Source organism: Sorangium sp. So ce367 (assembly GCF_051520455.1).
GTDB lineage: Bacteria > Myxococcota_A > Polyangia > Polyangiales > Polyangiaceae > Sorangium > Sorangium cellulosum_B.
Window position 1 is genome coordinate 13,015,219 of sequence record NZ_CP150334.1, and the last position, 89,877, is coordinate 13,105,095.

Annotated in this window: 70 protein-coding genes; 41 read left to right on the plus strand and 29 right to left on the minus strand. The window is 72.0% G+C overall.

The window, feature by feature from the left end:
* The first annotated feature begins 128 nt into the window (after positions 1-128).
* Positions 129-632: a hypothetical protein gene (locus WME97_RS49460; protein WP_437548271.1), complete on the plus strand. Its 504-nt coding sequence runs from the start codon at positions 129-131 to the stop codon at positions 630-632.
* 248 nt (positions 633-880) lie between these two features.
* Positions 881-2,467 (plus strand): MSCRAMM family protein, encoded by a 1,587-nt coding sequence (locus WME97_RS49465; RefSeq protein WP_437548272.1) that lies wholly within the window; start codon positions 881-883, stop codon positions 2,465-2,467.
* 74 nt (positions 2,468-2,541) lie between these two features.
* On the opposite strand, the gene WME97_RS49470 is transcribed toward WME97_RS49465, so the two are convergent.
* Positions 2,542-3,984, minus strand: a complete 1,443-nt coding sequence (locus tag WME97_RS49470) for a hypothetical protein (RefSeq protein WP_437548274.1) — start codon at positions 3,982-3,984, stop codon at positions 2,542-2,544.
* A gap of 457 nt (positions 3,985-4,441) precedes the next feature.
* Between WME97_RS49470 and WME97_RS49475 the strand changes: the two genes are divergently transcribed.
* The 12 genes from WME97_RS49475 (at position 4,442) to WME97_RS49530 (ending at position 17,713) form a co-directional block, all read left to right on the plus strand.
* The gene (locus WME97_RS49475; protein WP_437548276.1) at positions 4,442-5,707 is read left to right on the plus strand and encodes a YkgJ family cysteine cluster protein; all 1,266 of its coding nucleotides are present in this window, start codon (positions 4,442-4,444) and stop codon (positions 5,705-5,707) included.
* Between the two features lie 138 nt (positions 5,708-5,845).
* Complete coding sequence (locus WME97_RS49480) at positions 5,846-7,177, plus strand: aspartate kinase (protein ID WP_437548278.1); 1,332 nt, start codon at positions 5,846-5,848, stop codon at positions 7,175-7,177.
* A 252-nt stretch (positions 7,178-7,429) separates the two neighbouring features.
* The gene (locus WME97_RS49485) at positions 7,430-8,233 is read left to right on the plus strand and encodes an HAD family hydrolase (protein ID WP_437548280.1); all 804 of its coding nucleotides are present in this window, start codon (positions 7,430-7,432) and stop codon (positions 8,231-8,233) included.
* 9 nt (positions 8,234-8,242) lie between these two features.
* Complete coding sequence (locus tag WME97_RS49490) at positions 8,243-9,352, plus strand: ABC transporter ATP-binding protein (protein ID WP_437548282.1); 1,110 nt, start codon at positions 8,243-8,245, stop codon at positions 9,350-9,352.
* A complete protein-coding gene (locus WME97_RS49495) occupies positions 9,349-10,671 on the plus strand; it encodes an ABC transporter substrate-binding protein (RefSeq protein ID WP_437548284.1) in 1,323 nt (440 codons plus the stop codon). The genes WME97_RS49490 and WME97_RS49495 overlap by 4 nt, the downstream gene beginning before the upstream one ends.
* Complete coding sequence (locus tag WME97_RS49500) at positions 10,668-11,549, plus strand: carbohydrate ABC transporter permease (protein ID WP_437548285.1); 882 nt, start codon at positions 10,668-10,670, stop codon at positions 11,547-11,549. The genes WME97_RS49495 and WME97_RS49500 overlap by 4 nt, the downstream gene beginning before the upstream one ends.
* On the plus strand, positions 11,546-12,400 hold the full coding sequence (locus WME97_RS49505) for a carbohydrate ABC transporter permease (protein WP_437548287.1): 855 nt from the start codon (positions 11,546-11,548) through the stop codon (positions 12,398-12,400). Before WME97_RS49500 ends, WME97_RS49505 begins: the two co-directional genes overlap by 4 nt.
* A gap of 338 nt (positions 12,401-12,738) precedes the next feature.
* Positions 12,739-13,014, plus strand: coding sequence for a hypothetical protein (locus WME97_RS49510; protein WP_437548289.1), 276 nt, complete (start codon positions 12,739-12,741; stop codon positions 13,012-13,014).
* Positions 13,015-13,430: 416 nt separating this feature from the next.
* On the plus strand, positions 13,431-15,098 hold the full coding sequence (locus WME97_RS49515) for a cytochrome-c peroxidase (RefSeq protein WP_437548291.1): 1,668 nt from the start codon (positions 13,431-13,433) through the stop codon (positions 15,096-15,098).
* A 430-nt stretch (positions 15,099-15,528) separates the two neighbouring features.
* Positions 15,529-16,101, plus strand: coding sequence for a hypothetical protein (locus tag WME97_RS49520; RefSeq protein WP_437548293.1), 573 nt, complete (start codon positions 15,529-15,531; stop codon positions 16,099-16,101).
* Between the two features lie 31 nt (positions 16,102-16,132).
* Positions 16,133-16,789: a hypothetical protein gene (locus WME97_RS49525; protein ID WP_437548295.1), complete on the plus strand. Its 657-nt coding sequence runs from the start codon at positions 16,133-16,135 to the stop codon at positions 16,787-16,789.
* 75 nt (positions 16,790-16,864) lie between these two features.
* Positions 16,865-17,713, plus strand: a complete 849-nt coding sequence (locus WME97_RS49530) for a mechanosensitive ion channel family protein (RefSeq protein WP_437548297.1) — start codon at positions 16,865-16,867, stop codon at positions 17,711-17,713.
* Positions 17,714-17,778: 65 nt separating this feature from the next.
* Here WME97_RS49530 and WME97_RS49535 read toward each other — a convergent pair whose 3' ends face one another.
* Together WME97_RS49535 and WME97_RS49540 are read right to left on the minus strand one after the other, a co-directional pair.
* Positions 17,779-18,435: a hypothetical protein gene (locus WME97_RS49535; RefSeq protein WP_437548299.1), complete on the minus strand. Its 657-nt coding sequence runs from the start codon at positions 18,433-18,435 to the stop codon at positions 17,779-17,781.
* A 229-nt stretch (positions 18,436-18,664) separates the two neighbouring features.
* Complete coding sequence (locus WME97_RS49540) at positions 18,665-19,594, minus strand: FHA domain-containing protein (RefSeq protein WP_437548301.1); 930 nt, start codon at positions 19,592-19,594, stop codon at positions 18,665-18,667.
* A gap of 58 nt (positions 19,595-19,652) precedes the next feature.
* Between WME97_RS49540 and WME97_RS49545 the strand changes: the two genes are divergently transcribed.
* The 5 genes from WME97_RS49545 to WME97_RS49565 all read left to right on the plus strand — a co-directional run bounded on the left by WME97_RS49545 (position 19,653) and on the right by WME97_RS49565 (position 27,644).
* Complete coding sequence (locus tag WME97_RS49545) at positions 19,653-22,316, plus strand: protein kinase domain-containing protein (RefSeq protein WP_437548302.1); 2,664 nt, start codon at positions 19,653-19,655, stop codon at positions 22,314-22,316.
* Positions 22,317-22,519: 203 nt separating this feature from the next.
* Positions 22,520-24,277, plus strand: coding sequence for a sensor histidine kinase (locus WME97_RS49550; RefSeq protein WP_437548304.1), 1,758 nt, complete (start codon positions 22,520-22,522; stop codon positions 24,275-24,277).
* Between the two features lie 175 nt (positions 24,278-24,452).
* Positions 24,453-25,418, plus strand: a complete 966-nt coding sequence (locus WME97_RS49555; RefSeq protein ID WP_437548306.1) for a diacylglycerol/lipid kinase family protein — start codon at positions 24,453-24,455, stop codon at positions 25,416-25,418.
* 6 nt (positions 25,419-25,424) lie between these two features.
* Positions 25,425-26,234, plus strand: coding sequence for a metallophosphoesterase family protein (locus WME97_RS49560; RefSeq protein ID WP_437548307.1), 810 nt, complete (start codon positions 25,425-25,427; stop codon positions 26,232-26,234).
* Between the two features lie 150 nt (positions 26,235-26,384).
* Positions 26,385-27,644, plus strand: a complete 1,260-nt coding sequence (locus WME97_RS49565) for an alpha/beta hydrolase (RefSeq protein WP_437548309.1) — start codon at positions 26,385-26,387, stop codon at positions 27,642-27,644.
* Positions 27,645-27,999: 355 nt separating this feature from the next.
* On the opposite strand, the gene xylB is transcribed toward WME97_RS49565, so the two are convergent.
* The 7 genes from xylB to WME97_RS49600 form a co-directional block, all read right to left on the minus strand.
* Positions 28,000-29,556 (minus strand): xylulokinase, encoded by a 1,557-nt coding sequence (xylB, locus tag WME97_RS49570; RefSeq protein ID WP_437548311.1) that lies wholly within the window; start codon positions 29,554-29,556, stop codon positions 28,000-28,002.
* Between the two features lie 102 nt (positions 29,557-29,658).
* The gene (locus WME97_RS49575) at positions 29,659-30,669 is read right to left on the minus strand and encodes a zinc-dependent alcohol dehydrogenase family protein (RefSeq protein WP_437548313.1); all 1,011 of its coding nucleotides are present in this window, start codon (positions 30,667-30,669) and stop codon (positions 29,659-29,661) included.
* Positions 30,670-30,822: 153 nt separating this feature from the next.
* Positions 30,823-31,821, minus strand: a complete 999-nt coding sequence (locus WME97_RS49580) for a hypothetical protein (RefSeq protein WP_437548315.1) — start codon at positions 31,819-31,821, stop codon at positions 30,823-30,825.
* 124 nt (positions 31,822-31,945) lie between these two features.
* On the minus strand, positions 31,946-32,611 hold the full coding sequence (locus WME97_RS49585; RefSeq protein ID WP_437548317.1) for an LON peptidase substrate-binding domain-containing protein: 666 nt from the start codon (positions 32,609-32,611) through the stop codon (positions 31,946-31,948).
* A 127-nt stretch (positions 32,612-32,738) separates the two neighbouring features.
* A complete protein-coding gene (locus WME97_RS49590) occupies positions 32,739-33,425 on the minus strand; it encodes an SDR family NAD(P)-dependent oxidoreductase (protein ID WP_437548318.1) in 687 nt (228 codons plus the stop codon).
* A complete protein-coding gene (gene folE, locus WME97_RS49595) occupies positions 33,422-33,997 on the minus strand; it encodes a GTP cyclohydrolase I (RefSeq protein ID WP_437548320.1) in 576 nt (191 codons plus the stop codon). The genes WME97_RS49590 and folE overlap by 4 nt, the downstream gene beginning before the upstream one ends.
* A gap of 10 nt (positions 33,998-34,007) precedes the next feature.
* The gene (locus tag WME97_RS49600) at positions 34,008-34,457 is read right to left on the minus strand and encodes a DUF2203 domain-containing protein (protein WP_437548322.1); all 450 of its coding nucleotides are present in this window, start codon (positions 34,455-34,457) and stop codon (positions 34,008-34,010) included.
* 353 nt (positions 34,458-34,810) lie between these two features.
* Here WME97_RS49600 and WME97_RS49605 point away from each other — a divergent pair, with 353 nt between their 5' ends.
* From WME97_RS49605 to WME97_RS49645, 9 genes are all read left to right on the plus strand, one after another.
* A complete protein-coding gene (locus WME97_RS49605) occupies positions 34,811-35,656 on the plus strand; it encodes an ABC transporter permease (RefSeq protein ID WP_437548323.1) in 846 nt (281 codons plus the stop codon).
* Between the two features lie 66 nt (positions 35,657-35,722).
* A complete protein-coding gene (locus WME97_RS49610) occupies positions 35,723-36,817 on the plus strand; it encodes a polyamine ABC transporter substrate-binding protein (RefSeq protein WP_437548325.1) in 1,095 nt (364 codons plus the stop codon).
* Between the two features lie 13 nt (positions 36,818-36,830).
* Positions 36,831-37,709 carry an ABC transporter permease gene (locus WME97_RS49615; protein ID WP_437548327.1) on the plus strand — a complete coding sequence of 293 codons (879 nt, stop codon included), beginning with the start codon at positions 36,831-36,833 and terminating at the stop codon, positions 37,707-37,709.
* Between the two features lie 100 nt (positions 37,710-37,809).
* Positions 37,810-38,895: an ABC transporter ATP-binding protein gene (locus tag WME97_RS49620; protein ID WP_437548329.1), complete on the plus strand. Its 1,086-nt coding sequence runs from the start codon at positions 37,810-37,812 to the stop codon at positions 38,893-38,895.
* 137 nt (positions 38,896-39,032) lie between these two features.
* On the plus strand, positions 39,033-40,895 hold the full coding sequence (locus WME97_RS49625) for a DUF2330 domain-containing protein (protein ID WP_437548331.1): 1,863 nt from the start codon (positions 39,033-39,035) through the stop codon (positions 40,893-40,895).
* 77 nt (positions 40,896-40,972) lie between these two features.
* A complete protein-coding gene (locus WME97_RS49630) occupies positions 40,973-41,557 on the plus strand; it encodes a Uma2 family endonuclease (RefSeq protein ID WP_437548332.1) in 585 nt (194 codons plus the stop codon).
* 25 nt (positions 41,558-41,582) lie between these two features.
* Positions 41,583-42,827 (plus strand): molybdopterin molybdotransferase MoeA, encoded by a 1,245-nt coding sequence (locus WME97_RS49635; RefSeq protein WP_437548334.1) that lies wholly within the window; start codon positions 41,583-41,585, stop codon positions 42,825-42,827.
* Between the two features lie 79 nt (positions 42,828-42,906).
* On the plus strand, positions 42,907-43,284 hold the full coding sequence (locus tag WME97_RS49640; protein WP_437548336.1) for a DUF1304 domain-containing protein: 378 nt from the start codon (positions 42,907-42,909) through the stop codon (positions 43,282-43,284).
* Between the two features lie 376 nt (positions 43,285-43,660).
* Positions 43,661-44,692, plus strand: coding sequence for a sialate O-acetylesterase (locus tag WME97_RS49645; protein ID WP_437548338.1), 1,032 nt, complete (start codon positions 43,661-43,663; stop codon positions 44,690-44,692).
* Between the two features lie 144 nt (positions 44,693-44,836).
* Here WME97_RS49645 and WME97_RS49650 read toward each other — a convergent pair whose 3' ends face one another.
* On the minus strand, positions 44,837-47,368 hold the full coding sequence (locus tag WME97_RS49650) for a TonB-dependent receptor plug domain-containing protein (RefSeq protein WP_437548340.1): 2,532 nt from the start codon (positions 47,366-47,368) through the stop codon (positions 44,837-44,839).
* Positions 47,369-47,706: 338 nt separating this feature from the next.
* Between WME97_RS49650 and WME97_RS49655 the strand changes: the two genes are divergently transcribed.
* From WME97_RS49655 to WME97_RS49675, 5 genes are all read left to right on the plus strand, one after another.
* Positions 47,707-49,281, plus strand: coding sequence for a BNR repeat-containing protein (locus WME97_RS49655; RefSeq protein ID WP_437548342.1), 1,575 nt, complete (start codon positions 47,707-47,709; stop codon positions 49,279-49,281).
* A gap of 404 nt (positions 49,282-49,685) precedes the next feature.
* Entirely contained in the window at positions 49,686-50,654 is a 969-nt protein-coding gene (gspC, locus tag WME97_RS49660) for a type II secretion system protein GspC (protein ID WP_437548344.1), read from the plus strand.
* Positions 50,655-50,818: 164 nt separating this feature from the next.
* Entirely contained in the window at positions 50,819-52,669 is a 1,851-nt protein-coding gene (locus WME97_RS49665; RefSeq protein ID WP_437548345.1) for a vWA domain-containing protein, read from the plus strand.
* 60 nt (positions 52,670-52,729) lie between these two features.
* Positions 52,730-53,572, plus strand: coding sequence for a hypothetical protein (locus tag WME97_RS49670; protein WP_437548347.1), 843 nt, complete (start codon positions 52,730-52,732; stop codon positions 53,570-53,572).
* A gap of 73 nt (positions 53,573-53,645) precedes the next feature.
* Positions 53,646-53,813 carry a hypothetical protein gene (locus WME97_RS49675; protein ID WP_437548349.1) on the plus strand — a complete coding sequence of 56 codons (168 nt, stop codon included), beginning with the start codon at positions 53,646-53,648 and terminating at the stop codon, positions 53,811-53,813.
* Between the two features lie 362 nt (positions 53,814-54,175).
* Here WME97_RS49675 and WME97_RS49680 read toward each other — a convergent pair whose 3' ends face one another.
* Positions 54,176-54,430: a hypothetical protein gene (locus tag WME97_RS49680; protein WP_437548351.1), complete on the minus strand. Its 255-nt coding sequence runs from the start codon at positions 54,428-54,430 to the stop codon at positions 54,176-54,178.
* Positions 54,431-54,455: 25 nt separating this feature from the next.
* Between WME97_RS49680 and WME97_RS49685 the strand changes: the two genes are divergently transcribed.
* Positions 54,456-55,580: a glycoside hydrolase family 11 protein gene (locus tag WME97_RS49685; protein ID WP_437548352.1), complete on the plus strand. Its 1,125-nt coding sequence runs from the start codon at positions 54,456-54,458 to the stop codon at positions 55,578-55,580.
* Positions 55,581-55,788: 208 nt separating this feature from the next.
* On the opposite strand, the gene WME97_RS49690 is transcribed toward WME97_RS49685, so the two are convergent.
* Positions 55,789-57,054: a CapA family protein gene (locus WME97_RS49690; protein ID WP_437548353.1), complete on the minus strand. Its 1,266-nt coding sequence runs from the start codon at positions 57,052-57,054 to the stop codon at positions 55,789-55,791.
* Positions 57,055-57,286: 232 nt separating this feature from the next.
* Here WME97_RS49690 and WME97_RS49695 point away from each other — a divergent pair, with 232 nt between their 5' ends.
* From WME97_RS49695 to mobA, 4 genes are all read left to right on the plus strand, one after another.
* Positions 57,287-59,173, plus strand: coding sequence for an FAD-binding oxidoreductase (locus tag WME97_RS49695; protein ID WP_437548355.1), 1,887 nt, complete (start codon positions 57,287-57,289; stop codon positions 59,171-59,173).
* Between the two features lie 409 nt (positions 59,174-59,582).
* Positions 59,583-60,071 (plus strand): MarR family winged helix-turn-helix transcriptional regulator, encoded by a 489-nt coding sequence (locus WME97_RS49700; RefSeq protein WP_437548357.1) that lies wholly within the window; start codon positions 59,583-59,585, stop codon positions 60,069-60,071.
* A gap of 31 nt (positions 60,072-60,102) precedes the next feature.
* Positions 60,103-60,822, plus strand: coding sequence for an acetolactate decarboxylase (locus WME97_RS49705; RefSeq protein ID WP_437548359.1), 720 nt, complete (start codon positions 60,103-60,105; stop codon positions 60,820-60,822).
* Positions 60,823-60,913: 91 nt separating this feature from the next.
* Entirely contained in the window at positions 60,914-61,573 is a 660-nt protein-coding gene (gene mobA / locus WME97_RS49710; protein ID WP_437555670.1) for a molybdenum cofactor guanylyltransferase, read from the plus strand.
* A gap of 5 nt (positions 61,574-61,578) precedes the next feature.
* On the opposite strand, the gene WME97_RS49715 is transcribed toward mobA, so the two are convergent.
* The 6 genes from WME97_RS49715 to WME97_RS49740 all read right to left on the minus strand — a co-directional run bounded on the left by WME97_RS49715 (position 61,579) and on the right by WME97_RS49740 (position 74,426).
* Positions 61,579-62,580 (minus strand): MBL fold metallo-hydrolase, encoded by a 1,002-nt coding sequence (locus WME97_RS49715; protein WP_437548361.1) that lies wholly within the window; start codon positions 62,578-62,580, stop codon positions 61,579-61,581.
* Between the two features lie 8 nt (positions 62,581-62,588).
* Entirely contained in the window at positions 62,589-63,203 is a 615-nt protein-coding gene (locus WME97_RS49720) for a hypothetical protein (protein ID WP_437548363.1), read from the minus strand.
* Positions 63,204-63,210: 7 nt separating this feature from the next.
* A complete protein-coding gene (locus tag WME97_RS49725; protein ID WP_437548365.1) occupies positions 63,211-64,314 on the minus strand; it encodes a serine/threonine-protein kinase in 1,104 nt (367 codons plus the stop codon).
* Between the two features lie 119 nt (positions 64,315-64,433).
* Positions 64,434-66,827 (minus strand): hypothetical protein, encoded by a 2,394-nt coding sequence (locus WME97_RS49730; RefSeq protein ID WP_437548366.1) that lies wholly within the window; start codon positions 66,825-66,827, stop codon positions 64,434-64,436.
* Positions 66,828-66,999: 172 nt separating this feature from the next.
* Positions 67,000-68,499: a protein kinase domain-containing protein gene (locus tag WME97_RS49735; RefSeq protein WP_437548368.1), complete on the minus strand. Its 1,500-nt coding sequence runs from the start codon at positions 68,497-68,499 to the stop codon at positions 67,000-67,002.
* Positions 68,500-69,104: 605 nt separating this feature from the next.
* Positions 69,105-74,426, minus strand: a complete 5,322-nt coding sequence (locus WME97_RS49740; protein ID WP_437548370.1) for a cellulose synthase — start codon at positions 74,424-74,426, stop codon at positions 69,105-69,107.
* Positions 74,427-74,457: 31 nt separating this feature from the next.
* On the opposite strand from WME97_RS49740, the gene WME97_RS49745 reads away from it, so the two are divergent.
* The gene (locus WME97_RS49745; protein ID WP_437548372.1) at positions 74,458-75,531 is read left to right on the plus strand and encodes a hypothetical protein; all 1,074 of its coding nucleotides are present in this window, start codon (positions 74,458-74,460) and stop codon (positions 75,529-75,531) included.
* A 223-nt stretch (positions 75,532-75,754) separates the two neighbouring features.
* Here WME97_RS49745 and WME97_RS49750 read toward each other — a convergent pair whose 3' ends face one another.
* Positions 75,755-77,314 (minus strand): hypothetical protein, encoded by a 1,560-nt coding sequence (locus tag WME97_RS49750; RefSeq protein ID WP_437548374.1) that lies wholly within the window; start codon positions 77,312-77,314, stop codon positions 75,755-75,757.
* Positions 77,315-77,833: 519 nt separating this feature from the next.
* Between WME97_RS49750 and WME97_RS49755 the strand changes: the two genes are divergently transcribed.
* Together WME97_RS49755 and WME97_RS49760 are read left to right on the plus strand one after the other, a co-directional pair.
* Positions 77,834-78,742: a penicillin-insensitive murein endopeptidase gene (locus WME97_RS49755; protein ID WP_437548376.1), complete on the plus strand. Its 909-nt coding sequence runs from the start codon at positions 77,834-77,836 to the stop codon at positions 78,740-78,742.
* Positions 78,739-79,677, plus strand: coding sequence for a DNA-methyltransferase (locus WME97_RS49760; protein WP_437548378.1), 939 nt, complete (start codon positions 78,739-78,741; stop codon positions 79,675-79,677). Before WME97_RS49755 ends, WME97_RS49760 begins: the two co-directional genes overlap by 4 nt.
* Positions 79,678-79,747: 70 nt before the next feature.
* Here WME97_RS49760 and WME97_RS49765 read toward each other — a convergent pair whose 3' ends face one another.
* The 9 genes from WME97_RS49765 to WME97_RS49805 all read right to left on the minus strand — a co-directional run bounded on the left by WME97_RS49765 (position 79,748) and on the right by WME97_RS49805 (position 89,059).
* Positions 79,748-80,353, minus strand: a complete 606-nt coding sequence (locus WME97_RS49765; RefSeq protein ID WP_437548379.1) for an L-threonylcarbamoyladenylate synthase — start codon at positions 80,351-80,353, stop codon at positions 79,748-79,750.
* Between the two features lie 191 nt (positions 80,354-80,544).
* Entirely contained in the window at positions 80,545-81,516 is a 972-nt protein-coding gene (gene atpG, locus WME97_RS49770) for an ATP synthase F1 subunit gamma (RefSeq protein WP_437548381.1), read from the minus strand.
* Positions 81,517-81,522: 6 nt separating this feature from the next.
* Positions 81,523-83,415 (minus strand): F0F1 ATP synthase subunit alpha, encoded by a 1,893-nt coding sequence (atpA, locus tag WME97_RS49775; RefSeq protein ID WP_437548383.1) that lies wholly within the window; start codon positions 83,413-83,415, stop codon positions 81,523-81,525.
* 116 nt (positions 83,416-83,531) lie between these two features.
* The gene (atpH, locus tag WME97_RS49780; protein ID WP_437548385.1) at positions 83,532-84,074 is read right to left on the minus strand and encodes an ATP synthase F1 subunit delta; all 543 of its coding nucleotides are present in this window, start codon (positions 84,072-84,074) and stop codon (positions 83,532-83,534) included.
* Positions 84,071-85,072 carry a F0F1 ATP synthase subunit B family protein gene (locus WME97_RS49785; RefSeq protein WP_437548387.1) on the minus strand — a complete coding sequence of 334 codons (1,002 nt, stop codon included), beginning with the start codon at positions 85,070-85,072 and terminating at the stop codon, positions 84,071-84,073. Before WME97_RS49785 ends, atpH begins: the two co-directional genes overlap by 4 nt.
* Complete coding sequence (locus tag WME97_RS49790) at positions 85,069-85,551, minus strand: ATP synthase F0 subunit B (protein WP_231864629.1); 483 nt, start codon at positions 85,549-85,551, stop codon at positions 85,069-85,071. Before WME97_RS49790 ends, WME97_RS49785 begins: the two co-directional genes overlap by 4 nt.
* Before the next feature lie 171 nt (positions 85,552-85,722).
* Positions 85,723-87,177, minus strand: a complete 1,455-nt coding sequence (locus WME97_RS49795) for a hypothetical protein (protein WP_437548388.1) — start codon at positions 87,175-87,177, stop codon at positions 85,723-85,725.
* Between the two features lie 5 nt (positions 87,178-87,182).
* Positions 87,183-87,779, minus strand: a complete 597-nt coding sequence (miaE, locus tag WME97_RS49800; RefSeq protein ID WP_437548390.1) for a tRNA isopentenyl-2-thiomethyl-A-37 hydroxylase MiaE — start codon at positions 87,777-87,779, stop codon at positions 87,183-87,185.
* A 218-nt stretch (positions 87,780-87,997) separates the two neighbouring features.
* The gene (locus WME97_RS49805) at positions 87,998-89,059 is read right to left on the minus strand and encodes a hypothetical protein (RefSeq protein WP_437548392.1); all 1,062 of its coding nucleotides are present in this window, start codon (positions 89,057-89,059) and stop codon (positions 87,998-88,000) included.
* Positions 89,060-89,877: the final 818 nt, after the last annotated feature.

An 89,877-nucleotide genomic window follows, 5' to 3' on the forward strand; every position in this document is an offset into this window, starting at 1 on the left:
CCGCTCTCCTGGCGCAGGCCCCGGGGGATTGCATCCCTTGGGTGACGATCTGGATAGGTATCTGCATCAAACTTCACCACAGATTCGATTCCTCGGAGGTATTTCTCATGAAGAATTTCGCTCGTTGGGTGCTCGCTTTCGCAACCGTCACGTCGATCTCGGGCAGCGCTTTGGCCATCCGGAACGACTGTATCTACAACGTCTCGATGAAGACCGGGCTGAGGAAGGTGCCCGTCGGTACGACCGTCTGCCAGCTGGCCGAGCAGGCGGGCACCCCGTTCAACGATGAGTGCGGCTACGTGTGCAAGTGGGGAGTCGTGGCGGCCCCGGGCGCCGCCGTTGCCGCCAACATGTTCCTTCGCCAGGCGACGACGATCGGGAGCAACGACTGCGACTGGAACTCCTTCTATTTCACGGACGGGAGCATCTCGCTCCTGCCCTCTGTGCCGATCCCGCCCAGCACGGTGGCGTTCCCGCCCAGCTCCGGCATCACCTCACGGCTCCAGAAGGCGCCCATCTGCAACTTCGTGGGGATGGAGGACGACTTCACCGGCGCGATCAAGGCCACGATTCAGTTCTACTCCGCGCTGTCGATGCCCGTGCCTGTCTCGTTCGCCCCGCACTGCTACTGACGGCGTGCGTTTGAGACCGGTCTTCACTGGGCTCTGAGACGGCGCCCGGCGTCCGACCGATCGGCGAGAGCCTCCCTGCAGAAAGCCCTTAGTAACGGCCCCGGGCAGGTCAGGGAGGCGCTCGTCGATCGCGTCGTGCGGATTGAGGAGGGGGCGCCGGCGGAACGCCGGCGGCCCCTTTCTCTTCTCCGCCTCTGCCGAGCTCCCGGCTCGAGGGCTCTAGCCAGGTCAACTTGTCTGGAGGAACAATGATGCAACCGAGTTCGTCGCAACGGAACCCCTCGCGCCGGCCCCTGTGGATCGCCGCCGGATTGCTCCTGGCCGCCCTCGCCGGCGTCGCCCTCTTCCTCGCCTTCCGCTCCGGGGACGAGCAGACCGCCGGGGCGAGTGGCCCGGCCGCCGGGGCCGAGAAGCACGTCCGCTACCGCAACAGGGCGCTCGTGCGCGGCGCGGCGCCGGCGGCGAAGGAGGAGGCGAAGCCCACGATCAGCGGCCTCGTCTATGGCACGGACGGGAACACCCTCGCCGGAGCGACCGTCGTCGCCATGACCTTCGAGGTCGCCGGCAACGTGCTCTCGACCGCGGGCTCCGTGAAGAGCGACGACGCAGGGCGGTTCGAGCTCACGCTCCCGGACGGCACCTATCAGCTGAGCGCGAGCGTCGATGGATACGGGACCACGTCGACCACGGCGCGCCCCGGCGAGGCGGTGAGCCTCGTGCTGCCGAAGAGCGGCGTCATCGAGGGGCGCGTGCTGGACGAGCGGGGCGAGCCCGTGCGCCGCTTCTCGATCGACATCCTCTCGGCCGTGACGGCGGAGACGCCGGCGACGCCGCCCCTGTTCTCTCGCACGTTCGAGAGCCCGGACGGCTCGTTCCGCGTCGATCAGCTGCCCTCGTGGGACGTCGTCGTCAGGGCGACGGCGGCGGAGTTCGCGCCCGCGTTCTCCACGAACGTCAACGTGCGCGCCGGAGACGTCGAGAAGATGGATCTGACCCTCTCGAAGGGATGTACCTTGAGCGGGCAGGCGGTGGACTCGTCCGGCGCGCCGCTGCCCGGGGTGTACGTGGACGCCGAGTCGCTCTTCGCCGTCGGCGAGCTGAGCAGCCTGTCCATGGAGGCCGCCGCGCAGGCGCAGACCGAGGACGACGGCTCCTTCAGCCTGCCGCACGTGCCGAAGGGCACGATCGTCGTCCGCGGCTATGACGGCAGCAACGCCGTGAGCTCGACCGAGATCGAGATCGCGGGCTGCGACGGCCTGAAGCCGGTGAAGCTCGTGATGTCGCCCGGCGGCAGCCTCTCCGGCGTGGCGCGAGACGCCGAGGGCAAGCCCGTCGCCGGCGCCCGGCTCACGCTCATGCACCGCCCGATCGGCTTCGTGAACACGGTGAGCGACGAGGACGGCAGCTTCCACTTCGACCAGGTCCCGCCCGGCGAGCTCCGCGTCATGATGCGGCGAGGCGAGGAGGTGATGCTCGCGGCGGTCGGCATCGAGGAGGGGAAGACCACGCAGCACGACATCGCCTTTGCGCCCCGGGGCACCGCGGAGATCCGCGGCCGCGTCACCGTGGCCGGCAAGCCGCTCCCGGGGGCTCGCCTCATGGTGGCCACCCAGATCGGGGACGACGGCGCGATCGGCATGTTCTACCCCGTCACCGTGGAGGACGGCTCGTTCCGCGTGTCCGGGCTCCCGACCGGCGGCTACATCGTCAACGTCGAGTCGACGAGCATCGGGACGGGCGTGCAGGTGAAGGCGGGCGAGGTCGTGACGGCGGATCTCCAGGTGATCGACCTGCCCAGCATGAAGGGCCAGGAGGCCGCGCTCCCGCTCCGGTAACGAGCGCAGCGCCAGCGCGATCTCCCGGCTGTCCGGAGGCGGAGCCTCCTGGACGGCCGGTCCGCATTTTCAGGTCACTCCGCCGGGGCGATGGTCAGCGTGAACGGCCCCGAGGAGGCGGCGTTGTAGCTGTCGACGAAGATGTCGATCGGCTGGCCCGCCGTCGCCGTCACCGTGATCGACTCGGGCCACCCGGAGTCGTCGGGATCATCCACGCAGGCGAGCTCGCTGCCCTGGTCTGCGCAGTCGCTGCGCGCGTAGAGGACGACATCGGCGTGGCCCTCCGGCGTCGCGGTGATCGTCAGGTTGCCGCTCTCCTCCGGGGTATACCGGTACACGAGCTCCCCGCCTTCGCCGCCGCACGACGCCGTGACGCCCTGCGTGCCCTCGGAGGTGTCGCCCACCGTCGTTGCCTCCGTGAGCGTCGCCGTGGCCGCGCACAGCGGCTCCAGGTTCACCTTGCACTCGTCGCTGCACACGTTGTCATCCACGGCGTCTCCGTCGTCGCACTCCTCCGCGCCGACGCGCGCTCCGTCGCCGCAGATCTCCTCCGCGAAGGACACGTCGAGCGTATACGACGCGTCCATCCCGTTCTTGCCCTCGATGAAGATGAAATAGGTCTGACCGGGCTCGGTGAGCAGCTCCAGCGGGGCCTCTTCCGGTGTGAACGCGGTGACGCAGCCGAGCAGCGTCGCCTCGTCGTCGCAGCTCTCCCGGATGTACCAGTCGAAGTCGGCCTCCGGCGCCGTCGCCGTCGCGGCGATCTGGACCGCGCCCTTCGCCGGCGCGACGAACCGGAACACCCGCTCTCGCATGCCCGTGCCCGTGACGGACGTGATGAGTCCAGGGCAGAGCGCCGCGAACAGGTTGGTGCCGGCCTCCGTCGTGCCGGTGAACCTCCCGCCCTCCGAGACGTCGGTGGCCTCCGCGCACGCCGCGGCGACGCCCTCGACGCACGCTGCCTTCGTCGAGCAGTCGTGCTCCTCGCAGTCCTGCAGGCCGTCCTTGTCCTCGTCCTCGCCGCTGTCGCAGATCTCACCCGACGAGACGCAGAACGCGGAGTCCTCGTCGCAGGCGCCCTTGCACTGCGCGTCGTCGTCGCAGCCGCCAAAGCACATCGTCCACCCGTCGTCGGTCACGTCGACGCACGTATTCTCCGCCCTCCCGCAGTCGGACGTCTCTTCACAGGACTTGAGGCAGAGCGAGAAGCTGCCCTGCGGCAGGCACTCGGAGCCCTCCCCGCACGGCAAGAGCGCCGTGTCGCAGAGCCTCGTGCAGTAGCCGCCCGCCCAGCCGAACTCCTCCTCGGTCAAGCAGAGCCCGCCGAGGCAGTCCTCGTTGACCGCGCAGGCCTCGCCGTCCGCCTTCCCGTCCGGCGCGATGCCCTCGCCGTCGTCACCGCCCTGGCCGCCAGTGCTGGACGCCGCTCCCAGCGGTGAGATCTGGTCGTCGTCGCCGCAGGCGGCGAGCGCGAGAGACATCGCTGTGACCGCCGACAGGGGAAGAGCAAGTCGCATGGTGTTCTCCTGAAAGAGAGGTACAGCGCTCGACCAGGGAACGCAGCAAAACTTGCGACAACAGCGAAAAGAGCCTGGATTGACTGGAATTGTTACGTCCGGGGCGAAATGCGGTGCTAAGAAAAGAACCCTTACAATCGTTCAATGCTGCGACCATGACGTTTCAAAAACGAAACGTGTAGGGGATGTCCCTGACGCATGGCCGCAATTCGGGGTGCTTCCTAGGGGTCGTCCGGATGGCACGGTCAGTGCTTCATGGGAGGCAGCGCCGCCGGCGTGGCCTTCGCCCCCCTGAGGCCCCGGCGGCGCTGTCTTTTTGTCGGTCGTCGTCTCGCCGATCGCCGTCGCCACGCCTGAGCCCACTGGCTCGCTGCCCCACGCCGGGCGCGATGGGCACGCGGGGATCGACGCCGGATCGAGCGCCGATCTCCGTGGCGTTGTATGGTCCCGCCGCCCCATGGCGACGAAGCTCATCGCTCCCTCGAGCCACCCCCCGAATCAGAAGTTCGAGTGCCGCGACTGCCCAGCTCGGTGCTGCCGGATGCCGTGGAACATCCGCTTCAGCGGCGACGAGGCCAGGCGGTACCTCGCCGAGCCCTGGGTGCGGGAGCGCGTCGGGGAAGAGGGGGCCCTCGTCATCGGGCGCGGCGTGCTGCCCGTGCGGGAGCGGGATCGCCAGCTCCAGTGCGTCTTCCTCGACGACGACATGCTCTGCAGCATGCAGAAGCGGTTCGGCCACGAGTACATCCCGAAGTCGTGCCAGGCGTTCCCGTTCGGGTTCGTCCGCGACGAGAAGGATGCCGTCGTCGCGCAGCTCTCCCAGCTGTGCCCGTCCATCCGCGACAACTACGGCAAGCCCGTCGACCGCCAGCTCAAGGCGAAGCTCCAGCAGCGAGGCGACACGGAGCGGATGTCGACGGCGCTGGCGACGCTGAGCGGCGTGATCCTCCCCCAGCCGCTTTATCTGCGCGCCGCGAGGCACTGGGAAGAGCAGATCGCGACCGGCGCGTCGCCGGCGTCGACGCTGGCCCGGCTCTACGACTGGACGGCGGCCTTCGAGCGCGCTCTCCCCCAGGGCCAGGGGCGCGCGACGGACGCCTCGGTCGACGCCGCCCTCGGGCAGGCCGGCAAGGAGGAGCTTGAGCCGCTCGCGCCCCGCAAGAAGCCCTCTTTCTATGCGCGGGTGCTGTTCGCCTATCTCCTCGGCAACCTCTGCTATCCGTCGCGGGTCCGCGAGCCCCACCGGGTCGAGAAGGCCTCGTGGACGGAGCTCCAGGCGCTGCGCAGCTTCGGGAACAAGGCCGCCTGGATGCTCGGGAGAGGCACCGTCGATATGATGTTCGTCCCCAGGCCGTTCAAGCTCCAGCGGGTGAGCACGGTCGATCGCTTCCTCGCCGGCGACGAGGGGGCCGCCGTGAAGGACTACCTGCGCCTCGTGCTCCAGCGCCGGCACATCTTCTCGGCGCCGAGGCACCTCCTGGCGGCCGTGCTCGACCTCTCGCTGGCCACCGTCGTGATCTCCCGCTTCGCCCGCTGCCGCGCCGCGGCGGATGGCAGGGTCAAGGTCTCCCTGGAGGACGTGCGGGAAGGGATCAGCGTCGCCGAGCTCGTCCTCCTGAGCCACGCGGCCCTCTCGGAGCAAGGCACGGTCATGAAGAACCTGCGCTGGCTCCTGCTCACGAAGCGCGAGAGCTTCCGGGCCCTCCTGGCGACCGAGGCATAGGCCCCTCGCCCGCCTGGTCGGGTCGGCTGCCGCGACAGGCTCTTAGCACCTCGCGTCAACGTCAGGCCGGGCTCGCCTAACCGCCGACCGCGACTATTCTCGCGCCCACCGGGCCAGCTGGCCCATGGAGGCACGCGCATGATCGTCATGAAGTTCGGCGGCAGCTCGGTCGAGAGCCGCGCGCAGATCGAGAAGGTTCTTCACATCGTCAGAGCCCGCCTGGCCCGCCGCCCCGTCGTGGTGAGCTCCGCGCACAAGGGCATGACCGACGCGCTGATCAACGCCGCCAAGGCCGCCGCCACGGGGCGGTTCGATCCCTCCGTCCCGGTGAACAAGCAGCGCGCGGTCGCCGAGTCGCTCGGCTGCGCGCCCGACCTCCTCGCGCCCTTCTACGAGGAGATCGCCGATCTCCTGCGCGGCATCAGCCTCGTCAAGGAGCTCAGCCCGAGGAGCCTCGACTACATCGCGAGCTTCGGGGAGCGCATGGCCGTGCGCTGCATCGCGGACTTCTTCGCGAGGAGCGGCGTGCCGGCCCGCGCCTACGACGTCTGGGACCTCGGCTTCATCACCGACGCGAACTTCGGCCGCGCGCGCCCGCTGCCCGGCTTCGACGCCCGGATCAAGGCCATGTTCGCCGAGCGCGTCCCCGAGGGGATCGTGCCGATCGTCACCGGCTTCGTCGGCCGCAACGAGGCCGGCGAGATCACGACCGTCGGCCGCAACGGGAGCGACCTCACGGCCACGCTGGTCGCGGCGGGGCTCGGCGCCGAGGAGGCGCAGATCTGGAGCGACACCGACGGCGTGATGACCGCCGACCCGAGCGTCGTGAAGACGGCCCGGAACATCCCCACGATGCGCTTCGAAGAGGCCGCGGAGCTCGCGTTCTTCGGCTCCCGTGTCCTGCACCCCTCCACGCTCCTGCCCGCCATGGAGAAGGGCATCCCGGTGCGGGTGCTCAACACGAACCGGCCGGATCACCCCGGCACGGTCATCGACTTCAACACCGACGCCGCGTCCCCGCCCGTCACGAGCATCGCCTACCGCGAGCGGCAGGTCGTGCTCAAGATCAGCTCGACCCGGATGTTCGGCGAGGTCGGCTTCCTCGCGCAGGTGCTCGCGGCGCTGGCCCGGCACGAGGTCGTGATCGACGTGATCACCACGTCCGAGGTCTCGGTCTCGATGACCACCGACGACCTCGGGAAGCTCAGCCGCGCGCTCCCCGAGCTCGAGCAGTTCGGCGCCTGCGAGGTCCTGCCCAACCGGACGACCCTCGTGATCGTCGGCCAGGGCATGCCCAGGCAGAAGGGCGTCGCCGCGCAGGTGCTCGACGCGATGGCCCAGGCGGGCGTCAACGTCGAGATGCTCAGCTACGCCACGGGCAGCGTGAACCTGTCGATGGTCATCGAGGACGCGCACGTCGCCTCCGCGGTCGGCGTCCTGCACCACTCGCTCTTCGAGAAGGCGCGGTGACGCCTCGTGGCGCGCCGGACCGACTGAACCTCGAGAAACAGGAGAGATTTCACAGGGAGGCGAGGAGACGGGGAGATTTTTATTTTCCTTTCTCTTCCTCCTCGCCTCCCCGTCTCCCTGTTGTTTTCTCCCGGATCCTCGGTGTGATCGGCGTTCCTGCCGGGTGACGCGACGTGGACAGGCGTGACGCGACGCGGGCGCCGCAGTAGGCGTAGGCCTCGGTCGGACCAGGCGTCCGGCCCCGGGGAGACCATGACGGCGGCACACCTCGACGGCAGCGCGACGATCCCGCGCGAGAGCACGACGGACATCCTGCGGCGGATCGAGGCCGCGCACGGCACGTACGCCACGCGCCCCGCGCTCGCGTTCGACGCGGACGGCACCCTCTGGGAAGGGGACGTGGGCGTCGATCTCTTCGAGGCGTTCCTCGCGGGGCGCTTCGCGCGGCCCGAGGCGGAGGCGGCGCTGCGCCGCGAGGCCGAGGCGTTCGGCGTCGCCGCGGAGGGCGGCGCGCACGAGATCGCGAGCGCGCTCTACGCGGCGTTCAACGCCGAGCGCTACCCGGAGGACAGGGCCTTCGCGATGATGGCCTGGGCCTTCGCGGGGTGGCGCGAGGACGAGCTCGCGGCGCTCGTCGACCGCGTGCTCGAGGAGAAGGGCCACGCCGGGCGGATCCGGCCCGCGCTGCTGCCGATCCTGGACTGGGCGCGCTCGCGCGGCGTCCCGGTGTACGTCGTCTCGGCGTCGCCGCGCGCCGTGATCGTGCGCGCCGTCGCGCGCCTCGGCGTCCCAGCCGAGCGCATCGCCGCGATGACCCCGGCCGTCCGCGAGGGCCGGCTCGCCCCCGAGCTCGGCGCGCCCGCGACCTACGGCGAGGGGAAGACCCGCGCCCTCGCGCGCATCTTCCCCGAGCTCGCGGTGCTCGCGGCCTTCGGCGACAGCGCCTACGACGCCGCCCTGCTCCGGACGGCCCGGGTGCCCGTCGCGGTCTCCCCGAGCCCCAAGCTGCTCGCGGTCGCCGACACGATCCCCGGGCTCGTCCTGCTCGCCACCTGAGCTTTTGCCATGGCCACCCTCTCGCTCCGAGGCCTGACCCGAAGGTTCCCGAGCGCCGAGCGCCCCGCGCTCGCCGGCCTGGATCTCGACGTCGACGACGGCGAGCTGCTCGTCCTCGTCGGCCCCTCGGGCTGCGGCAAATCGACGGCGCTCCGGCTGATCGCGGGCCTCGACAGCCCCGACGGCGGCACGGTCTCGATCGGCGGGCGCGACGTGAGCCGCGTCGCGCCGGAGGACCGCGACGTGGCCATGGTCTTCCAGGGCTACGCGCTCTACCCGCACATGACAGCGCGCGACATCATGGGCTTCCCGCTCAGGATGCGCGGGGTCGCGCGGGAGGAGCGGGCGCGCCGCGTCGAGGAGGCGGCGGCGCTGCTCGCCATCGGCCACTTGTTGGAGCGGCGCCCCGGCGAGCTCTCGGGAGGCGAGCGCCAGCGCGTCGCCATGGGGCGCGCGATCGTGCGCGCCCCCGCGGCGTTCCTCTTCGACGAGCCGCTCTCGAACCTCGACGCCGCGCTGCGCGCCGAGCTCCGGGTCGAGCTCGCGGCGCTCGTTCGCCGCCTCGGCACGACGTCGGTCTACGTGACCCACGATCAGGTCGAGGCCATGACCATGGGCGACCGCATCGCCGTGCTCCGCGCCGGCGAGCTCCAGCAGGTCGGCCCGCCGCGCGCCATCTACGAGGCGCCGGCGAACACCTTCGTGGCCGGGTTCCTTGGCACGCCGGCGATCAACCTCCTCCCGCTCGAGCGCTCCGGCGAGCGGTACGAGGGCGCGGCGCTCTCGCTGCCCGCCCCGCCGGGGGTGGCGCTCCCCGACCGGGTCATCGCCGGCGTGCGGCCCGAGCACCTGCGCGTCGCGCCGGGGCGCGGATCGGACGGCGACGCGGGGGCGCAGGGCGAGGTGGAGGTCGAGGCGTGCGTCGTCGTGGCCGAGCCGCTCGGCGCCGAGACGTTCCTGTACCTCGACGCGGGCGGGACGCGGCTGCGGGCGCGGGCGCACGGCTTCGCGACGCCCGCGCCGGGCGAGGCGGTGCGCGCGCGGCTCGACCCGCGCGACGTGCTCTGGTTCGACGCGGGCTCCGGCGCGCGGATCGCCCCGCCGCGGGCGGCGTCATGAGCGGGGACGGCCGCGCCGTGCGCTCGCGGCGCGACGCGCTCCGGGCGCTCGCCGCGTCGCTCGCCGCGGCCGCGACGGGATCGATCGGCTGCGCGCGGCGCGCGCCCGACGGGCGAATCGAGGGCTCGCTGTGGTTCGCCTACGGCGGCAAGAACCGCGAGGTGCTCCTGGCGCTCGTCGACCAGTTCCACCGCGAGCAGGGCCGCTACCGCATCGACGCCGTGTACCAGGGCGACTACTTCGAGGCGCTCGCCAAGCTGCGGACCGCGCTCGCGGCGGGCGCGGCGCCCGCCCTGACCCACGTGGTCGGCGAGGTGGTGCCCTACCTGGCCGAGGCGGGCGTGCTCGAGCCGCTCGATCGGTTCCTCGCCGGCGCCCCGGGCGGCGACCTCGACGTGGTCGAGGCGCTCGGCCAGTCGGGGACGTTCGTGGGCGGCGGCGAGCGCCCGCTCGTGTGCCTGCCGTTCAACCGATCGACGCCGATCGCCTACTACAACCGGAATGTGTTTCGCGAGCTCGGGCTGTCGCCGCCGACGACCTGGGACGAGCTCCGCGCGACGGCCGCGCGGCTCGTCGTGCGCGACGGCGAGAGCACGCGGCGGTGGGGCTTCGAGTGCCCTGTCGACTGGTGGTTCTGGGCGGCGCTCGTCGGGCAAGCGGGCGGCGACGTCGTGGCCCCGGACGGCACGCCCACGCTCGGCGGGGAGGCGGGCGTGCGCGCCCTCAGGTTCTGGCAGACCCTCGTGCACGAGGACCGCACGATGAAGCCGCCGCCTGGGCGCGATTACAACGCGTGGCAGGTGACGAACACCGACTTCCTGGCGGGCCGGGTCGCGATGATCTGGACCTCGACAGCGTTCCTCCGGTACCTGGAGGACAACGCGAGCCAGGCGGGCGCGGGGAAGTTCGAGGTCGGCGCCGCCCCGCTGCCGCGCGACGTGCGCGCCTCGGTGCCCACGGGCGGGACGATGTTCGTGATGCCGCGGGGCGCCGCGCCGGCGGCGCAGGAGGCGGCGTTCGCGTTCCTGCGCTGGATGATGCAGCCGGAGCAGGCGAACTCGTTCGCGACGCGGACGGGCTACATCCCCGTCTCGCGCCGCGGCCTCGAGGTGCTCCGGCAGGGCGGCTACTACGCCGCGCACCCGAACGACCGCGTCGCGGTGGACCAGCTCGCGCACGCCGCGCCCTGGCCCTGGTCTCCGGACCTGTTCCGCGTCCAGCGCGAGGCGGTGCAGCCCCGGCTCGAAGAGGCGGTGCTCGCCCCGCGCGACGCCGCCGAGACCCTCTCCGAGGCCGTCCGCGCGGCGCGCGAGCGATGAAGCCCAAACACCCCCTCTCGCCCTACCTGCTCCTCCTGCCCACCGCGGCCTTCCTGGCGGTGTTCTTCCTGATCCCGCTCCTGCTCGCGGCCAAGAACAGCTTCTTTGCGTGGGACCTGCTCACGCCCCCGCGGTACGTCGGACTCCGGAACTACGAGGTCCTCGTCGAGAGCGGCGAGCTCGCCGGCACGCTGCTCCGCACGCTCGGCTACAGCGCCGTCGTGGTGGCGCTCTCCGGCGCCCTGGGGCTCGCGCTCGCGGTGGCGCTCGATCGCCCTGGGCCGGTCTATGCGTTCGTGCGTGGCGCTGTGTTCAGCGCCTATGTCGTGTCGTGGGTCGCGGTGGCGCTCCTCTGGATGTGGATCCTCGACGCCGAGGGGCTCTTCACCGTCGTGCTCCGCTGGCTCGGCCTGCCGACGATGAGCTGGCTCGGCGATCCCCGCTCGGCGCTGCTCGCGCTGGCCGCGGTGAGCGTCTGGAAGATCACCGGCTATGCCATGGTCATCTTCCTGGCCGGCCTCCAGGACATCCCCCGCGCGCTCCACGAGGCGGCCGCGCTCGACGGCGCCGGCCCGTGGCGGCGGTTCCGCCACGTGACATGGCCGCTGCTCCGCCCGAGCGCCGCCTTCGTGGCGACGACGAGCCTCATCCTCTCCTTTCAGGCGTTCGACGTGATCCGCGTGATGACGCAGGGAGGGCCGGTCAAGGCGACGACCCTCTTCGTCTACGCGATCTACGAGCACGTCTTCGTGAACCTGCGGGTCGGTCGGGCCAGCGCTATGATCTTGATCTTCTTCGTCTTTTTGCTCCTGTTGACGGTCCTGCAGCTCTGGGCGCTCCGCGCGGGCGCGCCGCGCCAGGGGAGGCGGCCGTCGTGACGGCGGGGAAGAGCGGCGGCGCCGGTGCTGGGCTCTTCAGCTCGCGCTCGCGCCGCCTCGTCTCGGACGCCGTGCTCGTCGTCGTGGCCATCGTGTGGCTCGGGCCGTATGCGTGGATGACGATCACCTCGCTGAAGACGCTGCCCGAGATCACCCGCGCTCCGGCTTACCCCTTGCCGCAGGCCTTCCAGCTCGGCGCGTACCGCGAGGTGCTCCAGGCGGTGCCGGTGATGCGGTATTTCGTCAACACCGTGTTCATGGCGACGGCCATCGCGCTGTTGCAGATCGCCCTCGCGCTCCCGGCCGGTTATGCGCTCGCGAAGCTCAGGTTCGTGGGGCGGAGCGCCGCGTTCGTCATCGTGCTCTCGTGCCTTCTCATCCCGGCACAGGTGACGTTCGTGCCGGTCTTCACGATGCTCGGCTCGGTCGGCCTCGTGAACACGTTCGGGGCGCTGATCCTGCCCTTCGGGGTGAGCGCGCTCGGCACGTTCCTCGTGCGCCAGGCGCTGCTCTCGGTCCCCGACGAGATCATCGAGGCGGCGAGGATGGATGGGGCCGGCGAGCTCAGGATCGTCTACCTGATCCTCGGCTCGATGCTGCGGCCGACGCTCTCGGCGCTGTTCCTGTTCAGCTTCGTCTTTCACTACAACGATTACTTCTGGCCGCTCGTCATGACGACCGACGACCAGGTACGCACGCTGCCGCTCGCGATCGCCCTCCTCCGGGAGCAGGGGACAGGGGTCCGCTGGCACCTCGTGATGGCCGGCAACGTGATCCTGAGCCTGCCTGTGCTCCTCGTGTTCGCGGCGGCGCAGCGGCAGATCCTGCGCGCGGTGACGGCGCGGATCTGAGCGGCGCGGGCGCCCGGGCAGGCCCGGCGCCGGAGGCCGGCGATCGAGCGGTCTACCGGCCGGCGTGTGCATCGACGTGGCAGTGAGCGTCGGGCGCGATCGAGCCCTGCCATCGTCGCTGTCGCCGCCCCCTGCGCTTCGCTCCGGCGGCGGTCGACTGGAGGGCACAGCGCGCCGCAGCGTCGGCGGCAGAAGAGAGCGCTGCGCGGTTTGTTCTCGTCCGGACGCCCTCTTTTCTGGCCCGGTCATCGCACTGGCTCGCGCCGGCCACGGCAGCGCCGGCCACGGCAGCGCCGGCCACGGCAGCGCCGGCCAGGCGCTGCGGAAGGAGAGCCACGATGACCACCACCGAGCCAATGATGCAGAAGCAGATGGTCCAGAAGGAAGAGGGCAAGATCACGACGAAGATCGAGGAGAGGACCGGCAGGATTCCGTCCGGCACTTATCTCGGGCTGGCGATCGGCTCGATGGTTGTCTCGGCCGGCTGCATGCTGGCCGGCAAGAAGCAGATTGCGAACTTCATCGGCCAGTGGGCCCCATCTCTGCTCGTGATTGGCCTGTACAACAAGCTGGTCAAGATCGAGCACGAGCTGGGATACGGCAATTACCGCTGACTGCCTTCCTCCCGAGCTCGGGCCTCCCGAGCTCGGGCCTCCATCCAGCCGGCTGCTCGGCGCCCTCCGTGGCGCCGTCGCGACCTCAGGGTCGAGCGCCCCCCCCCCGGCGTGCGCGGCGCGTGACGCCCTTCGCGCCTCGCACGAGAACACCCGTTCCCGCTCCCATCTCCGGACGGCGCGCCGCCCGCGGGGATCGCCGCCGTCCAAATCTCGACATCTGCCTGGAATCCTTCTTGCTGAGCTCGCGCGCGCGGCGAACGGAGGAACCCATGCGTCTGCGCCTTTCTCGTTCTCTTGTCGTGGCAGTGCTCTTGTCCACGGGCGTTTTCACGTCAGCTCTCACGGCGTGCGGCCCGGGGGATCCATCCCCGGTGCCCGGGGCCCATGTCGAGGACCCTGATCAGGAGATCACGGTGACGGAGGTGCCACCGCCGGCCATCAGCGGCGGAACGCTGATCGTGGCCGGCGACGGTCGCACGGCGGTGGCGGCAGACGCCGACCGCGATCGCGTCTGGATCGTCGATCTCGAGGGCGGCGAGCCGGCGGCGGTCCTGCTGGAGCCGGGCGACGAGCCCGGGCGCCTCGTCGAGGATGCGAGCGGCCGGGTCCACGTGGCGCTCCGGCGCGCCGGCGCGGTGGTGACCCTCGATGTCGAGGCGCGGTCGGTCATCGCGCGCAGAGACGTCTGCCGCGCGCCGCGCGGGGTCGCCTACGACGCCTCGAGCGACGCGATCCACGTCGCCTGCGCCGGCGGCGAGCTCGTGACGCTCCCGGCCTCCGGCGGCCCCGCCGTCCGGAAGCTCCGCCTCGCCCCCGACCTGCGCGACGTCGTGGTCGAGGGCGACCGGCTCCTGGTCAGCCGCTTCAGGTCCGCTGAGACGCTGGTCGTGGGCCCCGACGGCGCGGTGCTCTCGCGCCGCACGCTCCCCGTCTTCTACTCGAACGGGTTCGCCAACTCGGAGTATGCGCCGTCCGTGGCCTGGCGCATGGCGCCGCTCGCCGGCGGTGGTGCGCTGATGGTGCACCAGCGCGCGATGTCGTCGAAGGTCACCCTCAGCCCGGGTGGCTATTACCAGTCTGCCGACTGCGACGGGAACATCGTGCACGCCGCGGTCAGCAGGATCGACCCGGCGGACGTTCCTGACACATCGATCCCCTCGCTGCCCGCGGCCGCGATCCCGAATGTCTCGCTGCCTGTCGACATCGCGGTCACGCCCGACGGCGCGCGGATGGCCATCGTGGCGGCCGGCAGACGCAGCGTCGTGAGCGCGACCGTCGACAATCTGGAGCGCGACGCCGAGATGAACGGCTGCAGCCCGGAGGTCACCGCGAACGCGCTGAGCGGGCAGCCGGTCGCCGTGGCCTTCGACGGCCAGGACAAGATCGTCGTGCAGCTGCGGGAGCCGGCGGCCCTGGAGGTGCTCGGCGGGCGCATCATCGCGCTTCCGGGCGAGAGCGTGAGAGACACCGGCCACGAGATGTTCCACCGCCCGCCGAACGGCGTGAGCGCCGTGGCGTGCGCGTCGTGCCACCCCGAAGGGCACGAGGACGGGCGGACGTGGGATTTCGATCCCGTGGGCCTGCGGCGGACGCAGGCGCTGGGCGGCGGCATCCTGAAGACAGCGCCCCTCCACTGGAGCGGTGATCTGGAGGATCTCGCGGGCCTGATGGGGGAGGTGTTCGTCTCCCGCATGGGCGGCCAGCAGCCCGGCGCCCGGCGGCTCGACCTGATGGCCCGTTACATCGACAGCCTGCCCGCCTTCCCGGCGTCGCCGCCCGAGGACGACGCCGCCGTGGCGCGGGGCGAGGTGCTCTTCCATGACAAGCAGGTGGGCTGCGCGGAGTGCCACGGTGGCCCGATGCTCACCAACAACCGGAACGAGGACGTGGGCAAGGGCGAGTGGTTGCAGGTGCCCTCGCTCCTCGGCATCTCCGGGCGCGCCCCGTTCATGCACGACGGCTGCGCGGCGACGCTCCACGATCGCTTCGATCCGCTGTGCGGAGGCGACGATCACGGCGACATCTCCGGCCTGAGCTCCGTGCAGCTGGACGATCTGGTCGCCTACCTCGAGTCCCTCTGAGCCTTCGGCGCGCCGCGCTCCTCGCGCGGTACGACCGAGGCGTTCCTCGACATCCGGGGCCGATTGCCACGCTGCGAGCCCCCATCACCCGGCAACCAGCGGAGCGGGGAAACCGCGTGTGACGGGGCGCCCGGCCCGGACGCGCCTCCAGCGGCGGGCGCCGCGCTCTCCGGCGGCACAGCCGTTGCTCGTCCATCGAGACAGGCGCAACCGACGCAACCGACGCAACCGATGCAACCGATGCAACGGACATCGCGGCTCGATGGACCCGGGCCACACGCACGGTCTGTCTTCCCGCATGTTTCCGCACGTTCCCGCACGTTCGTACGTTCGCACGATCTCGCGATTCTCACGCTCTCACGACGGGGCGAGCCGGCGTTTCCGACGAAGCTGCCGACCCGCGAGGTGGAGCAGGCGCAAGGAGGGCACCATGCCTAGAGGCGACAAATCGAGCTACACGACCAAGCAGAAGCGGCAGGCCGAGCACATCGAAGAGGGGTACGAGAAGCGCGGGGTCTCCGAGGACGAGGCCGAGCGGCGGGCCTGGGCGACGGTCAACAAGATGACCGGCGGGGGGAAGAAGTCGGGATCGGGGGTGGGCAAGCCAGTGAACAAGGAGCCGGCGAAAAAGGGGGGCCGCAAGGGAGGCGCCGCGTCCAAGGCGCGGCCGGCTGCCGCGAGGAGCGCGGCGGCGAAGAAGGCGGCGGCGACCCGCAAGCGGAACGCGGCGGCGAGCGCTGGACGGACCACGGCCGCGAAGAAGGCGCCGGCGAGGGCGAAGAAGAGCGCCGCGTCCAGCGCTCGCTCGCGCAGCTCCTCGGCCACGTCGACGAGCGGCCGCTCCCGCGCCGCGCAGGGCACGGCCCGTCGCGGCGGTGCGGGGGCCTCACGCAAGACGACCTCGGGGGCGAAGACCGGAGCGCGGCGCGCCGCGAGCGGGGCCTCACGCAAGACGACCTCGGGGGCAAAGACCGGAGCGCGGCGCGCCGCGAGCGGGTCCTGACGCCCCGGCGAGAAGAGGAGAGGGGGCGACCATGCAGGAACTTCAGAGCAACGGAGCGACGAATGTTGAAGGCGGCCTGTTGGGCGACGAGTCCGGGCCGCAGGTAGAGAGCCGGAGAGGGCGCGAGTTCCTCACGACCCTTGTCCGGGAGCTGTTTCAGACGGAGCGCTCGGCGATGATCCATCCGCGGATCGAGGCGGAGCGCCTCGGCGATGTGCCGCCGGCGCACGCCATGCGGGCGGTCTCGACACACGCGGAGGCCGCGCTGTCGGAGATCCGCCCGCTCCTCCGCGAGCGCGGGCTGCCCATCAGCGCGGGCGGCCGCATGGTGGGCGAGGCCTTCTCGGCCTTGCGCGATCACCTCGCCGATCACCTGCTCAGCACCGAGAGGTCCTACCGGGGCACGCTCCTCGGGATGCGGCACGGCGTCGACCTCGTCGAGCTGCTCCAGTACGTCGCGACCGTCGAGGGCGACACGCCCCTCGCCGCGTGGTGCGCGCGCTGGCTCTCGATGCGCAGGCCTCTTGTCGAGGCGGTCGCCGACGAGCTCGCGTGGTTCGCGGCGCGCCCGATGCGCGCCACGCGGGCGGCGAAGGACGACGTCGTCGCCCACCTCCTCCGGGGGCTCGTGAACGGCGTGGAGCTCGCGGCGCAGCGGCTCCGCCGCCTCGTCACGTTCGCGGGTTGACTCCCGCCGGCCGCGCGCGGAGACACCCCGGCGTCGAACGCCGCGCGCGGCGCGCGACACCGAGGAGGATGCGCAGTGGAGCAGGGGATTCCGACGTGGGGCACGCCGATCGAGCTCCTGAAGAGCCACGGGCCCGGCGTCTCGAGCGCGCTGTTCATCGCGATCGTGGGGTGGATGGCCGCGGCCTGGGCCGCGCGGAGCGTGCGGTCGTTTGGCAAGAAATGGGCTCAGGTCGACGCGACCCTCATCCCCCTGCTGGCCAGCGTGAGTCGACTCACCATCTTGACGGTCACCGCCATGGCCGTGCTCGAGCGCTTCGGCGTGGACACGAAGAGCCTGTTCGCCGTGCTCGGCGCCGCGGGTCTGACCATCGGCCTCGCCCTCAAGGACACGCTGTCGGACGTGGCCGCCGGGCTGGTCTTGCTCGTGCTCCGTCCGTTCGATGTCGGCGACGCGATCGAGGTCGACGGGACCTCCGGCGTCGTCGACGCCATCGACGTGTTCCAGACCAAGCTGACGAGCTTCGATGGCGTCCCGATCACGCTGCCGAACTCCAAGGTCCGGTCCGCCAAGATCCAGAACTTCACCCGGGCGCAGCGCCGGCGCATGGACCTCACGATCGGCGTCAACGCCACCGCCGACATCGCTCACGCCATCGCCACGCTGCGGGACGTCCTCTCGAACGAGCCGCGCGTGCTGCCGGAGCCGGCGCCGTCGGTCGACGTTGTCGAGCTCGCGGACGAGAAGGTCAACCTGCTCGTCCGCGCCTGGACCCTCCCCGCCGACTTCTTCCCGGCGCGGCTCGAGCTCACGCGCCACTTCAAGGAGCGGCTCGACGCGGAGGGGATCGTCGTCCCGCTTCCCCAGCGCGAGCTCCATATCCCCCTTCGCGAGCCGGAGCGGCGCTCTACCCCGCTCCTCTGAGGCGGCGCGCGTTCGAGAGGGCCCGGGGGCGACCCCGCCGCGCCGCCTCTCGCCCCTGGGCTAGGTCAGGGCGTGCCCATCAGGAGATAATACCAGGTGCCCACCTCGATGGCGTTCGGGTGCGTCCCGCTCACCCGGGTCAGCGTGCGCGTGAAGATCTTCTTGTTGAACGCAAGGCCGTTGCTCGGCGCCTGCGTCTTCACATACCAGGCGGCCGCCATCAGGGCCGATGTCTGGTTGTCCTTCTCGAACAGGACTCCCATCTTCACCTGGCTGTCGTCGGGGCTCGGCAACCGGTAAAGGTACCCGGTGCGGGTCCCCGGGACGGAGCGCGTCCCCTGCGTCCAGTCGCCCTGGGTCGGGTTCCGGGGGGCCGTGAACTGGTTGCTCGGGCTCACGACGTCCAGGAACGCGTCGAGCGCCGGCGCCGTGAAGCTCGGGATCACCTCGGACGTGAAGGTCAATGTGTTCGAGAAGGTGAGCGTGCTCGCCCACCGCCAGTACTCCGTCTGCGCCTGGAAGGTGAGCTGGCCATTGGAAACACCGTTGCTCCCGAGGGCCACCATCCGGACGAGATCCGCGTTCGAGAAGATCCTGAGCCTCACGTCCGGCGGGATCTGGTCGGTCACACCGGAGCCCGGTTTGGCCTTCGCAGGGCTGCGCGTCGAGATGGAAGCGCCGGCGGCGGGCGCACCGAACGTTGAGTCTGCATCGTTGCTCATGGTTGCGCTCTCTCCTGGGATGACGATCACGACAGCGTCGATCGCAGCGCGCAGGCCCTGCCCAGCCCGCGCTCCGGCGGCGGCGCAGCGCGCGCGTGTGTGTTCACGACGCGCGACCCGCGCGGCCTCACCCGGCGTCGACGAGAGGAAACCTGGATCCTCCCGGCCGCGGCGTCGATGACAGGCGGTCACGCGCGAGGGCTGGCGCGCTCCGGCCGCGGCCCGATGTTCAGTACCGGACCACCTCGACCGCCTCGGTGCCGAGCCGGATCTGCCGCGACGTCGTCCGGCGCTCGACGAGCGAGCCGGCGTCGAGCACGCCCGCGCGCGCGAGCTGCTGGCGGGCGCGGAAGACGTTGACGTTGAGGTGATGGAGGTCGAGCCGCAGCTTGCCGAGCAGGTCATCGACGTAGCGCCACCCGCGCTCGGCCGGGGGCAGCCCCGCCTCCCGGTCGCGCAGCCGGGAGCGCGCCAGCATGAGGAGCAGCTCGTGGTGGGCGCGCGCGGCGAGCTGGATGACCTTTTCCCCCTGCACCAGGGCGACGGCGATGTGCTCCTCGTCGTGGCTCACCTCGAAGCGCAGGACGGTGAGGCCGAGGAGCTTGGGGCTCGCCGCGCTCGACGCGGTCGTCGGCACGACGGCGTCGAGCGCCTGCGGCGGGACGCGCAGGACCCAGGCGCCGCCGGCCTCGATGCGCTCCTGATCCACGGCCGGGCGCGTGCTCCCGTCGATCTCGATCTGCCAGACGCCGTGTTGATCCTCGAAGAGCGTCACCCGGGGGTCGGCGGCGTCCGGCAGCGCGAGCAGGCCCTCCTCCGCCGGGCGCACCTCGCCGGTGAGCTCGGCCCGCGCGCTCGTGACGGGCGCGCCGGCCTCCTCCACGGTCCAGCGCTCGGCGTCGCCGCCGAACACGAGCTCGGTCCCCGCGTCGAGCGCGACCCGCTCGGCGGACGTGAGCCGCCGGCCGCTGACGTGCGTGCCGTTCGTGCTGCCGAGGTCGCGGATCCACCAGCGGGCCCCGTCCCAGAACAGGACGGCGTGCTCGCCGGAGGCGCAGCGGTCCCGGAGGCGCACGGCGCAGTCGCGCGCCCGGCCGACCCGCGCGCGCGCCGGGAGCGTCACGCGAACGCCGTGGGCTTCATGCTTCAAGACCGCCATGGATGCAGCGTAAGATGCTGCCGCCGACCACATCAACGGCGTCGAAGGCGAGGCCCCCATGAGCGATCCCGCGGCACTCCTCAGGAAGCTGGCGGGTGAGCTGCACCTGTCTCCCTCGGCATGCGCGGAGATCCAGCGGGCGCTCGCCGAGCACGCCGCGCGCAGCCTCACGGAAGAGCTGCCGGCGACCGTGGTCCGGGACGCGCCGGCGGCGCCGAGAGGCGCGCCGAGCGGGGAGGCGCCTGCGGCGGCCGGGGACGCGCCTGGGCTGACCGGGGACGCGTCGGCGGCGGCCGAGCGCCGTCCGAGCGCCGCGCCTCCGGCGGTCCACGCGCCGGTCGCGGCGTGGCCCTGGGACCGTTACGACGATCTCGGGCTCATCGGCCGCGGGGGCATGGGCGAGGTGCGGCGCGTGCGCGATCGCGTGATGGGCCGCGTGCTCGCCATGAAGCTGCTGCGCGTCGAGGGGCAAGACGACGCGGACGGCCGGGCGCGCTTCCTCGACGAGGCGCGCCTCACGGCGTGCCTTCAGCACCCAGGGATCGTCCCCGTCCACGACTGCGGGATGCTCCCGACCGGCCAGCTCTGGTTCACGATGAAGGAGGTCCGCGGCCGCACGCTGAGCGCGCTGATCCGCGCGCTCCACGCCTCGGGCGAGGCGGGCCCCTCGCCCGAGGCGCTGCGCCGCGGGCTCGACGTCTTCGTCCGCGTCTGCGAGGCGGTCGCGTACGCGCATGGCCAGGGCGTCCTCCACCGCGATCTCAAGCCGGACAACGTCATGATCGGCGAGTTCGGCGAGGTCCTCGTGATGGACTGGGGCATCGCCCGCGCGACCGCGCGCGGGGCGCTGGCGGACGCGCTCCCGGACAGCGGCCACCACACGCACGTGGGCCTGGTCCTGGGGACGCCGGTCTACATGCCCCCGGAGCAGGCGCGCGGCGAGGCCGAGCAGCTCGGGCCCCCCAGCGACGTGTACGCCCTCGGGGCCGTCCTGTACGAGCTCCTCTGCGGCGAGCCGCCGTTCCGGGGGCCGGCGCTGGCCGTCCTTGCGCAGGTGGCCCAGCGGCCGCCCGAGCGGCTCGCCGTCCGGTGCCCTGACCAGATCCCTCGGGATCTCATCGCGATCTGCGAGCGGGCGATGGCGCGCGACCCGCCTTCGCGTTACGCGAGCGCCGAGGTGCTCGCCGCGGAGATCCGCGGCTTCCTCGACGGCGCCCGCCGTCGCGAGCGGGCGCGCGCCCTGGTCGAGGAGTCGCGCGCGCTGGCGCCGCAGATCGAGGGCCTGCGCGCGCGCGCCCGGGCCCTCCGGGCCGAGGCGAAGGCGGTGCTCGGGCGCCTCGACTCGTTCGCGCCCGCCGCCGAGAAGGCGCAGGGCTGGGCGCTCCAGGACGAGGCGCGCGCGCTCGACCGCGCCGCCGCCCTGGACGAGGCGACCTGGCACCAGAAGCTCCGCGCCGCGCTCAACGAGGCCCCGGACTTCGACGAAGCGCACGCGGCGCTCGCCGACGCCCACCTGGCCGATCTGCGGGCCGCCGAGGAGGCCCGCGACGCCGAGGCCGCGGCGCGCGCCGAGGCGTTCCTCAGGGCGCACGCGCGCGAGCGGCACGCCGTCTTGCTCCGCGGCACCGGGGCCCTCTCGCTGCGGACCGACCCCGAGGGGGCGCAGGTCTGGCTGCTCCGCTATGTCGAGCAGGGGCGCCGGCTTCGCGCCGAGCCCCAGGGCTTCCTCGGTCACACGCCGCTCTGCGAGGTCCCGCTGGCGCGCGGCAGCTACCTGCTCTCGATCCGCGCGCCCGGGTACCGCGAGGCGTCGTACCCCGTGAAGATCGGCCGCGGCGAGCACTGGGACGGCGTGCGTCCGGGCGGCGCGGAGCCGTTCGTCGTGCCCCTCCTGCCCTCGGAGACGCTCGGCGAAGAGGACGTCTACGTGCCGGCGGGGTTCTTCTCGGCCGGCGGAGACCCGCAGGCCGGCGACGGCCTGCCGGCGTGCCGGATCTGGGTCGACGGCTTCGTGGTGCGGCGGCATCCGGTGACGCAGGCCGAGTACCTCGCCTTCCTGAACGATCTGCTCGCGCGCGGGCGCGAGGCGGAGGCCGCGGCGGCGTGCCCGCGCGCGGCCCGCGCGATCGCCGGCAACGTGGACATCCCGCTGTTCGCGCGCGACGGGGACGGGCGCTTCGTGCTCGGCCCAGAGGCGCGCGCGGAGCAGGCGCGGCACCCGGTCGCCTCGGTGGACTGGCGCAGCGCGGTCGCCTACGCGTCCTGGCTGGAGGCGCGCACCGGCGCGCCGTGGCGCCTCGTCGGCGAGCTGGAGCGCGAGAAGGCCGCGCGCGGCGTCGACGGGCGCTTCTTCCCCTGGGGAGACGAGCCCGAGCCGACGTGGGCCTGCATGGTGGGGGGCCGCCCCGGCCCCGCGAGCCCGGCGCCGGTGGACGACCATCCGACGGACGAGGGCCCCCACGGCGCCCGGGGCCTTGCGGGCAACATCCGCGACTGGTGCGCCGAGCTGTGGATGCCCGACGGCCCCACGGTGGTCGACCGCATCGCGCGCCTCCAGCCAGCGGACGCGGCGGCTCCGGGGCTCCGCTCGATCCGCGGGGGCGCGTGGAGCTCCGGGCCCCCCGCGGTGTGCCGCGCGGCAGGTCGCTTCGCTGCGCGCCCGGAGGATCGCTTCAGCGCCGTGGGCTTCCGTCTCGCCCGGCCAGCCGTCGCCGGCAGGTAGCTGGCGGTCGCCGGCGCGCAGGGGGATGCGGTCGGACCCGGCGACCGGCCGTGTTTGGCTGCTGAGCCCGCATCGCAGCGCTGGCGCCGGGGAACGGCCTGGTATCAGACGGCGAAAAACAGCGACAGACGGCGACAGACGGCGGATGTCGCGTTTGCACTCGAGCGCTAAGGTCGTGGGGACAGCCTGTGTCCACGAGGTCCATGGAGAACACGGATTCGCGTCAAGAAACGGCGGAGCTCTCCGAAGCGGCCTCGCCCGCTGCGGCGCCGCTGCAGTGCGGCGAGGCGGGGGCTGCGCGGCTCGATCAGGAGCGCCCTGAGCTGGACGAGTCCCCCGCGGACCGCGCGCTGGTCGACGCCTTCTTCCAGGCCACGACCGCGGGGCTGGCGGTGATCGACCGCGATCTCCGTGTGGTGCGGCTCAACCAGGCGCTGGCGGACATCAACGGGATCCCCCTCGAGGCGCACCTCGGCAGGACGGTCCCCGAGCTGCTCCCGGAGATGAGCGACGTGATCGTCGCCAATCTCCGGCGCGTCCTGGAGACGGGCGAGGCGTTCACCGCCGAGGTGACGGGGACGACGCGGGCGTCGGAGCGACCGCGCTCCTGGCTGGTCAATTACGCGCCTGTGCGGGCGAAGGACGGGCCCGTCATGGGTGTGGGGGCGATCGTCCTCGACATCACCGAGCGCAAGCAGACGGAGGACAGGCTCCAGGAAGAAGGGGAGACGCTCGAGCTGCTCAATCGCGCCGGCAAGCAGCTCGCCGCCGAGCTGGATCTGGAGAAGCTCGTGCAGGCGGTGACCGACGCGGCCACCCGCCTGAGCGGCGCCCAGTTCGGCGCGTTCTTTTACAATGTCACGAACGCCGAGGGGAAGAGCTACATGCTCTACACCATCTCCGGCGTGCCCCGAGAGCACTTCTCCGGGTTCCCGATGCCGCGCAACACGGCCGTCTTCGCGCCGACCTTCAACGGCGAGGGCGTGGTGCGGCTCGACGATGTCACGAAGGACCCGCGCTACGGGAACAACCCCCCTTACCACGGGATGCCGAAGGGCCACTTGCCTGTCGTCAGCTACCTTGCCGTGCCGGTGGTCTCCCGTTCGGGGCATGTCATCGGCGGGCTGTTCTTCGGGCACTCCGAGCGGGGTGTCTTCACCGAGCGGGCGGAGAAGCTGGTGGTCGGCCTCGCGGCTCAGGCCGCCATCGCGATGGATAACGCGCACCTGTTCCGGAAGGCGCAGCAGCTCATCCAGGCGCTCGAGCGGAGCAACAACGAGCTCGACCGCTTCGCCTACGTGGCGAGCCACGACCTGAAGGCGCCGCTCCGCGCCATCGCGAACCTCTCGCAGTGGATCGAGGACGATCTCGTGGACAAGGCGACGCCGGAGACGCGCCAGTACATGGAGCTCCTCCGCTCGCGCGTGGTCCGGCTGGAGGCGCTCATCGACGGGATCTTGCGCTACTCGCGCGCTGGACGCCTCCGCGACAAGCCCGAGATCGTGGACGTCCAGAAGCTCCTCGAGGACGTCGTCGCCCTGCTCACGGTCCCTGCGGGCGCGTCGATCGAGGTCGCGATGGGCATGCCGACGCTCCTCGCCGAGCGGATCCCGCTGGAGCAGGTGTTCCTGAACCTGATCGGCAATGCGCTGAAGTATGCCGAACGCCCCGACGCGCGCGTCGATGTGCGGGGGCGGGCGCTGGGCGATCTCTGGGAGTTCTCGGTGAAGGACAACGGACCGGGGATCGACCCGCGATACCACGGGAAGGTATGGGAGATCTTCCAGACCCTGAACGCGCGCGACAACATCGAGGGGACGGGCATCGGGCTCGCGATCGTCCAGAAGATCGTGCTCAGCAAGGGGGGGCGTGTGTGGGTCGAGTCCGAGCAGGGCGCCGGCGCCACGTTCTTCTTCACCTGGCCTCGGATGGAGACGGACGGCGGGCTCGGCATGCGCTGAGGCGCGCCGGCTCTGGCATGGCGCGCGGCGCGAGGCGAGCGTGGCAATCCGCCACGCCCCGCGCCGCCTGACGGAGCCGGAGCGTCGCGGCCGCTCGTCGCAGGGCGGTGGCGCGCGATCTGCTTTCTCGCTGTCGGGTGGGCATGGGTCCTTGCCCCATGCCGGGAGCGCGACGGTGAAGCATCGATTCATGGCGGTCCTCCTGAACTGCTCTTCCCGGTCGAACCGCGCGGCGGCGCAGCGCGCGCGGCTCGGGGAGCTCCTGAAAGAGAGCGGCCTCGCCGCGGAGGTGCTGTGCGCCGAGAAGGGGCAGCAGCTCGGGGAGCTCGCCCGCCGTGTGGCGCGGGGACCTTGCGACCTCGTCGTGGCCGGCGGCGGCGACGGGACGGTGAACACCGTCGCTGCCGCGCTCGCCGGCACGGACAAGACGATGGGTGTCCTTCCGCTCGGCACGGTGAACCATTTTGCCAAGCACCTCGGTGTTCCGCTCACCCTCGAGGGCGCCGTGCGCACGCTTGTCGAGGGGCGGCGCGTCCGGGTCGATGTCGGCGAGGTCAACGGCCGGGTCTTCGTGAACAACTCGACGCTGGGCATTTACCCGGGCATCGTGCGCGCCCGCGAGGCGCTCCGGAAGCGGCGTGGGCTCAACAAGTGGATAGCCCTGGCGCTGTCGACCGTCTCGGGGATCCGGCGGCACGAGCGCGTCCGTCTCCGGCTCGTCCTGGATGGGCAGGAGGTCGAGCTGGAGACGCCGTTCGTGTTCGTCGCGAACAACGACTTCAAGCTTGGCGACGTCGACATCGGCCGCCAGCGCCCCCCGTGCTCGGGTGAGCTCGGCGTCTGCGTGGCGCACGCGGAGAGCCGCCTCTCCACGCTCAAGCTCATCGCCAGCGCGGCCGTCGGGCGCATCCATCAATCGATCGATTTCAGCATCCTACGAACGACGGAGCTCCGGGTGGAGGCGCCCCATCGCAGCCTCCACGTGGCCGCGGACGGCGAGGTCCTCAGGATGACGCCGCCGCTCTGCTATCGCGTGCGGCCTGCAGCGCTGCGCGTCATCGTGCCGCTGTCGTCCGAGCTCCGCGCGGGCCCGCGGCGGCAGGAGGATCGATCGGGCCGTATCGCCGCGCTGGGGGGATGAAGAGCCGTGCGCACGCTCGTGCACCTGTCGGATCTGCACTTCGGCCGCGTCGACAAGGCCATCCTCCGCCCGCTGATCGACAGGATAGGGGAGCTCGAACCGCACGTGGTCGTGATCTCCGGCGATCTGACCCAGCGGGCGCGCGACGCCGAGTTCGCCGAGGCGCGCGCCTTCCTCGACGCGCTGCCCTCGCCGCAGATCGTCGTGCCTGGCAACCACGATGTCCCGCTCTACAACCTGTTCGACCGGTTCTTTCGCCCGCTCGACAGATACCGGAGCCACATCACGGACGACCTCTCGCCGTTCCACCTCGACGCGGAGATCGCCGTCCTCGGCATCAACACCGCGCGCTCGCTGACCATCAAGGATGGGCGCATCAACGCGCGGCAGATCCGGGAGATCAAGGCGAGGATGTGCGATCTAGGGCCCGAGGTCACGAAGATCGTGGTCACGCACCATCCGTTCGATCTGCCGGAGAACTCGCCGCATGCGATCGTAGGGCGCGCGAGGCAGGCGATGGCGGCGCTCGCGGGCTGCGGCGTCGACGTCATCTTGTCGGGGCACCTGCACCTCAGCCACACGGGGCACTCCGCCGAGCGCTTCGAGGTCGGCGGCCACTCCTCGCTGATCGTCCAGGCCGGGACCGCGACCTCCACGCGTGGGCGGGGCGAGCAGAACGCCTTCAATGTGATCCGCGTCGATGGAAGGAAGATCCATATCGAGCGGTATTTCTGGCAGCCGGAAGGCGGCCTCTTCGGGATCGCGAGCACCGAGCATTTCGAGGAGACGTCGCGCGGCTGGGTGCGGGCGGCGTAGACAAAAGAGAGTCTTCTCCTTGCGCCATTGCGACCTTGCGCGCGGCGGCCACGCCGCTCGCTTGAATCTCGCGCACTGCGCGCCGCGGTGTAGCATGGGGTCACGTTGGCCCCGCCCCGCATGAAGAGCTCGCCCCGTGAACGCTCTGGCATGCCGCCCGGAGCGCTGCCGCGCCCAGGGAATGCCAGGATCGCGCTGATCGCCCTCGTCGTCGCGGGAGCAGTCGGCCTGACGTCCTGGTGGATCGCGCGGCCTGCGGGCGGCCCCGAGGGCTCGCCGCCCGGCCCGACCGCGGAGGCGATGGCCAAGGTGCGCCCGGACATCGAGGCCATGCTTCGCTCCTTCGAGCCGCCGCCGCCCGAGCCTCCCCAGCGCGCGCTCCCCGAGCGCCCCCTCGCGCTCCCGGCTCCGCCCGAGCCGCCCGCGCAGCGCGATGGCCACGATCTCCGCAAGATCGAGCCCGTGCGGCTCTTCATGGAAGCGCGGAGGGCTGCCGCGCACGGCGATTACCAGGCCGCGGCGCAGATCCAGCACTGGGCCGTGGCTGGCGGGGTGGACGGGAAATACGACCTGGCGTGTTATTACGCCCGCGCCGGGCAGCTCGACGCCTCCTTCCACTGGCTGGAGCGCGCTGCGGTCGAGGAGGGCGTCGACCCGGACTGGGCAGCTCTGGACTCCGATCTGGAGGTGCTGCGCAGCGATGCGCGATGGGCGATGGTCTATCCCTACCTGGCGCGGGCCGGGCGCTACTGGGGACAGTCCGGGATCAAGAAGACGCTCCTGGTGCTCCCGAAGGGCTATCGCACCGGCAAGCCGATCCCGGTCGTGATGGGCATGCACGGCCTGGGGTCGCAGCCGGAGGATTTCGTGGACGAGAGCGTCCAGCGCGCCGCCGACGCGCTCTCGGTCGCTTTCGTCTCGGTGAGCGGCACCCTCCCGCGCGGACCACGCAAGTTCGTATGGTCCGAGTCGCCCGCGCGCGACCGCGCGCGGCTCGACGAGGCGCTCGCCGAGGTGCGCGACCGGGTGACCGTTGTCCCCGGCCAGGTGATCCTGATTGGCTTCTCGCAGGGCGGCCAGATGGCCGCCGAGATCGCGGCCCGGGATCCGCGCCACTACGCCGGTGCCGTCGTCATGTCTCCCGGGTCCGTCACCGAGCTCTCGCTCGACGGCGTGCCGCGCTCGCCCGAGCTCGCCCAGCGCCGCTGTGTCGTGGTGGTCGGCGCCGGCGAGTCACCGGGCAATGTCCGGCTCGCCGAGCGCGACGCCACGCGGCTGCGCGCGCTCGGCGCCGAGGTCTTCCACAAGCCCTACGCGGAGCAGCAACAACACTCCTTCCCGCCGGACTTTGACACTGCGCTCCCGATCTGGATTCGCTACATCCTCGGTACGGGCCCGATGCCCCGGTAGCCCGCCGGCTGTGCTGGGCGCGGATGCAGCGCGAGCGGTAGGCGCCCAGAGAGCGGATTCTCCGCGCCGCGTGGCCGATGGGCCGATGTCTGTCGGGTCTGTCTGTTAGATCAGTCGAGTGAGCGGTAGGCGCCCGGAGAGGGGGGTCTCCGCGCGGGGTGGGGGATGGGCCGATGTTTGAGCCTGGGTCATCCCTCCTCCGGCTCCGCCGGAGGAGGGATGACCCAGGCGAGTTCGGCGGGGCCCCCACCCCGCGCGGAGACCCCCCTCTCCGGGCGCCGGGCGACCCGGCAAGCCCTCACGCCCACCGTGACAACGACCGCGTCACCGTGGCCGCCCGGCTCCCATCACCCCATCACGCCAGCCTGCCAAGCTCCCGGAACCGCCCGCGCAGGTCGTTGTAGAGCCCCCGGTACACCGCGTGGATCTCCCGGTACCGCGCCGAGCGCGCCGCGTCCGGCGCGACCCGGGACACGACATGGACGAACGCGTCCGCCGCCTCCTCGACCGACGGGAACAGCCCCGCGCCCGCCGCGCCGAGCAGCGCCGCGCCGTAGGCCGGGCCCTCGGTCGACGTCGTGATCGCCACCGGCGCCTCGAAGACGTCGGCCATCAGCTGGCGCCAGAACGGGCTCCGCGCCCCGCCGCCCGTCAGGCGGATCTCGTCGATCGAGACCGCCGCCGCGCCGTTCGTCTGGCCCACGCCGCGCATCAGATCCAGCGAGTCCGCGAGCCCGAACGTGATGCCCTCCAGCACCGCGCGCGAGAGATCGGCCTTCGTCGTGCGGGCGCTCAGCCCCACGAACGCGCCGCGCGCCGCCGCGTCGTTGTGCGGCGTGCGCTCGCCCATCAGGTACGGCAGGAAGACGACGCCGCCCGCGCCCGGGCGCGCCGTCGACGCCGTGTCCGAGATGATCTCGTACGGATCGACCTTGCGGAGCTCGGCCGCCATGCGCTCCCCGTCGCCGAGGACGTCGCGGTACCAGCGGAGCGCGCCGCCGGCGGCGAGCATCACCCCCATCAGGTAGAAGCGGCCCGGGACCGCGTGGCAGAAGCTGTGGAGCCGCATCTCCGGCTCCACGATCCACGAGTCGGTGTGCGCCAGGATCACGCCGCTCGTGCCGACCGACGCCATCGCCCGGCCGGGGCGCACGATGCCGAGCCCCACAGCGCCCGCCGCGTTGTCCGCGGCGCCCCGCACGACGGGGATGCCCGCCGGCAGCCCCGTCGCGGCCGCGACCTCGGCCTTCAGCTGGCCGAGCGGCGCGTTTGAGGGCGCCGACCGCGGGAACACCGCGCGCGGGACGCCGACCGCCGAGAGGAGCTCGGCGCTGAACGAGCGATCCCCGGGCGAGAACGCCAGCGTGCCGCTCGCGTCGCTGTCGTCCGTCCCGAGCTCGCCCGTCAGCCGCAAGCCCACGAAATCCTTCGGCATGAGCACCGCGCGGACGCGGGCGAACGCCTCGGGCTCGTTCGCTCGCAGCCAGAGCAGCTTCGGCAGCGTGAACCCCTCGAGCGCGCGGTTGCCGACGAGGCGCGCGAGCCCCGCGTCGCCGACCTTCGGGTTCGCGCGGATGGCCTCACACTCGGCCGTGGTGCGCGTGTCACACCACAGGATCGCAGGCCGGATGACCGCCTGCGCCTCGTCCAGCAAGACCGCCGAGTGCATCTGCCCCGTCAGCCCGATCGCGCGCACGTCGTCGCGGCGCGGGCCGAGGGAGCGGGCGAGCTCGCCGAGGGCGCTCAGCGCCGCCGCGGCGAAGTCCTCGGGATCCTGCTCGGCCCACCCGGCGTGCGGCGTGGAGAGCGGGTATTCGCGGTGCGCCGACGCGACCGCCGCGCCGCGCTCCGTTTCGACTGCGATGGCCTTGAGGCCGCTGGTCCCGACGTCGATTCCGATCACGATGGCCATGGAAAGCGTCCTTTTTGCAGTTTCGTCTACTTCGGTGATCTTCGTAACGACTCTTAACTAATCGAGAAAATCGTAAGCTTTGTAAGCGCGCAAGCCGCGCGGCTAGAACACGACCTGGAGCTTCATGGGCGCGGTGCCCTTCTTCATCATCTCGAGGCCGCGCGGGAGCTCCTCGACCGGCATCGCCTCGGAGAGGAGCTTCCTTACGTCGACCGCGCCGCGCTCCATCAGCTTGAATGCCCGGTCGTACGTCCGCCGGATCGCGAAGCTGCCGATGATCTCGAGATCGCGCCGGTAGATCTCGAACGGAGAGATCTCCACCTTGTCCTGCGGCCCACACACGCCGAACACGAGGTACCGGCCGCCGTTCTTGACGTACTGGACCGAGTCGCCGAGCACCCGGGCGATGCCCGTCGCGTCGATCACGACGTCGAAGCCGTAGGGCGCGATCTTCTTGAGCTTCGCCTGGAGCGCGTTGTCGGCGAGCACCACCTCGGTCGCGCCGTGCTGGCGGGCGAGGTCGAGCTTCGACTCGACGACGTCGACAACGGTGACCGCGGCGGCGCCGTTCGCGAGGCTCGCCTGGAGGTGGAGCTGGCCGATCGGGCCGGCGCCGAGGACGAGGACCTCCGAGCCGATCTCGATGCGCGCGCGATCCTGCCCGAAGACGACGCACGCGAGCGGCTCGCAGAACGCGGCCTCGCTGAACGAGACGCGCTCGAAGCGATAACAGTTCTTCGCGGGGACCCGGACGAGCTCGGCGAAGCCGCCGTCGCGCGTCACGCCCACCGCGTTCCACTTCAGGCAGTGGTTCTGCCGGTTGATCATGCAGAAGTGGCACTCTTCGCAGGTCACCGTCGGGTCGACCATCACCCGATCGCCGGGCCGGAGGCCCTCGACCTCGTCGCCCACCGCCGCCACCTCGCCGGCGAGCTCGTGCCCGGGGATCAGCGGGAAGGTCGGGAAGAAATCGCCCTCCCAGATGTGCACGTCGGTGCCGCAGATGCCGCACGCCTTCGCGCGGACGAGGACGTCGCGCGGGCCGATCTGCGGCGGGGCGACGTCATGGCGAACGGCGATCTTCTTCACGGCTTCGAGCACGGCAGCCTTCATGCGAGACCCTCCTTGGGAAGGTCGCATAAGCGGGCCAGCGCCGCGCGTCGAGGGTCGAGGGCCGCCGGCCGCGCCCGCGCCGCCTCGCGCAGCGCCGGGGACCGCCCCGCGCAGCGTCGCACGACGTCGCGCAGGGCGGCCTGACGCGGGACGTCAGGACTTCGTGGCCGGCTTGGACGGGGAGATCGTGCGCCAGAGGAACGCGTAGACGTCCATCAGATCGCGCGGGGCGAGGCCGCGCTCGCGCAGGCGCCGCTCGAGCTCGCGCGCCAGCGATTGCATCCGGGCATACCCCTCGGCGCTCGGCGCGCGATCGTAGGCGAGATTGAAGCCGAGCACGGCGGCCTGCTTCTCGTAGAAGGAGGGCTTCACGAAGACGTGCTCGCCCGGGTAGACGAGCGCGCCGAGGATCGTGACGAGCGGCCACGTGACGACCTTGGCCGCGGCGAGCACGCCGGCCAGCCGATCGAAGCGCGCGGCGTAGTCGCCCGCGCCATAGAGGAGATCCACGACCGCCTCGGCGTAGGCGCGGTGGTGCTCGGCCGGCATCTTGTTGAAGGGGATGAGATCGCCGAGGGGGTGCAGGAGGCCGGTCGCGGCCTTGTGGACCTTGGTGATGCGCTCCATGAAATCGTTCAGGTTGCCCGCCGCGAGCAGCGCCTCGAGCTCGCCCTTGGCGAGGAGCGCGCGCGCGGTCTCGATGGCGCCCTGCTTGAAGGCCTTGCTCTTCTTCTTCCCCACGCTCGCCGGACCCTCGGCCCCCTCGCCCCCGGCGGCGCCTCGTTCCTCGGCGATGAACTGCGGACCCCCGAACCCACCCTCGAACTGCGTCTCGAAGCTCGCGACCTGCTCGTCGAAGCTCGTGACCGGCGGCGCGACGACGCGGGCGCGCTGCTTCTTGGCGGCGGCCGACGGCCGGTCACGGAGACCGCGGATCCTGGCCTCGAGCGCGCTCGCCTCGTCGTCGCCGAGCTGCACCGGCTCGAGCTTCGACCAGAAAGCCTTGGCGATGGAGTGATTGAGGCCATCCTCGAAATCGTAGAAGCGCTTTTCGTCGCGCTCCTCGACGAGGTATCCGAGTCCCCATTGGGGACACCCCGGGTGCTTGACGATGATCGGGGCCGAGGGTTCCGTTGAACGAGAGGTCGCCATAGGCGGCGCAGCCTACTCGATCTTGGGACGACCGCATCCGCCCCGGAGCCCCTTCTGGACCCGTGTTCAGGTGCGCCGCGCCGGCCCATGCGGGCAGGCCGGCGCTTCGGGTCTCATTCGGGTCTCAGTTGACGTCGCGCGCCGCCGAGGCGAGCGCGAGCTGCTGGAGCGCGAGCGCCTCGGTCACGCGGCGCACCCGCGCGACGACGTCGAGGGTCTCCAGCACCGCCTGCCGCTCCCGCGCGTCGAGGATGAGGTGGTGGGCGCAGAGATCCGCGACGAGCGACGTGGCCGCGTCGCGCGGCAGCCGGAACTCGAAATTGCTGTCCCGATCCCGGACGAGCGCCGCGAACGAGGCCGCGGTGGAGATGAGCGCGGCGTGATCCTGGGCCGAGACCTCCCCCGGCTCGTCCTCGAGGACCGTCGCCGCGGCCGTGCGGTACGGCGGCACGAACGGGCGCTCCGCCAGGCGGACCCGGGCGCGGCCCCGCAGCATGATGTTGTAGCGGCCCCCGGGCAGCTCGGCGTGATCGATGATCTCGCCGGCGCCGGCCACCTGCGCGATGGCCGGGTGGCCGTGCGCGTCGACCGCGCGGGGGTCCGTGATGAGGACGACGGAGAGGATGCGGTGCGTCCCGAGGGCGTCGCGCACGAGCGCCCGGTAGCGCGGCTCGAAGATGTGGAGCGGCAGCAGGGCGCCGGGGAAGAGCACCGTCTGCGGCAGCGGGAACAGCGGCAGCTCGGGCAATGCCCCACTGAGGTCGCCCGGGCGCGGAGGCGTCGTGTCCACGGGCCGCAGGGTAGCACGCGGGGGGTCGGGTGTGGCGGCGCCACGCACATGCACACCGGACTCGGCGGTCCGCCGTCGCCGGCCCGCGTTCTGGCGCGCGTTCCGCGGAGGCGAGCGCGGCGCGCCGTCAGCCGAACATCTCGATGGCCGAGCCGGTGACGGCGTCGGGGGCGTCGAGCGCGGCGTACACGAGGAGCCGCGCCACCTCGTCGGCGCTCATCTGCGGGGGGAACCCGCTCCCGACGAGCATGTCGGTGTCGACCGAGCCGGGGAGCACGGCGATGGACTGGAGCCCCGTCCCGCGCAGCTCCTCGGCCAGGCTCTTCGAGAGGCCGATGAGGCCCCACTTGGACGCGGCGTACGACGCGTTGCCGGGGCACGCGAGGGTCGAGGAGATGCTGCCGACGTGGACGAGGCGGCCGCGCCCCTGCTTCAGCATGGCCGGGAGGAACGCGCGCGAGATGAGGAAGGGGCCGCGGAGGTTGACCGCGATCACCTCGTCCCAGGCGGCGGGCGCGGTCTCGTGGACCTTCGCGCCGCGGCTCACGATGCCGGCGTTGTTCACGACGACGCGGGGCGCGCCGAGCCACGCCACCACCTCGGCGGAGGCGCGCGCCACCTGCTCCTCGGAGGCGACGTCGCAGGGGACCGGGAGCGCGGCGACGTCGAGGCGGCGGACCTCGTCGGTGACCTCGTCGAGGCGCGGGCTCGGCGGGCCGAGCAGCGCGATGGAGAGGCCGCGCCGCGCGAGCGCGAGCGCCGTCGCCCGGCCGATCCCGCGGCTCGGCCCGGTGACGACCGCGACGTCGGTCACGCCCTCCCCCCGGAGAGCGCGGCGAGGGCGAGATCGCGCTCGGGGCCTGGCTCGGCGAGCTCGCCGGCGGCGGCGAAGGTCTCGATGAGGGCGCCCGCCTTGCGCTCGCCGCGGGCGATGAGGCACGTGTGCGTCAGCGTGAGCTTGCACAGCGCGCCGCGCGCGCCGAGCTCGCGGACCAGGAGCTCGACGAGCTGCCCGCCGATGCGCTCCTGCAGGGTCAGCCGCCGCGCGAGCGCGTCGAGGACGTGCGCGAGCGTCCCGATGCCGGCGACCCGCGCGCCCGGCAGGTAGACGATGATGCCGGTGCCGTGCCCCGGCAGCAGGTGGTGCGGGCACATCGTGGTCACGGCGAGGTCGCGGGCGATGACGAGGCCGCGCTCGAAGGGGCCTGTCTCCATGGCGCCCTCGCGGAGCACCGCGGCCGCGTCGATGGCCTCGCCTTCTATCAGGTCGTCGGCCCACGCGTCGGCGACCCGCTCGCCCGTGCCCGCGAGGTCCCCCTCGACGTCGCGCCCGAGGGCGCGGAGGAACTCCTCGATCGCCCACGCCGCTCTCTTCCGATCGATCACTGTGGCCTCGTCAGTTGAGCAGCTGCCGGCGCCTCTCGGCGGTGATCGGCTTGCGCCCGGCGTAGCCGGCCTCGAGCCCGTGGTAGTGCTCCACGGCCGGCTCGCCGTAGCGCCAGCAGAGCCAGACGAGGGCGCCGTCGAGGCGCCCGTAGAAGTCGCAGAGGCCGATCCGCTGGTCCTTCACGACGACCCCGAGCTCCTCGATCTCCTGCCACCCGGACTCGTACGCGGCGATCTTCTCCGAGAGCTCGCGCTCGCGGGCCCGCGCCTGCTCGCTGCCGTTGCGCGCCATCTCGATGAGCTGATCCGGCGTCGCGGCCGGGCTCTGCACGGCCTGCACGAGCTCCTGCCAGCAGCGCTCGATATCGCTCGCCAGGGCGAGCTGCCGGCCGATCATCGACGAGAGCCGCGGGACGAGCGCGTTCGCTTCTTCGATCGTCCAGATGCGGGAGGTGCTCACGGGACCTCACCTGAAGGGCGGCGCGACGACCCGGTCATGCAGGGCCGGTAAGCGGAGGAGAGTGCGGTGTCAAGGGCTTCTACGGAAGGAGCCGCCGCGCGCGCTTGCATGCCGCGAGCAGCGCGCGCCCGCCGCATGCTGCGCGCGAGCAGCGCGCGCGGCGAGGGCGCGCTCGGTCGGGCGTGCGGGCGTGCGGGCGTGCGGCCGGTGCAGGCGCGCCCTCGCGAACGACAGCCAGCGTGGCCGCGATCACCTGCGTCGCGCCCTTCCTCTCCACTCGGCAATGTGTTGCGCGCGGCGTTCTGCAAGCGATAAGCTCGCGCGGCGATCCTGTCGGATCGCGAGGCCGCCGCATGCGACTCCGGACGATGTCGGGCATCAAGCTGTCGAATTGGCTCCTTGGCGGCTGGAGCGGGCTCGTCCTCCTCTACCTGTATCTGCCGATCCTGCTCCTCGTCGCCTACTCGTTCAACGACTCGCGGATGAGCGTGGTGTGGGAGGGGTTCACCTTCAAATGGTATCGGCAGCTCTTCGATGAGCTCGTCGCCCACCTGGGCGACGAGCGGCGGTCGCCGCTCATCGAGTCGCTGAGCAACAGCGTGATCATCGCCGCGATCACGACGGCGTTCTCGGTCGCCCTCGGCACGGCGGGCGCCTTCCTGCTCTACCGCTACAGGTTCCCCGCGCTCCGGTCGATCACGACGCTGATCTTCATTCCCATGATCATCCCGGAGATCATCATGGGGATCAGCCTGCTCATCTTCTTCAAGACGGTGCAGCTCGATCTCGGCTTCACGACGGTCATCATCTCGCACGTCACCTTCTGTTTCCCGTTCGTGCTGATCGCCGTCCAGGCGCGGCTCGCGGGGCTCGATCCGTCGCTCGAGGAGGCCGCCCTGGACCTCGGGGCGACGCCGCTCAAGGCGTTCTTCCTGATCCTGGTGCCTTACCTTCTGCCCGCGATCATCTCCGGTGCGCTGATGTCGTTCACGCTGTCGATGGACGAGCTCATCGTCACCTACTTCACCCGCGGGCCCAAGTCCGAGACCTTGCCGATCAAGGTGTTCGGCATGGCGAAGGTCGGTCTGAACCCGATGCTGAACACGATCTCGACGGTGTTCATCGTGGCGACTGCGATGCTCGTCGTGATCGCCGAGTCGCTGAAGGGCACCGCGAGGCGGCTCCCCGACGAGGGCTGAAGGGGAGCGGCGCGCGGCGCGAACGCGGGGGCCTGCGACGGCGCAGGCGAGACAAGGAAAAGGCCAATGAAACGCATCTCAGCGCTCTTGATACTGATGTTCGTCCCGCTCCTCTGCCTCCTCGGCTGCGGGAAGAAGGAGAGCCCGGCGCCGCAGCAGGCGGCTGGCTCGGGGAGCGCCCCGGCGCCCGAGCCGAAGCCGGGTAACGAGCTCAACCTCTTCGGGTGGTCCGAGTACGTCCCGCAGGAGGTCCTGGACGGCTTCACGAAGGAGACGGGGATCAAGGTCAATTACGAGACCTTCGCCTCGAACGAGGAGATGCTGTCGAAGCTCCTCGCGGGGGGCACCCGGTACGACCTCATCCAGCCGTCGGAGTACGCGGTCGAGGCGCTCATCCGGCAGAAGAAGCTGCAGCTGCTCGATCCATCGCGCATCCCGAACCTGAAGAACATCGCGCCCGCGTTCAGGAACCAGCCGCACGACCCGGAGCTCAAGTACTCGGTCCCGTGGATGGCCACGGTCGTGGGCATCGTCGTCAACACCCAGAAGGTGAAGGAGCCCGTGAAGGGCTTCAAGGACGTGTTCCAGCCGAAGTACAAGGGGCGCATCGTGGCCCTGAACGACAACCGGGAGATGGTCTCCTGGGTCATGGTGACGATGGGGATGAACCCCAACGACGTCACGCCGGAGAACCTCGCGAAGATCAAGCCGACCCTGGCGGAGTGGATCAAGCTCGTGAAGGTGTTCGACTCCGACAGCCCGAAGACGGCGCTGCTCAACGGCGACGTCGACATCGGCGTCGTCTGGAGCGGGGAGGCGGCCCTGCTCTACCAGGAGGACAAGGACAAGTTCCAGTTCGTCCTGCCGCAGGAGGGGACACACAAGGCGATCGACAGCCTGGTGATCCCCGACAGCGCCCAGAACAAGATCGGCGCGGAGATGTTCATGAACTACATCCTCCGCCCCGAGGTCAGCAAGCTCATCTCGGACAAGTTCCCCTACACGAACCCCAACGCGGAGGCGCGCAAGCTGCTCACGCCCGAGCAGCTCGCGAACCCGGCGAGCTACCCGCCGCTCGCGGGGATGGAGACGTTCCACGACATCGGCAAGGTGGCCGCGGACGTGGACAAGCTGGTGACCGACCTCAAGGCGTCGCAGTGAGCGGCGGGGCGTCATGAACACGGCCACCGGGCAGGTCGTCGAGCTCCAGGGCGCCCGGCGGAGGCCGGGCGTCCGCGGGTGGCTGCTGCTCGCCCCGCTCTTGCTCTGGCTCTTCGCCTTCGTCGTGGCGCCCACCGCGATCATGTTCGTCTACAGCTTCTGCGAGCGGGACGAGCTCGGGCAGGTGGTCTTCGAGCTCTCGCTGTCGAGCTACGCCCGGGTCTTCGACCCGACCTACCTCAAGATCCTGCTGAGCTCGATCAAGTACGCCGCCATCACCACGGCGATCTGCCTCGTCGCGGGCTATCCGGTGGCGTACTTCATCGGGCGGGCGAGGGAGGGCGTCCGGAACCGGCTGCTCATGCTGGTGATGGTGCCGTTCTGGACGAGCTTCCTCATCCGGACCTATGCGTGGATGTCGATCCTCAAGTCGGAGGGGCTCCTCAACGGGCTCCTCCTCTACCTGCGGATCATCTCGACCCCCCTCGACATCATGTACACGCCGACGGCGGTGGTCATCGGCCTCGTCTACTCGTATTTGCCGTTCATGATCCTGCCCATCTACGGGAGCGTCGAGAAGCTCGACAACGCCCTGATCGAGGCGGCGTTCGATCTCGGCGCGGGGCCCGTGTCCGCGTTCTCGCACGTCATCGTCCCGCTCACCCGCCCGGGCATCCTCGCGGGCGTCCTGCTCGTGTTCATCCCGGCGCTCGGGATGTTCGCGATCACCGATCTCATGGGGGGATCGCGCGTGCCGATGATCGGCAACGTCATCCAGAACCAGTTCGGTCAGGCGCGCGACTGGCCCTTCGGCGCCGCGCTCGGCATGGCGCTCCTGCTCCTGTTCTCGCTCTTCTTCCTGCTCGGCCTGCGCAAGGAGCCGGAGGCCTGATGCGGCGCCGTCGCGCGGGGTGGCCCAGCGCCGCTCGTCTTCGCCTCTTCCGCCTCTCCCGCCACCCCCGCGCGCTTTGCCGGCCCTCCGAGGTGAATCGATGGATGTGATGGTCGAGCTCCGCGCGGTCACCAAGCGATTCGGCGCCTTCCACGCCGTGAGCGAGGTCGACCTCCAGATCAGGGCGGGCGAGTTCATCACCCTCCTCGGCCCCTCGGGGTGCGGAAAGACGACGCTGCTCCGGATGATCTCGGGCTTCGAGACGCCGTCGAGCGGCGCCGTCTTGCTGGAGGGGAAGGACGTCACGCACGAGCCGCCGTACCGCCGGGACGTGAACCAGGTGTTCCAGAGCTACGCGCTGTTCCCTCACATGACCGTGCAGGAGAACATCGGCTTCGGGCTGCGGATGAAGAAGGTGCCCCGGGCGGAGATCGACGAGCGGGTCCGGGCCGCGGTCGCGATGGTGTCGCTCGGGGGGATGGAGGAGCGCAAGCCGTCGCAGCTGTCCGGCGGGCAGCGGCAGCGGGTCGCGCTCGCGCGGGCCATCGTGTGCCGCCCGAAGGTCCTGCTGCTCGACGAGCCCCTCTCGGCGCTGGACGCGAAGCTCCGGCACGCCATGCAGGTGGAGCTCAAGGCGCTGCAAAAGAAGCTCGGGATCACCTTCGTGTTCGTGACCCACGACCAGGAAGAGGCGCTCACCATGAGCGACCGCATCGCCGTGATCAACAAGGGCCGGATCGAGCAGCTCGGCGACGCGTCGCAGATCTACCACCGCCCCAAGACGACGTTCGTCGCGAGCTTCATCGGCCAGGCCAACATCCTCCGCGCGACCGTCCTCTCGCGGAGCGGCGAGCGGGCGCGGGTCCAGCTCGACGGGGGGCTCGAGCTCCTCGTCAACGCCGAGCACCTGGCGGGCGGGGCCGGGAGCACCCTTGTCTCCATCCGGCCGGAGAAGATCGCGCTCCGCAGGGAGCCGCAGGGCGCGCCGGAGAACCGCTTCGAGGCGCGCGTCGAGGACGAGCTGTTCAAGGGCGCCACCGACCAGCTGCGCCTCCGGACCGACGCCGGCCTCGCGCTCACGGCGGTGGTCGCCAACGAGAGCTCCGGCCAGGCGGCGCTGCACGTCGGAGACCGGGTGTTCTGCCACCTCCACCCTGACGACATCGTGATCGTCCACGAGGGGTGATCCTCGCCGGTCGGCCGTCGCGCCTGTGTGGCGCCGGGGCGTCGTGAACCGCCGTTCTCAGCCGGACGCGGCCGCGTGGAAGTTGGGCTCGAACAAGGCGTACTCTGCAGGGCATGCTGCTTGCCAATCGGCCTCGCATGCCCCGACGGTCGCTTGCGGTCGCTCTTTCTTCCTCGGTCCTTCTCTCGCTCTCCGGCGACGCCCTCGCCACGGGGGCGTGGTTGCCCGGCGCCGGACAGGCGTCGGTCGAGCAGCGCGTCGCCGTCGCGGCCGGGCCGGAGCGCACGACGCTCTGGACGAGCCTGCGGTTCCAGGGCGCGAGCGGGCCCGTGGCCCTCGTCGTTCCGGTGCCGCCGCTCGCCGCGCTCGACATGAGCTCGGACGCGTGGTTCGAGGCGCTCGAGGCGGCGACGGCGCCCCGGGTGCTCCCGCCCCAGGGCGTCGACCCGTACTGTCCAGGGGACGCGGGCGCGCCGAACCCCTTCGAGACGATCGGGCGGCTCGCCCACGAGGCCACGCTCGAGCCGGTCGAGGTGACGGTGCTCGAGGACGCCGACGCGGTCGAGCGCTGGGCGGCGTCGGCCGGGCTCGCGCTGTCCTCCGACGTGGCCGCGCAGCTCGGGGGTCTGCAAGGGATGCGGTTCGCGGCGGCCCGCTTCGACGCTCCCGGTGGCGCGGCGGTCACGAGGACGCTGCGCATCGCCATGGGCGGCGGCGAGCCGATCCTGCCGCTGTCGCTGGCCGCGGCGGGCGCAGGCGACGTGCAGGTGACGGCGTGGCTGCTCGGCGACGGCCGGGGCGCGCTCTCGGGCGCGGCGCCGGTGACGCTCCCGCCGGCCTCGCTGAGCTGGGACGCGAGCGCGCAGCGCAGCGATTACACGGAGCTCCGCGCCGGGGCCCTCGGCCAGGCGGGGCTCCACGGGGCGCTCGTCGAGGGCGCGGGCCACGAGGCGCTGAGCCGCCGCATCTCCCTCGGCAGCGACAGCGTGGACAGCGTGATCGAGGCCTATTTCGCGCGCGCGAGCGCGTACGGCGACATCGGCGATGCGCCGGGCACGTGCGCCGCGGTCGCCGCGGCCGCGCTGGAGTCGAGCCTCAAGGTCGCCGCGAGCTGCCCGCGCGCCGCGCACGGCGTGGTCGACGGCGCGCTGGACTGCGCGGAGTCGCCCCGGAGGGACGAAGTCGATCCCGACCTCCTGCGCTGCGGTCCGGCCACCGACGATCTCGCGGTGGGGCTCTCCGGGCTCGCGCCGTCGTCCGTGTGGCTGACCCGCGTCTCGCTCCGGCTCGCGGCCGGGCAGCCGGGCGCGGACTGGCCGCTGACCTTCGGGGAGGGCTCCGCGATCTCGCCGGTCGTGAGGGCCGGGCGCGTCCTCGTGGACGAGTGCTCCGGCGAGGGCGGCGCGGGCGGCTCGTCGGGCGTGGGCGGGCCCGACGGCCTGGGCGGCGGGCCGGGCAGCGGCGGATCGCGCCCGACCAGCGGCTCGTCCGGCGCCGGGAACCCGCCGCCGGACGATGACGACTACTACGACGAGCCGGCCGCCGACGTGGGCTGCGGCTGCTCCGGCACCGCCGATACGGTGGTCGTGGATGACACCGATCCGCAGGACGTCGACGACGACGAGTACTACGCGGAGGACGACGGCTGCAGCGGGGACACGAGCGAGCCGGCGCCCGAGGACGAGTACTACGCAGAGGACGACGGCTGCAGCGGAGACACGAGCGAGTCCAAGGACGAGTATTACGCGGAAGACGATGGCTGCAGCGGGGACACGAGCGAGTCCGAGGACGAGTACTACGCGGAGGACGACGGCTGCAGCGGGGACACCGACGACTCCGCCGAGTCGGAGGACTGCTCGATCGCGGGCGAGCGGCAGTCGAGCGCCCGGAAGAAGCGCGGGCCGAAGCTGTCGGTGATGGCGCTCGGGATGTTTGCGCTGATCGCGCCCCTCCGCCGCGCGAGCCGGCCGCGGAAGGGCGGCGGGCGCGGCGGGCGGTAGGCCGCGCGGCGGCGCTCCGGGAGGGGGGCGCACCGGAGGGGCGGTTCCCGTGGCATACTCCCGGGCGAGGTCATGACGTGAACGCGCCCGCCCGCCGGCTCTCCTTCACCTACGCCGAGTACCTCGAGCAGGAGCGGGCGAGCCCGACGAAGCGCGAGTTCCTCGGCGGCGAGATCTTCGACATGGCCGGCGGCACGCCGGAGCACGCGCGGCTCGCGGCGCGGGTGACCGTGGCGCTCGGCGCGCAGCTCGGCCGGCGCCCCTGCGAGGTGTTCTCGTCCGACCTCCGCGTGCGCGTGCGCGCCACGGACCTCGCCACCTACCCCGATGTGAGCGTCGTCTGCGGCCCGATCGCGCGTGATCCCGAGGACAGGGACGCGGTGGTCAACCCGCTGGTGCTCGTCGAGGTGCTGTCGGACTCCTCGGAGGCGTACGATCGGGGAGAGAAGTTCGCGCACTACCGCCGGATCCCCTCGCTGCGGGAGTACGTCCTGGTCTCCCAGGCGCACCGGAGGATCGAGGTCTTCCGGCGCAACGAGGACGGCACGTGGACGCTCTACGAGGCCGGGCCCGGCGAGCGCGCGCGGCTCGCGTCGATCGACGCCCTGCTCGATGTGGACGAGGTGTACCGGGGCGCGCTCGAGGCCTCCGCGGCGGTCTGAGCGGCCGTCGTTCCACGGAGAGCCGATGCGCGACGTCCGGATGCGGGGTTTTCGCGAGCACACGGCGGTCGAGCGCGCGCTCGAGGTCCTGGAGCGGCGGATCCAGCGGCTCGGCGACGAGCTGGTCCCGATCGCCGAGGCGGTCGGGCGGGTGGCGGCGGAGCCCGTGCGCGCGCGGATCAGCGTGCCCCACTTCGTCCGCGCGGCCATGGACGGGTATGCGCTGCTCGGCGAGGCGACCGCCGGCGCGGCTGCTTCCGCGCCGGTGGAGCTCGCGCTCGTGGGCGCGTCGTTCCCCGGGCGCCCGCACGCGGGCGCGATCCGCCGGGGCGAGGCCGTGCGGATCACGACCGGCGCGCCGGTGCCGGAGGGCGCGGACGCGGTGCTGGTGGCGGAGCGCGCCGAGGAGGGCGCGGGCCGCGACGGGGCGGCGGTCGTGCGGGCGCGCGAGCCGGTGCCGTCCGGCAAGCACGTCGCGAAGATCGGCGAGGATGTGCTGGAGGGCGCGGAGGTCGTGCCGGCGGGGCGCCGGCTGCGCCCGCAGGACGTCGGCGTGCTCGCCTCGACCGGGGTCGCCGAGGTGCGCGTGGCGCGCAGGCCGTCGGTGCGGATCCTGATCACGGGCGACGAGCTCCTGCCGCCGGGGAGCGCGCCGAGCGGGGCGTGCATCGTCGACACGAACAGCCTGGTGCTCTCGGCGCTCGCGCGGCGTGACGGCGCGGAGGACATCGCCGTCGCGTACGTCCCCGACCGGCGCGAGGCGGTGCGGGGCGCCCTCGAGGCGGCGGGCGGGGACGTGGTGCTGGTCTCCGGCGGGTCGTCGGTCGGCTCGGAGGACCATGCGCCGCTCGTGCTCGCGGAGCTGGGTGAGGTCGTGGTCCACGGCGTCGCGATGCGCCCCGCGAAGCCCGCCGGGTTCGGCTTCCTGCCCGGAGGGCGGGCGGTGTTCCTGCTGCCGGGCAACCCGGTGTCGTGCCTCTGCGCCTACGAGTTCTTCGCCGGCCCGTCGATCCGCGCCCTCGGCGGCCTGCCGCGCGCGTGGCCCCACCGGCGGCGGCGGTGCGTGGTGGCGAGCGAGATCGTCTCCCAGCCGGGGCGCGTCGATTACGTGAGGGTGCGTGTCGAGGGAGATCGGGTGTTTCCGATCGCGACGAGCGGCGCGTCCATCCTGTCGTCGACGACGCGCGCGGACGGCGTGGTCATCGTGCAGGCCGAGGAGGCGGTGATCGGCGAGGGCGCCGAGGTCGAGGTGCTGCTCTACGACGCGTGAGGCGGGGAGGGGCGCCGCGCTCGGAGCACGCTTCGGGGACCTCCGGTGGCGCCGCGGCACGCGTGTTAAGGTGCGCCGTATGCTGCTCGCTTCTCGGATCGTCGTCACGTTGATCGGAGTCCTTCACATCTACATCCTCATCCTGGAGATGTTCTTGTGGCGCACGGAACGAGCGTACAAAGCGTTCGGTACGACCCCCGAGGTCGCCGCGATCACCGCGCCGCTGGCGGCCAACCAGGGGCTCTACAACGGATTCCTCGCCGCGGGCCTGCTCTGGGGCGTCATCCATCCGAACAGGGTCTTTGCATGGCAAATCCAGGCCTTCTTCCTCCTCTGCGTGGCCGTCGCCGGTGTCTACGGCGCCGCGACGGCAAAGCGATCCATCCTGTTCGTGCAGACCGTCCCGTCGGCCATCGGCCTCGCCTTGGTCCTGCTCGCCAATCAGGTGGGTGGCTGAAGCGGCTCGGCCGGCGGTGTCCGCGCAGCGGCGCGCCGCGGCACCCAACCCGGGACGCAGCGCGCCCGTTTCAAATTTCCGCGGTCCCGGACCGTGAAATCGCTTCGCTTCGAGAGGACCGGTCGGCGCTCGAGGCGCACCCAAGGACGAACTCCGCCGATGATGGAAGAATCCATCGATGGTGGCCTTCTCCTCTCGTCGTCCCAAGCCGAATCCTGGATGCCAGGCTCCCGAGTTGCGATAGATTGGGCGCGATAGGTTGGGCCTCGGCGCTGAGCTCTTCGCGGGCGAGGTTCGTCCTGCCGACATCGCACCGGCGGCCCACCGATTCCGCCCTTCCGTTCTGATCGCGCCTCGGCGCGACGAGGTAACGACCATGACCCAGATGAACCGCACACTCCGAGGCACTGCCAGATTCCTACTCCTCCCATTCCTCGCCATCCTCGCCGCGTCCGGATGTGGAGAGTCCTCCCCGCCCGGCTCGACCGGTGATGTCGACAACACAGGGGGGGCCGGTCCGGGGACCGGAGGCGCCGCGGCGGGCAGCACGAGCGCGGGAACCGGAGGAGGCGCCGCGACGAGCAGCTCGAGCGCGGGGACCGGAGGCGCCGCGACGAGCAGCTCGAGCGCGGGGACCGGAGGCGCCGCGGCGGGCGTGACCGGATCGGGCAGCGGCGGGGAAGGCGCCGGAGGCGCGCCGAGCTCGGGCCCGACGTTCCACATCTTCATGCTCATGGGCCAGTCGAACATGGCTGGCGTCGCGGACAAGCAGGCCAGCGACCAGAACTCCGACCAGCGGCTCAAGGTCCTCGGCGGATGCAACCAGCCGGCCGGACAGTGGAACGTGGCGAATCCGCCGCTCAGCGATTGCCCTGGTGAGAAGGGGTGGAACCTGTCGACGTCGGTCGACCCCGGCATCTGGTTCGGCAAGACCCTGCTCGGAAAGCTGCCTGAGGGGGATACGATCGGGCTGGTCGGTACCGCTGAGAGCGGCGAGTCGATCAACACGTTCATCTCTGGTGGCTCGCATCACCAGATGATCTTGAACAAGATCGCCAAGGCGAAGACGGCCCCGAATGCGCGGTTCGCGGGCATCATCTTCCACCAGGGTGAGTCCGACAACGGCCAGAGCTCATGGCCCGGCAAGGTCGTTCAGCTCTATAACGAGGTGAAAGAGGCCTGGGGTGTCGACTACGACGTTCCCTTCATCCTCGGAGAGCTCCCCGCGGGCGGGTGCTGCAGCGGTCACAACAACCTCGTGCGCCAGGCGGCCGACATGCTGCCTGATGGATACTGGGTCTCTCAGGACGGGACCAAGGTCATGGATCAGTACCACTTCGATCATGCGTCCGTCGTCCTCATGGGCACGCGTTATGGTGAGAAGATGATCGAAGCCTTGAAGTGGTGACCTGAGGCATCCCCGCATGTTGACCTCGCCGAGGAGAGCTGCGGTGACTGCGCCTGCCGTGGTCGGTTGACCCTGAAGCATCCTCTTCTCCCGCCGGAGCGGGCGCGGGCCGCCGCCAGCCTGGGGCGCCGCGCCTCCGGGGCGTCAGAACCCGCCCTCCAGGCCGAAGTTCGGGACGGTGACAGGCCCGAACGTCGTCGGCTCGCACGACGAGAACGCATCGCACATCCCCGGCAGGGTCTCCTTCGATAACGTCGTGTTGAGCACGTCGAGGACGACCGCCAGCCAGCCCGACTTCCCGATCGACCAGCGCTTCTCCAGGCGGACGTCGAGGCGGAAGAACGGCGGCAGCCGCTCCCACCGCGGCGCTCCGCCGGCGAGGGATCCGGAGCCTCCGGGGACGCCGCTGATCGGCGGGAGCGTCGCGCCGCCGACCCTCTGGGGGAGCCCCGAGTAGAACACGAAGCGCCCGCCAGCCCTGTACCCGCGACCGAGGTCGTAGGTCAGCGCGACGTTCGCCACGTGGGTCCGGTCGAACGAGCTCACTTGCCGGCTTCGGCCGATGCTCCGCGTGGAGCGCGACAGCGTGTACGACGCGAACCCGCCGACGCGCCGCGTGAGCCGCCGGTGGGCCGACAGCTCCACGCCGGTCGCGGCGCCGAGCGCGCGGAGCGTGAAGGCGTCCTCGACCGACTCGAGGCCCAGCGAGCCGAGCGCGTCGGTCATGTTGAAGAACGCGTTGTGGAACACCGAGACCGTGGCCGTGATGTCCTCCGGCAGCGCGAGCTCGACGCCGGCGCTCGACTGGAAGCTCCGCTGGAGGCCGTCCTTGAGGGCCGGGCGGAAGCCGGGGATCGGGACGACGAAGCTCGGCAGCTGGGAGGCGATGCCGTGCGCCTGCACGAACGTTACCCCGCGCCCGAGCGAGAGCCGCGCCGAGAGCCGCGGATCGACGGCGAGCGCGACCGTGTCGTCCGAGTGGTAGAGATCGAGCCGGAGCCCGGGGGTGATGCGCAGGCGCGGGGTGATCGCGATGTCCGACTCGATGTAGCCGCCCACCGTGAGGTCGACGCGGCTCAAGAGGAGATCGTCGACGGGGACGTCGTCGTCATCGCCCGGAGGGCCGCCGGCGCCGGTCCCGAGATCGAGCTCGTTGTCGTCGACCACGGCGTCGATGCCGGCGCGGATCGTGGTCTCGTCGCGCAGCCGGTGAGCGAGCGAGAGGCGCGCGCCGAGGCTCCGCGTCAGCGCTTTCTGGCCGTCCCCGATCCCCGTCTCGTCGTGGCCGAGCGTCAGCGCGCCGCGCAGCGCGCTGCCCTGGCCATAGGCATGGTCGTACCGGAGATCGAGCCGGTGAAATGTCGTGTCGAAGAGGGTCGTCTCCTCGCCGTCTTCGTCGCTCGCGAGGAAGTCGTGGGCGCCGAACGCGAAGAGGCTCACCCGGCCTTCCGGGACGACCTCGTAGGACAGCCGGGCCTGGTAATCCCAGTAATCGAGCGCGACCTCGGGGGCGGCGAGCGAGAGGAGCAACGCCGTGTACGAGTAGCGGCCGCCCACGAGCGCGACCCCTCGGTTTCCGGCGAAGGGGCCCTCGACGAGCCCGCCCACGTCGACGAGCCGCAGCATGCCCTCACCGTGCCAGTACGGGAGCGGCGGCGTCGTCTCGCCCGAGACGATGCCGCCGGCGTACCGACCGTGACGCGCGGGGTAGCCGCCAGGGTAGAGATCGACGCGATCGACGATGCCGGGATGGACCACCGAGGGCCCGAGCCCGAGGTGATAGAGGTAGGGGACGCGGATGCCGTCGAGGAAATAGCCGACGTTGCCCGGCGGTGAGCCGCGAACGTAGAAGAACGGCAGCCCCGAGACGATGGGGGTCACCCCGGGGAGCACCTCGAGGGCGCGGAAGGGGTCGCCGAACGCGCCAGGGACGATCCTGACCTCGCCGCGGCTCAAGCTGGAGACGCCGGGCGCCGGTTGCTCGCCGCGCACGGTGACCTCGATCGCGCGCGGCGCGCTCGGCGCCGGCCCGGCTGCCGTGGCCGGGCGCTCCGGCGCGGGCGCGGAGGCGCCGGGCGGCGCGGTTGCGGAGGCGCCGGGCGGCGCGGGTGATGCGGCTTCGGTGAAGCGGACCTCGACGCGGATCCTGGCGGCGACCGGCGCGCCGCTCCTGGTGGCCGGCGCGAAGCGGAACGCCGTTGCGGCGGCCACGGCGGCCGATGCGAACGGCTCCACGCCATCCTCGGCGACCGCGGAGCGGACGGTCCCGTCCGCGTTGACCGTGAGGACGAGGCGGACCGTCGCGTCACCATGCGCCCCAGCAGGGTAGTCGGCGCCGAGCGGCGTGAGCGGTGTGGGCGGGACGAGCGCTGCCGGCGGCGCATCGGGGGGCGGCGCCGCCGGCGGCGCATCGGGGGGCGGCGCCGCCGGCGGCGCATCGCCGGACGGCTTCGAAGGCGGCGCATCGCCGGACGGCTCCGCAGGCGGCTTTGCATGGGGCAGCGGCGTGTCGGGCGCGGCGGCGGCGAGGCACGGCGCGAGCGCGCTCGCGAGCAGCGCTGCGGCTGCCGTGGATCGCCGGAGGAAGCGCATCGCCGCGCCGCGGAGGGGCCGCTCAGCGAGGACCAGCGCGGGGCGATGCGCCGCAGAGCGTTGCGGCCAAGTGATCGAAATCATGTGATTTTTATGTAAACGGCGCTCGCGCCGACGTCCTGATGGGCTCCCCGGGGAACCGGTCGATCGGATCGCTCTCGTCGGATCGGGGTGTTCCGGAGGACGACCGCCAGCTTCTGCCATGATCTACGCCGAACGACCGCTCACTTCCCCCTCACCGGCTCGAACAGCACGTTGCGCTGCCAGGTCTTCCTGTGGAGCGTCCACTTCGGACCGCTCTGGTCGGTGGGCGATGACAGCGCAATGCGATTGCTGGAGCGCTGTTTGCCGCGAATCCTTCAACGACCACCGCTTGCCTCGCTTGGTACCGCCGTCGTGCGGCAGTATCCTCGGGCAAACGCATGACCCTCCGACTTATCTTCTCCCTCCTGCCCGTCCTTGCGCCGGTCGCCTGGCTGACGGGCTGCAGCGACGGCGAGCGCCCCTCGACGCCCGAATCGTCGACGTCCTCAGGCTCAGGCGGCGCGAACCCGGGCGGCGGCGGCGCGGTGGCGACGACCTCCGAGGCCACCGGCGCGGGGGGCGGCGCGACGACCGGCGGCACGACGACCGGCGGCGCGACGATCGGCAGCACGACCGTCAGCAGCACGACGACCGGGGGCGGCGGGGCGGAGCCCGTCGCGCCGGGGATCGTCAAGCTCGGCGAGGGAAAGCTCGCGGAGTCGGGGCTCACCGTGGTGTCCTACGGCGGCTACCTGAACGGCGAGTCGTTCCAGCAGGACGCGATCGTGTCGTTCGGCGGCTTCCAGTACACCGCCTTCTGGAACACCAACCGCAACGTCGTCCTTGCGCGACGCCGGCTGCCGGCGAGCGCCGGCGGAGCGGCAGGCGCCTGGGAGAAGTTCGACTTCAAGGATTATCGGCTGAGCGCCGACGACGCCCACAACACGATCTCTCTCGGGATCGCGCCAGGCGACGGCACGCTGCACCTCGCGTTCGATCACCACGGCAGCAACCTGCACTACCGCCGCTCGGTCACGGGTCTCCTGACGGACCCGGAAGGCGCGGCCTGGGCTGCCTCGAGCTTCGGCGCCGTCTCGAGCGCGCTCGTCGGATCGACCCGCGTGTCCCTCGTGACGTACCCGCGGTTCGTCACCGAGCCCGGCGGGGACAGGATGCTCCTGAGCGCCCGGATCGGCGAGAGCGGCAGCGGCGACGAGCACCTGTGGGAGTACGACGCCACGACGCACGCCTGGACCGCGCTCGGCGAGTACATCGAGGGCACCGACGCCAGCATGAACGCCTACCTGCACGGCCTGACGTACACGCGCGGCGGCTCGCGCCTGCACGCGGCGTGGTGCTGGCGGGACACGCCCGACGCGACGACCAACCACGATCTCCTGTACGTCTACAGCGACGATCACGGGCGCACATGGAAGAACAACGCTGGCGCCACGGTCGCGACGACCGGCGCCTCCTTCGTCTCGCTGCGCACCGAGGGCCTGTCCGTGTGGCCTATCGGCCAGAACCGAGGGCTCATCAACCAGGAACACATGACGGTCGACGCGAGCGGCCGCGTCCATGTGCTGCTCTCGCACCTCCCCGACGCCGAGGCCGACAATTCGAACTTCACAAGCGCCCGGACACGCAGCGAGTTCTTCCATTATCTCCGCGACACCGACGGGACCTGGGCGCGCCACGGCATCGGCCTGAGGGTGGTCCAGAACTTCCGGGGCAAGCTCGCGATCTCCTCCACCGAAAACGTCTATGCGATCCTCCCCGATCTCCGCATCGCCGGCGCCTCCCCGAGCGACGGTTACGCGACCTGGACGCTCCTCGACGCCGCCGACTCGGGCCGGTTCTTCTCCGATCCTCTGATCGACGCCGCCCGGCTCGAGACCTCGGACGAGCTCACCGTGTACTACCCAGCGCGGAGCTCCGTGGACATCTGGGGCCTGGAGTACACGCTCCGCTGAGCCGCGCGAAGGGCGCTCCTCGGTCCCCGAGCGCGCGCTTCACGGCCCCGTTCCCCAGGGCGAGCGCGCGGGCTCGCTCGTCGCGCCGTCCCCGTTGCCCGCCAGCTCTCCTCTGATCGACGGATCTTCCGGTTGTTCCACCGGGCGGCACGCGTGATGCTCGCGGGGCGCGCTCCGCGTCCGTATCGGACGAGCCGCGACCGGCGCTGAGCGGTCCAGTCAGAGCGGCAGTCCCTGCTCCATGGGGACGCGCGTCGCGCTCGCTCTCGCGCAGGCACGCTCGGTGCTCGCCCTGAGGCGCGGTCTTGCCGGTGGCGAGGGCGTGCACTGCCGCGAACGCCGCGGCGGCAAGGGACACTCGCGCAGCGAGCCCCGGCGCGCTCCGGCCAGGAGGAGCGTTACTCATGAACCCGGACGCGTTCGTCAAGCGCCGATTCGCATTCATCCTTGGAGGAATGGTCGCGGTCTCCGCGTATTTTCAGGCCTCCGGGGTATCTCAGCTCGTCGCTCACCAGATCACGCGGGACGGCGAGGCCTCCGCCCCCCTCGTCATGGATCCGGTCGACGTGCCGCCCTCCGACGATCCCCCGCCGAGCGCGGCGCCGATCCTGGAGCGCAATCCGTTCGACTCGACGACAGGGCCGCTCGTACCCCCGCCGAGCGCCGCGCCCGCCGGCCCGGCGGACCTCTCGCAGCTCGACCCCTACCTCGCTCCACCCTGCGATACAGGCCGCGTCGTGCTGATCGCCATGTCCGAGGACCCCGAATGGTCGTTCGCCGCCGTCGAGAGCGACGGCGGACACACGGCGCTCGGGCGGCGAGGCGGAGAGATCGCCGGCCGCAAGGTCGAGGACATCGCCTGGGATCGGGTGTGGATGACCTCGACCTCGGGGGGCGCGCGGTGCCAGATGCAGCTCGGCAAGAAGGGCGGAGAGGGCGGCAAGAAGGAGCCCGAGCCGCAGGCGGCAGCGCCGGCTCCGTCCCGCGCGACGTACCGCCCGAGCAGCAAGAGCGATGTCCCGCCCGAGATCGCCTCGCGGATGCAGCGGGTGAGCGACACGGAGATCGACATCGATCGCTCGGCGGCCGAGAAGATCTTCGCGCAGCCCGAGCTCGTGACCCAGACCTCGGCGGCGATACCGGAGATGCGGGACAACAAGGTGGTCGGGCTGAAGATGATGGTCAAGCCCGGCTCGGTGCTCGAGTCGTTCGGGGTGCAGAGCGGCGATATCGTGAAGTCGATCAACGGCATCGACCTGACCGACCCACAGAAGGCCATGCTGGCCTACTCGCGCATGCGCTCCGACAAGAGCCTTTCCGTCGTCGTCGAGCGCGACGGTCGCCCGACGAGGCTCAGGGTCAACGTCCGCTGAGGCGAGGAGGCAGGCCCGGCCGGTCGCCGCGCCCCGCGCAGGAGCGGGGCCGGGCGCCCCCTGGCCTTGTCGCACCCGCCGTCGCTCCGGCGCGGAGCGACAGAACAGATGCGGCGCTCACCCGTCAGACCGAGCACCCGCTCTGTCCGCGGGAGGGGAAGACCATGAACGAACTCGGAATCGTGTGGGTGAAGCGAGCGCTCCTCGGCGGCGCGCTCGCGCTGGGGCTCTCGGGGGCGGGGGTCGCGTGCAATGCCCAGAGAGCCTCCGAAGCGTCGGCGCCTCCGGAGGCGTCCCCGGTGTCGATGCCGCCCGGGAACGCCGCCGAGGCGAAGCGCGAGGCCGTGGCGTCGGCCGCCGAACCCCTGACGGCGCGTGAGCTCGCCGCCCCCACGCTCGACATGGCAGGCGGGAAGGGGCGCGCAGGCGCCGGCGGCCTGGTGGCCCCCGCCCCGGCGGCCACCGCGGCGCCGGGCGAGGGCGCGGCCCGCGCCGCGGCGCCCGAGGCCGCGGGCCTCGACCCGAACGGCCGCTTCGCCACCACGTACCGCCCCGGCGGCGGCCACCTCGCCGCGTTCGAGTCCGCGGTCGCGCGCGGCATCGTCCCGCCCGACGGGCGCGAGCTCGTCAGCGACGTCGGCGCCCGCTACGCCCCGTCGATCGACGTCCCGAAGGGCTCGGCGCTCGCCCTGCGCACGGACCTCGAGCGCACGCGGGTCCCGCCCGGCGGCGGCCCGGTGCACGTGCGCGTCGCGCTCCGCTCGACCGCGCAGGCGCCCGCGGCGCGGCCGCACCTGTCGGTGCACCTCGTGCTCGACGTGAGCGGCTCCATGCAGGGCGAGCCCATGGCGCGGGCGCGCGACGCGGCCCGGGCGCTCGTCGACAAGCTCGACGCGAACGACGACTTCTCCCTCGTCACCTTCTCGAGCGGCGCCGACGTCAGGATCGACGATGGGCCCGTCGGGCCGCGGCGGGCGGCGATCAAGGCGACGATCGACGGCATCCGCGAGGGCGGCGGCACCAACATCGGCCAGGGCCTCGCGCTCGGCTACGCGCAGGCCGCCCGGCCGGGCATCCCGGAGGGCGCGGTGAAGGTCGTGCTGCTGCTCTCCGACGGGCGCGCGAACTCCGGGATCACGAGCTCGGAGCGGCTCTCGCGGCTCGCGCTCGACGCCTTCCAGGGCGGCGTCCAGACGAGCACGTTCGGGCTCGGCGCCGACTACGACGGCGCGCTGATGAGCTCCATCGCGAGCGACGGCGCGGGCGGGTACTACTACCTGCGCGATCCGGATCAGATCGCCCCGGCCCTCGCGACGGAGCTCGACAGGCGGCTCGATCCGGTCGCGACCGCGGTCGAGCTGCGGGTGCGGCTGAAGCCGGACGTGAAGCTGCTCCAGGTCTACGGGTCGCGCCGGCTGAACGACGTGGAGGCGGCGCGCGTGCGGACGATCGAGGTCGCGGCCGACGCGCAGTCCGCGCGGCGCGACGGCATCGAGCGGGACCGGCAGGACGACGCCGAGGGCGGGATGCGGTTCTTCATCCCGGCGTTCTCGCGCGACGACAGCCACGCGATGCTCTTCAAGCTGGGCCTCCCGGCGGGCGCGGACACGCGGGCCATCGCGGCGATCGAGCTCAAGTACAAGGACCGCGTCGCCAAGAAGAACGTCGTGGACGAGGCGCCGCTCCGGGTCGCGTACGCGACCGGCGACGCGGACAGCGCGGCGAGCGCCGACCCGTCGGTCGCCCGCACGATCCAGGGCTTCGCCGCCGGCGAGACGCTGGCCGAGGCCGCCCGCCAGATCGCGCTCGGCGATCGCGCCCGCGCCGCCGCGCTGCTCTCCGAGCGGGAGGGGATCCTGCATGCCGCGGCCGAGGCGCTCGGGGAGCCGCTCTTCCTGAAGGACGCGGCCCGCCTCGCGCGCCTCCGCGGCCACGCCGGGGCCGCGGGCGGCCTGGGGGATCCGCTCGTCCTGGCGATGCTTCTCGAGACGGCCTCGCGGACGCACCTTCACTGAGGGCGGGGCTCGGGGCACGATGGCGCAGGGGCGATGCACCGGCGGAGCCGAGGGGCGGACATGACCCAGACATTCACACTCCGGCGCGATGTGGCGGCGCAGCACGTCGACGTCGCGCCGGGCGGCGAGATCGTCCTCCGCGGCAAGCTGGTCTGCTCGACCGACGCCTCGGTCATCGACGCGGCGACGACGACCTGGCCCGCGGGCGCGCCGGGCGGCGCGTCGGTCGACAGCGGCGGGCTCGTCGACCTCGAGCAGGGCGGCTTTCACATGACGAGCCGCGACCCCGCGACCCACGAGGTCCACGCCATCGCGACCGGGGATCCGGCGCCCGCGTGCGCGCTCGCGGGCGTGGAAGCCCCGTGCCTCCCGCTCCGGCTCCTGCCGCTGGCGCGCTCGCGGCTCCAGACGGCGCAGGAGCTGGGCAGCTGCCTTCACGGGGGCATCACGGTCGAGGTGCCGGACGCCGTGCTCCCGCCCGTCGCGCCCGCGGCCGTTCCTTACGTGCAGGGCGCGGCCGTGCTGCTCGGCGCCTCCGTGCTCGTGGCGATCGGGTGGGTCGTGCAGCGCCGGCGCGCCCGATCGCCGTTCGGCCGCCTGCTCGATCTCGCGAAGCGCACCCGGGCCAAGCTGAGGGCCGCTGACCCGGTCGTGGCCGCGCCGCTCGTGCCGGCCGTGGAGGCCGCGCTGGGCGCGCTGAAGCGGCGGCGTGTGGACGCCGCCTCGACGGAGGGCAAGCGGGTCGCGGAGGTGCTGCGGCGGGTGGAGCTGCGCCTCGACGCGTCGGCCGTGGAGGCGCGCGCCGACAGGGAGCAGCAGGCGGCAGACGAGCTCGTCCGCGAGATCGAGAGCGCGCTCGAGGCGGTCGACGAGGTGGACGGCGCGCGGCGCGGGCGGGCCTGAGGTCGGCCAGCCCCCGCCGGAGGTCTGCGCGACGCCGCTGTCGGGCGGCGTCCATCTCGCCTCCATCCGCGCGATGGTCCGGCTGCTCGCCGCCTCCGGCGAGCGCGGCGAGCGGCGCGCCCGGCGTGCGCCGATGAAGCACGCCAAGCCGGCGCTCACCGCCACGGCCCCCAACCCGATCTGGACGTGGGACATCACCAGGCCGCGCGGGCCGCTGCCTGGGGTCTTCTACTGCCTGTAGGTCGTCCTCGACCTGTTGAGTCGCATGACCGTTGGCTGGAGCCGGAACGCGCCTCTCTGCGCGATCCACGCATAGGATTCTCGTCCGGCCTGTCTCAGTCCTGTTGGTATTTTCCGCCCCCTCTGTGCCAACGTTAGGTGAGAAACACGAGCAATGAAACCGCGCAAAATGGCGTTGTGTCGCGGTCGCTCCATGGCGTATAAATCCAGTCGAAGGACCACATGATCTTCCAGAGAGAGCATGGGTGTCCGGATCAGGTTTCGGGCTCTGCGAATGCGCGACAGAGAGTCCCTGACAGGCGAGTCGCTTCGTGTGCATCTTCGGGAAACATTGGAAACACCTATGAAAAATTCAAAGCAGAATCAGTCCTCTCGTTGGTTCATACTGGCGTTCGCGTCAGTCGCGCTGGCAGCCTGTGGTGGTGATGACGATACCACAGGGCCCTCGAGCAGCTCATCGTCTTCCAGCAGCTCTTCGTCCTCCAGCTCCAGCTCCAGCTCATCTTCGAGCAGCTCCAGCTCGTCTTCGAGCAGCGCCAGCTCGTCTTCGAGCAGCTCCAGCTCGTCTTCGAGCAGCTCCAGCTCGTCTGGTGGCGATCTCGCATTGGTGGTCGCCATTGACTCCGGTAGCAACTCGAGCTCGATGGTCGATGGCGTGGAGTACCAGGCGGACAAATACGCTAGCGGTGGTACGACCAGGAGCACGCAAGACGCTGTCGTTGGTGGGCAGCTCTATCAAACAGAGCGGTATGGCTCATTCAAGTATGAAGTCCCGGTTACCGCCAATGGCAACTACACCGTGAAGTTGCATTTTGCGGAGATCGATAAAACCAGCGCCGGCGCGCGCAAGTTCAGCGTTGCGGTTGAAGGTAATACTGTTGTCAGTGATCTGGATATCTTTGCCGAGGTCGGTCATGACGTGGGCCACACGGAGACCTTCGCGGATATCGCGGTGAATGACGGCAGTGTCACGATCGAGCTGATCGAGGGTGTAGAGAACCCGACCATCGCAGGGTTTGCTATTTTCTCCAACGATGGAGAGCTGGATACGACGGAGACGCCCCTCCCCGATTTCTCCAAGTACTCTGCCTACACTCAGAAATACACGGAGAAGACTGTCATCAATTCGAATCACGCGACGGGCCACGTCGGTGAATTCTTCTTCACCCACTGGAAAGATGGCGGCTCGACATCTATGACTGTGGACCCCAACGGCGAGTTCAGCGTGACCTGGCAGGGCGGTGGCTATAACTATGTCGGTGGTCCAGGGTGGCATTACGGAGATGAGAAGCGGGTGATCGGCTACCGCCTCAATAGCGACAGCGGCGCGAGCTATATCGCTTTGTACGGCTGGGGGTACGACAAGACCATGCCCACGTCAAACGCGGCACACCTGGTGGAGTATTACATCCTGCAGCGATGGAGTTATGACCCCAGCCAGGGTGCCACCGCTGGCAAGACCTTCACGAGCGATGGGGTTCAGTATTCCACTTACCGCTCGACGCGGAATCAGCAGCCCTCTATCAATGGTCGCTCCACGTTCTACCAATACTGGAGCAAGCCTGCTCGGGCGCAGGCCCTCGGAGAGGACCACAAGATCATCTTCGCCGATCACGTGAAGGCATGGGCCGACAACGGCTGGATTGTCCCGAACATGAACAACCTGGATGCGAGCGACGATCCCACCTATCAGGTCCTGGCCGTCGAGGTGTTCAACCCCGGTAGCAATGGAACTGCAGCTGGTCGCGTCTGGAACGCGACACCCTGATCCCAAGAAAATGGGGCGCTCCTGAACGTTTCGTGGGCGTACGGAGCGAACGCCCGTCGAATGCCTCGATGGCGCCGTGCTCGACGCCATCGAGGCTCTCCGCTTCGCTCCGACCCGCTTCGCGGGCGGCCTCCGCCCAACAGCCAACGCCGATCGACGGTGCCGAGCGATTCGCGCGCGTGCCCGCCGCGAGGCCGCGAAGCGTCGCTCAGCGGATCGGGCCGGCGACCCTCGGCGACGATGCGGGGGCCGCCTGCGCGGCGGGCTCGAGCGGCGCGCAGCCGTCGGCGGCGAAGGGGCCGATCGCCGGCTCGCCCTTGACGAACACCGAGACGCGGCGCATCCGCTCGGCGAACGCCGCCTCGGTCTCGGCCCGCCGCGGGTCGGCCGCGAGCGGGACGGTCCCGAGGCCGTCGCTGCGCACCGGGCAGATCTCGGCGAGGGGCGGCGCGCCCCGCCGCAGGCGCAGGCGCGCGAGCATCGCGAGCTCGACCGCGGGGCCGGTCCTCTTCACCTTCATGAGGAAGTTGCCCAGGCTGTAGAAGATGGGCCGGCCGCGGCGGAGCTCGATGCCCTGGAGCACGTGCGGGTGGTGGCCGAGGAAGGCGTCGGCGCCCGCGTCGATCGCGGCGCCGGCGAGCGCGCGCGCCTGGGGGAGCGGGGTGTCCAGGTACTCGGTGCCGCCGTGGTAGCTCACCACGACGGCGTCGACGCCGGGCCGCTTCCGCGCGGCGCGCACCGCGGCGGCGAGCCCGTCCCGCTCCGCGCCCGCGACGAACTCCCGCGCCGGGTGCTGCCAGAGCGAGCCCTGGTTCCAGATGCCGGTCACGGCCAGCAGCGCCACGCGGAAGCCGCGGTGCTCGATGACGGCCGGCGCGTACGCCTCGAGCCGCGTCCGTCCGGCGCCCACGTAGGCGACGCCCGCGCGCTCCAGGTGGCCGAGCGTCTCGAGGAACGCGCCCTTGCCGTAGTCCCACATGTGGTTGTTCGCGAGCGACACCACGCCGATGCCGGCGCGCGCGAGCGCGTCCGCGCCGGCCGGAGGGCCCGTGAACACGAGCGGCTGGCGCGCGTGCTGGGTCTCTCCGCCCTGGTCGCTGAGCTGGTTCTCGAGGTTGACGAAGCGCACGTCGGCGGACGCGAACAGGGCCGCGACGGAGGCGAACGGATCGTGCGCCGGATCGCGGAGCAGCTCCTGGCCGAGCGCCTTGCCGAGGCAGACGTCGCCGCCGGCGAGGAACGTGATCGCGTCCGCCGGCGCGGCGGTGGCGTCTGCCGGCGCGGTGGTGGCTGGCGCGGCGGTGGCGGCAGCCGGCGCGGCGCGGGCCTCCCGGGTCGCTTCCGCGACGTCGCGGGGCGCGGTCGGCGCCACGACGGGCGGAGGCGCGAGCCCGGCGCCCACGTTGGCGGGCCGCTCGCAGCCGAGCTGCGCGGTCGCTGCGCACATCGCGAGGAAGAAAGGGGCAGGGCGCATCGCGAGCGGCGTCTCGGCGCGCATTATCCACGGGCCCGCGGCCGCGCCCAAGTATCCGGTGGTACGCCCGCCGACGTCCGTGCCACCATCGCCGCGCGTTGAGCGGGCCCAGAGGAGCCGCGGCGTCGATCGGCGGCCGCGCTCTCTCGATGGACGTCCGGCCCGCTCCAGCGCGATCTACTGCGGATTGGACGCGCGCTCGTGCGCGGGTTGCTTGGAAGGCCTTATCTCCATGGTGAATCGAAGACGTGAGACTCCCTCGGGCTCGGCGCTGCTCTCTTCGCGCGGCGCGACGCCGTCGAGCACGCGCATCGTGCCGGGCCCCGCGGCGCGCGACGAGGCGCGCGACGAGGAGCGCAAGGACGGCTGGGGCTTTGCCGACACCCGGTTCGTCGTCAAGCCGAGCGGCAGCGTCGTGCTGACCGGCACGCGGTACAGCATCAGCAACGTCGAGCTGCCGTCGCTGCTCCCGTGGATGTCGGCCACGCTCGCCGCGCCGCTCTCCTACGAGAACCGCAACGAGCCGCACTATCCGCCCAAGATCCCCGACGCCAAGGTCGCGAGCGAGCTGCTCGCCGCGCTCCGCGGCTTCCTTTCGGACGATCAGATCTCGCAGGACCCGCTCGTGCGCCTCCGGCGCGGCCACGGCCACACCGGCGCCGAGATCTGGGCGATCCGCTACGAGCGCCTCGAGCGCGTCCCGGATCTCGTCGTGTTCCCCGCGTCGCACGACGACGTCGTGCGCCTCACCGAGGTCGCCAAGCAGCACGGCGCGTGCCTCGTCCCGTTCGGCGGCGGCACCAACGTGACGGACGCTCTGCGCCTGTCGATCCACGAGGAGCGGACCGTGATCGCTGTCGACATGCGGCGCATGAACAGGATCCTCTGGCTCGATCCCGTGAACCGCATGGCCTGCATCGAGGCGGGCGCGACCGGGCGGCACATCGTCGCGGAGCTCGAGAAGCACGGGCTCACCATGGGGCACGAGCCCGACAGCCTCGAGTTCTCGACCCTCGGGGGGTGGATCGCGACGAACGCGAGCGGGATGAAGAAGAACCGTTATGGCAACATCGAGGATCTCGTCCTCGACATGCAGGTCGTGACCGCGCGCGGCGTGGTCGAGCGGCCGCAGGTGGCCCCCCGCGAGAGCGTCGGCGCCAACCCGAAGAACTGCATGTTCGGCAGCGAGGGCAACTATGGAATCGTCACCAGCGCTGTCGTCAAGCTGTTCCCCCTGCCCGAGGTCCAGCGCTACGGCAGCGTCATCTTCCCCGACCTCGCGCGCGGGCTCGCGTTCCTCTACGACCTGCAGGTCGCCGGCGCGCTGCCCGCGAGCGTGCGCGTCATGGACAACACGCAGTTCCATTTCGGTCAGGCGCTCAAGCCGAAGAAGTCCGGGCTGCTCGCCCGGGTGAAGAGCCAGGCGGAGAAGCTCGTGGTGACCCGGATCAAGGGCTTCGATCCGCACCAGCTCTCCGTCGCCACCCTCGTGTTCGAGGGGACGAAGGAGGAGGTCGACTTCCAGGAGAAGACGCTCTACCGCATCGCGGCGCAGCACGGCGGGATGAAGGCGGGCGCGGCGAACGGCGAGCGCGGCTATCAGCTCACCTTCGGCATCGCGTACATCCGCGATCTCACGTTCGAGCACTGGGCGATCGCGGAGAGCTTCGAGACGAGCGTCCCGTGGAGCCGGGCGCTCGAGCTCTACGACCGCGTGCGCCAGCGCATCCTGCGCGAGCACGAGCAGCGGCGCCTGCCTGGCAAGCCGTTCTTCACCGGCCGCATCACCCAGGTCTACCCCACGGGCGTCTGCATCTATTTCTATCTCGGCTTCTACGCGAAGGGCGTCGACGACCCCGTGCGCCATTACGCCGAGATGGAGCACGCCGCGCGAGAGGAGATCCTCGCCGCCGGAGGGTCGCTGTCTCACCACCACGGGATCGGCAAGATCCGGCAGGATTTCGTGAAGGAGATCTACTCGGACGGCGCCCGCGCCTTCATGCAGCAGGTGAAGCAGGCGGTCGATCCGGACAACCTGTTCGGCGCGGCGAACCACGGCGTGCTCGGCGAGGTCGCGCTCTCGAGCGCGGAGGAGCAGGGGCGAGCGCCCTCGCCTTGATCCTGGGCGGCGCGGCCGCCGGCGGGGCGCGGCGCTGCTGGAAGCGCCGCGCCAGCGGCTAGCGCGACAAGCGGGTTGAAGCCGCACGCAAACAGCGAGAAGTCGAGACGCCAGAGGACGCCAAGAGACGCCAAGAGGCGCCAGAAGACGCCAAGATTTATTGTTTTCTTGGCGTCTTCTGGCGCCTCTTGGCGTCTTCTGGCGTCCTGAAGTCTCCTTTCTCGGGTTCCACGCTGATCGGTATTCCAGCTCAGAGATCGGGGCGGCGCCGCCCGGACGAGCTCGCGCGTACCCAGCCGGCCCCACGGCTCACGGGGCGGTCGCCGGCCGTGTGCCGGAGGTAGCCGCGGCGCGGAACACCCGTCCCAAATTGGTTGCGCATCGCAACCATATGTGTTCTCCTCGAAGGGTGACCACGAGAGAGCTCCGCTCGGAGGTCCGCGCTTTCGTGCGCGGCTTCGGTCTCCTGGACGAGGAGCGCACGCCGTGCGGCGTCCAGGTGGCGCCGCGCGAGGCCCACGCCCTGACGGTCCTGGCGGACGCCGAGCGGGCGGGCGAGCAGCTCTCCCAGAGCGACCTGCGGCGGGCGCTCGGCATCGACAAGAGCAATGTCACCCGGCTGATACAGCGCCTTCGCGAGGATGGCCGGGTGGAGCAGGACGTCAGCGAGGAAGACGGGCGGGTCCGCCGCCTGCGGCTCACCTCGGCGGGGCGCCGCATGGCGGGGCGACTCGAGGGGCAAAGCCTGGTGCGGTTCCAGTCGATCGTGGACGCCATCCCCTGCGAGGAGCGCGCCGCCGTTGTGCGCGCGCTGCACGTCCTGAATGGCGCGCTCTCGCGCGTGACCCGCGCGACAGAGGAGCAACCCCATGCGAGCGATGCGAGCGACTCTCCCTAGCGTTCTTCCCGGGCTCCTCGGAGCTCTCCTGATGTCCCCGATCGCCTCCTGCACGCCTTCCAGCGAGGCCGCTGCGGGACCCGCGCCGGGCGCGCCGGCGGCGGTGCAGGTCCGCTCGTTCGGCGCGCTGCGCGCGATCATGCACGAGGGGCAGACGGGGCCCGCCGTGCGCATCGGCGATGTGGTGCCGGGTCCGCGCGCGTTCGGGATCGGGGCGCTCAGCGCGCTGCGCGGGGAGGTGACGGTCGTCGACGATGCGATCTGGACCTCCTATGCGCGCGACGACGGGACCCTCGACGTGCGCCCCGCCGGGGCGGAGGAGGAGGCGACGCTCTTCGTGGTGGCGAACGTCGCGCGCTGGCAGGAGGCGACGCTCGACGCCGACGTGCCCGACGGGCAGATCGACGCGCGCATCGAGGCCTTGCTGCGGGAGCGCGGGCTCGACACGGAGGGCGCTGTCCCGGTCCAGGTGCGCGGCGGCTTCCGCGATCTCCGCTGGCACGTCGTCGACGGGAGAAAGCTCGCCCCCGGCGCCGGTCACGCGGACCATGTCCGGGCGTCTGTGAACGGAGCGCTCCCCGCCGCGGAGGGGGTGCTGGTGGGCTTCTTCTCGAAGCGTCACCACGGCGTCTTCACGCACATGGGGTCGAACACGCACTTTCACGTCGTCCTGCCGGAGCGACCGCTGATGGGCCACGTGGACGGCGTGACGCTCGCCCGCGGCGCGCGGGTCCTCCTGCCGGCGCCTTGAGGCTTGGCACGAATCGCACCGGCGGCGGCGCTCGGCGCGCGGCGAGCCCATGTTCCGGGCGGCGGTGGTATGCAGGACAGCGGTGCAGCTCATGACGGCGACCTCGGAGGACGGCGACGGGGCGGGCCGCGCGGCCGGCCTCGCGGGCGTCGTGCTGTGCGGCGGGCAGAGCCGCCGGATGGGGCGCCCCAAGGCGTGGCTGCCGTTCGGGGGCGAGCCGCTGCTCCAGCGGGTGGTGCGGCGCCTCGGCGAGGCGGCGTGGCCGATCGTGGTGGTCGCGGCGCCGGGGCAGGAGCTGCCGCCGCTGCCGGAGGGGGTGCTGCTCGTGCGCGATCCGGTGGAGGGCCGCGGGCCGCTGCAGGGCATTGCGGCCGGGCTCGATGCGATCGCGCCGCTCGCCGAGCGGGCCTACGTCACCTCGACCGACGCGCCCTTCCTGCACCCCGCCTTCGTGCGGCGCGTCGCGGATCTCCAGGCGGGCGGCCACGCCATCGCGGTGCCGCGGGCGGAGGGGCACCATCACCCGCTCGCCGCGGTGTACGCGTGCTCGGTGCGCGGCGAGGTGGCTGCCTTGCTCGCCGAGGGCAGGCTGCGGCTCTCCACCCTGTTCGAGCGGGCGCGCACCCTGGTCGCGGATCCCGAGCTCCTGCTCGCGGATCCGCGGCTCCGCGCTGCGGATCCGGCGCTGAGATCGCTGCGCAACCTGAACACGCCCGAGGACTACGCGGCGGCGCTCCGCGAGCTCGACTGACCCGGCTAGTCGCCACGCGGCGCCGGCGCGCTCGTCGCCGCCGCGCCCCCGGGCTCGCCCCTCGTGATGAGGATCCGCTGCTCTCCGTGCCTGGGCAGGATCACCCGATCCGGCCCCAGCCCGCGCGCGGCCATGACGCGCCGGAGCTCGCGGGGCGCCTCTCCGAACGTATCGGTGCTGTTGATGAAGGTGTCGAAATGGATAGCCATCATCCGCCGCGCCCCGAGGTCGAGGAAGGCCTGCACTGCCTCCGCCGGATCGACGTGCTTGCTTTCCATGAACTCGCGCGGCCCCACCGGCGCGATCGGCAAGAGAGCGAGATCGATCGAGGGGAATCGCGCGCGCGTCTTCACGAAATCGTCGCGGTCGTAGGCTGTATCGCCGCCGAAGTAGACCGTGATTCCATGGTATTCGACGACATAACCCGTGAAGCTCTCCGTCATCCAGTCCCGGTCCAGCCCGTAGCGATAGCCGGAGTGCCGCACCGGGACGGCCGTGATCTTGAGATCGCCCTGCCGCCATGTCGTCCAGGTCGGGACCTCGAACGACGCGAAGCTATGGTTGGGCACGTAGACGAGCCCGCCCCGAGGCACGAGCAGCGCGCGGACCTTCGGCTCGATCAGGGACAGCGAGCCGAGCGAGAGGTGGTCGAGGTGCATGTGCGAGATCAGCACGGCGTCGATGGGCGGCAGGTCCTCCGGAGCGATCCCCGGCTCGACGAGCCGCTTCACCATGAGGCCCACCGTCGACGTGAAGACGGGGTCGGTCAGGATCCATCGATCGTCGATCTGCACGAGAACGGTCGCGTGCCCGACCCAGAGCGCGGCGAGCCTCGCCTCGGGGCGGTACGGCGCGCGCACCTTGTCCGGCACGGGCAGCGGGCTCGCGAACAGCCTCGCCACGTTGCTCTCCAGGATGCGCGCGGGCACGCCGCACGACAGGCCCGCGAGCGCGAGGAGCGCCGCGGCGGACAGGCGAGCTGGCGACGAGGAGGGGCGCGTGGCCATGCGCGGCGTCAGAAGTAGCGGATGCTGAGCGTGATCGTGGTCGATCGCAAGGCGGCCGTCGGCGTGGTCGCCACCTGCGCGCCCAGGGCGCCGAACAGGGTATAAACCCCCGCCTCGTACGAGGCCGCCACGTGTCCTCGACCATAGAGCGCGGATCCGCCGAGCGAGCAGGACAGGTAGTCGCCGCCGTCGAGGAGCGGGAAATAAGCGCGGACGCCGCCCCGGATCACCCAGCGATCGGCCAACGCGCCCGGACGGGCGACGTACCCCGGCGAGCCGAAGAGCTCGATCGAGCCGGCGTGGCGCGTGAGCGGCTCCGCGATGAAGGCGCGCCACGGCGAGAGCTTGCGGTTGATCCCGAACGAGTAGAGCAGCGGCGTCACCTGCCAGCGGAACCCGAAGCGCGCCTCGCCCGGTTCGAGCCACAGCTCGGGGCTCGGCACGAGCTGGACGAGGAGCCACGCCAGCGTGGGGCGGATGTCGGGCTCCGTGGCGGCGGTCGCCGGCGCCGCCTGCCGCGGCGCCTCGGGCGACGCGCCCACGGCGAGCGGCCAGCCGAGCGCGGCGGCGCAAGCGGCCAGCGCAGGAGCGCGGCGTCGCGCGAGGGAGCGCGCTCCGGGCATGCCGCGGCTACGGCGCGTCGCCGTACACCTTGCCGAGCTGCTTGTAGAGGAACCGCGCCGCGTGCTCTCCGTAGGGCGTCTGCGCCGCGTACACGTCGGGCGAGGCGATCGGCGCGTGCGCCGCCAGCGCGCCTGGCCGCCCGAGCCGGGCGAGATCCTCGCTGAGCGCCTCCATCGAGGCATACCGGTTCTCCGGTCGCTTGCGCAGGCACTTCACGATCACCGCCTCGAGCGCGCGCGACGCCGGGCTCTCACCCAGGTTGAGCGGCGGGGGCGGCGTGACGAGCTGGTTGGCCAGCACCACGGCCTCGTCCATGGCGGGCGCCAGGGCGGGGGAGGAGGCCCGCGTGACGCTGAACGGGAGACGGCCCGTGAACATCCGGTACATGAGCATGCCGAAGCCGTAGACGTCCGTGCGCCCGTCGGGAGGGTCGCTGACGGTCTGCTCCGGCGCCATGTACTCCAGGGTGCCGACGGTCACCCCGGCCTGCGTGAGCCCCGAGTGCTCGTACAGCTTCGCGAACCCGAAATCGACGACCTTGGCCGCCCAGGCGTCGCCCTTCTCCCCCACGAGGAACACGTTGGCGGGCTTCACGTCGCGGTGGACGATCCCCGCGCGGTGGGCCGCGCCGAGCCCGGCCGCGGCCTGCAGGAGGAAGGGCACGCCGGCCTCCGGGGACAGCCGCTTCTCGCGCAGGAGCAGCGAGCTCAGCGACTCGCCGAAGAGGAACTCCAGAACGAGGTAAGGCGACCCTTCATGGAGGCCGATGTCGAGGACCTCGACGATGTTCGGGTGAACGACGGTGGCCGCGGCCTTGGCCTCCAGGAGGAACCGCGCCTTCACCTTGGGCTCGCGGCGGAACCTCGGCTCCAGGAGCTTCAGCGCGACGGGCGCGCCGCTCTTCGTGTCCTCCGCCAGGAACACCTGCGCCATGGCGCCGCTGCCGATCAGGCCCCGCACCCGGTACCGCTCGGCGACGATCGCGCCCACGTGCTCGGTGGGCTGGGACCGTATCCGCCGGATGTCGTGGCTCGCGACCAGCTTCTCTCCGTCGTGCGGGCAGAAGCGGTGGTCATCCGCGTACCGCCGATGGCAACGAGGGCACAGCATGAGGTCCCATTCCGGGCATAGCCCCTCCACGGCCCTCTTTGCAAGGCCCGACATCCCCGCAGGTCGGCGCGGTCACGCCGGGTCGCTGAGTCGCCGGGTCGCCGGGTCACGTAGCGCCGTCACAGGGCGCCGGCGTCGAGCTCGGCGAGCCTGCCGACGAGCGGGTCGTCGGCGCCGAGCTGCTCGAAGGCGACGGGGTCGCTCTTCTCGAGCGCCGAGAGGAGCTGCGCCAGCCCGCGCTGCGATCCGTAGTAGTTCGAGAGCTCGTGGTCCTCCTCGGTGATGCAGGCGCGCACCGCGCTGCGGGAGATCTGCGGGAGCCGCAGCGCCTTGAGCGCCATCGACCACAGGCCGTCGATGCGGTTCTGGTCCGCGGGGAACTCCAGAAGGCCAGCCATGGTGAGCAGCATCGCGCAGCGCTGTCCCCTCGGCGTGGACAGCGCCCCTCCGCCGGAGAGGTGGCCGAGATCGAAGGCGCGGCGCATGGCGTCGGCCGCGCAGAGCAGGCGCTTCAGCTCCTTGGCCGCGTGGCTCAGGTGGCTGTGGAACATGACCTCGACCGAGAGGCCGCCGAGCGCCTCCTTGCTCTGCTGAAAGCGGGTGACGGCCGGGAGCCGCCCGAGATCCTGCTCCGCGGCGCCGCCCGTGGGCACGTCGTGGGGCGGCTCGCGGTGGCTGAAGAAGCCCCCCGACTGGAAGGCATAGTAGAGCTCGCTCTCGCCCGCGAGCCCCGCCCAGATGTCCGAGTACTGCGCGACGCGATTGAGGCTGCCCGCCGCCCAGTTGAGGCCCGCCGCGCCGTCGCCGCCGATCTGCGACGCGCTCACCCCCGGGTCGCGCGGCGTCATCGAGGCCTCGATGTCCTCGGCGATGTCCGCGAGCTGGAAGTCGAGGAAGCCGTCGTAGTAATCCGCGCGCCCGTCCCGGTTCACGTCGGAGTAGCGGGCGACGACGAGCGGGTGCGAGGGCCCGACGAACTGCGAGAACCCGGCGATCTGCGCCTGCGGGTGGGGCCACTGCGCCTTCCGGAGGCGCGCGTCGAGCTCGGCGTGCGACGCGCGCTTGCTCATCCCGCGCAGCGCGGCGACGAAGCAGTCGACCCCCTCGGACGAGGTGACCACCCCGTCCGAGCCGGCCCTGAAATACGTCGAGTCCCACGAAGAGTAGATGTCCGCGTCCGGGAACATCTGGGAGACGGCAAAGCGCGTGGTGAGCCCCGCGCACTGCGAGTTCATCATCAGCTTGTACCCTTCCTGCTTCACCTGCACCGCGGCCGCGCGGAGGTCGAAGGCGCCGAGCTGGGCGTGCCGGTTGATGAGCACCCCGATGAAGAACGCCATCCCCATCTCGAGGTTCTCGTCGCGCGGGGTCGCGGCGCGGGCGAAGACGCGGATGGGCTCGCCGGCGGGCGTCTTGAAGGGGGCCTCGAAGGCGCGGTAAGGGCTCCAGCCGTTCGGCGACGGGGGCGCCTCGGGCGGGAGGGCGATTTCCTTGAAGCCGTGGGTCGACACGAGGATGTTGCACTCGCCCTCGTGGAACTCCGAGGCGCCGCACATCGCGAGGTTCCACGGTCCCGTGAGCTCGTCGTAGGGCGGCGCCTCGCGGAGCAGCCCGCGGACGAGCCCCCGGGCTCGCTCCTGCTGGGCCGCCGTGAGCCCCGGGGCGCGCAGCTGGAGCAGGTGGATCGCGTGCGCGCGCAGCGCCGGCCGGGCCGTCTCGTCGCCCGCCTCCCTCTCGATGAGCGCGAGGATCTCCTCGGCGGCGCGCTCCGCGACCGGCGCGAAGCCGCGGTCGTCCAGCGACGTCGCGATGAGGTGCGAGAGGATGGTCGTCGCCGCCGAGCGCAGGGTCGCAGCGGCGGTCGGATCGCGCCTCGCCTCCTCGCCGCCCACGGCCGCGATCTCGAGCGCCGCGCGCGCCTGATCCAGCAGCGCCGCGCCCCGGCGCGCCGAGAGCCGCTCCTTGCGCACCGGCTCCTCCGGGTGGAACGCGCTCGGCGGGAAGAGCTGCGTGAGGGTGCTCGTCCGGCGCGACGAGATCCACCGGGCCGCGGTGACGAGGGCGTCGCGGGCGGCGGGCCCGTCGGGGCCGAGGGTCGGGCTCGCGCTGAACACCCCGGCGGGCAAGAGCCAGAGCGGCGCGGCGCCCTCGCGCCCCGCGTTCAGGTCGAGCGGCGCCGCCTGCGACGCCACGCCCGGATCCGGCACGACCTCGACGTTGGAGACGGCGACGGCGCGCAGCCGCCGGCGCACGGGCGAGTGGCCGGGAAACACGATGAGCACCGCCCTGCCTTCGCCCTCCCGGAGCGCCGCAAGGCTGTCCCCTGGGACCGGCGCCGAGAGCGAGATGGCATAATCGCTGTCGCTCACCGTGTCCGCGAGCAGGTGAATGCCTGGCGCGGACTTTCGCTCTTCGAAGGCGGAGGACGCGGCTGGCCCGACGGCATCCACGGTGCCAGGCAGGTCGACGAACCCTCGGGGCGAACGGATCCGGACGATGACATCGCTGGGCATGACGCTCTCCTGAGGTGCGGGAGCGTCGCCGCGTTCAAGATCCCGGCGCAACAGGAATCCGCCCCGGCAGAGCGCTGGCGTATCGCGTCACAACCGGATCAAGGCGAGCTCGACACTGGCTCGTTCAGGCAGCTCCCTCGATGGCTCTCCGGCAGATCCGGAGTTGACCAGATCACTCCTTGTTCGATGGAGCGGGCGTCGCTGGCGCGATGACGGGGTGGCGTAGCGACTCTTGCGCTGACGAGGCGGAGCAGCGAAGCAGGGAGAAGCCTGCTCCGGCGGCGATGAGCACGCCGGCGGCGACGAGCTTGATCCCTGCGCGCTTCGCGCGGCGCGCCCCTGCCGACGAGGCGACCGCTCCCTCTTCGGCGAGCGCGTCGGTGGCGCCGGCCGTCTCCGGCGAGGAGAGCGCCGCGGCGTCGGGCGGCGCCTCCAGGGGGGCCGCTCCGGCGCCGCGCGCGCGCGGCCGGTTGCTCGAGGGGGGCGCTGGCAGGAGGCTGCCTGCGCGCAGCGTCGCGGTCGACGCCTCCCCGTCCAGATCGGCGGTGCTGGCCGGGAACGCGTCGCTGATGCGGGCGTCGGGCGCGAGCGAGCCGCTGACGCGGGCGCTGGGCACGAGCGGGTCGCTGGCGCGGGCGCTGGGCACGAGCGAGTCGCTCTCCGGAACCCTGGGCGCCGCCGGGGGGCCGAAGGGGCGGAGGGCGACGGCCGCGTAGCGCTCGAGGAGCGCGCCGACCTCGCGGAGATCGGCCGGGCGCTGCGCGCGGTCCGGGCTGAGCATGCGATCGATCATGGCCGCGACGTCGGCGGGCAGCGTCGGCGCGCTCTCCCCGATCGGCTGGATGGAGCCGGTCAGGATGCGCTTCATCACCTTGCCCATGTTCTCGGCCTCGGTGGGCCGCACCGAGGTGAGGCACTCGTAGAGGATGACGCCGAGCGACCAGATGTCGGCGCGGTGATCCACGTCGTGTTCGCCGAGGATCTGCTCGGGCGACATGTAATACGGGGTCCCGAGCATCTCGCCGCTCCCGGTGCGTCCCCAGGACCAGCTGGTCTCGCCGGGCGCCGCGGTGACCTTGGCGATGCCGAAGTCGAGCACCCTGACGCGGGCGTCGTGCTGCGCGGCCTCCCGCGCGTCCGCGGAATCCATGGAGCCGCGCGCCGGCGCGCCGCTCGGGTGCTCCGCGGCTGCGCCGGGCGAGGCACGTGGCGCGGCCGCGTCGGGCGTGAGCAGGAAGATGTTGTCGGGCTTGAGGTCGCGGTGGACGATGCCGAGCGCGTGCGCGGTGCCGACGGCCGAGATGACCGGCAGCAGGATGCGCGACAGCTCGGGGAGCGGGATCTGCGCCTCGCGCAGCAGCTTGTCGCGGAGCGACTCGCCCTCGAGCAGATCCATGACGAGGAACGGCGTCCCGTTGTCGAGCTCGAGCACGTCGTGGATGGATGGCACGTTCGGGTGATCGACCGCCGCCGCCGCGCGCGCTTCCCGGACGAGGCGCCGCCGAGTCGACGCGTCCTCCGCCGTGCCGGGGCGCAGCAGCTTCAGCGCCACACGTTCGCCGTCCGCGAGGTGGGTGGCGGCCCAGATGACCCCCATGCCTCCCTCGGCCAGCTGGCGATCGACCCGATAGCGACTTGCCACCAGGGCGCCTGGCATCAGCGGAATGCTCACGCGGAGATCAGGATACCACGCGCCGTCCTCCCGACCTTCTCCGCGCGCCTCAGATACCCAAACACCGCTCCGGTTGGACAATTACGTGTTCGACGCAGCACCGCGCACCCCGGCGCGCCATACGACATAGGTGCTCGTGTGTACGTCCCTGTAGCCGCAGAAGCGCAGTGATCTTTTCAACACGGATGTTCGGCTTCCCACCGCGACCCCGGGAGCCACATAACATCACCGGCCCCCTGTACGTCCCTGTTACCGCAGAAGCACCGATATCTTCTCGACATCGAACTTCACCGGTCATGAAACACACCATGCCAAGCCGCGTCACCACAGCTCGTTCATCATCGTGGCGCGCCCCCACCGAGCTCATCAGTGATGACGCGCCCCGCCGAGCTCACCCGCCCCGGACCGCGCCTCGCTGAGCTCATCCGCCCCGGACCGCGCCCTGCCGAGCCCATCCGCCCCGGATCGCGCCCCGCCGAGCGGCGCGCGCCCGCACAGGAGACGGGCCCAGATCGGCGTTTTCGGCGCGCAAGCGCACTCCGGTGCGCTGAGCACCGAAAACGTCGAGATGGGCCCGTATCCGAAGCGGGCGCGTGCCGCTCAGCTCAGACGGCGGGCCAGATGGATCCGGCGCGTCGGCGGTCGGCGTAGGCCTCGGCCGAGAGCGCGTAGCGCAGGAGCTCGTTCGACACCGGGTGCTGAAGGAGCAGGCGGGGCTCCTCGGTCGAGCGGGCCATGTCGCGATCGTACCGGCGGAGGTAGTCGATCGCGGCGAGCGCGTCGCCGCAGAGCAGGTAGCCGATGCGGTGCTCGCTCCGGCGCAGGCCGAGGACGAAGGCGCGCGCGTCGTACGACACGGCGACGGTCGACGCGAGCTCCTCGAGCATCTTGCGCTGGCGGCGCCCGATCGCCCGCTGCACCCCAGGGAGCATCTGCTGCGTGGCGTGCTCGCGCGGGGGCGAGATGGCGCCTGACCCGAAGCCCGGATCGATCGTGCGGATCGACGCCAGCAGCAGGCCGTCGGTCGCCTCGGCCGGGATCTCGTCGAGGAACGTGAAGCCGACCGCGACGCGCGCGAAGAGGCGGGCGAGCGCGAACGTCTGCTCGAGCTCCGGGAGCTCCATGAACGACGTCGGCGCGACGAGGGCAGGGGGATCACCCGGGAAGACGCGGGCGGCTCCTTGCCACGAGGGGACGAGGTAGAGCTCGAACGCCTCGATGCCGAGCGCGCGGCCCACCCGCTCGGCGAGCTGCCGCGTCGGGTGGTTGTCGCGCGGGCCGATCCGCTCGCGCGAGCTGATGCCGAGGTTGCTCAGCTCGAAGCGGATCGCCTTCGCGGCGATCGGCGCGATCGCGAGCGCCACATCGATCCAGGGGCTCCGGGCCTCCGGGAGGAGCAGCCGGCCCATCTCGGGGCCCGCGAAGGCCCCGGCGTACGGCGCCTCCGACGGGACGCGCCGGCCCCTGAGCCGGGACATGCGGTCCAGCGACACCTCGCCGAGGCAGGCGCGGACCTCCTCCACGGTGATCCGCTCCTCCGCGCGCCCGTCCTTGGCGAGCGCGGCCTCGAGCGCGGCGAGCGCCGGGCCGAGGTCCGGGAGCCGCGTGAAGACCTCCGGATCGGGCGTCAGCACGTCCCGCAGCACCTGGACCGCCTCCGCGTTGCGCCCCGCGGCCTCGAGCCCGCGGCCGAGCGCGGTGCGCGACTCGGGCGGCGCGCCCGGGAGCGCGACGGCCTGCTGGAGGCGCGCGAGCCCGTCGCGAGGCCGCACGAGCAGGGTCGACTCGAGCAGGCCGAGCGTGGTCAGCCAGCGCGGATCGGCCGGGATGCGGCGGGACTCGGCGACCTCGAGCAGCTGCGCGAGCGCCTTGGCGTAGGCCGCGGCGCCCTCGCTCGTGTCGACGCGGTACAGGCGGGCGAGCGCCACCCAACCGCGCGTGTCGCCGCCGGGCGCGCTCACGATCGCGTCGCACAGCGTGCGGACCATGCCGGCCGTGTCGCCGGCGTCGCGGTAGGCGTCCGCGAGGCGCAGGGCGGCCTCGACGCGGGAGCCCGGGTCGGGCGACAGCTCGACCAGGCGCCCCAGCGCGCGCAGCGCGAGCGCGTGGTCGCCGCGCGTGACGCCGAGCTTGTGCAGCCGCTCGAGCGCGGGACGGTTCTGCGCGTCGAGCGACAGGACCGCCTGGAGCGCGTCCTGGGCGAGCGCCGGGTTCGCGAGCGCCCCCTCGTACAGATCGGCGATCAGGAACTGCGCCGCGATCTTGGTCTCGGCGTCCGTCGCCGCGGCCACGGCGCGCTTCAGGGCGTCGCGGGCCTCGAGCCAGACGCGCTGCGCGGTGAGCAGCCGCGCGAGCAGGAGCAGCGCGGCCGCGTCGTTCGGGAGCGTCTCGATGACCCGCCGGACGGCCGAGATGCCCACGCCGGCGTCGATCGCGCCTGGGCGCCCGTGGTGCTGCAGCACCGACCGGGCGATCTCCGTGCCGAGCAGCGAGATCGCCTCGCGGCTCGCGGCCTTGCCGAGCGCCTCGCCGAGCCGGTCGGTGAGCCGCTGGGGATCGCCCGCGAGCTCCTTGGCGAGCGCGCGCGCTGCGGCCACGCAGCTCGGATCCGCGCGGAGCGCGCTCTCGTACAGCTCGAGCGCTCGCGCGCGGCCCTCGGGGGACGCGTCCTCGGCGGTGAGCTCCGCCGCGCGCACGAGGTGCATCGCGCGCGCGGGCGCTCCGAGGACGAGGTCGGCGAGCGCCAGCTGGGCCGCGATGACGCTCGCGCGGTCGCCGAGGCGCTGCGCGAGCCGATCGAGGCCGCGCGCCGCGATGACGCTCTCCGGCCACAGCCCGAGGGCGTTGCGGAAGCCGGCGAGCGCCGCGCGGGCGGCGGCGGGGTCCGCGTCGGCCTGCGCCTCCGCGAGGAGCGCCTCCTCGACGCTGTAGAGGGCGCGCGCGATGGGATCGGGCGTCAGCTCCCGGCTGTCGCGGATGGCGCTGGCGAAGAGGGCCTGCGCCCGCGGCGCGATCGGATCCGCGGGGCTCGCCTTGGCGGCGATGCGGAGGATCGCCATGTGGGCGGCCGCGTCGTCGGGCGCCTCCTTCACGATGCGCGCGAGCGCCTCGAGCGCGGCGTTCGGCCCGAGCTGCTCCTCGAGCGACACGATCTCCCAGAGGGCGCCGCCGCGCGCGGTGGCGGAGGTGAACACGTCGGCCTCCGCGCGCAGGACGGTCGCGAGCGACGTCGGCGCCTCGAGGTGCCGGTAGAGCTGCTCCAGCATGCGGAGCGCCGGGACGTGGTTCGGCACCACCCCGACGAGCCCCTCCAGGATCTCGACGGCCTGGCGCGGGCTGCTGTCCGCGAGGACCAGCGCAAGGGAGATCCGGAGCGCGTGATCGACGAGCGCCGGCGGCTTGCGCTCGAGCCAGCGCGCGTACAGCCCCGCGAGCTCGCTCGCGATCATGGAGGCGGACATCCCCGGCAGGCTGGACGCGCGGGCGCCGGTAGCGGGCCGCTGCGCGACGGGCGCGCCGAGGCCGACGCCGACGCCTGCGCCGCCGGCGCGGACGTAGATGCGCTCCATCGCGTCGAGGATCGCCGGATCGTGCTGGCCCGAGGCGAGCGCCGCGTCGGCGCGGGCGAGGAGGCGGAGGGCGTCCTGATCGCGCCCCAGGGCGAGCTCCTGCACCTCGGCCGCCTGGAAGAGCAGCCGCGCGTGGTCGTCGGGCCGCTGCGCCTCGTCGGCGAGCGAGCTGAGGACCTCGACGAGCTTCTCGTAGTTGCCGGTCTCGCGGAGGAGCCGCGCGATCTCGATCCGGGGCAGCGGGTGAGCGGGCCGCTTCCGCGCCGCCTCGCGGTACGACTCCACGGCGCTGTGCGGCCGCTTGAGGCGCCGCTCGTCGAGCCCCGCGACCTCGAGCCAGAGGCTGAACGCCGCGTCTCCCGCGGGGTCGCGCTGGATGAGCTTGAGCAGCGCGCGCCGCGCCTCCTCGTACCGGCCGGCGCGCTCGTCGAGGCGGATACGCGCGCGCAGCGCGTCGGGGTCGGCCGGATCGATCGCGAGCGCGCGATCGACCAGCGACGAGGCCCGGTCGCGATCGCCGAGCCGGAGCTCGGTGACCTCGGCGGCGCGCAGGAGGAGCCTGCGCTGCTCGCGCGGGCTGCTCGTGAGCTCGGCCTCGGCGCAGAGCGCGCGCGCGAGCCGCTGCGCGTCGCCCGCGCGCGCGGCGTTGCGCTGGAGCGCGAGGATCGCGGCGCGCCGCTCCGGGTCGATCGCGAGGATCTTCTCGATCTCCTCCACGGCGCGGGCGGGCTGGGCGAGCTCGTCCTCCCAGATGGAGACGAGCTTCTCGAGGAGCCCGATCTTGCGCGTCGGGTCCTCCGTCGCGCTCGCGGCCTGCGTGTACAGATCGAGCCGCGCCTGCACGCCGCGCGGATCTTCCTCGACGGCCAGGGCGTCCGGCGTGAGCAGGGCGGAGAGCGCGTCGAAGACCGAGCTGTTGCCCGGCTCGATCGCCCACGCGGCGCGCAGGATGGCGAGCGCCTCGTCGCGCCGCTTCAGGTGGCGTTCGGAGATGTCCGCGGCGCGGAGGAGCGCCGCGACCCGGACGGGCGCGGGCCGGTCGGCGTTGGCGACGGCGGTCCACACCTCCACGCGCTCGGCGTGGTGGCCGAGGCGCTGGAGGGCGCGGTCGAGCCGCTCCCGCGTCGAGCTGTCCTCGGGATCGAGCTCGAGCGCGCGTGTCGCGTGGAGCGCCGCCTGCTCTGCGTCCCCGAGGGTGTCGTAGATCTCCGCGAGGCGGACGTGCTCGTGGATGATCGCCTCTTTGTCGGTGAGGAGCGCGAGCTCCTTCTGGCGCACGTTGGCGGCGACCTCGAGCATGCCGTTCGCCTCGAGCAGGCGGATCAGCTCGCCGACCACGCGCCGCGCGGTCGGCGAGCCGGCCGGGGCCCGCGTCGACGCGCGCCGGAGGAGGGGCACCGCGTCCGCCGGGGAGCGGATCTTGTCGATGAGCAGCCGCGCCGCCGTGTAGAGCAGCCGCGCCGCGCGGTCGTCGTCGCTCTCGTGATCGGCCTCCAGGGAGAGCGCGCTGACGAGGCCGACGATGCCGTCGTGGTGCACGAGGTGGCGGCGAAGCGCCTCCCGCACGGGCCCAGGCCCTGGATCGAACGCGATCGCGCCCTCGAGGGACGCGAGGGCGAGCTCCGGCTTGTAGAGCTTCCGATCGAGCACGGCGGCGCGCTCGACGTGGACCCAGGCGGTGAGCTGGCCGTCGCCGTCCTGCTGCCCGCGCCCTGGGGCGTAGGCGGCGGAGAGCCGGTCGAGGTGCGCGGCGAGGTCCTTGGCCGCCTGCTCGGCGCCGCGGGCGCTCTCGCGCCGGAGGGCGATCTCGAGCCCGCGCAGCGACGCGGCGTGGAGCGGGACGAGCCGCAGCGCCTCGGTGAAGGCCTCGCAGCTCTCGGGCGTCCGCCCGAGCGCCTGGAGCAGGCGCGCCCGCTCGGCGAGGAGGTCGGCCCGGAGCGCGTCGGTCTCGGCGACGCGGAGCTTGTCCTCCACGACCTCGAGCGCGAGGGCGAGCTCGGTGCGCGCGTCGAGCACGCGGTGGACCCGCGAGAGCGCCGGCTCGAGCGTGCGGGACAGCTGTCGAGCGCGCTCGTACGAGCGGCGCGCGGCGGCGGGGTTCTTGAGCACCCGCTCTTCGTGGATGCCGAGCTCGACGAGGGCGCGCGCCGCGCCGACCGGATCGCTGCCCTTGAGCCGCTCGGCGCGCTGCTGGAGCTCGGTGGCGAGGTCCGGCGCGGCGAGCTGCGGGCTCTGCGCGGGCGCCTCGGGCGCGTTCGGCTGGGAGCGGGGTGCCGGAGGTGGCTGGGCGGGCGCGTGCGCGGCGTTCGGCGCGTGCAGGACGGTCGCCGCATGCGCGGCGTTCGGCGCGTGCAGCACGGTCGCCGCATGCGCGGCGCTCTGCGCGGGCGTGGCGCCCGGCGCATGCGCGGCGTTCGGCGTGACGCCCGGCAGCGGCGTGCGCGTGGCGCTCGGGGTGGGCGCGCCGCCCGGCAGCGGCGCGCGCGGGGCGCCCGGCGTGGGCGCGCCGCCCGGCAGCGGCGTGCGCGTGGCGCTCGGTGCGTGCGCGCCGCCTGGCAACGGCGTGCGCGTCGCGCTTGGCGTGGGCGCCGGCGCGGCGCTCTGTACGGGCGCCGGCGTGGCGCTCTGCGCGGGCGCCGGCGCGGCGCTCTGTACGGGCGCGGCGCTCTGTGCGAGCGCCGGCTCGATCGACTCGACCGAGATGGGCGCCGGCGACGAGCTCGGCTCGACCGAGATGGGCAGCGGCGTCGCGGTCGGCTCGACCGAGATGGGCAGCGGCGTCGCGGTCGGCTCGACCGAGATGGGCATCGGCGTCGTGCTTGCGTCGAAGGCGGCGATCGCCTGGGCCGCGCCGCCCGGCTGGGAGCCAGTCGCCGGCTTGCCCGCGCTTGCGGCGGAGCCTGGAGCGGGCTGCGTTGCGGCGCGGTTCGGGCTCGGCGGGCGCTGGCCTGGGCCGCGCGCCGGAGGGCGGGCCGGTCCGGGTCCAGGGGGCGCTGCCGTCGTCTTGGACGCGCCTCCCGGCGGCATCGGCGGCGGAGGCCTCGACGGCGGCGCCAGCGACGGCGGCGCCGGCGGTGGCCCGCTCGCGACGCTGCCATCTTTGCGGCGGATCAGCGGAGGTGGCCTGCTCGGTACCGGCGGCGGTACGCTCGGGGCCGGCGTCTTGTTCGGCCCTGGCGGCGGCGCGCTCGGCGGCAGCGGCGGGCTCGAGGCCAGCGGCGGGCTCGGCAGCGGCGGGGGGATCGAGGTGAGCGGCGGGCTCGGCAGCGGCGGCGGGTTCGGCGGCGGCAGCGGGCTCGCGGTCGCCGGCAGCGGTTCGCCGTCCGTCGGTGCGCTCGCGGCTGCCGGCAGCGGCTCGTCGCCTGTCGGCGCGCTCGCGGTCGCCGGCAGCGGTTCGCCGCCTGTCGGCGCGCTCGCGCTCGACGTGCTCGTGCCGACGAGCAGCGTCTTCGCGCCGGGCTGAGGTTGCGCGCTCGCGCGCGTCATTTGAGCGTTGTCGGCGTTGGCTTCCCAGCCACCTTCGTCCGGCGATCCGGACAGGCTCGGCAAACCAGGCCGGCGCGACGCTTCGTGTTGCGGATCGTCCCCGTGGGCCACCGCCGCGGATGCTACACATCCACGCGCCTTCAATCTACAGTCGATGCGCCTGCTCGCTGGCGTTGCGCGCTTACTGATACAGGGGCGACCTACTTGTTGAACGGTGCTGTCGATGCGCAGCGCAGCAAGGCGAGCTTCATCGCTTTTCCGGCCGGGTGCGCCACGAGCAGCGCCTCTGCGGAGGCGGCGATCGGCTCGCCGCGCCCGAGGGCCGGCTCGGCTTGCAGCCCGCCTTCGAGCTCGCCTCTCGCGGTGAGCGCCGCGAGCTGCGTCGGGCCGGACGCGTTCGCGATCGCGAGCCATGCCGCTGCGCCCGCGGCCTTCGCCGGGTCCTGCCCGCCCGGGCCTCGCGCGCCGGGGAGGAGCGCCGGCACCCCGGCGCCCAGGCCCAGCGCGGCCTCGGGCGGGGCGTCCTGCTCGCGATCGCCGCCGACGAGCACGCGCGGCTCGCTGGCGCCGCCGAGCCGCACCAGCACGGCGCTGATGTGCCCTCCGATCGAGCCGCTCGGGGTGTCGTCGTCCCGCAAGGCGAGGATGAGCCCGTCGTCGTCGCCGAGCGTCAGGTCGTACGCGAGCACGTGTCCGTTCTTGGGGGTGACCGCGCGGGGCGTCGCGGTGAGCGCGCCCGCCTCGTCGAGGGGGACCACCTCGATCCACTGGTGGGTGATCGTCTCGCCTGCCGCGGCGGTGTCTTCGTCGCCGTCGTCCTTCTTCGCCGCGGCCTTTCGCGCCGGCTCCTCGGCGCGCGCGATGTACGCGAGCCAGTAGCCGCCCGGCCGGCCGAGCACGCGCGGCATCTCGGCGTCGGTGCTCGGCTGGGAGACCGGGCGGGCCGACGTCACGGAGCGCAGCGTGCCCACGTCGGCGGAGGCGAGCATGATCCGCGATCGCTTGCCGTCGCGGGTCACGTCGTCCCAGACGATGACCGCGCGCTCGCCGGACGCGGCGATGTCGAGCGCGAGCGACTCGTCCCGCCCCTCGGCGAGCTCGGCCCCCCACGTCACGTGGTCCCCTTCGACCCTGGCGACCTTGATCGCGCGCCCGCCCGCGTTCGGCTCGAGCATCGCGGCGAGGATCGCGCCCCCCGCGCCCGCGACGACCGGAGGATCCATATCCCCGCGCGATCGCGCGAGGCGGACGAGCTTCCCCTGGGCGCCGTCGGCCGAGAGCGTGGCCACCATCGCGACGGTCCCGCCCTCGGCTTCTCGCTGGGCGCCCACGGCGAACCCGCCGGAGAACGTCGTCCCGCGGCCGACCTCGACGGCGAACGGCGCGATGTCTTCAACGCTGTCCGCGTCGCCGCCCCCCGCGCCTTGCTCGGCCCCGCGCGCGGGCGGCGCGTCGCCGATCACGAACGGCGGCGCGCTCGCGGGCGTGCAGCGCGGCGGCTGCGGCGCCGCGGCGGCGTCGGCGGCGTCGCTCGGCGCGGACGCCGCGGGGTTCGCGCTGGGCGGCGCGGGCGCGTCGCTCGCGCCGCCTCCCGGTGTGGAGCAGGCGCGCCACACCACGAGGCCACCCACGACGAGGGCGACGGCCAGCGCGCCCTTCCAGGCGACGCCCTCGGGCTCGTCCGCTGGCGGCGGCTGTCGATCTGCGCCCGTGCTCCCCTGGGTGGTGTTCCGCTGGGTGGCGCGCTGGTCGGGATCCATGGGGCGTGGGTGTTAGCGCTGATCGCTCCGCGAGGGCAGGGGGAGCGTATTGCGGCGCCAGATCCGTGTTGCAGTTTGGCCGCCTCTCGGTGGCGCGACGCCGGTTCGCACGCGCCGAGTCGTGCGGAGTTCCATCGATGCTCGATATCAACCATCGAGGGACCATTTCGGCACGCAGGACCCTGCGATATCACCTCCGCCAGGAGGACGAGCGATCACCGAAATAGCCATCTTGCCCCCGATCACGGCGTGCGTTTGAACCAGATCGATCCTGTCCACGACGGGCCTTTCGACACGGGCCCTCCATGGATAATCAACGACGTGAACAACCCTGGGGAGCACACACGCGCAGGCGAGCTCATCTTCATCGCCGGCTGGACCCACGATCGCGGCGCGCGCCGCGCTCCGGGCATCCGGGTGAGCCGAGAACTTCCCCTCCGCCGCCGGCGAGGCTAACGAGCGGCTGTCAGCTTCGTCCGTCCGGTGCCTGGCGCCGTGGCCCTGCTCTCTGTCGTCGTGATGCCCAGCCGTCCTCTCTTCGCCACCTTCCTCCTCGGGCTCGTCGCGCTCTGCTGCGCGGCCTGCGTCGGCTCCTCGCCCACGCCGCTCGCCCCTGCGCTCCGCGGCTCGATCGGCGTCCCGCACCACGGCGTCATCACCGACGCCGTCGAGCTCCCGAGGCAGGGCCCTGGCTACCGGCTGCTCCGCAGCAACGGCATCCGGTGGGGGACGGCGAGGCTGGTCGCCGCGGTCCAGCGCGCCGCGGCGGAGGTGGCGCTGGCGCGGCCGGGCGGCGAGCCGCTCGTCGTCGGCGACCTCTCCGCGCGCTACGGCGGCGCGACGCGGGGCCACCGGTCCCACCGCACCGGGCGCGACGCCGACCTCTTGCTCTACGCGCTGACCCCGGACGGCCGCCCTGTGCGCTCGCCGGGCTTCGTCGCGTTCGGGCCGGACGGGCTCGGGCGGATCAGCGACGGCGCCGAGGAGCCCGCATCGCCGCGCGCGGGCGCGCCTCAGTACGTCCGCTTCGACGTCGAGCGGCAGTGGCTGCTCGTGAAGTCGCTCGTCCGCTCGCCCGAGGCGCACGTCCAGTGGCTCTTCCTGGCCCGCTGGCTCGAGGCGCTGCTCATCGAGTACGCGCGCGCGCTCGGCGAGGACCCGGAGCTCATCTGGTATGCCGAGAGCATGCTGCTCCAGCCGGGCGACAGCACCGCGCACGCCGATCACATCCACCTCCGCGTCGCTTGTACGCCGGACGAAACCCTCTCCGGCTGCCTCGGCGGCGGCCCGCAGTGGCCGTGGCTGCCGGCCGTTCCGCAGCTCATCGTGCCGTCGGACGGCGACCTCGCCGCTGCGTTGCTGGACGACCTCCTGCCTGGAAGCGCCGCCGCGGGCTCTCGCGTGGCGGCTCCCGACAGCGCGCTGTGAGCCACCTCCTGGCGCACGGCGACGCGGCCGACGTCTGCGCGGCGCTCCCCGCGGACGTGCGGTTCGATCTCGTCTACCTCGATCCTCCCTTCGGCGTCGGGACGACGATGACCGCGCGGGCGGCGCGCGGCCAGGCGCGCGGGCGGCGCAGGCCGGAGAGCGGGCCCGACGCGTACGACGATCGCGCGAGCGCCGACGCGCTCGTCGCGACGCTCGCGCCGCGCCTCGAGGCCATCCGCGATCGCATGACCGAGGGCGCGACGCTGTACCTGCACCTCGATCACCGCGCGGTCCACGACGCGAAGGTCGCGTGTGATCGCCTGTTCGGCCGCGGCGCCTTCCTCGGCGAGATCATCTGGGCGCCCGGCAACGGCGGCCGGGGCGCGCGCGGCTTCTCCGTCACGCACCAGACGATCCTCCTTTACGCGCGCGCCGCGAGCGAGCGCGGCCAGGTGGTCTACAACGCCGCGGATCCGACGCTCCGCGAGCCATACGCCGAGACCAGCCTCGCGATGCATTTCAAGCACCGCGACGAGGACGGCCGCCTGTACCGCGAGCGGATCCTCGGCGGCAAGGCGTACCGGTACTACGCCGACGAGGGCCGCCGGCTCGGGAGCGTGTGGAGCGACATTCCCGGGATGGTCGCCAACACCCCGCTGCGCCGCGAGGCCACGGGCTACCCCACGCAGAAGCCGGAGCGGCTGCTGGAGCGCATCGTCCGCGCGTCCTCCGCGCCCGGCGCGACCGTCGCCGACCTCATGTGCGGCAGCGGCACCACGCTCGTCGCGGCCGCGCGCCTCGGCCGCCGCTTCGTCGGCGGCGACCGGAGCCCGCTCGCCTTCGCGACGGCGCGGGAGCGGCTCGACCGCGAGGGGATCGTGTACACGGCGTACGAGTCCGTTCCAGCCGCGGAGAGCGAGCCGGAGCGTCCCTGACTGGGCCCTGGCGAGCTTCCTCTCCTCGGGCTGGGCAGCTCGGAGGCCCCTCGCCTCCTCTCACCCCGGCTCAGACGAGCTCGTCGATCGGCCCCGCGCCCTCGCGGACGATCTGCACCTCGCCCTGGCTCAGGTCGATCACGGTCGTCGGCACCGACCCGCCGGTCCCAGCGTCGAGGACGAGCGCGAGCCCCGGAAACCGGTCGTCGATCTCCCCCGGATCGATGATCGGATCCTCCCCGGGAGGCGCCGCGGTCGTGCTGATGAGCGGCCGCCCGAGCGCGCGGACCAGCGCGAGCGCGACCGGGTGGTTCGGCACGCGGATGCCGACCGTCTTCTGCTTGAGGTGCACGTACTTCGGCACCTCGCGCGTCGCGGGGAGGATGAAGGTGTACGGCCCGGGCAGGTAGCGCTTCAGGATGCGGTACGCCTGGTTCTCGACGATCGCATAGCGCGCGATGTCGCTCAGATCCGGGCAGATGAACGCCAGGTTCTTGTTCTGGCGCATCCCCTTGATCTGATACACCCGCTCGATAGCCGCCTTGTTCATCAGGTCGCACCCGAACCCGTAGACGGTATCGGTCGGGTAGCCGATGACCTCCCCTTTTTGAATGAGATCGATCGCTCGCGCGATCTTGCGGGGTTCCGGGTGATCGGGGTTGATGGGCTGGAGCACGGGAACGCAACCATGGGGCCGCCCGGTCGGCTCCGCCAGTGCTGGCTGCCTGGATGTACGACCAGCGCCGGGCAGCCGGGTGCGGGCGCTACGGGTGAAGAGAGGCGGGGCGAAGCCCAGAGACGCGAGCCGGTCGCACGCGCGACCGGCTCGAGCCGGAGATCGAAGATCCTGGCGCGCAGCGCGGCTCGCTACTCCTTGAGCGCCTCGCTGCCGCCGATGATCTCCATGAGCTCCTTGGTGATCGCGGCCTGACGCGCCTTGTTGTACTCGAGCGTCAGGTTGTCGATCACTTCCTTGGCGTTCTTGTTCGCGGCGTCCATCGCCGTGAGCTTCGCGCCGAGCTCGCTCGCCATCGACTCGTAGAGCGCGCGCAGGATCGAGATGTCCACGTACATCGGCACGAGCCGCTCCAGGAGCGCGCCCTTGTCCGGCTCGTAGAGGAACTCCGACGCCGCGGAGGGCGCGCCGTGGCCGGCCTCGTCCCCCTGCTCCTGCTCCTTCGCCGGACCGCCGGCGGGCGGCAGGAGCCGCTCGACGACGACCGTCTGCGTGATGGCGCTCTTGAACTCGTTGTAGACAAGGTAGATCGCGTCGATCTCGCCCTTGTTGAACGGGGCGAGGAGCTTCGCGCCGACGGCCTGGGCCGTCTCGAGGTTGAGCTTGTCCCAGACCCCGGCCAGGTACTCGAGGATCGGCGCGCCGCGGCGGTTGAAGTAGTCCCGACCCTTGCGGCCGATGATCGCGAGCTGGACCTCCTGGCCCGCCTCGGTCCGGCTCTTCCACTCGCGCTCGGCGCGCTTGTTGATGTTGGTGTTGAAGGCGCCACAGAGCCCGCGGTCGCTCGTGAGCACCACGAGCAGCACGCGCCGCTCCGGGCGGGTCACGAGCAGCGGGTGCAGCGCCTTCTCGCCACCGGCGAGCGCGCCCGCCTCGCCCTCCGCCCCGATCCCCTCCGCCGCGAGCGCCTCGGCCGCGGGAGCCGCGTCGCGCGTGATCGCCGAGAGCACCTCCTGCACCTTCACGGCGTAGGGCCGCAGCTCGGTGATGCGCAGCTGCGCCTTGTTGAGCTTGGCGCCCGCGACCATCTTCATGGCGCGGGTGATCTTCTGCGTCGACTTGACGCTGGAGATCCGCTTGCGAATGGACTTGAGGCTGGGCACGGCTGCCTACTTTTCCTTTGCCTTCGAGGCGCTCTTCCCGCTCTTCGACTTGGCCTTCGGCGCCGGCGCCTCCTCCTCGTCGTCGCCCGCGCCGTCCTCGTCGGCCGCGGCCGAGGCGCCGCCCGCCTCCACCGCGAATCGCTTCTTGAAGGTGTCGATCGCCTTGGTCATCCGGGACTTGAGGTCGTCGTCGAGGACCTTCTTCTCGCGGATGTCCGTGAAGATCTGCGGGTGCTTCGCCTCGATGAACTTGTAGAGCTCTTCCTCGAAGCGCGAGAGCGAGCTCACCGGCAGGCTGTCGAGCAGGCCCTGCGTGCCGGCGTAGATGATGAGGATCTGCTTCTCGACCGCCAGCGGCACGTACTGGCCCTGCTTCAGGATCTCGGTGAGGCGCGCGCCGCGCTCGAGCTGCGCGCGGGTCTTCGCGTCCAGGTCCGAGGCGAACTGGGAGAACGCCGCCATGGCGCGGTACTGCGCGAGATCGAGGCGGAGCGTGCCGGCGATCGACTTCATCGCCTTGATCTGCGCGTTGCCGCCGACCCGGCTGACCGAGATGCCGACGTTGATGGCCGGGCGGACGCCGGAGTAGAAGAGGTCGGCCTCGAGGAAGATCTGCCCGTCCGTGATGCTGATGACGTTCGTCGGGATGTACGCCGACACGTCACCCGCCTGCGTCTCGATGACCGGCAGCGCCGTGAGCGAGCCGCCCGACTTCGGATCGCGGACGATCTCGTAGTCGCTCGCCTTCGCCTTGTCCGAGAGCTGCTGCTCGAGCTTCTTGATCTCGTCCTTCTTCTCTTCCTTGCGCGCCTGCTCGAGCTTCTCGAAGAGGGCCCCGTCGATCGTCTTCCAGAGCGAGTCCTTCGCCGAGTGCATCCCGTGCGCCCCGACGTGCGCCTTGCCGTCGACGCCGCGGTACGAGGCGTCGCCGCCCTCGATCTTCGTCCCCTTCGACACGACGTAGAAGATGTCGGCCATCTTCGCGGCGCGCTCGAGGAGCCGGGAGTGGAGGTAGAAGACGTCGCCCGGGTACGCCTCGCGGCCCGGCGGGCGGCGGAGCAGGAGCGAGAGCTGGCGGTACGCGACCGCCTGCTTCGACAGATCGTCGTAGATGCACAGCGCGTGGCGCCCGCTGTCACGGAAGTACTCCCCGATCGTCACGCCGGTGTACGGCGCGATGAACTGGAGCGGCGCGGTCTCGCTCGCCGTGGCGGCGACGATGATCGTGTACTCCAGCGCGCCGTGCGCATCGAGCTTGTCCACGACCTGGCGCACCGTCGACAGCTTCTGGCCGATCGCGACGTAGACGCAGATGACGCCCTTGCCCTTCTGGTTGATGATCGCATCGACGGCGACGGCGGTCTTGCCCGTCTGCCGGTCGCCGATGATGAGCTCGCGCTGGCCGCGGCCGACCGGGATCATCGCGTCGATCGCCTTGATGCCGGTCTGCATCGGCTCGGTGACCGGCTGGCGCTGGATGATGCCGGGCGCCTTCACCTCGACGCGGCGGCGCTCCTTCGTCTCGAGCGGCCCCTTGCCGTCGATCGGCATGCCGAGCGCGTTCACGACGCGCCCGAGGGTCGCCTCGCCGACGGGCACCTCCATGATGCGCCCGGTCCGCTTGACGGCGTCGCCCTCCTTGATGGAGCTCGTGTCGCCGAAGATGGCGGCGCCCACGTTGTCCTGCTCGAGGTTCAGCACGAGCCCCATCAGGCTGCCGCCCTCCGAGCCGCTGAACTCGACGAGCTCGCCGGCCATCGCGCGGCTCAGGCCGTGCACGCGGGCGATGCCGTCGCCCACCGTGAGCACGGTGCCCGTCTCGGTGACCTGAGCGGCCTTGTCGATATTCTGGATTTGCTTCTTGATGATCTGGGAGATCTCTTCGGCGCGGAGCTGCATGCGGAGTCCTCTGTCGGGAGACGCTTGGGCTGCGGAGTCAACGTCGTCAAGGTCGAGGGGGCGCTGAGCGCCGGGCCACGACCCATCATGAAACAGGGGGGCTTGCTCGCGTCCCCTCAGGTCCTGAGCAGGTTGTCACGGAAGCTCGACAGCCGGGTCCGGAGGCTGCCGTCGATCACCTGATCGTCGATCTGGGTCACCACGCCCGCGATGAGCGAGGGATCCTGCCTGTGGGTGACCGAGATCTTCCTGCCGGTCGCCTTCTCGAGCTCGGCCCGGAGCCGGTCGAGGTAGCCGTCGCTCAGCGGGCCCGCGCTCGTCACCACGGCCCGGGCGACGTTCTGGTCCTGATCGACGAGGAGCGCGAGCTGCCGCGCGATCTCGGGCAGCGCCACGAGGCGCCGGCGCCGCGCCAGCAGGAGGAGGGTGTTCTTCGTCACGTCCGAGAAGGCGGCGCGGCCGCCGATCTCGCGGAGCAGCTCCTCGCGCGAGGCCTCCGGGATGAGCGGGTTGTCGAGGACGAGGCGGAGCTCCTCGCTCGCCGAGTACATCGCGCTGGCGTCCCCGATCTCCCTGGCGAGGGCCGCGAGGGTCCCGGTCTCCTTGCCGATCTCGAAGATCGCGCGCCCGTAGCGTCGGGCGACGGACTCGTAGCTCATGTCGTTGCTCCGGTGGTCTGGGCTCCGCGGCGCGCGCCGGCGGAGACGGCCGCGGGGATGGCCTTCAGGTACTCTTCGTTGACCCGGTCGAGGTCCTGCTGGCCGATGCGCTGCCGGAGCAGCTCCTCGGCCGCGCCGACGGCGTTCTGCACCGCCTCCTGGAGGAGCATGGCGCGCGCCGCCTTGAGCTCCTGCTCGGCGCGGAACTCGGCGTCGCGCCGCATCCGGACGCGCCGCTGCTCCGCCTCGGCGAGCACGTGGGCCTTCTCGACCTCCGCCTGCGCCGCGTGCTCGGCCTTGAGCTCGGCGAGCGTCTCCTCGAGCCGCGTGAGCTTGTCCTCGTACTCCTCGAGCCGCTGCTCGGCCTCCTGCTTGAGGCGCGACGCGTTGTCGAGCTCCTGCGTGATCGTCTGCTTGCGCTTCTTGAGCGCCTCCGCGATGGGCTTCCTCCCGAAGCGGACGACGATGAGCGCGAGCAACCCGAAGTTCAGGACCGACGCGAGGAACGGCGGCGACTCGTTCTTCGGATCGCAGGGGTTCTGCTCGTTGTGGTAGCGCCAGAGCAGGGCGTTGATCCCGCCCTTCGCGGCCGCCTCGTTGTTCACGCCGATGAGGCCGTGCCACCAGTTGACGTGCGGCGGCGGATCCGTCGGGCCGTGCCCGGGGCAGTGCCCCTCCCCGTGGGAGGCGTGCTCGGGCTGCGCGGGCGGCGGCGTGGGGCGCGCGCGGCCGGGCTGCATGCCCGGCGGCCGGAGCCCGTGGCCCGGCGGGAGCTGGCGGCCGCCCGGCCCGAGCGGACGGCCGGGCTGCGCGTCGCGCGGGCGCTGCGGCATCTGCGGCGAGCCCGGCTGCGCCTGGGCAGGCGACGGGATGGGCGGGTGCCCGGGGGGCAGCGCCGGGTCGGAGCCCGGCGGCTGCGTCTGAGCCAGCGCCGTGCCGGCGGCGAGCGCCGCGGCCAGGCCGAGCGCGAGCGAGGAGCGGCGGAGCGGCTTCTTCACTGGCGCACCTCGCGGCCGAGCATGCTGGCGGCGATCTCCGCGGCGAGCGCGGGCTGGGCGGCGGAGAGCTCGCCGCGCATGCGGGCGACCTCGGCCGCGATCTTCGCCTTGCTGTCCTCGAGGATGCGCGCCGTCTCGGCCCGGGCCTCGGCCATGATCTGCGCCTCGATCTTCGCCGTCTCGGCGCGGAGCCGCTCTCGCTCGATCCCGGCCTCGCGCCGGACCTTCTCGATCTCGGCCTCGTAGCGGGTGAGCAGCTCGCCGGCGCGCTCGTCCATCTCGCGCGCTTCCCGCTTGGCGCCGTCGGTGCGCCGCTCGCGCTCTTCGAAGACGCGGAGCAGCGGATCGAACAGGAGCGGCTTGAGCACGACGACGAACGTCGAGAACAGGACGACCTGCGCCAGGAACGTCAGATCGAAGTCGACGGCGATGGCGCTGGCGCCGGACGCGAGGAGAGGGTGCATTGCGTTCGGGTTCACGGGTGCTTGTTCGGCGACGAGGGCGGCGCAGCGCGAGCCGCTCGCTGCCCCACGCCCCCCGGGGGGGCGATTTCGCGAGCCGGCACTAGCACGTGTCAGTCAAAGCTGGAAGGGTTCTCGCAGAGCGGACGAGCCCCTCTTTACATCACGTCTCCTGACGACGCGCCCGCGCTACAGGCTCGCGAGCGAGCGCGTCATTTCGCTGAGGCCCGCCTCGAGATCGCCCTCGCTGGCGCGCGGCGCCGGCGCGCGCGCGCCGTCCTCGTCGCGGATGGCCTCGGCGGCGCGCGGATTGCGGAACCAGTCCTCGTCGAAGCGCTCGATCAGGCCGCGCCGATCGCGCGCGGCCAGGAGCGCCCCGGCGAGCCGGACCGCCGCGCCGGGATCGAGCGCCGGGACGACCCCGGCGAGCGCTCCCGGGATCGGCGCGCCGAGCGCGCGCGCGGTGGTCTCCTCGAAGCGGTCGCTCCGATCGCGCGAGGCCCGGAGCAGCACGTGCCCGCCTCCGTCCTTTCCGGCGCCGAACACGAGCGCCACGGTCGCGGCGTCGAGGCGCAGCGAGAGGAGGAGGCTGCGCGCGGTGGCGCGCGCCTGATCGAGCGCCCGGCCCCGGCCGAGCCCGAGCGCGCGGGCGCAGAAGACGGGATCGGCGACGAGGCCGCCGAACAGCGCGGCGCGGCGCGCCTGCCGGAGATCGAAGGGCGCGCGGGAGAGCGCGAACGGCCCGCGCGCTCCACCACCACGCGCGAGCGCCGCGCCGAAGCGGGCGAGCGCGCGCGCGAACGACGCCGCGCCGAGCGGCCGCGGCAGCGGTCCGAGATCGATCGCGACGCCCTCGGTCAGCTTCGTCGCGCGGAACAGCTCCTCGATCCACCGCGGGCCGAGCCGCGCTGGCCACCCCGACGCCGCGTCGCGGCCGACGGCGCGCCCGAGCGCGGCGTGCCAGGTCGGCTCGAGCTCGATCACCGACTCGGTCCGGCGCAGCAGCGCCTCCGCGGCGCCGATCGCCGCGCCGGGAGGGTCGCAGGGGATCTCGATCGCGCGGAGGCCCTCCTCGGTGAGCCGCCGCGCCGCCTCGTGCCTCCGCTCGACGAGGACGCGGGCGGCGTCGGCGACCGCGCCGGAGCCTCGGGCCAGGGCCTCGGCGAAGAGCTGCCGTCCGGCGCTCGTCGGGTCGGCGAGGAGCCTGAGCCGCGCCTCGTGGGGCGACATCCGCGCCGGCTCGGGCAGGTCGATCGTGAGCAGCGGCGCGTGCCAGGCCGCGGCGAGCCGGACGCGGTCGGTCCAGACCACGCGCTCCAGCGTGAGCACGTAGACCCAGTCGGCGAGGGGGGCCGCGAGGCCGGTCGGGTCCGGCGCGGCGGGCGACGTCGGGCTCGCGAGCCCGAGCTCCGCGCCGAGGCCCGGGGTCTTGCCGGTGAGCTCGAGGTAGGTCGACCGCGAGCTGACGCGCCGGAAGGGATCGAGCGGGTTCTCGAGCCTTGCCCTCGCCTCGGCGGCGCTCGGGCCGTCCTCGTCTGCGGCGGGAGGGGCCGGACCGCGCCGGGCGAGGTCGCCGTGCGCCGCGCGCCACGCGCGCTCCGCGCGGGCGACGTCCCGATCGAGGCGGATCAGATCGATTTCCATGCCACCTATCCGTGCACCGCGGGTGCCGTCCCGAGCCGCCCGGCGATCTCGCCCTCGGCGCGCGCGAGCTCGGCCAGCCGGCCTCGGGTGGCGCCCTCGTCGCCGGCGACCTCGACGGCGAGGTCGACGAGGGTCCGGTAGTGCCGGGCCTCCGACGCGAAGAGCTCCTCATAGAGCGGCGCGAGCTCGTGCTCGCGCGCCGCGAGCCCGTCGGCGAGCAGCCTGAAGCGCTCGCAGGAGCGGGCCTCGATGATCGCGCCGACGAGCAGCCGATCGATGAGCGCGGCCTTCGCGTTGCGCGCGCAGCTGCTCGAGGCCGCCTTGCGCAGCTCGCTCGCGTAGACGTCGGTCTCCGGCTTGCCGAGCGCGAGGCCGCGCTGCTCGATCACGTCGAGCAGCGCGCGGAAGTGCCGGAGCTCCTCCTCGGCGAGGTCGACGAGCGCCCGCGCGAGGCGCGGGAGCGACGGCCAGCGCGCGGCGAGGGACAGGGCGTTCGACGCCGCCTTCATCTCGCAGTGCGCGTGATCGGTCAGGAGCGCCGGCAGATCGGCGAGCGCCACGTCAGCCCAGCGCGGGTCGGTCGGTAGGGTCAGGCACAGCACGCAGGGCCGACCTAGAGCAGGCGCGCCGCGGCGAGAAGGGGGAGCCGGTCCCCGAGGCCGGCGCGGCCGCGACGATCGCTCTGGACGCGTCGCAGAGCGACGGTCACCCGCACAGGAGACGGGCCCAGATCGGCGTTTTCGGCGCGCAAGCGCACTCCGGTGCGCTGAGCACCGAAAACGTCGAGGTGGGCCCGTATCCGAAGCGGGTGACCGCCGCTCTAGAAGCTGTCGGACGAGCCGCGGGTCAGCCCGCTCGACTCGAGGTGGTACGCGAGCCCGACCACGAACGTGGTGGGTCCTCCGCCGGCGAGCGCCCGCCGCACGGTGCCCTCGACCGCGAACTGGGTCCCCACATAGGCGAGGCCGAGCGACAGCGCGTGCTGGTCGGCGCCCTGGTCGAAGCGGTAGCCGGCGCGGAGCGGAAAGTGATCGGCGACGAGGTACTCGCCGCCGGCCATCAAGCGGAAGGTGGTGTCGCGGTAAGAGTTGAGGTCGGCGAGCCCGTCGACCTCGATCGAGAAGTCGGCCGTGCCGAGCCCGACGCCGCCGCCGACCGTGGTGGGGAGCAGCCCGTGGTCCGGGTAGGTGAGGTTCTGTCCGACGGCCGCGATGTACAGGCTGTCGGTCGCCTTGACGGTGAGCGCGGCGTCGAACGTGAACTCGTCGACGAAGGAGTGCCGGCCGACGAGCTTCCCGTTCTCCCACTCGCGCAGCCCGCCCGAGACGGAGCTGTCGCCGAGGCCGCCCTCGATCAGGGTCCCGTCCTGCGTGATCTTGGCGTAGCGGCCGGTGAGCCCGACGAAGACGCGCTCGGTGAGGGGGTAGGCGAGGCCTGCCCGCGCGTCGAGGTAGGAGCGCTTGATGCCGCCGTCGTCCATGTCGACGAAGCCGCCCACGAAGGAGAGCGCCCCGGCGAGCTTGCCGGTGACCGAGTCGACGACGACGCCGCCGTAAGCGTGCCGGCCGGCCTCGGGGCTCCCCTGGAAGAGCGCCTGGAGGTGGTAGACGCGGGTCTCCACCATGGCGGACGGATTGAGGAAGACGGCCGACGTCCCGTTCCCGAGGGCGCGCAGCGCGCCCCCGAAGGCCGCGGCGCGGGGCGTCTCATTCTCGCCGTAGGCGTACGCGAGCTGGGGCGGCAGCTCGTCGGCCGCCGCCGGCCCTGCGGCCGACGCCATCAGGAGCGCGCCTGCCGCCGAGAGGACCCCGGCCCGCCAGGCGGCCGCCGCCCGGCGCGACGCCCCCTCCGGCCGCTGCGCCAGGAGTGCCCCCCTTGTCAACCGGATCCCTGACGACATCGCCTCGCCATACCGCACACCTGGACCCCGGGGGCAAATTCTCGGCTCCTGAAAACCGGCGAGCCCCGGTCGCTCTGTGCTGGACGAACTCCGTCTTCCTCAAAAAGCTGGAAAATCCGCCACGTCGAGGCTCTTGACGACGAGATGAGCGGGTTTTGCTCTGCAATCGTGAGCGCGTTGTAAAAATCACCGCCCCGCGTCGGGAGTTTTGGCGCCTCGTGTCCGGCAGCCAGAGCTCGGTCGACGCGAACCCGGCTTCGCAGTGTGTCAGGGACTGAATTTATAACAATACTATCGGATACTTGAGCCAAGTTTCGCAGTTGGGGATAGACGCCCGGACTCACCCGGTGCTACCTCCGATTCGTCCTCGGGGCGGTTCCGTGCCGCACCGGGTCCTCCAAAGGGTGGCCTCGAAAGGGGCGCTGCGGGTTACCGAGCTCTGTGAGGCGGTATGGGGGACGGCTGTGCCGATCTGTCTTTCAATGCGATGGACCTCGACGCGACGGCTGTACCCCCACCTCAATCGGCGTGCTCGGCTGCAGCCGGGCCGGGCCCAGGTACAGGAGGGCTGTACTGTTCACCCGCAGTTGGCGGGAGCATGCGGACGATTCCCCGAGGACGAAGCGGCCGTGGGCGGACTGTTGAAAAGTCGACACGCCCTTCGATTACATTCAGAATAACATAGAGATCTCCAGGAGTTAGAGGCGAGTCCTCGCTGTGAGACCTGTGGATAAGTTGGGGGCGACGGTTCTTCGGTCGCCCCCGAAACCTATTTTCGTGGAGCGGACTTCAGAGCAGCG

Excerpts from the sequence above, each read along its gene's own strand:
- WME97_RS49465 (WP_437548272.1), top strand. The coding sequence starts at position 881 with ATGATGCAACCGAGTTCGTCGCAACGGAACCCCTCGCGCCGGCCCCTG.
- WME97_RS49470 (WP_437548274.1), bottom strand. The coding sequence starts at position 3,984 with ATGCGACTTGCTCTTCCCCTGTCGGCGGTCACAGCGATGTCTCTCGCG.
- WME97_RS49475 (WP_437548276.1), top strand. The coding sequence starts at position 4,442 with ATGGCGACGAAGCTCATCGCTCCCTCGAGCCACCCCCCGAATCAGAAG.
- WME97_RS49480 (WP_437548278.1), top strand. The coding sequence starts at position 5,846 with ATGATCGTCATGAAGTTCGGCGGCAGCTCGGTCGAGAGCCGCGCGCAG.
- WME97_RS49485 (WP_437548280.1), top strand. The coding sequence starts at position 7,430 with ATGACGGCGGCACACCTCGACGGCAGCGCGACGATCCCGCGCGAGAGC.
- WME97_RS49490 (WP_437548282.1), top strand. The coding sequence starts at position 8,243 with ATGGCCACCCTCTCGCTCCGAGGCCTGACCCGAAGGTTCCCGAGCGCC.
- WME97_RS49495 (WP_437548284.1), top strand. The coding sequence starts at position 9,349 with ATGAGCGGGGACGGCCGCGCCGTGCGCTCGCGGCGCGACGCGCTCCGG.
- WME97_RS49500 (WP_437548285.1), top strand. The coding sequence starts at position 10,668 with ATGAAGCCCAAACACCCCCTCTCGCCCTACCTGCTCCTCCTGCCCACC.
- WME97_RS49510 (WP_437548289.1), top strand. The coding sequence starts at position 12,739 with ATGACCACCACCGAGCCAATGATGCAGAAGCAGATGGTCCAGAAGGAA.
- WME97_RS49520 (WP_437548293.1), top strand. The coding sequence starts at position 15,529 with ATGCCTAGAGGCGACAAATCGAGCTACACGACCAAGCAGAAGCGGCAG.
- WME97_RS49525 (WP_437548295.1), top strand. The coding sequence starts at position 16,133 with ATGCAGGAACTTCAGAGCAACGGAGCGACGAATGTTGAAGGCGGCCTG.
- WME97_RS49535 (WP_437548299.1), bottom strand. The coding sequence starts at position 18,435 with ATGAGCAACGATGCAGACTCAACGTTCGGTGCGCCCGCCGCCGGCGCT.
- WME97_RS49540 (WP_437548301.1), bottom strand. The coding sequence starts at position 19,594 with ATGGCGGTCTTGAAGCATGAAGCCCACGGCGTTCGCGTGACGCTCCCG.
- WME97_RS49545 (WP_437548302.1), top strand. The coding sequence starts at position 19,653 with ATGAGCGATCCCGCGGCACTCCTCAGGAAGCTGGCGGGTGAGCTGCAC.
- WME97_RS49550 (WP_437548304.1), top strand. The coding sequence starts at position 22,520 with ATGGAGAACACGGATTCGCGTCAAGAAACGGCGGAGCTCTCCGAAGCG.
- WME97_RS49565 (WP_437548309.1), top strand. The coding sequence starts at position 26,385 with ATGCCGCCCGGAGCGCTGCCGCGCCCAGGGAATGCCAGGATCGCGCTG.
- xylB (WP_437548311.1), bottom strand. The coding sequence starts at position 29,556 with ATGGCCATCGTGATCGGAATCGACGTCGGGACCAGCGGCCTCAAGGCC.
- WME97_RS49575 (WP_437548313.1), bottom strand. The coding sequence starts at position 30,669 with ATGAAGGCTGCCGTGCTCGAAGCCGTGAAGAAGATCGCCGTTCGCCAT.
- WME97_RS49580 (WP_437548315.1), bottom strand. The coding sequence starts at position 31,821 with ATGGCGACCTCTCGTTCAACGGAACCCTCGGCCCCGATCATCGTCAAG.
- WME97_RS49605 (WP_437548323.1), top strand. The coding sequence starts at position 34,811 with ATGCGACTCCGGACGATGTCGGGCATCAAGCTGTCGAATTGGCTCCTT.
- WME97_RS49610 (WP_437548325.1), top strand. The coding sequence starts at position 35,723 with ATGAAACGCATCTCAGCGCTCTTGATACTGATGTTCGTCCCGCTCCTC.
- WME97_RS49615 (WP_437548327.1), top strand. The coding sequence starts at position 36,831 with ATGAACACGGCCACCGGGCAGGTCGTCGAGCTCCAGGGCGCCCGGCGG.
- WME97_RS49620 (WP_437548329.1), top strand. The coding sequence starts at position 37,810 with ATGGATGTGATGGTCGAGCTCCGCGCGGTCACCAAGCGATTCGGCGCC.
- WME97_RS49625 (WP_437548331.1), top strand. The coding sequence starts at position 39,033 with ATGCCCCGACGGTCGCTTGCGGTCGCTCTTTCTTCCTCGGTCCTTCTC.
- WME97_RS49635 (WP_437548334.1), top strand. The coding sequence starts at position 41,583 with ATGCGCGACGTCCGGATGCGGGGTTTTCGCGAGCACACGGCGGTCGAG.
- WME97_RS49640 (WP_437548336.1), top strand. The coding sequence starts at position 42,907 with ATGCTGCTCGCTTCTCGGATCGTCGTCACGTTGATCGGAGTCCTTCAC.
- WME97_RS49645 (WP_437548338.1), top strand. The coding sequence starts at position 43,661 with ATGACCCAGATGAACCGCACACTCCGAGGCACTGCCAGATTCCTACTC.
- WME97_RS49650 (WP_437548340.1), bottom strand. The coding sequence starts at position 47,368 with ATGATTTCGATCACTTGGCCGCAACGCTCTGCGGCGCATCGCCCCGCG.
- WME97_RS49655 (WP_437548342.1), top strand. The coding sequence starts at position 47,707 with ATGACCCTCCGACTTATCTTCTCCCTCCTGCCCGTCCTTGCGCCGGTC.
- gspC (WP_437548344.1), top strand. The coding sequence starts at position 49,686 with ATGAACCCGGACGCGTTCGTCAAGCGCCGATTCGCATTCATCCTTGGA.
- WME97_RS49665 (WP_437548345.1), top strand. The coding sequence starts at position 50,819 with ATGAACGAACTCGGAATCGTGTGGGTGAAGCGAGCGCTCCTCGGCGGC.
- WME97_RS49670 (WP_437548347.1), top strand. The coding sequence starts at position 52,730 with ATGACCCAGACATTCACACTCCGGCGCGATGTGGCGGCGCAGCACGTC.
- WME97_RS49675 (WP_437548349.1), top strand. The coding sequence starts at position 53,646 with ATGGTCCGGCTGCTCGCCGCCTCCGGCGAGCGCGGCGAGCGGCGCGCC.
- WME97_RS49680 (WP_437548351.1), bottom strand. The coding sequence starts at position 54,430 with ATGGCGACCACCAATGCGAGATCGCCACCAGACGAGCTGGAGCTGCTC.
- WME97_RS49685 (WP_437548352.1), top strand. The coding sequence starts at position 54,456 with ATGGTCGATGGCGTGGAGTACCAGGCGGACAAATACGCTAGCGGTGGT.
- WME97_RS49690 (WP_437548353.1), bottom strand. The coding sequence starts at position 57,054 with ATGCGCCCTGCCCCTTTCTTCCTCGCGATGTGCGCAGCGACCGCGCAG.
- WME97_RS49695 (WP_437548355.1), top strand. The coding sequence starts at position 57,287 with ATGGTGAATCGAAGACGTGAGACTCCCTCGGGCTCGGCGCTGCTCTCT.
- WME97_RS49705 (WP_437548359.1), top strand. The coding sequence starts at position 60,103 with ATGTCCCCGATCGCCTCCTGCACGCCTTCCAGCGAGGCCGCTGCGGGA.
- mobA (WP_437555670.1), top strand. The coding sequence starts at position 60,914 with ATGACGGCGACCTCGGAGGACGGCGACGGGGCGGGCCGCGCGGCCGGC.
- WME97_RS49715 (WP_437548361.1), bottom strand. The coding sequence starts at position 62,580 with ATGGCCACGCGCCCCTCCTCGTCGCCAGCTCGCCTGTCCGCCGCGGCG.
- WME97_RS49720 (WP_437548363.1), bottom strand. The coding sequence starts at position 63,203 with ATGCCCGGAGCGCGCTCCCTCGCGCGACGCCGCGCTCCTGCGCTGGCC.
- WME97_RS49725 (WP_437548365.1), bottom strand. The coding sequence starts at position 64,314 with ATGCTGTGCCCTCGTTGCCATCGGCGGTACGCGGATGACCACCGCTTC.
- WME97_RS49730 (WP_437548366.1), bottom strand. The coding sequence starts at position 66,827 with ATGCCCAGCGATGTCATCGTCCGGATCCGTTCGCCCCGAGGGTTCGTC.
- WME97_RS49750 (WP_437548374.1), bottom strand. The coding sequence starts at position 77,314 with ATGGATCCCGACCAGCGCGCCACCCAGCGGAACACCACCCAGGGGAGC.
- WME97_RS49755 (WP_437548376.1), top strand. The coding sequence starts at position 77,834 with ATGCCCAGCCGTCCTCTCTTCGCCACCTTCCTCCTCGGGCTCGTCGCG.
- atpA (WP_437548383.1), bottom strand. The coding sequence starts at position 83,415 with ATGCAGCTCCGCGCCGAAGAGATCTCCCAGATCATCAAGAAGCAAATC.
- atpH (WP_437548385.1), bottom strand. The coding sequence starts at position 84,074 with ATGAGCTACGAGTCCGTCGCCCGACGCTACGGGCGCGCGATCTTCGAG.
- WME97_RS49795 (WP_437548388.1), bottom strand. The coding sequence starts at position 87,177 with ATGGAAATCGATCTGATCCGCCTCGATCGGGACGTCGCCCGCGCGGAG.